Raw genomic sequence first — 115,343 nt, forward strand, 5'->3', positions numbered from 1 at the left:
ACGAATATATTTAATCACCCGAACCCACAGTTGGGACTTTCTTCGGTGCATCGTGATTAATTATATTCTATTTGTTGGGCTTTCGTTATTTCTCTTGTCTTTAACCCAAATCCAATAGTATCTGTTACAATCTCATCCCAGAAATAATAGTTAAACTTGTCCTTCCCAAATTTCATTATTCCATCCTCCATTTCTACATGGACTACATGGAATGTCTCCAAATTTGCTTGTTCTATTATTCCATGTCTTGAATCAAAAATATGCTTATTGTCTCTAGCATAAATTGAATTTCCATATGTTATAAAAGTTTCTCTATCTGCATCTTCAAGTTCTAAAATCATTAAACCGTCAGAGAAATCAAATTTGCGATAGACTCTATACTTATCAATCAGAAATTGACCATGGTCAACTAGTGTTTCTCTATCAATTGAATCAGCTTTAATTATCCAATCACTTCTTAATACGGTTTTGGGAGTCTGTGTTTCAATTTTAAATTCAGGATGATATTTATAAAAATCAGGTCTTTCCTGTTTTTGCCAAACAAATTTAAATCCCGTTTCCTTTATTTCCATATCAAAATCTCGTTTTAGGTAATATATGTTGTCTGGATTTAAGGCAACCAATCCGCTTGGAATAACGATAAGGCTTGATAAAACTATCAATGGAATGCTTACAAGTTTAGGAACATTGATTTTAATAATCAGTCGGTCTATTGCGTAAACTAGAAGGAATATTATCAGAAAATAAGTTAGCAAGTTTCCTACAAATTCAAGCACAAATATCTGCAATGACAGAGATGTGTGCCAACCACTACAAACAAAAGCAAAAGGGAATCCAGTAAATATTTCATCAGGTCCGTCCACTACTAATGCATACCACCATTTCGTAAACATCATCATTGATATTACAGTCAAAGGTAGAATCAATTTCCATAGTAATCTCTTCATGTTATTTATTTATGCAGTGTTGTTTATAATGAAGCCCAACGTTCACTGGATGAAGCGTGCGGAGATTTCATGAATCAAACCTACCAAAACACCACAGAGCCAAAGCTTATATTTGTTATTATCTTTTTATTTTAATGCCAAATCTAAGATTTGGCGGTGCTCAAAAACCCTACTCAACATCCAAATTATCACTAAATCCGTATGCTTTATTCCAGATTGTTGTGCCCCGTTTTTTCTATAGAGTTTCTATTTAAAGATAGCTACTATTCAATAAAAAATTTATAAATCATGATTATACTCACAATAATTCCTAAAATTATGGCAATCCATTCAACCACAGATTTTTTACTTTTATTGTTTTCAGTCTTGTTACTGATTGTTTCTATATTTCGGTTATTTGAGAAATTGTCCGATGACTGACTGACATTGCCATAAACGTCTCCTACAACTGCATTCTGAGTATTTATGGTTTGATTCAAAGTCTGTTTTGGTTTATTCTTTTGTTCTAATAAATAAGATTCAATTGAACCAAACTCATAAACTTCAATTCCTAAAGGAGTAAATATGTATTTATTTCCTGTTTTTTTGACCCACTTCCTTGCAACAGATTCATTTATGGCTTTATGCATCGTAGGAGCATTCTCTTTTGTCATATAAAAACTACCGTCTTGTTGAATGGTTTCAAATAGTTTTTCAATTAACAATACTAAGTCTCTAGTCAAACTGATGCTAAACTTTTTAAATGATTGATGTGATGAAGCAAAGGCTACTCCATTATCATTTAGTTGAATTAAAGAGGGAGCATCTTCAAGACCTTGTTCATTAATAAAATCTTTAGTCTTGAGAATGTTTAAATAGTAGTCAGCAAGTTTTACATCTATATTCAAACTATTTAAAACTATATGCCAGTCAATCATGATAGCATCACTTTTTAAATAATTAGAATATAAAAATTGAACAATTGAATCAAGGTGTTTGGCTTCGTTTAAGGTCATTTTACATCATGGTTTTTATTTAAATATTAAAAGTTAAGCGCCTCGTAAATGGGGCACAACTTGGATATAGAGACCGTAATGACTTTATTATTTCGATTATGGTTTCTATACCGCATATATAATCAGTTATTTTAATCGTTTAAATACGTTTTCTTAATCGTGTAAAAACGTTTACTTAATCGTTTAAATACGTTTACTTAATCCTTTAAAGCTACTAAAAACCATATGACCTAAATTTTACCGACCTGCTTGTGAATATTGTAATCATAATAGGTTTTTTACATAACCAAATATAAACAGAATCATTTTATTTATCTAAATTATCGATAGGGCTTTTTATATTTTCAAGCTTTTTCATAACAACATGAGAATATATTTCTGTCGTTTTTAAAGAGTGATGTCCCATTAGTTCCTGAATAATCTTTATATCCACCCCGTTTTCTATTAAATGCGAAGCAAACGAATGCCGTAAGCTATGTGTGGTCACTCTTCTTTGTATACCGGTTTTTGCTTCGCTTTTTCAAATATCTTTTGTATACTTCCTACCGGGTATCGCTCACCTGTCCAAAATTTAGTGAAAGCACTCAAGTCTAAAATTGTTGTAACAAAGCAAAGCTCTTTAAAAAACTTCATTTTCTTGAGGTTTAGCATCGTAGTGCCCAATAAGGTAACCTTTTCAGACTAAAAGCACGCGTTATCGTTAAAATTAACGACCAAAAGATGGTTTATAAGCAAAAACAAACGTGGTGTCGCGTATTCAAAAGCTTTAAAAAACGCAAAAAACCCGATTAAAATACCTGGCAGGTATTAAAGCCGGGTTGTAGTTCAACCTGGAATAATCGCTGGGTCTTGCAGACCGCTCCTATTCCTATTTATTGGCGGTATGTTTATCTTTTCCAAAATACGAATTTGTTATAACATTACATATATTCCTCAACTACCTTTTCATAGATAAAAAGGCCCGGTTTGTTGATTATTATTTCGTTATTCTTAATTTCTTGGTAAAATTGTAATGAGGCCAAAAAAATTGGCGTTATGATAACACAGGTTATTTCGAAGCGTTCAAAAAAATATATAGCATCAACTTTAGGTTGGCTAGTAATGAATGGCTTTTGCGCCAATTCAAAGACAAAAGCTGTATTAAATTTGTAAAATTTGCATATTTCGTGGTTCAACTAAAAATAGTACGACGCATCAATTTCAATTTATTAAACTATAATTAGCTTTACGAACATACATGGCAATGCCCCAGCCACAAAGCAAAACATAAGTACCTATGCAAAGTAACAAACGACATAAACTAATCGAAAATACAATCTATACCACTTTATGGTTGCTTGTTTTATTTGTTATCATTTTTCTATCGCAGAAAAATAATGAAATACAATGGAATAAGGTGCTTCTCGATACAATTACCATTGCACCATTTCTTCTTATGTTTCTGGCTAATAATATGTGGCTGGCTTCCAAATTCTTATTTAAGAAAAAATATTTCTGGTATTTTGGAATAACTGCTGTATTGATAGTCGGAATAAGCCATCCGAAAGTTACCGTTTTTATTCATGAATTATTGTCGACAAATAAGGCTATATCGGTAACGGATACCAATATTCCACTTCCCAGGAATGGCGTTTCACCATTAAACAGACCCCCAAGAAGCACCAACCTTGAACAACTTCGCCCGGGAATGGAGCCACAGGCCAGGGGACAATTTATCCGATATTTGAACAATATTCTGCTTTCTATTTTAGTTATAGGGTTTAATACAGCCATAAAACAGGGCGGCAGGTTAATAAAAGAAGAGCGTTTGCGGCATCAAATAAGCGAGGAGAAACTTCAGGCTGAACTGGCTTTTTTAAAGCACCAGATAAGTCCCCATTTTTTAATGAATACGCTCAACAACATCCATGCTTTGGTTGAAATAGAGCCCAAAGATGCACAAAGCTCTATTGTGAAACTTTCTCATATGTTACGTTATCTTTTATATGAAAAAGAGGACAAAAAAACTTCATTGGCAAAAGAAATAGATTTTATCAAAAGCTATGCGAAACTTATGCAAATGCGGTATACCGAAGAGTTGGATGTGCAACTCAACATTCCTGATAAGATACCGCCCGTTTCCATTCCGCCATTTGTTTTTATGACTATTTTAGAAAATGCCTTTAAACATGGTGCGGCCACCCAAAAGAAATGTTATATCCACTTAAATGTTAGTATCGAGGATAAATGGCTCGTGGTAATGTGTAAAAATTGCAAAAAAACGAACACTTCTTTATCGAAACCCAAAAGCAGTGGTATCGGACTTGAGAACACGCGTAAAAGACTTGACTTATATTACGGTGATAATTACATTTGGGATATTAATGATAATGAAAATACATATACAAGTACTATAAAACTCCCTATTTATGACGATTAAATGTGTTGCTATTGATGATGAGCCTCTCGCCTTAAAGCAGATTTCGAGTTATATCGAACGAACGCCAAACCTGGAATTGGTGGCTTCTCTAAACAATGCTGCTGATGCCTATGAGATACTGGACACAAAAGAGGTTGATCTGATGTTTGTGGACATTAACATGCCGGAGCTAACAGGGATGGATTTTGCCAAATCGTTAAGTCAGGATGTTGGAATTATTTTTACCACCGCCTACAGCGAATATGCCGTGGAAGGATTTAAAGTAGATGCCATTGATTACATATTAAAACCTATTGGTTACGATGGATTTATGTCAGCCGTAAACAAAGCTAAAAAACGCATGGCACAAGAGAAAGGAGCCCCTGAGGAAATAGAAGGCAACAATGATTACCTCTTTATTAAATCGGAATATAAAATTATAAGACTTGAACTTAAAAACATTACTTATATTGAAGGGATGCGGGAATATTTGCGCATCCACCTTACTGATCAAAAACCGGTTATCACGCTCCTCAGCTTTAAAAAACTGATAGAAAAGTTACCGACCGATAGTTTTATGCGTGTTCACCGATCCTATATTGTCAACTTAAAAAAGATAACCACAATTGAACGCATGCGAATTATTTTTGATAACGACGTGCGTATACCTGTAAGCGACCAATACAAAGAAACTTTCCAAAAGTTTGTAGATGAGCACTTTCTTATTTAACAGCTTACTTATCTTATATTTGTGCATTTACCCACAAAATCAAACTTCTTGTCAATGCAAATGTAACCTAATGGTGGATTCTCTGTATATGTAGTTTGTATAATATTCACGGTCAGGATCTAAAAGAAGAGATAGATCCGGACCAAAAACAACCGCCATGCACACAGAGAGCTTATCATTGAGAGAAGTTGTTTACGTAGAAGAAGGAAATTGTGTAAACTGCCATGCGTGCATAACGGCATGTCCGGTTAAATTTTGCAATATCGATATGGGTGATCATATGTCGATAAACGGGGACCTGTGCATTGCATGTGGTAAGTGTATTGATGCATGTACCCATGATGCGCGCAAACCAAAAGATGATTTCGGACAGTTCAGGGATAATCTGTCTCGTGGCGATAAGTTTGTGGCTATAGTAGCTCCGGCCATTGCAGCGAGCTTTCCGGATACTTACAAAGAACTTAACGGTTGGTTAAAAAGCATAGGTGTAAAAGCTATTTTCGACGTGAGTTTTGGAGCCGAACTAACGGTTAAATCCTATCTGGAATATATAAAACAGGGGCCCCAAACGGTTATCGCTCAACCTTGTCCTGCGATTGTATCGTACATAGAGCTTTACAAACCAGAACTTATTCCTCACCTTTCGCCTGCGGACAGCCCCATGTTGCATACCATTAAAATGATCAAGGCGTTCTATCGCGAATACCGCAATCATAAAATATTGGTTGTATCGCCGTGTTTGGCCAAAGCCAGGGAGTTTGCCGATTCCGGGTTAGCTATTCTTAATGTCACCTTTAAATCGTTGGATAAATATCTGAACGAGAAAGAAATTAACTTAAAAACATACCCATCCACCGATTTTGACAACCCGCCGGCAGAGCGGGCGGTATTGTTCTCTTCGCCCGGTGGATTGCTGAGAACCGCAGAACGTGAGGTTCCTGAGATTGTAGAAAAAACCAGGAAAATTGAGGGACAGGATTTGATTTATCCGTATTTAAATACCCTAAGTGCAGATATCAAAAAAGGCATTGCTCCTTTGTTGATCGACTGTTTGAACTGTGAACGGGGTTGTAATGGCGGGACAGGAACCCTAACGCATGATAAAACCTTGGACGAAATAGAGCACCTGGTAGATAACCGAAAAAAAGAAATGGTTGCCGAATATGATAGCCGGAAAGGGAAAAAACGATTGACAAAAAACATTGATAGTTATTGGAAAGAAGGATTATACAATCGCACCTATATCGACCGCAGCGCCAATAACAGTATCGTTGTCCCTAGCGAAAACCAAAAGCGGGAAATCTTTAAAACCATGCGTAAACATTCAGATGCCGATATTTACGACTGTTCGTCTTGCGGATATGGTAGCTGCCAGGATATGGCAACTGCTATTCACAATGGTCTTAACAACAAAGAAAACTGTCACTATTATAAGAGTTCTGTGATATTGGATATTTCTACTTCCGTATCGGAAACAATTATCCAATTGGACGATAAGTTCAAATCTATCAATAACATGCTCGAAATATTCAGCCATCTTAAAAATGAATTCTCTGAACTTGAAGAGGCTTTTGCCCAACAAGCCAAGTTGGTGGACAAGTTTGATGAAATTGCGAAAACGATTCACTCTGTATCTACTCAAACCAACCTGCTGGCGCTTAACGCCTCCATTGAGGCTGCAAGGGCCGGACAAGCTGGCAAAGGCTTTGCGGCAGTTGCCGGGGAAGTTAAAAAGCTGGCGGAAAATACCACCAGCGAAACCACTAAGATTAAAGATAACGCTAACGAGATCAAACAATATTTCGAGGTTACTGAAAACAGACTTACTTCATCTACAGATAAATTCGGCGAGGCTTCGGAATTATTCTTAAAGGTGAGCGGTGCGGTGGACGAGATGAACAGCGCAATACTGGAACTGAATGAAAAAACAAACGCTTTTGCCCAGGGGGAATCCATGCGTGTTAGTAAATCAAATGATTTTAATTTAAACCTAGGTGAAGAACGAAAGTGGGCGTAGTTAAATCCGCAATATGCATTTAAAATCCCAACCGGCAGGGTAACAGGAATAACACATTGAACTGGCATTAAAACATGTCAGTTCGTTATTATAACTCAGCATTATCGAAGTACGCTTTATTACTGCTTTCGTTTATCGCAATAATTGCCATTTTAAGGCTAATGAAGAAGTGTAATGATAATCCAAAAATTGTCATTAAACTTTATACAAAGGCCAATTCGATTAAGAAAATCTAAACATTACCAACACACCACAACATATTCAACCTGTTTATTTATCCAGGCTATCAGATAATCACCCGCCTTTGGCATATTAAATATGCCAGTTCATATAATAAATTCCCAAATCTAATTACACATGTATACTATTGACATTTAAAAGCATTAACTGCAATTTCAAAAATACATGTACAATAAATCAATTTTAACCCGGATTATGCATTAGAACTTCGTCGTGAACATTGAAAGTGCAATAAAACAAGGCTTTACTGAAACGAGGCATAACTTGTCCCGATTACTTTCGGGAGCATCGTTCTGGTGAGTTGAAGTGAAGCAGCGGAGTGTCTTGTTCTGAAACAATTTCAATGTGTAATAGATTTTCTAATGCATATTACGGGTTTAACGCTTTTTGCCATACTTTTTATTACAACAGTGTTTGGGCAAAGCATGGAGAATACAAGCAAATGGCATTCCAAAGAGTTCCAACAGGATGATCAAATTCCTTCGTATAAATATTTATACGACAAAAAAAATGATGTTTTTTATTTATTTACCAACGACAAGAAAAATTTATATGTGCATTTGAAATCGAGCAATAATAATGTACCGAAGCTCATTTTAATGGAAGGGGTAAAAGTAAATTTTAAAACCAAAGTAAAAGGTAAAAAGAAAGTACAAATTGATTACCCCTTAAATATGGAAGAGCGCATGGCGCTAAGCAATGTTCAATTTGCAGCGCAGCCGGGCAGACAAAACGAAGAACAGTCAGATAGCAGATATAGAGGCAACATGGGCGGACCGCCAATGGAAAAAGATTTTAGTGATGCCGAAAAAGAAAAACTCATGAACTCAATCCGTGATATCAAATTAACGTACGGAAACTCAGAAGAGCTTATGGCTGTAGTCAATCCAGATCATATTTCTGGCGATATACATTTTAACAGACAGGGAGAATTGTTTTATAAACTGTCGATTCCTTTTGAACAGCTGGGTATGGATTATCATGCGAAGAAGATGTACATTTCAGTTACCTCGGGAAGAAGTTCAGCTAGTTCGTCATCTCAATCCGGAATGGGTAGAGGCCCTGGTGGAATCAGCGGAGCTATTGGCGGAGGCCCAGGAGGCGGAATGGGTGGTGGTCCAAGAGGCGGCATGGGCGGAGGCCCGGGTGGCAGTGCGGGCGATGGCAGCTCATCGATGCAAGGCCCACCTTCTCAAAAATCAAGTTCGACAATAAGTATCAAGGTCAAGAAACTTAAGTTAGCTAAGAATTAGTGTTTTTCCTTAAAAAAGGTTGACTTAAAATAAAATAATTTAATGAGTCGACCCTTTTTTAAAATTTATACTTCATATGACTATTTCTCTTTGGTAAATGGCCATGCCATTACCCCACCTTCCATCACTTTTACGTTGATATACCCATGCGCTTTCAGCATTACAGCAGCCTCGTACCCACGCAGTGAAATTTTACAATAAGTAATTATTTCTTTTTCTTTGTCTTCAGGGAGTTCGTTTAGGCGCTTTCGCAATACACCCAGTGGAATCAGTGTTTCACCAATTCCCAATCGGGTTTGTTCATATTCGTCTGACCCTCGCACATCCAGAATATACATATCGTCACCAGCTTCTAACTTATCCTTCAAGTCTATTGCCGATATACCTTGAAAAACACCTTTCATTTTATTTTGCATGATATGTGCGGAGGCAATACTGTGGTCTATAGCCAATGAGAATGGGGGCGCATATGGGAAATCGGCATTCACCATATCTTCAACCGTGAGCTTACCAATAATAGCCGTGGCCCAAATTGACAATTGCTTACTCACATCACCGGGCCCCAAACATTGGGCACCCAATATCTTCCCTGTCTCCTTTTCGGCCAGCAGTTTAGTCACCAATAATTTTCCATCCATAAACCCGGGCTTATCCGGACTGGCATTAATGATTTTGACATAATCGAACCCGGCCTCTATGGCCTTGGCTTCCGACAATCCGGTGATACCAATTCCATAATCGAACAGTTTACAGATCCCTGTTTGGATGGTCCCCGGAAAAGTGACCGTGTTGCCGGCAATTACATTTTCGCCAGCTACACGGCCTTCAAGGTTGGCAAGGTCTCCATAGGGAGCTAAAACATTTTTACCTGTAATAATATTTTTAATCTCGCAGCAATCGCCCACTGCATAAATATCCTCATGAGACGTTTGCATATACTTGTCGACGACAATACCGCCCAGCTCCCCAATTTGGATCCCGGCCTCCCTGGCCAGCCCTACGTTAGGTTTCACACCAATAGCAACCACGGCCAGTTCACAAGGGATTTCGGTGCCATTCTGAAGTTTTACTCCGGTCAGCTTACCATTGTTGCCCAGAAATTCTGACACCCCATTTTTGGTTATTACATTGGCTTTCTGTTGCAAATAATTTTCAACCAACTTGGCCATCTTCCAATCCAGAAAAGTCAGCAGCTGAGGCAACAGTTCAATCATGGTGAGTTCAATTCCGGCAAGGTTCAAAGCCTCCAACGTTTCAATACCAATCAATCCACCACCTATTACAACGGCTTTTTTAACTTTTCCCTCATCTCTTATTTTTCGGAGATAATCTGCATCTTGCATCGATTGCAGGGTGGTAATCCCTTCCAGTTTGGTACCTGGAATGGGTGGCATATTGGCTGTAGCTCCTGTAGCAATAATCAGTTTGTCATATTCCTGAGTGCCTTTCGCTCCAGTGTTAACATTCACATACTCCACCTTTTTGTTTTCACTATCTATTTTGGTTACCTCCGTATTAACCTTGGCGGAAATTCCTTTGGCATTCCAATAGAAGGTTGGATCACGAACCACTCCTGTAGGAGTGCAAAGCAACTTGTTTCGATCGTCGAAAAAACCGCCCACAAAATAAGGATAACCACAGGAAGCCATAGATAAATCTTCCCCTTTCTGAAACAGGGTTATCTCTGCAAATTCGTCCATCCTGCGCGCTTTTGCAGCTGCCTTGGGACCCGCTGCAGACCCACCGATAACAATAATTTTTTTATGCATAAAACAATAGGTTTATTAATTGGATAATTTCTTAACGCTTATCCTCGTCTCCTTTTTTAATTCTATAAATTGTTGGCCACAAGTTTTTTCCGTTTTTTCTTCCAAAGCGATAAATATATTAATACTCAATTCCTTCTCGAGCCTCAATACCTTTTTGATAATAATGTTTTACTTCTTTCATTTCGGTGACTAAATCTGCAAGCTCAATAAGTTCCTGAGGGGCTTTGCGGCCGGTAATCACAATTTCTAAATGTTCAGGCTTGTTTTGAACGATGGACAATAGTTCGTCTATTGAAAATAAATTGAAATACATGGCCATGTTAGCCTCGTCGAGAACTACCAAATCATATTTGCCTGACTTAATAATTTCTGCAACTTGGGCCAAACCATGTCTTGCTGCTTCAATATCTTTTTCAGTAGGATCCTTTTCAATAAAACAACACAAACCATACTGCTTAAGCGTAATGGCAGGCAACATTTTTTGTACGATATTCATTTCGGAATAAACGCTCCCTTTGATAAACTGCGCAAAAAACACCTTTTTACCAGCTCCAATAGCTCTAACGGCCAAACCCAAAGCAGCTGTGGTTTTACCCTTTCCGTTCCCCGTATATACCTGAATGTATCCTTTCATCATTACTTTAATTAGAAACTTTGGGATATCTGAAGGCAAAACTCTACAATAATTGATACCAGATAAAAAGAATCGCACATTAGGAATTGCGATTCTTTAGGTTACTTATTTCCAGTGAATCAGGAATTCCCCTTGCCAAATCCCAAAGCTCTTCCCAGGCCTCTTCCGAAACCTCTTCTTCTACCGGCTCCTCTTCCTCCTGATGTTTTTTCGGAATCCGAGGAGTTGTGCTTACTTTGTTCTGATGGATTACATTTACCCATTCCTCTACCTGTCTGCGAACCTTTACCTTCAGGTCCTGTTTTGTCAAATCGTGGCATAACTAATTAATTTACATGTTTAAATAAAAAATTCTTGTCGTAATTCAATTGCTTTGCTCCGATAAAGGTAATGAGAATATTCTCATTTAAAAATTAATATGCATTTATTTTTGATGATTTTCATTATTCTTTGCCGTTTAAATACAGAAAGAATCTCATGGAATTAGATGTACCTGATTATTTGTATCGCTTTTTTGAATTCCATTATCTTACGAAATAATGATATAACGCTATGATCTTTTTATTTAACCCGGATTATGTATTGGAGGTTCGTCATGAGCATGGCAAGTACAATAAAACAAGGCTTTACTGAAACGAGGCATAACTTGTCTCGATTACTTTCGGGAGCATCGTTATGGAGAGTTGAAGTGAAGCAGCGGAGTGTCTTGTTTTGAAACAATTTCAATGTGTAATAGATTTTCTAATGCATATTGCGGGTTAAAAGTAATTTCAATGTGTAATAGAATTTTTAATGCATATTTCGGGTTAAAAGTAATTTCAATGTGTAATAGAATTTTTAATGCATATTTCGGGTTGAACTGATTTTATATAACTCCAGTGGAGTGCCACGCTATATTCACATCATCAAAACAAGACAGGTTGAAGCAAAAAAAAGAGGGTGTCCAAAAACAAAAAAGGAGTTATAGAAATCTTACAATTTGAAAGTTTGTTCCTCTTTTGTACCCCTAAATCCCCTGAAGGGGACTTTAAGCCTCCCACTTTAGGGGAGGTTGGAGCGGTAAAATGAGAAGTTTACTTATAAATTGTAAGTTTCAATTTTTAGAAATATCATTTTTGGACACCCTCTTTAAATAGTTTTTAGTATTTTATTTTTTTATTTCAGTTCAAAACTTCCTGTTAAGCCTTCTTGCGAGCTGGTACCCACCATCACGTCGAACATACCAGGCTCAACCATAAATTCTCCGTGCCCATTGTAAAACCCAAGTTCATCTTCTGTTAAGGTAAAGTTAATGGTTTTAAATCCATTGGCTTTGAGGCTGATCTTCTCAAATCCTTTTAGTTCTTTAACCGGACGCACCACTGCCGCAGCCCTGTCGCGAATGTATAACTGAACCACTTCTTCGCCTTCCACATCGCTTGTATTGGCAACTTTTACAGATACTTTCACGTTTTTAGGGTCGGAGCTGTCAATATACAGATCGCTGTATTCAAACTCGGAATAACTCAGTCCAAAACCGAAGGGAAAAAGAGGGCTGTTTTTCTCATCAGAATAATGTGACCAAAACACGTTCTTTTCTCTGTTTACAGGGCGACCTGTGTTAAAGTGATTGTAATAAATAGGGCATTGGCCTACACTACGAGGGAACGACATGGGTAATTTACCCGAAGGATTGTACTCGCCAAACAACACATCGGCAATAGCATTTCCGGCTTGCGACCCCAGTTGCCATGCTTCCACAATGGCAGGAACATATTCAGCAGCCCATGGCAACGCCAGCGGACGTCCGTTCGTCAATACCAAAACAACGTTTTTGTTCGCCTTGTAAACCTCTTCCAACAGCTCTTGTTGCACACCGGGCAAGTTGATATTGGTGCGACTACGTGCTTCACCGGAATGAAAACCATGCTCTCCCAATACCATTATGACTACCTGGGAATTTTTAGCCAGTCGCACTGCCTCTTTGAATCCGCTTTTATCGCTTTTATTTATATTCAGCTCCATCACAAAATTTACATCACCAGTAACCACATCGGCTCCTTTGGCATATTTGAAATTGGAGGTGTGCTTTTTCAGTCCTTCCAACACCGACACTGCGGTGCCGTCATCGGAACCGATACGCCAACTTCCCAATGGACTTGTTTTGTCATCTGCCAGGGCACCAATCACGGCAATTTTCTTCTGGTTTTTAGCCAACGGCAGTAAATTATTCTCGTTCTTTAATAATACGATGGACTTGCGAGCCATATCCAATGCTGCCGCCTGGTGATCTTCGTGATACAACAATTCTTTTTCTCTGTCTTCGTCGCAGTATTTATACGGATCATCAAACAGGCCTAATTCATATTTTACCCTTAGTATTCTGCTGGCTGCTTCATCCACAACCGATTCGTCAACCTTACCTTCTTCAACCAACTCCACAAGATAATCTACATAAGCATAGGATTCCATATCCATATCGGAACCCGCGTTGGCGGCATGCATGGCAGCTTCCTTTAAATCGGCAGCAAAGCCATGGTTGACCATCTCGAAACCACTGGCCCAGTCGGAAATCACATAACCTTTAAAACCCCATTTTTCTTTTAAAATATCACGTTGCAAAAACTTGTTACCTGTAGCAGGCACACCGTTTACAATATTAAATGCGTTCATCACTGTTTTAACATCCGCTTCAACCGCTGCCTTAAAGGGTGGAAAAACAATATTGTATAAGGTTGAGGTCCCGATATCTACCGTGTTATATTCTTTTCCTGCTTCCACAAAGCCGTATGCGGCAAAGTGCTTGGCACAGGCTGCCAGCGTGTTATTGGCCGACAAGTCATCACCTTGAAATCCTTTTATACGTGCCACACCAACCTTGGCTCCCAGGTAAGGATCTTCTCCTGCACCTTCCATCACGCGTCCCCAACGGGCATCGCGGTAAATATCGACCATTGGGGCAAAGGTCCAGTTTATTCCGATAGCCGAAGCCTCGATCGCTGCTACACGAGCCGACTTTTCTATGGCTTCCAGGTCCCAACTGGCAGCTTCACCCAATGGAATAGGCGCTAGTGTTTTATGACCATGTATGACATCCAAACCAAAAATCAACGGGATTCCCAGGCGAGTTTCCTCAACAGCTATTTTTTGTAATGCTTTTACTTGCTCAACTCCCCTGACGTTAAGAAATGAGCCCACCATTCCCTTTTTAAGGTGCTCATATTTCTTTTCTGCATTACCTCCGGTTGGTGCCGGGCCGGTAGCATCGTAAAACCCACTGTACTGCACCATCTGCCCCACCTTTTCTTCAATGGTCATTTTAGTTAGAAGGGCTTCAACCTTTTTTCCAATATCATCTTGTTTCATATTTGAACTTCCCTGACTACATGCATTAAGCACAAGAATAGCCAAAACTGCGATAATTGATAAGTTTGTGTTTTTCATATACTGTATAAATTTTACTTTCATTTGTCAAATAGCCTTACAAAATGCTGCGCAACCACCTTTCCCGAACTAGTTTTAGGTAGGTCAACCAGGCCCTGGCCGGAAGCTCGCCCGTCAATCATCTTCGAATTAAATTCGAACTCACCTAATCAAAAATTATATATTATTGCTTACGGTTCGTTTCATGATTACTATCCGATAATTTTCTACCGCAATATACCGCTTTATGACTTTCGGACGCAATCTTAAACCACATCAAAAACTCACATTTTCTACTTCCTTAAAGGTAATCTTTTCCGGCGTGTAGGTTAATTTATTGCATTTTTCAACAATCTCTTTTACTTGCTGATGTCTTACTTCGCCGCTGGTTATGTACGGCAACTTAATTATAGGATGCTCCAAAAAGAATCCCGGAATATTAGCTTCGTCCACTGATTTTCCTTCTGGCACCCATCCCCCAATCCATTCCGGCATATATTCTTTAATGAACTTGCGGGTTTGTTTGTTTTCCCATAGCTCCTTTACAAAAGTATATTCATCCACCATCATCGGTAATCTTTGCGTGGATTTTAAGTGAATCGTTTCCGTTTTGCGGATATCTCTTGAAGAAGCGGCCGCTGAAATAACAAACGCACCACTTTCCGCCACCCAGGTGTCTCTTTTAGCATCATAATACGAGAAATCGCGACCGCTTAATTCAAAAACAACCTTTTTTGATTCTCCGGGAGCTAATTCAACTTTGGCAAACTTTTTCAGTTCCTTCTCCGGACGTTGTAATGTGCATTCCGTATCTGACACGTACAGCTGAACTATTTCTTTACCCACTATGCTTCCTGTATTTTTTACAGTTACCGTGATCTCCAGAACATCCTTATCCGTAATATTTTTAGAAGATACTTTTATATCGGTATATTCAAATTTGGTATAGGATAAGCCATGACCGAACGGAAAAAGCGGTTCAATCTTCTTTTTATCGTAATAACGATAACCTACAAATATACGCTCGCCATAGAGCACGTCTCCCTGCTCGCCCGGAAAGTTTAAAAATGCAGGGGTATCTTCTAATCGAACGGGAAATGTTTCCGCCAGCTTACCGGAAGGGTTTACCTTTCCGAACAAAACATCAGCTACACCGCCGGCTCCTGCTTGTCCTCCCAGCCAGGCTTCTAACACAGCTTCCACATCCTTAACCCAAGGCATGGCAACCGCACTTCCGTTGGTTAAAACAACAACCGTATTCTCCTGGACTTCTGCGATTTCAGCAATCAACCGATTGTGAGATATCGGCATATCGATATGCTTACGATCAATTCCTTCCGACTCGTAGGACAATGGCAAACCTGCGAATATTAAAGCGATATCAGCCTCCTTTGCCACTTTAACCGCTTTTTCAATGAAGCTTACATCATTGTCATCTTTTAAAGTATAGCCTTGTGCATAAGTAATCTTCACCCCTTCACCATACTCCTTTTCAATAATATCATAAATATTATCCAATTGCGTCGGCTTAACTTCTGAACTTCCATTCCCTTGATAACGAGGATTTTTAGCAAATTCGCCTATAATAGCTACCTTTTTATATTTTGTACTGCTAATTGGCAATACCTGCTTCTCATTTTTTAATAAAGTGGCCGCTTCTGAAGCAACCTTTCTTGCAAAAGCATGATGCTCCTTAACTTTTTGATCTGCCCCTTGTTTTTTCAGTGCATCGGCTTTTAATACTATCTTTAAAATATCCCGTACAATATTATCCAAAACAGCTTCTTCCAGCTGACCATTTTTCACCGCCTCCAGCAATATGTTGTCATTTACATCGCTTACATGTGGCATTTCTATGTGCATGCCCGCATGCAATGCTTTAACCCTGTCAACAATAGCGAACCAATCAGAAATTACGATTCCTTCAAACCCCCAGTCTTTTTTAAGTATGTCGGTTAAAAGATATGGACTCTGTGTACCATACTCCCCCTGAACCCTGTTATAGCAAGCCATTACTGTCCATGGCTGCGCTTTTTTAATAGCCATCTCGAATGGTGTCAGGTAAATTTCGTGCAGCGTTCGCATATCTACATTCGAGTTCATAAACATACGCATGGTTTCTACGTTATTGGCCACAAAGTGCTTTAAGGAAGTTCCCACGCCCTGGCTTTGGACACCGTTTATGTATGCAGCTCCCATCTCGCCTGAAAGCACTGGATCTTCGGTAAAATACTCAAAGTTCCTTCCTCCTAATACCGAACGCTTAATATTCACTCCGGGACCCAGAAGAACATTGACATCCAAAGCCTGACATTCTTCGCCCAATGCTTGCCCAACTTTGTAAATTAAATCAACATCCCATGTTGCAGATAAAGCTGAAGCGGTAGGAAAACAAGTTGCGGGTAGCTGGTCGCCATAACCTGCCTTATTGGTGGCCGGTGCACGTCTTAACCCGTGCGGACCATCGGACATCCAGATCCAGGGAATATTCAACCTTTGGATAGATTGTGTACTCCAATCGTCCCTGCCCGAACAGAGCAATACCTTTTCTTCCAAACTAAGTTGAGATACAAGCTCATCTACTTTTTTTTGAATATCATTACCTTGAGCTTTCATAAGTATTGCAATGAATAGAAATGTAGATACTAATAAAATTCGTTTCATGAGATTACCATTTTTTTTTAAACACCACATGTAATTCGCCAAATTTGATCATACACAAATAAAAATCTGTACTATTCAGATATGATAACCGTTTGGATGGCCTTAGCACTTATACGAATATCCTTTGTGCTTTCTCCCAGGGAAAGCTTAATGCTTTTTGCCTGTTGTTCCATGTTCAAAATAACAACAGCCACCGAACCATCAATATTCTTTGCTGCTGTAACCATCAAGTCGTCATCCGAATTATTAAAACCTATACGGACTGCCCCCGGCCGGATATATTTACTAAAATGAGCCATGGTATGATACAAAGGTGTAAAGTATACTTCATCTTTATCCGGATCCACTATCACAGGTGCCACGCACCAATTTTTAAACCAGTTGGGTCCGCCTTGCCTGTTCAGTACCATATTCCAGTCAATCCATCCGTCAACCCAATTATTCAAACTACCTATTATATTTCTGGCATAACGGTACACAGGCACATACTTAGGATGTAAATACTTTTGATCATCTGGTGCCCAATCCCAGCCCCAGTCTGTAGCCTCTTTCGCCCAGTACCACGCATCATCTTGCCAATGCGGCACTTCTGCATCCACACAAGCCTCTGAATTAATGATGGATTTTTCAGGAGCCATTTCATGTGTAAAATTTAATGACTCAGGGAACCAATCGTAAGTACTAGCATACCAATGAATGGCCATACCATCAAAATATTTAGATGACTCTTCATCTTTATACATTACCCTGGCCCACTCTTCCAGTTCCTCTCCCCTATTCTGGTCATAGCCAAATATCTTAACATCCGGATGCGTTTTTTCCAATTGCGGCCCCATATGATTCTTTACAAAATCGACCATCTCTTCTGCCGAAAAGTGCATGCTCTCCCAGTTATTATTGTTACCCAAAGGCTCATTTTCAACCGTTAATCCCCAAATATCAATTCCTTCCGCTTTGTATGCATCAATATATTTTGAAAAAAACAAAGCCCATGTATCATAATATTCCGGCAGTAATTTTCCACCTCTCCAGTCCTTGTTATCCTTCATCCAAGGAGAAGCCGTCCAAGGAGAAGCCATAATTTTAAATCCATCTTTTGATATGGCTTGCGCCTCTTTAATCATCGGGATAATATCGTCACGGTCTTCATCTATCGAGAAATGTTTTAACTCCTTATCACCTTCAACGGGAGCATAGGAATAGTTGCTTACCGAGAAATCGCAAGAATTGATATGTGTTCTGGTTAATGAATAAGCAGCGCCTTCAGGACCAAAATAAGCGCTTAGTATCTTTTCCCTGTTTTCTTTGCTGAGTTGATTTAACAAATAAGCCGAAGCTTCTGTAAAAGATCCACCAAAACCGGTGATCGTCTGGAATTTTTCTTCTGGATGAAGCATAACTTCCGCAGGGTTTTCAACATTTTTAAATTCAGTTACCTTTTCCAGTTTATGTCCATCTACAGAAGTTTCGTATACATCAAAATTTAATGATGATTTTGAATTACAGCTCATAAGGATGATAATACTAATGATTGCTGTGATGAAAGTGGTCGTTTTCATGGTTTCTATATTTCAATTTGTAATGGTTCCGACGCAAAACCTAATTTCATAAAACAATTACGTTTGTGTTGCGTTGGTATGGTATTTTTATATACTTAGGGCGATACCCTGGACCAGGTTCTATAACCTTTTCAGGGTATTCTTGCCATCTCAGGCCTTCATTTCCCTTGTTACTTTCTCCCTCTTGCTCATTCTTCCGCTCTTCTTGCTTCCAGATCATTTTGCATGACCAGTGACGTTTTGTGATCGATGCTATAGAAGAAAAGCAGTATGGAACATGACATATATAGTATGCCGGGGAAAACGGAAATCATCATTTTAATACCGGTAATAGCTGATTCTGTTTGCTCAACATTTGGTTCAAATTTATATAGGGCCAACAACCATCCCGCCAAAGCTCCTCCTATTCCCCATCCTGCCTTTTGGGCGAATGTAGCAGCCGAGAAAACCAACCCCGTTGCACGACGACCTGTTTTCCATTCTGAATAATCAGCTGTATCTCCCAACATTGTCCACAACAAAGGTACAGCAGGAGCATATGCCATTTTAGCTAAAATATTGAAGCCATATATCATATAAGTATTTTCCGGACCTGGTAAGTATAGCAATATGAAAAAGAGACCTGAAAGAAGGGAACTGGCCAAAAATACGTTTCTGTTTCCAAACTTTTTTGCCAGTGGTTTTGATATAGGTATCGTGAGAATTAAGGCTATGGTACCAATAACGTTGAATAGTTGCACGTTTTCAGCATTACCGATATAATACTTAAAATAATAGGCTACCGCCAGGTTTTGCATGGCAAACATCACAAAGGAAATAATGCCTACAAAAAACAAGATGACCCAAGGTCGGTTTTTGAAGAGGTTTTTAAGATCTGCTTTTAAATCTACTTTCTGTTCTTTTGGTGGCTGTACCCTCTCTTTGGTTGACTTAAAGGTAATGACAAATAATATCAAGCTGATAAGCGCGAACAATGTAAGTGTATATTGATAACCTTTTGCACTGTCGCCTCCTCCAAAATAGTTGGCCAATGTCAAGGCCGTTCCCGAAACGATCAATTGCCCCACAAATGCGAAAATAAACCGATAGGAATTCAATCCAGCTCTTTCAGTGCTATCTGCCGTCATCACTGCCCCAAGAGAGGAATAAGGAAGATTGATTGCAGTAAAAACGGTCATTAACAACAAATAGGTGACTGCGGCATAAATCACTTTACCCGTTTCACCAAAATCAGGCGTGGTAAATGTCAACACTGCCAAAACACTGTAAGGCAAAGCCATCCATAAAATATATGGTCGGAATTTTCCCCACCGGGTGTTGGTCCTATCGGCAATAATACCCATTATCGGGTCGTTCAGGAAATCCCACGAGCGGGCGATAAGCATGATGGTACCGGCTGCGGCTGCCGAAATCCCAAAGGTATCCGTGTAAAAGATTAGAATCCAGAACCCTACCATATCCCATACAAAATGAGAAGCAGTATCGCCCAGACTATAACCGATTTTTTCTTTGATGGATAATTTCGCTGTTATTTTGTTCATTGTTTATTATTTTACTCGCCGTTTGACTTTTGACAGATTGAGAATAGTCACACGGTGAGTTTATTACATTTCACTTCTTCTGATAAATCCTTACATAATCCACTTCCATGGTTTGGGGAAAGGCAAGGCTGTCTATTCCTTCAACGCTTCCCCATGCGCCTCCTACTGCCACATTCAAAATCAAATAAAATGGTTTATCATAAGGCCATTTGTCTACTCCCAGTCCCTCATTTCGATAGGTGAAATAAAGGTTATCATCCACATAGGCCTTCATCACCTCCGGTGTCCATTCAAGAATGTAAGAATGAAACTCTTCATTGACACCTTCTATTTTTACCGTAGCAGTTTTTTGTGTCTGCTTTTGCCATTGGTAATCCTTGGAATGTGCCGAGGCATGGATTACGCCCAAATCGTGCCCTACATGTTCCATGATATCAATCTCACCTATATTGGGCCAATCACCATCATCAAAGGTCCAGCCGCCAGGCATCATCCATATGGCCGACCAGGTTCCTCTGGCATCCGGTAATTTGGCACGCACTTCTACCTTACCATATTGCCAATCTGCTGTGGAGATTAATCGGGCTGAAGTGAAGTTTTTATCCTGATATGGTTCCTGAATGGCCGTGATATTCAGAATGCCATTCTCCACCCAGGCATTCTCCTTTCGTTCCCTGGTGTAGAATTGTTCTTCGTTGTTACCCCAACCATGTGGGTTGCCCTCCTGGTCGTAATCCCAAAGGGTTGAATCGGGTAAACCTGTATATTCAAATTCATCCTCCCAAACCAGCTTATATTCGTTTTTAGACGTGCAAGCTGGTAATATAGACATGCCAACAAAAAATAAAGCTATCCATGTCATTTTTTTTAACTGTCTCATAATATATTTATAATTATTTTTCTCCCTGATGATGCACTTTACCACGACGGGCAATTAAGGCTTCTCTTATTTCGTTGGCTTTTTCTTCGGTAACATCGTACTTACGCATTACCACAATGGCTATAATACCTGTAAATATAGGTATGATGATATCTGCCAATCGAAGATTAGTCATTGTTTCTATTGTTTGTACTTCTACATCCTGGTTGAACCCTACATACTGCAATACAATACCACTGGTTAATAACGCAAGTGCAGTACCCAATTTTACCATCCACCAATATACGGCACCAAACATGGCTTCGCGACGCTCTCCGTTGTTTAATTCGTCCAAATCACAAACATCTGCCGTCATGGACATCATTAATGTAAATAATCCACCTATACCAAAAGACAAGAATGGAATAGGCATAAACATTAACCAAGGATTATCTGGTGTATATCCCCACCATTTAAGAGCGTATCCAATAATAGAAAGGAGCGTTGCAATAATAAAAGCATTCTTCTTTCCAACCTTTTCCGATATCTTTGTAACAATGGGAATAACTAAAAATGCGGTAGCCATAGCACTGATAGTTCCGAACCATGCCGGCCAGGATCCTGCTGCTGACTTATCACCATTAAAAAGATAATACACAATAATAAACATGGCAAACTGTGCAATAGTTTGGAAACCATTAAATATTAAAAACGTTGAAGTACAAAGCTTTACAAAGGGCTTGTTTTGTAAAGTTAATTTAATACCCTTTAAAAATTCTTTTACATTATTGGCCATTTCAGCTCTGGAAAGATTTTTAATCTTATCCTGTTCTGGCACAATTAATTCTTTGTTAAACAAAGCAGGCATTATCCCCAAAATCATACATACTCCCCCTACCCAAACCGACATAATACGTGCTCCTTCGGGTGCTGTTTCAAAGATAGACTCATTATAGATAATTACCCAAAACCAAGGGGCTACCATCCATGCAATTTGTCCCATAAATTGAGACACAGCCATTAATCTTGTTCTTTCGTTATAATCAGGTGTCATTTCGTACCCCAAACCAATTAATGGAGTAGCAAAAATGGTATAACCGATATAGAAAAAAATGGAAACAATTAAAAAGTAAAAAAAGTTATAAAGCTCAGAATTTTGCGGATTTAATTGCCACATAATCATAAACGACACTCCTGAAATTACACTACCTAATAGAATATATGGTTTTCTGCGACCCCATTTCGATTTAGTGTTGTCAGATATAAAACCCATAATTGGATCAGTTAAGGCATCCAACAAGCGTGGTAATGCCCCGAGTATTCCTGCAAGAATCGGTGACATACCCAACGACATGACCAAAACAACCATAAACACACCTAAAGCAGCCGGAAATAACTGGTTGGCTAGGTGTCCTGAACCAAACGCCATTTTTTGTCCGAAGGGGACTTTGTCTTCCTTCACTGTTTTAATATGTGTCATATTTTGTAGATTTTAGATTTCATTTTTGTAGATGTTTATTCATATACCACCCGATTATACGGGTAGTTGTATTCTTTTATAGTTCAGGATAAATCCCCTTCATTACTTTTTTAGGTTTGCGATCTACGGTAAATATTCCCCAATGTTTTTCGGCCCCAAGTGAATTATCTGGATTACCTTTCCAGTCCTCATCAAAGGCCTCAAAAAAGAAGGTGGTGATATTGTTTTCCTTTGACCATTCCATTATCCAGTTATAGTATTGTTTCTGTTTTTCCTCACTGGCCCTTTCTCCAAATTCTGAGGCTACCGATGCCCAACCTGCTTCTGTAATTACTATTTTACTACCAGGCAATGCGCTTTGCACTTCTTTAACATTCTCCACCGTATATACTATTCCCTCATCCATATCTTTTCCCTCCCAAACCGGGTAAACATGAATCGAAACAAAATCCACCACGTTGGCCAGCTCAGTTCCATGATCGGCCCACCACTTATAGTTATCAGCAACGGTTACAGGTTGAGATATCTGGCTTTTTACATGATTTACATAGGAAATGATAGTATCTGGTGAAACTTTGTGGTCGTTCCAATCCACCAAACACTCGTTACCCACGTTTACAGCACAAATAATTTCCGGGTATGCGTTTGCCAGCTTAATGCCATTGGCAATTTCCGTCAAATTTTTCTTCTTATTCTGATCTAACTCATCCTGAGGTATGGGTTCTGAAAGCCATTCGCAAGTTTCGTGCGCACTGAGTTCCGCATCGAGCCAAATACCTAATAAAACTTTAATATCGATCTTGTTTTCTTTGATGACGTTCAACACCATTTGGGTATTCACTCCGCTATCGTAAAGTCGGATCAACTGGTACATATTGTTTTTTGACAGGATATGAAGGTCCTCCAGTATTTCATCGTATGACGGATTAACGGCTCCGTTGCCTCTATCAGGGTGTTGACCGCTTCGGAATCCGGAATAACAGATGGCGGCGGACAAACCGGACAATAGGGCCGATTTTGGTTGTATCATTTCAATTTCATTCTCCAGCTCCACTGATGACACCTTTTTTTGCTTAGGTGATTGACATCCTGCCAAGACAAAAAGGATTAGTGTTATTTTCCAGAGTGATTTCATATCCTATAGTTTATTTTTCCATCCTTGTATCCCGACGCAAAGTTTGTTTACACATTTCTCAACAACGTGATGCGTCGGTTTAATTTTTTTATTTTACCCAGAGCATCGCCCTGGGCTTTTACGATATCCCCCCTTCAGGGCTTGATTTACATTTCGTAATCGCACTCCAGACAAACTGTGGTTATTAACCTCACCTCCCGTAGTAAATTCGGGACTACCTGTTCCGTGCTTGTCACGGAAGGCGCTTTGGGGCTTTATTCCGCTCTCCGCTCTCCGTTCTACCTGTTACTTAAAACAAATGCTGCATCACTTTTTTAGGTTTTCTATCCACGGTAAACAAGCCCCAGTGTTTCTCAGGTTCGTTGGCGTCCGGTGATCCTTTCCAAGGTTCATCGAAAGCCTCAAAAACAAAAGTCAAAATCCCCTCTGCATTACACCAATTCATTAGATCATTATAATAAATTTGTTGCAAATCCTGACTGACATTTTCCGGGTCAATACCTCTACCGTTTGAGTTAGTTGCCCAACCCGCTTCTGTGATTACCACAGGTTTATGCGGATATCTATCTGCGATTCCATAATAATTCTGTTTTGTATATTCCAGTGATTCATGGATATGTTTGTATTCCCAAACGGGATAGGTGTGGATAGAGATAAAATCCACCTCTTCTACTAATTTCTTTAGCTTATCTTTCCAGGGCACATAATTTTCGCAGAATGTCACCGGTTGTTTGGCTTCTTTTTTCACCATTCTTACATATTCAATCACGCTATCAACCGGAACATAATGATCCGTCCAATGTACCGTGGCTTCATTACCTACGGAAAGCGAAAAAATAATGTCGGGGTATTTGTTAGCCAGCTTAATCATTTTTTGGATTTGCAACTGGTTCATTTCTTTGTTTGAAACCAGTTCATCCTCCGTGTAAGATCCTCCCCAAGGGCAACCGAAGTTGTTCATCTCGGCACCTATATAAGCACCCAACATCACCTTAAAATCCAGGTTTTCGTTCTTGATGGCTTCCAACACCAGGTCGGTTTGCTTATCGCAATCGTACAACCTCAGGTATTTCCAGTGACCTTGCAAAATCAGGAGATCTTCTTTGATTTGATCATACGACGGATATATGTCTCCCGGTGCTTGTCCTTCGCGGAAACCAGAGTAACAAATAGCCCTACCCGGCTCTATATTTAGTTCTTTAATTTTCATACTTAATTTTAGTATCCCCGAAGTTGACTAAATTAGAGGCTTCGGGATCTCATTTTGTTCAACATGATTCAAGTATCAAGACACATGATTTTTATTTACACAACATATCAAATCTTGATACTTGCGACCTGATACTTATCTAATTATGCTTCTATATATTTCAGCTTCTCGTCTTTGTCCCAGATACCCCAATAGGCTCCCACATCACCTTCCGAAGATGTTTTCCAGGCTTCGTCGAAGGATGAGAAATAGAACATTTCGATACCTTCTTGTTTTGACCATTGTTGAGCATTGATAAAGTATTTCAAGGCATTTTCGATTGAGGCTTCTGCACCATAAAAGCCGCCCCCAGCATTGGGCCAACCTGTTTCCGTAATAATTACCTTTTTACCTTTAGCGGCCATCAAAGCCCTTCGGTACATATCCTTCATGTACAAAAAAGAATCATCCAGAGAACACCCCTCCCAAAATGGGTAGCAGTTAGCCAATATTACATCACAGGCATCTGCTACCGTTTGACGGTTGCAAAACTCATAGTAAGCATCCACGTAGCCCACAGGAATGTCCGGCAGTTCATCTTTTACCCGCTTGATAAAATTAAGTAACTCTTCCTCCGTTAAATCTTCCCTATATAAAACTTCGTTACCAACAGCCACAATATCAGCATTACCTTCCTTGGCCACTTTAATCACATTGGTGATTTCCTGCTCGTTGATTTCAGCATCGGTACCTAACCAGGCACCCACCAATGTTTTCATACCTTTTTGTTTGGCTATAGCAGGAATCAGTTCATTGCCCTCGGTACATGAAAAGGTTCTTACCCATTGGGCATAAGGTTTCATAATATCCAGCCTGCGCACTATTTGTTCACGGCTTAACTGATCTCCGGGCTTTTGCCCTTCAACATAAGGACTCATGCACAAACCATGCATTCCCTGGTTGAGTGTTTTTTGATACAACGACAGTAAATCACCGTATTTCTTTCCTGAAAAATTCACCCCATAAAGTGAGAGTAACTGTTCTTTTCTTGCTGACATGGTTATAGTACTAACTTGTTTTGTTCAATTTCCGAGGCAAAGCCTGTTTGAATCCATCAAATTCAAGTGCTGAGTCGGTTTGCTATTGCTTTTTATACCCGGGGTTAAATCCCCGGGCTAATATTTATCACTTCCTAAATTAATTCTACCTCTATCTTCACAACGTCCCCTTGTCGGTTAAATATCTTTTCACTGGTTTCTTTATCCAGTGTATATTCCGATATTAGTTTTGACTCCCCATTAGCAAATGTTATTAACACTTGCTCATTTTTGCCGGAATAATAAACCACAGGAACTTTGCAGAAGGTAAATGCCAACTGACCCTTATTCAATTTAATTTGCTTCTTATTACCTTCTAAATCATAATAATTAAACAACTCTTCCCCCGTTAGAATATCATTCTTATTTAATAAGCTGGTATTAAATATGATCTCCCCTGATTTAACCTGAACGCCCAGCTCTGCAATACGACTAATCACATCTTCTTTTACCTGCCCCGTCATACCAGGTTGCTTTGCTCCTGCTCCACCCGGAGAATGCGAATATGCATCAGTTGGGAAAGCGCCATAAAGTGCCGGTGATTTATAAATACCTATTCCTGCCTTAATCTCGTAATAATGGTCCATTATGCGACCTAAAATGCCGGCGTCCGCACCTTCTTCGAGGGCATTGAAATAACTTTCCTGAGTGGCAAGCAATAACTTGGATACCATGTGCCAGTAGATACTCCCTAATCCTTCATATCCGTAAAAGGTCCCCGAGCGGCCCGTAAACGACTGATGATCGAACATCTCTTCGTAAATATTCAGTACAGCATCTTTTTCTTCCTCCAGTAATTTTTTGTACGAAGTGTTTTCCAGGCTATTTAAGGCTTCTTCCAGGACATCCGCATTTCTAAATGCTCCGTTAAAGTGACAAACGCCATTTTTATCGGCACTTATAATAGATGCATTATGATCCGCAAGTATTTGCGACAACAACTTAGATTCCTTCACCTTGTCAGCGGGGATATTGTTTTTATCCTCAAAGCGAGGCAACTGCCTGTCCGGATATAAGATATAGCTGTATTGATCTTCGCGGAATAGCGCACTTGCTTTTAAGGCATCCAATACATCCAGACTCTCCTGTGCGCTAAAACAACCGGCACTTAAAGCTGCCACTTGCCCTTCCAACATCTCGTACAGGTAACGCACCGAAACCGTATTTTTGCCAAATGAAATTAAGTTGTATGCGTGATAAAGACCATCCTCTCGTTTGTTTACCTTGATGGACTGATCCATGTATGCCAGAGCAAGATCAGTGAATTCCAGTAATTGGCCAGCCTTAATTGTTTTTTTAACACCCGAGAATGAATCTGCATAAATACTGTTGCGATATTTTTCTCCGGCCCTACCTAAAACATCGGCAAAGTACCTTCTTTCCCCATCGGAGAATCCTTTTTGGGCAAGCGCCTTTTTATCTGCAAAAAGAGAAAAGATGCTATCCATTAATTCTTTCACCTCTTCCGAAACACTCACTTCCTTGATGCTTGTAGAACTAAATTTATCCGACCAAAACTTTAAGAATCTGCGCAAGTAATATAAGGTAACCATGGAAACCCCGTTACCTACCAAAGCGTTGTTGGCATCGTTCCATTCGGGACGTTGGGTGTTTAACCAGATACCTGCTTCCGGGATAAAGTTGCTCAGCTTGGAAAGCATCGTCACTAATATCTTCTCGGTTAAGTTAACACGATACAGATCACCTTCCGCATTTGAAATCATTCGGGCATCTGCTCCAATTTCTTTAACTTTTGCTTTTATCCGCTCGTTTAACGCGGCATCAAAAGCAATAGTATCTTGCGGATTAGCTACAATCTGATCATACGGCTTTATACGGTATGGTACATTTGCATATACAAACATATCGCTGGTTAACAAACTATCCAACTTACCAGGATGATAAGCATTGGACTGCTCCAAAAACTTTTGAAGGTAAATTATTTGGTGGTCGCCCCAATAACCAATGTACGCCCAAGGGTCTTCCGGATCCGGACATTCCCAATCGATACCTTCGCGCGTAATACGATAAGGGTTGTAACCGTCGGCTGTGGATGCGTTCACGAACTTAGTGATCATTCCCTCAACAAATTCGGGATACGAAACAGCTAAAGCTTCCCAGTTTTGGAAGATATCGCGCCAGTTTCCCTGATAGTTTAATTTTGGTGTGCCATCTTCATTTTTAGTCTCAATGGAAAATTGATTCCAGGGACGACTCGGGTCACCATGTCTTCTGCTAAATGTCAATGGCAGGTATTCATTGGCAATTCGCAACAAATCAACATCTTCGCTTTCCAAAGCCCAGGCACAAAGTTCCGGGTACGTCATCTGTTTTGGAAGAGAATCGATACCGTCCTTAACCTTATTATAAACTAGCTTGTTAGTTTGCCCAACATATAGTTTAAAATCGACAATATCTACCGTGTAATTGTTGTTAAATATACCGCCGCGCATTACATTAAACAAAGTGTTCGAGAAATGGCGGGTTGATGACAATACATCATTACCTAATTGCACACCGTCCGAATCGGCCACAATCCTGATCAGGTTTTCAGTACCCAAATTAATATCCGCTTCTATGGCTTTTGCGATATCATTCTCGTTTTTGATGAACGATTTCAAATTAGCGACAGCTACCGCATCCTGGTTGATCTCTGCCACCAGCATCCACTCTTTTGATGCAGAAGGTGCCAATTCCAATTCCGCATTTACATAATACGATCCTCGTGATGCCCTGATATCCACTTCGGTTTGAACCTGTTGTCCCCTTTTAAATCCGTCAACCTGTTTTTCTGACAAAAGAACATTGCAGCTGTCCAAACCTGAAGACCAAACAGTAGTCGTTTTTAAAGATTCGCTTGGCTCGGCCCTATCCACGGGAATGGAGCTAAGCATAAACATGCCCAGTTTGGTATCCTCTGCCAGTTCGTTCTTCTTATAAGCATCCAGCAAATTGCTGTAAGCATTTTGGAAATCGTAATCTATACCATATGGCAGGATATTTTTTATGCCATCCAAAATTTCAAATCGTACCGCCTTAGGGCTTATATTTGAAACAAATGATTTTCGTACGAATCCAAATTTTTCGGTATAGCACCAAGCATATCGAAAACAAAGTCCCAATTCGTGATTCACTTCTTCGAACAGGATTTTGTTTCCATATAAATTTTTGTATAAATTTCTTTCTGTTTTATACAGAGCACCAAGTTCCTTAGAAAAAGGTTCCCACAAATAATTTTTGTCCTCTTTTTCTACCAAAACATAAGTTCCACTTCCTGTTTTACCTTGATAATCATGTATCTTATCAACCGTATAATAAGGAAAAAGTGCATTATCCCTGTCTTTTCGTCCTGCCGACAAAGAACCATTACTCGATATGAACATCCAGTGATCCGAATCACTTACAATGCTCATAAAAAAGTCCGGCATTTGATCGTAGTTTCCAATTTTATAGAACTTCTCGTTATTAAGCTCTACAAATTTTCCTTCAACTTCAGCTCCCCCGTATTTCAGATTTGTATTCCCTAAATAAATACTGTTCTTCTTCATTATATTAACTATATTAGTTTTGTTTTTAACCCACTCAGGCAACGCTCCTCCGCTGAAGCTTCGCCAGCACGCGGAAAAAAGCCCGCCAAGTTGCACTAAGTTCAATACAACAATCCCATTCGTTTTAGCAGCGCGATTTTGTAAAAATCTGTTTTCTAAATAAAAGTGGTCGTCTACACTCTCTTTTCAATAATCTATTTTCTACAAACACGTGATGCACCTATCAATATTTAAAATATCGCCCCACTATTTATTATCGAATCAGAACATCGACAATTCACTATTCTTTCCTTTGATATACTCTTACGTAATCCACTTCCATCGTCTGCGGAAAGATAGAATCATCAACACCATACAAACCACCCCAGTTTCCTCCAACAGCCACGTTTAGTATTAGGTAAAACGGATGGTCAAAAGGCCATTCTTCCGTATTATCGGATTTCTTGTGAAACGTATATACCTTTTGGTCATCCACATAAAAAACACATTTATTCTTTTCCCACTCAACGGCATAGGTATAAAAAGCATCTTCCGCATGGGGTAAATATATTGTTCTGGTTTTCTGGGTCTTGTGCATTCCATTAAATGCACCTGTATGAACGGTAAAATGAACCGTATCCGGGTGATAGCCCACATATTCCATTATATCAATCTCGCCACTGTGGGGCCAGTTGCCGTACTTGTTTTCCGTCGGTAACATCCATATGGCCGGCCAAATACCGGTACCTTCGCTTATATTGGCCCTAACCTCTATCCGTCCATACAGCCAGTCTCCTTTTTCCTTCGTTGTTAAACGGGCAGATGTATATGGTGCGGGAAATCCTTCCTCTTTACACGCAGTGATGATTAATGTTCCGTTACTTACCCAGGCATTTTCTTTTCGTGCCGATGTATAATATTGTAGCTCGTTATTTCCCCATCCCCAAGTGTTACCAAGCGTATCGTAATTCCATTTGAGTTCATCGGGCAAACCGGTATAATCGAACTCATCGCTCCAAACCAGTTCATATTTACTACGCTGGTTACAAGCACTAACCATTAAAACGATTACTATTATTGCTGATATCCTGTTTATCATATCCATATTTTTTTAGGTTTATAGGATTCCTAAAACTGTTTATCCCTTACAAGCAATACTTCAATACTCCATAGGTATAGTATTGCTGTTTTATTTATTTAGAAATTATTAAATCCTAATGCTTCGCAGTAACCCTCATTAGGAAAACAATTTTCAAATTTGCTGTTTTCTATATATAGATTCAAAATATTTATTATCTCCTCCGGATTTATTCCACCAATACTATCTTTCAGCGCCCTTATCGCAGCAAATGAGCTTCTGTTTGCTTCCGCATAAGCCGTAAAACTGTCATATCCCTCAGGTTTATCAAAGTTCATAGGCCCCCGTGTATTGTCCATTTTCTTGTAGGGCCAGAATGTCCAATGAACACTATTTTTATCTAATAGATCTCTAAATTTTTTCACCCATGCATCCGTGTTTTCACCACTTTCCCCCATTAATATGGGCACGTTATGCTTTTCTCTAAAATCAATATACTCCTGTATTTCTTTTTGTTCAGTTGGCATCCAATACTTATGAAATGTATAGGCCAGCTTATCGTCAAACGGTTCCGAGAACACTGAAAAATCTGTCTCCCACTCAGCACCTCCTAAAAAAATAATATGATTTCGATCCACTTCTCTTATGGCTTTGGTAATCCTTTTATACAAGGGTTCCAAATGAGTTTTTAAACTGTCTTTATCAAAATAATGAGCGATGGGTTCATTCAATAAATTGTATCCGATAACAGTGGCATTATTAGTATATCTTTCAGCTATCTCCCGCCATATAGCGGAGACCTTTTGTTTCATACCTTCATCAACCATAAGCCAGGGATAACCATCACTGTTATCTATGTTATCACCGGTTTGCCCCCCGGGCGCACCATGCATATCCAGCAAAACATAAATATTGTATTTCTTGCACCAATTCAAGGTATTGTCTATATACTTGTAGCCGTGCATGTTCCTGCCTAAAAAATCATCATTTGTTAGCAAGCGATAATCAAATGGCAGCCTTATTATATTTACACCCGCTTCCGATAACCATTTAATATCGGCTTCAGTAACATAATTTTCAAGAAAAGAATCCCAAAAAGCTGTGGTGGCAGTATTTCCAATTAATTCGCGAATGGCCTGGTCAATTTTGCGTGGCGAGTTGCAATCGTTCAATTTGAACATATATCCTTCCGGCAATAACCAATTGCCCAAATTCACTCCTTTCAGATGTAATAACTCGCCTTGTGGTGAGTAAATGTATTTACCATCCACATACACATATTGCTTTTCAGCCTTTTTGCATGATGATGCCATCAACATCAAAACCAGATATATCAAAGGGTTCAATCTCATATTTATCTGTTTATCATAGATTTAAAATTACATTTTTAACATTAGGTTTATGATCAATCGCTAAGTTGAATAAACCAGATCTTTCTTATTCAAATTATTTATGGTTCCGTTAATAGGTATAATGCGCCACAACAATGACTTATCAATTGCCTATTTCTTTATAAAACTTCTGTAACGTATAGAATGCCTTTTTTCGATTACCTGTTTCTGAAATCAATCCTTTTCTGTTCCATCCATCCTGATAAGGGATAAGCACTCTGCGCGGGGATCGGAAATCCGCCAATATCCAGGGTGCAACTCCACTTATTTGAGGTATTTTATATAAAACCGGCAATGTTTCCTTGTATAATAACTCCTGGAATTCCTCACTCCATACTGTAAGGCTATCTGCATGGTATCCTTGCAATGCACCGGCACCAAACTCTGAGATGACAACAGGTTTCTCGATATCTATATTCCATCTTATATTTTTTATATTCTCAACGTCGCCCCAATACCAGCCGTAATATTGATTGAAACTTAATATATCTACCTTATCGGCAAATTTATCTTCGATAACCATGGTGTTCCCACCAGGCACTGTGCTATGCACCTCTAATGCGGCACTTATTAAACGCGTATTGTCGAGTGAACGGGCTTTTTTAGCAAGGTTGGACAAAAAGGTGTAGCGTGCATCTGATTGCGGTGTTTCATTGGCCATTGACCAAATTATTACTGATGCCCTGTTTTTATCCCTGCCAATCAATTCTGTTAATTGCTGTTCTGCCTTTTTATAGGTCTCCGGATTTTCCCACTGAATCGTCCAATACACAGGATTTTCTTTCCATACAAGTATCCCCATCTCATCAGCCAGGCGCACCATATTTTCGTTGTGCGGATAATGCGCCAGACGAACAAAGTTGCATCCCAATTCTTTGGCCCAGTTTAACAGCATTTGTGCATCCTCCATAGAGTGTGCTCTGCCTCCGCGCATCCCATTTTCTTCGTGAATACATATTCCTTTTAAGAAAACGACTTCGTTATTTAACAATATATCTGAACCTTTGGTTGTTATTTGGCGGAATCCTATTTTGTCATTTAGGCAATCTTCACCAGTTGTAAACCTTACTTGGTAAAGCTTAGGGTTTACACAACTCCATAAGCTTATATTTTTAACAGGTATAGAAAAGTCTACCCTTCCGTTAGCATCGGTAGTAAATTCTTTATTTAATTTAAGTTCCGGTATATATAACGAAACCTTGGTGTTAGCTTTAGCCTTTCCATTAAGCTGTACATAACCATTTAACAGCTTTATGTTTTGCTTATCTAATTGCAGACTATAATCTTCTATAAAGGTTTGGCTTAACTCAAAAACAGTTACACTTCTGGTAATTCCCCCGTAATTCCACCAATCGGTATTTAGGGTTGGCACCTCATCGGCAGCACGTTTATTATCTACTCTTACTACCACAAAGTTGTCCCTGGCTTCAACTATTCCCGTCATTTCATAATTAAACGATGTGAAACCGCCTTTGTGCATACCCAGTTTTTTACCATTTACGTATACATCGGCTCTGTAGTTTACCGCTCCAAAATGAATATAGTAACGCTTGTTTGAGTCAAAATCAGGAATATCGAATGATTTTTTATACCATAAAGTACCTTCGTAATAAAAAAGTTTTTCTTTTTGGGAGTTCCAATCGCCCGGTACTAAAAGCGTTGGAGCCATATCAAAATCGTATTCGATCAAATCTTTTTTTGTTTCAGGTTTCTCGTTAAGGAAAAAAGCACCTGCACCCGGATTGGTTGATCCGTCGTGCGGTTCCCAACGATAATTGTAGTAACCTGTTTCATAAACATCTACAATATAATTCCACTTTCCGTTCAATGTAAATCCTTTACGCAAATAACTGTTTTGCAACAAATTTTCTGCAGCAATTACATTTACACTTAACAATAAAATTAATAAGGCAACATATTGTCTCATATCTATACTTTCCGGAGGTAACATTAATTTTAAAGACCTACTATCACTGTAATTTTTGGGTTTGAAAGAGCGTTTATTTTCCCTGTTAAACCCAAGTCTATTAAAATGATTATGCCTATAGTTCATAAACTCTCACATAATCTATTTCCATCGTTTGAGGGAAAATAGAATTATCGATGCCTTGCGCACCGCCCCAGTTACCGCCAACAGCCAGGTTAAGTATAAAGAACTGTGATTTATCAAAAGGCCAATTGTTAGCATTTTTAACCGCTGGGGCATAAGTATGTGTTATATTATCTTCGGTGTCAATATAAAATGTAATTGATTCCTCGTTCCATATCATTCCATATACATGAAACTCTTCTTCGGCTGAATCCAATGTTTGCGAACCCCCACTTCCATCCACGCCGGAACCGGAAGCAGTATGTATTGTTGAGTGAACAACATTGGGTTGATAACCTACATACTCCATGATATCTATTTCACCACATGCCGGCCAACCGGCAGTGCTCAAGTTTGCGCCCAACATCCATATTGCCGGCCAAACACCTCTGCCTGAAGGAAGTTTAGCTCTCACTTCAATTCGTCCATAGGTAAATTCTTGCTTATCCATGGTTACCATACGAGCTGATGTATAGGAACCTGTAGTGGTATTATCGTCCACTTTACGTGCGGTTATTATCAGCTTACCATCCTGTATATTGGCATTATCACCATCGGTATAATACTGAAGCTCGTTATTGCCCCAACCCCAATCTCCGTGACCGACTTCAAAAGTCCAATTATCTGTATTGATGGATGATTCATTAAATTCGTCAGACCAGATCAGGCCTTCTTCTGCAGGGATATAGTCTGGGTCATCTGCCACAATAGTTACTGTTTTGCTAATAGTTTTGGTGTCGCTACTTGTGTTGGACGGCCCATAAACAGTTAGTTTAACAGTATATTCACCTTTTAAAGGGTAATATGCGGTACCCATATATGCTTTATTCGATTGCGCTCCTGATGTTTCACCATTTCCATAGTCATATTCTATGTATAGGTATTCACCAGTTGAGGTATTGGTGAAACTTACATTATTTGTATCCACCTCAAATTCAAAATCCGCCACATACCCCATCTCACTATCATCGCTTTTTGAACAAGACGAAAACAACAGAATGGAAAACAACAAAGCAAGTTTCTTTATATTGCCAACTTTTGTTTGAAAACTATACATATCAATTTATTTAATATGGTGAAAATACCCTGGACGCATTACGTCCAGGGTAATACTAATTATAATAAAATAAAATCATCCAAATAGAAGATACCCGTGTTACAGTGCCCTTCGTTTCCTAATTGAATAATGATTTGGTCAAAATCAACTCGGTCTGACACATCACTAAAGTCAAATGTCAATTCAACCCATTTCCCAAATTGGTCTTCAGTCAATACATGACTTCTAACCTCTTGGGTTGTCCAGGCGTCTCCACCCAAAGCACTGGCCTGAAGTTTAACATCTACCTGTGGCATTAAATTGTGGGTAGCCAACCAATCAGTACCAGGGTTACATTCTGTTACATAATCGTTAAAACCCGGAATAAACACTTTCATGGTAAATACATTTCTTTCTGAGAGATCCATGAAATGAGTTAATACCGCTTTTACATTGGACCATTCACCGGTTCCTTTTTTATAGATGGCAATTTTAGCAGACTCATTGATTGGCACCGGGGCAAAATTGTCAATTATTTCAAATTTATCGATATCGGAGGTGGACCATTGGATATTTCCATTCCCTTCAAAATCATCCATGATATCAATGGCCAACAATTCCTTAATCTCCTCTGCCGGCTCCGGAGTTAATTTATCCTCAGGCTTGAATCTGGTAAACCAGTAAAAATTTGACTTGGTATCCCAGAAAACCACCTCTAACAGTTCATCCGTTAAGGTTAAAATCTGATATTCGTTAGCACCTGCGTAATATCCCAGGAATCCGCCACCGTTTACGGTCAGCATATCACCGGAAACCGAACATACATAATCCCCTCCGTCAAAAGGCATAATAAAATCACCTCCATCCGGTTCTTGGTTACCTTCTGTAGAACCAAGCTCAGATGCCCATGCACCATTGGCATATACATAACCATTGGTTTCCTGATTAACAACCAAACCTGATTCATTAATTTTAAAGGTAAATCGATCATCATAAAAACTTCTCTCCGCTTTATCGTTTGGATTTGCTCCATACCATTCAATGGGATTAGTCAATGTAGGCCCTAAGCCAAAATGCCCCTTATAATAAGCATCTACTGCCCATGCCTGGTCACCGTCACCCACCAATTGATCGTAAGGGTATCCGGATAAGAAAGCCATATTATCCTGATCTGTAACAATGTTATTCTCAACCTCTACAGTACCACCTTGATTAATAACCAGCAACTTAACCGTATAAGTACCCGCAAAAGTATATTGCGCTATGGCCGTATCACCAGTTGCTTTAACACCATTTCCCAGATCCCATATACATGTTACTCCGTAAGTATTATTCACCAACTGATATTCGTTCACTGTTTCCGTAGGTGTAATCACCCAATCAATCTGATCGGCTGTCAGGTTGGCAGGAGCACTGAACTCATCCGGAGTACAAGATGCAACAACCAACAACAGCATCATATAATATATTAAATTTTTCATATTTTCTGTTTTTATATAATATCCGTTAACTAAAACCTGATTCTATTGGTAACCGTCATTTTGTTCCAACGCATAATTCGAAAGCGCTATCTCACTGGTTGGAATTGGCCAAAAACCTCTGGCTGCTGCATTAACGCCCGAATCGTAGATACCACCTAAGTTTGTTGCATTAATTGCATTGGTAAGCACATCCATACCTTGTCTCAACAAATCCCAATAACGAATACCTTCATAGGCTAATTCAAGTTTTCTTTCCTCGAATATTTGAGCAAGCGTTACGTCTCCCACAGGATTATAGGCATCACCGAATGCACGTTCTCTAACTCTGTTATAGTGCGTTACTGCGTTTCCGTTTGTGCCTATTTTAACCTCTAATTCCGAAGCCATTAAAAGTACATCTGCAAAACGAATAACGATAAAGTTTTGCGGGAAGTTAAGTTCCGGTTGTCCAACATCCGGCACCTGGCTTTTTAATCCTGCATACTTTTTATTAAAATATCCGGTATGCTGATCGCCGATGGTATACGTTCCTTCTCCCATCTCCAAATCTGCATCGATCAAGGTTAAGTCTCTTCTTAGGTCACCGTCTTCATACGCATCATATAGTTGTTGCGTACCCGGTGCAAAACACCATGATGAAAAATACTCCGAATTCTCCGGAACACCTCTGGGACCCACAAAAACAACGGTTTTGTTACCGGTATCATAGGGGGCACTCCACCATTGCCAACTTTCACCTTGATTAGAGAACTGCACTTCGAAAATACCTTCAACCGAATTCTCAATCCATGTTCCGTCTACATCCGAATGACCCCAAAGACTTGCGAAGTCAATTAAATCAGCTCCACTATTATTGATGACATCGTTTACGTATGCTAATGCATCGCTTCCCGTTACATCTCCAGGCATAGTAGATGCAGCGTCCCCACTTCCGTAAACTCCATCATAAAACAAATACATTCTGGCTAACATAGCTTTTGCAGCCCACTCTGTAATACGTCCTTTTTCTGCATTGTTGTAAGTAACACCGTCCAGGTTCGCAATTGCCGTCTCAAGATCACTGGCAATTTGTGCGTAAACCTCATCAACAGGATTCTGGCTTTGAGAATATTCTGCGGTTGTTAATGTTTTCGTTATTAGAGGAATATTTTCAAACAACCTTACCAGATTAGAATAATAATATGCGCGTAAGAACAGCACTTCACCACTATATTCTTTTTTGTGCTCTTCAGTAATCTCTGAAGCTTCCACTTTCTCAAGAAATAAGTTCGCCCGATAAATTCCGGCATAATGATCTTCCCACATTACTTCCCACATACCTTCGGAAGAGGTTGTATTACCGCGGTTTACTCTCTTTAAATCAACACCATCAGTGGCGCTACCCCCGCCTCCGTAACAGTCGTCAGAAGCAATATCCATCGTAAGCTGGATAGTACTTCCCCAGTTTCTTTGCAATGGTTCGTACACCGAGATTAAAGCACGGTACATATCGTCCTCAGTACGATAAAAATTTTCTTCTGTTTGCTCCGTTACAGGACTCTTCTCCAGATAGTCTTCACAGCCCATCAATGCAACAGTGCATAAAAGTATATAAATTAACTTTTTCATTGTTTTTTGTTTAATCTGTTAAAATAAGCTTAGAAAGTGATATTGGCACCTACCGAGAAAACTCTTGCTTGCGGGTAAACTCCCTGGTCTACACCTGTATAAAACACATTATCACTATTTCCTATCTCTGGCTCAAAACCAGAATACTCAGTAAATGTTAATAAATTGTCACCTGACACATAAATCCTAACTCTGTCGATATTAACTTTTTTAAGCATAGATTTTGGCAAAGTATAACCAATCTGAAGATTCTTAAGTCTTAAGTAATCTGCATCCTCCACCATATAATCCGAGAAATTACCCTGGTTGTTATTATTGTCACTCCATACCACTCTTGGTTCTGTGTTCGAAGTTCCTTCGCCTGTCCATCTGTTAAGAACAGATGTTTGGTAATTCGCATTTGGCAAATCGTAACGGCGGGTTGCATTGACCATTTGGGTTCCAACAACCCCGTACCAAAACATGCTGAAATCTATATTTTTATAGGCCATATTAATATTTACTCCGGTCGTAAAGTCAGGGTGAGGATCACCTAAATTAATTTTATCGGCATTATCAATTACACCGTCGTTATTCTGATCCACATAGATCAAATCTCCTGGCTTAGCATTTGACTGTATTAACACGCCACCCACACTGTGTTCATTAACTTCTGCCTGGTTTTGGAACACACCTGCAGTTTCATACCCCCAGAAAAACCCGATTGGTTCACCTACTTTGGCAATCGTTAGTTCCTTCATCCCGGAAGGACCAATATTAATTCCTCCATAAATAATACCTTCATCGTTATTAATCTGTGTCATTTCATTTTTATTCGACGAAAAGTTCAGGGTAGCTCCATAAGAGAAATCACCAATGTTATCTCTATAACCTAACAACAATTCAACCCCTTTATTTTCAACAGTTCCACCATTAACCGTTGGAGCAGAATTACCAACATAGCCTGGTATTGGGGCATCAATTAATAGGTCTTTCGTTTTTTTGTTGTAATAATCAAAGTTTAACGAAAAGTTAGATCCTACTCTCAAGTCCATTCCTATATCGGTTTGCTCTGAAGTTTCCCATTTTAAGTCAGGATTTGCAACTTTTGTAGGTGCAGAACCGTTAACCGTTGTACCAGCATTGAAGTTGTAGTTATTATTATTGGCAATCGACGATAAATAGGCGAAATTTCCGATATTCTCATTACCGTTCTGCCCCCAACTAGCTCTCAATTTCACAAAACTGATCGGACCGAGATTGTCCTTCAAGAAATCTTCTTCCGAAATGATCCAACCTGCTGAAACCGAAGGAAATGTTGCATAACGGTTGTTTGATCCAAAACGAGATGATCCATCATGACGAACTGTAACCGAGGCCATATATTTATCACCATAGCTATAGTTTACTCGACCAAAAAATGAATGTAACGAGTTTTCACTAAAACCACCGCCAGACGTTTTACTTTCAGTGTTTCCAGAATTATCGATGTAAGCATAATCCACACCATCAATAATCATATCACTTGCACCTCCCGAAAGGTTCTCTTCTGTACTTGTCATTAATGTGGTACCAACAATCGCATCCACCTCATGAGCACCGATTTTTTTATGGTAATTAAGCGTGTTTTCCCAGTTATAGGTATACCAATTTATCATTTCCTTAGAAACTCGTGTACTGGTATTTTTGGTAATATCACTTAATTCATAAATCGGAGTATATATATCATGCCATTGATAAGCATAATCAATACCTATGGATGATTTAACCTTCAATCCAGGTATTATTTTATACTCTGCATATAAGTTACCCACGATTTTATCAGTTCTATACTCATCATGCAGATAATACATGCCGGCAACCGGGTTTACGATTTCCTGCATGTTTCTGATAGGCCAATTAAATTCACCGTCTTCATCCTTTACTTGCGTTATAGGATCAATATTAATGGCTCGTGCCAAAGGAGAATTATATACATTATTTGGATCAACTCCCTGAGAGTTAAAACGTGAGTATAATATTGTAGATCCAATCTTTAGTTTTTCATTATAAGAAGTATAATCGGCATTTGCACGGAAGTTAATACGTTCGTAGCTTGATTTATCTTCCGAAACAATACCGTCCTGTGCAAAATAGGACAATGCAGTAGAGTACACCACGTTTTGGTTACCACCACTTAATGTTAAGGTATGGCTTTGAATAGGCGCATTTTCCCTGAAAATTTCCTTTTGCCAATCTGTTCCTGTACCTATTCCTACTAATTCACTATCCTGAATCCAAGCTGAATTCGCGCTACTATAACCTGAATTCAACAATGATTCGTTAATTATCATCTGATATTCCTGCGCATTTAAAAGATCCATGTTCCTCCACGCATTCTGCACACCATAGTAACCATCATACGATAACTTGGCTGTACCTTCAGTACCTTTTTTAGTTGTAATAATAACAACACCATTGGCCCCCCTGGCTCCGTAAATAGCAGATGCGGATGCATCTTTCAAAACTTCCATACTACCTATATCGGTAGAAGCCAGGTAAGAGATGTCACCTACCGGGTTACCATCCACAATGTACAGCGGCTGGGAATTTCCGGTTGTACCAACACCACGAATGTTAACAGAAATTCCGGATCCTGGCTGTCCCGAGTTAGCAGCTACCTGCACACCGGCCACCTGACCTTGAATAGCTTGTTCCGCACGTTGAATAGGCATTTTCTGGATATCCTCCGCTTTAATTGAGGATATTGCTCCGGTAACGGCACTTTTTTTCTGCACTCCGTAACCCACCACAACAACTTCGTCCAGGTCAGAAATCTCGCTTTGCATCTCTACATTGATAGTAGTGCTGCTAATAACGTGTTCCTGCGTCTTCATACCAATAAAAGAGAACACCAACGTTTCTCCCATATTCGCGTTCAGTGAAAAATCACCGTCTATAGTTGTAATAGTACCATTGGTTGTACCTTTTACTATTACACTCACTCCGGGGATGGGCAATCCATCTTCCGAGGATGTTACTGTTCCTGTAATGGCTGTGTCTTGCGCCCAAATTACGGTTGTACACAGTAGCAGGAAAATTGTTCCTAATAAATTCTTCATTTGCTTTTTGATTTAGAATTAACTTTCGATACAAAAATGCAATCAAATGTTAATGTAAGCTAATATTTTACATCATATAAAACTCACTTTAATCATTTTTACACCTCATAATAACCTCACACAAATATATTTTTACATCTGATTTATTGGGATTTATGTTTTTTAAAAATAAATATACGGCTCTTTCCATATTACACTTTAATCATATTTTAACAAATCAAATAGATTATCATTTATTAACATTCATTTTCCGATAAACCTATATGCTCCATGGATTATTAAGCCAACACACACACTATCCCCAGCATTTACACAGGCTTATTTAAATCAGTCTGTGTATGCTGGGGAGCATGTCGTGCACGACCATGGTCTATGACTTTGATGCTTTTTGGGGGTGATGACAGGTTGCGTGACTAACCTCTTAGTTGAAGCCCAATTACTTATCAATCATTCGCCAACCTAAACAGGCGGTGTTAATAGATGGAACGGATCAATAGCCGGGATTTAAATAAATAGGGCTGTCTTTTAAAAGTATTTTAATAACCAGCAGAACTTACGGGAGGTTAGAGGTACTAGTAATTACCCGCATCCCCGCCACTTTCTCCTATGGCCATAGCCTATCACGAAGAATTTGAGACGATACTTTTCGTCAGTGCCCGCCCCCCTGCAGGTGGAGAGGAACTTTTCGCATGCCACTTATTAAATGCAGGTTGACTTTAAAGTATTTCGACTTTTGAGACAGCTTCCCGATGAAAGCTTTATTAATTATATATCTTGGTTAAATTAAAGCTTACCTATATATGCGGACAGGTTCTCACCCTGCGCTATGCCCAATTTCTGACGGAGTTTGTAACGGTTGTTTTCTACTGCCCGCGTTGTAATATTCATCAAGGATGCAATTTCTTTGGAGGACATGCCCATCCTTACATAAGCGCTTAGTTTTCGCTCTCTTTGCGACAGGTCGGGATGCAGTTCGGATAGTCTTTTTAAAAATTCTTCGTGCACCTGTCCAAAATGCATCTCAAAAACTTCCCAGTTGTTTTCCGTATCAATATCCTTGTCAATTTTTCTGATGAGGGAAGTTAGCTTCCGATCCATGTCGTTATGGTCACGAATTTTAATCAGTTTTTTAAGTTGCGTTTTAATATCGGATAGAAGTTCGTTTTTTTGAATGAGATTAATGGTTGAGTTGGCCAGTTCCTTTTCCTTAAAAACCATTTCGCTCCTTAATTTATCGTTTCGCATCTTTATCATCTCCTTTTCCGATTGCAACGCCGCACTTTTAAGCTGTTCCTCTTTGGCTTTAAACTGTTCCTTTTGCTTCAGTTTTTCTTTGTGTTTGCTTAATTCAATCCTTTTGTTAACGATAAAAAACAAGATAAAGGCAACCAGTAAAATCAAAACAATATAACCAATTTTTGCATAAAGGGTCCTGTGCCAGGGGGGCAATACCTCAAAGCTAAAATGCATAGGCATAGCCTCCACACCGTATTTGTTAATTGCCCTTACCACAATAGTATATTCCCCCTCGTACAGGTTTGAGAATGTCCGAACCCTGTTAACACTCCACTTTGTATATGAATCGTCAAAGCCTTTTAGATAAGTTGAATACAACACCCCGCTACCTTCCATAAACGAAGCCGTATAGCTTACCTCGAATGAATTGTTTCTAAATTTGAATTGGGGCACAACTTGCTGAACATTACCATCCTGCTGTAAATTATTCAAACTGTACACCACCGAGTCTGAAATTTCCCTAAAGGATCTAATGTGCACGTTAAAGGGCTGCTGATAATTTTTTATATCCGATGATGAGTAATGGGCAAAACCATCCTCTACACCAAACAGGGCATTTTCCCCGTCTAAAACCGAAACATACTCAAAACCGCTTACTAATTTTCGTTCCAGGGAAATAAAAGGGTATTCTATTTTCTTGTAAGTTCCATCCTCCAAATATCTCAATACGCCCATGCTATTATCATGAAAGCACCATAAATTCCTATAGCTATCTTCTCTTATTATATTGGGGAAATTTCCCTTTTCAAAATATGTGTCATAACTATCATCCCTGACAAAGTCATTACTCTCATCCGACAACGCATATATCCCATCCTTCCCCGAAAACAAACATTCACCATTTACTTTTGAAAGAACCAAACCAGACGTATTATCCGCAAACACGGTATTTTTAAACATATCCACTTTTAATACATTTGAAAAATCCTTATCAAACTGCAACCTGTAAACCCCCTGATAGCCGTGAGAAATCCACATATCACCCTTCTTGTCCCATTCAATGTATCTTGAAGATACATCAAACCCCGCAATTCTGTTTTTAAAAAACCAACGTCCTCCTCTATTTTCAAACAAACATAAGCCATTGTACGTTCCGGAGATAATCATATTGGGGTTGCCAATGACTTCCCTAAAGTTCCACACTCCATTCACCTCATCAGGTGTTAATAGCCGTGCTTGATTTCCAATAATTTCGAAAGCTCCAATATTATGCCCACACAACAAGGCGTTATCAGTTTTAAATAAACTCCAGACTTGTCCATCCGTTCCATTCACCCTTATAAAATCATCTCGTTTTTTTAACGGGTCGTGAAATTTATCCTCGGTTATCGTATACAAGGCCTGATTGGTTCCAAAATAGAAATCGCCCCGGTAATTTTCAGCACAATAACCTGTTCCCAGATTGTAGTAACTTTGCAGGAAGGTAACGGCGGAATTAAAATTTACCCTAACAATACCATTATCCAGTCCACCCCATATATTACCTTCATTATCAGAGCAAACGCTTAAAACGGTGTTATTCTTCAGCCCCTTGTCTTTATCAATTTGCATGACCACCTCCCCATTGAGTGAAGTAATAACCAGTCCACCCTGAATTGTTCCGAAAACCAAGTAATCGTTCAAATATTTCAATCCGCAAAAAATATTGGTTTGTTGCAAAAAGGAATCTGCTTTTACCTTCCACTTTTTAACCTTTTGCATATCCCATACAAACAAACCCTTTTTCATGGTGGCGATAGCAATCTTATCATTGGCCAATGATAATACAGAAACAATTTCCGAATTCGTGAATTCGTTACCACCGGAAACCGGAAAAACGCGCTCCCCCCTTACTTCCATTAAACCGACTTTTTCATCTTGTACCAACAACAACCCATTCACCAAAAACGAGGACACAAACCTGGAAGGAGAATGAATAACGTTCACCAGCTCATCATCCTTAAATATACACATCCCTCGTTCCGATCGGAAAACGATGTAATTATTCCAATGATGGATTTCCCAAAATTCACCCATCTCGTTAAGTCCCGGGAAATTCGCATACGAAGTGAACCTTAATTTTTGCAGGGAATCATATTCGTAGTAGCCCAATTCGTTAAAGGAACCCATATAAATCCTGTTTCCTAACACTTTTACACTTCTAACAATTGAAGATCTCTCATTGCTTATTAACAGATCCCAATTCAGGCCATCAAACTCTAACACCCCATCGTTGTTGGCAAAATAAACCAAACCTGATTTCGCTTGGGAGATATCCCAATTCTGAGTGCCTCCATTATATTCGCGCCTATCAAAATATTCCAGTTCGGGGATACCTATCTTTTTTACCTGCGCATTACCCGCCAAACTTACAACCAACAAAAGCTTTACTAAATAAAAGTTTATTCTTTGCATTGACATTTTTTATTTGCTACAAATTAACCAAATTGCCGAAACTGACAAAATGCCATGTAAACAAGGTACACGAGAATATTGGTTTACTTTTTGTGCCAGTAAAATTAATATATTCCTATATTGCAATCCAAGGTATTCGAGTTTATATGCCTAAATTTGAATAAGGGAATCTAAATTAACGCAGGAATGGACATATCAAATATTAAATCACAACAGATTGAGGTAGAAAAGGCTCTTGCCGAAAAAAGAGTAAAAGAGGCCTTATCTGTTTTAGGGAAATTAACCACAACTTATCATGGAGGAAACCTAATTGACGAGCACTATAATCTGGAGTTCACCTATAAAAGTATGCTAAAATATACGGTGGAAGGAGTTAATGACCCCGAACGTCAAAAAGTATACAATAACATAGTGAGTTCTTGCTATCATTTATCGGATAAACTTTTTTCCTCCATTAACAACATACATTCGAGTGGGATTTTCTTCGAGACAAGAAGAAAAATAAAAACAGAGGAATCAAACGGACTAAAAGAACTTATTCAATCGTTTTATGGTGAATTGACACAACAGCGAATGTCGGAGCAGGCAGATATTGGTAGTGACATAGAGAACCGTGCGGCACTGCTTATTTTCAATAAACTTTGGGTAACTGAAGAACTTTCCAATGACGAAGTAAGCGAGATAAAGAAATTAATCCATGACGCTTCGATCCATTTTAGTTACCGTAGTATTTTCATCTCAGCCTTGACCATTGGTTTGCTAAAAGAATTCTGTTTGGAGAAAATCCTCCTTATGTTCGACTTTGCAAACCATCCTGAAAATGAACTGAAACAACGCGGTATTACCGGATTATTACTGACTCTTTATAAATATGATAGCAGAACCAACCTTTACCCTGAAATTTCTGCCAGACTATCACTACTTGAAGACAATAAGGGATTAATTGACAACTTTATTTCTATCACTGTTCAATTAATACGCACCCGTGAAACCGAAAAAATTTCAAAAAAGTTAACGGATGAGATTATTCCCGAAGTGGTTAAAATGCGACCCAATCTCAGGAACAAACTAGATTTGGACAATATGCTGGGAGAAAAGTTTAACGAAGGAGAAAATCCCGAATGGGAAGATTTTTTTAAAGATTCACCGGAATTGATGAGCAAACTGGAAGAGCTAACGGAATTGCAGATGGAAGGTGCCGATGTGTTTTTAAATACCTTTAAAATGCTAAAGCATTTTAGTTTCTTCAATAGCGTAAGCAATTGGCTGGTTCCGTTTTACGTGGAAAATAGCGAACTTAAAGCAACACTGAAGGACGAGTCGCACATATTCTCTTCCAAAGCCGTGCAGGACAGTCTGACCAACTCGGGGTTCCTGTGTAATTCCGACAAGTATTCTTTATTTCTGAGCATACCGCATATGCCACAGTTTCAGAAAGAAATGATGGGTAATATGTTGCAACAGCAACTAGAGCAAATGAACGAGATTGAGAAAGATGAAAAGATGGTGAAAGCCGGAAAAGAAAACTCAATTATTTCGAACAGATATATTCAGGATCTTTATCGTTTCTACAAACTTCATCCATTGCACAGTCAGTTTGAAGACGTATTTTCGTGGAAAATGGATTTTCATAACAAATGGTTCTTTAATAAAATTGTTAGTAACACGAACGGCTTAAGGCAAATTGCAGAATTCTTCTTCAAAAAAGAATACTTTAAAGAAGCATCGGAAGCTTTTGAACTAATTGTAAAGCAAGATGTTGAAAATATTGAAGTGATACAAAAGCTGGCCTACTGTCATCAACAACAAAAAGCATATAATAAAGCGCTTAACAACTACCTGAAAGCAGATATCTTAAAGCCTGAACAGGTTTGGACTACCAAAAAAATTGCCCTAATCTATAAGTTTTTGAAGAATCCGGAAAAAGCACTGGAATATTATCACATTGCAGAAAGACTTAAACCCGAGGATCTGCACACACAAGCTTCTATTGGCCACTGTCATCTCGACCTGAAAGATTATTCCCAGGCCCTCAAATATTATTTTAAGGTGGAATACCTAGACCAGTCCAACACGAAAGTTTGGAGACCGATTGCCTGGTGTTCTTTTGTTACCGGCAACTTTGACCAGGCCGAAAAATATTATCAAAAACTGTTAACATCAAATTCAGGCACGCACGATTTAATAAATATCGGACATGTTTGCTGGTGCAAAAACAACCGTAAAGAAGCGTTGAAATTCTATCAAAAGGCAATATTACAGATGAAAAAAGTAGAAGAATTTTTCGAAACCTTCAATGAGGATATTCCTGTGCTTCTTAAAAACGGTATTTACAAAGAAGATATTCCTATGATGCTCGACCAGTTAAAATATTTGTTGGAAGAATAATCTACACGATACCATATGGCCAAAAAAAACATTGATTCGGAGTTATATAGCTATGGCATATATTCACATTGGGACCGTAGCTCAAAGAAATTACCTAAACTTAAAAAAATAACCAACGAAATACCGTTGGAATTGGATATTGAATTTGGCTATGTGATAAGAATACACGGTGCAAAAGGCAAACGTATTCAATTCAGAATTGATCATCCGCCTTTTCCTGACGAACAGGGTAAACCGGCCCCACCTTTTACCGGTGAGTACTTTGTTAGCTCAAACAATTATGAATTCTTTTTGGGAGATACTATTTGGGAACCCATCTACAATAAGAAAGGTGAATGGAAATTAACCACTTGGCTGGATGAAAAAATACTATTTCAAAAATCCTTGTTCGTTAAAGAAATGTAAACCCCATCCTGCTGTGATGTGTGAAATGACGCTTAAGTTGAACTTATTTTGATTTTTAACAAGAAATAAATTCGCATTAACGACATTACGTAAAAGATTTTTCAATCAGTCAGAAAGTAAAAAAAACCTGGGCTGCCAAAGCAGGTGGATACGACACTAGTTTAACACCACGGTTATCAAGAAAAAAGTAAAGCCCAATAACGCAATTACTAACAGCACTTCAATAACAAAGAACCAAAAAATCTTTCGCTTTAACCTTACGGTATTATCGTCTGTCTTCCTAAACATGTCCTTAAATTTTAGTTTCATAAAATCCGAAAATTACACTCTTAAATTCATAAGTAAACCGACTATATCATAATAGTTTTTTATATAAACAAACTAAATATTAAGTTTGTTAATCATGATTCGGTTTTTTCGTTTTCGACCTCACTGAATTTCTGCCCTTTTAGTGAAGCGAACAAGATAAAACTATTAAAAAATCTTTCTTCTCACAAGTTAAAAAAGCTTAATGATACTTTTATGCACTTTTTTTGCACGATTTGAATATAATTTTGCACATTAAAGTAAATTACACCCCTATTAAACGAAATTTTACACCCTGACATATTTTCTCATGCTGCTACCAAGATTGTGTTTTTCGAAACATTTAACATATATACATTTTTACTTTTTAACCATTAAAGCTTAAAAACAAAATCCGCTTTTCTTAACATATATTTTTTCCATACGTTTTTATTGTATTTTTTTGTTTGGAATGGTGAAATGTACATAGTGAACATTCTGCCCACAGTCAAGCTAAAGGAATGATTCCTATCCTTACCATTTGATGGCCGCTTTGGTCATAGTCCGATAAACAAAGCTACCCAGACACAATATCCAAAAATGTCTATTGCTATTTTAGGGTTTATAATTATATTTAACGTACTCAATGTAGAAGTTGTTTAACCTACAAACTCAGAAAATGAAAAAAATTGCAGTCATCTTATCCGGTTGTGGTGTATACGATGGATCGGAAATCCATGAAGCCACATTAACATTGCTCGCTATTGCAAAAAACAAAGCCCAATACAGTTGCTTTGCTCCCGACATTGAACAACATCATGTAATTAATCATACCAATGGCGAAGAAATGACCGAAAGCAGAAATGTATTAATAGAATCTGCGCGAATTGCAAGAGGAAATATTTTACCCTTAACTGAGTTAAGTGTAAATGATTTTGATGCCATTGTGTTTCCGGGAGGTTTTGGGGTAGCGAAAAATTTATCCGACTTCGCCTTTAAAGGAGCCGATTGCTCTGTACATCAACAAATAGCCGAAGTAATTCAATCATTCCATCAGGCTAAAAAACCCATTGGAGCCCTTTGTATTTCTCCGGCAATCATTGCACAGGTTATAAAAGGGGCCTCTGTAACAATTGGAAGTGACAAAGCTACCATTAGTGCCATTGAGTTAATGGGTGGAAATCACAAAATAACTACCCATGGAGAGATCATATATGACGAAACAAATAAAATACTAACAACACCCTGCTACATGTTAGATGCTACTATTGTTCAAATTGAAACAGGCGCAAATAAACTGATTGGTAAATTAATAAATATATGCTAACAAAAGACTTTTGGGTTCTTGACCCAAAAGTCTTTTAAGTTTGTTTAGTCTTATCTTTCCCAACCCAAAACCTCAGCTTATTAACCAAATTATTAACGCACTAACAATAAAAATACATTGAAGAAATAAAACTAAATGGGGAAATTCCCATTTACTAATGCTATTTTTAATCATAGCCAGAGAAGCGAATTTGTTCATAATATAAAGTAGTATGGTACGAACACAAAGATTGTTATTATAAATAAGAATTTCTATTATTACATTATCCATTTAACGAAACCATTACTTTTTCACACGAAATACCTATTTTTACAAATAAAGCATACAAATCTGGAATATTAAATATTTTTTATTTAATTTCATGGTTATGAATTTTTGAATATATTATACACAAGTTTCGTATGTTAAAGGCTGTTATTATAGACGATGAGATTTCTGCCAGGCAAAGTATTGAAAAGATATTGCAAATGTATCTCCATGATGTTGTTGAAGTGGTGGCAACCGCCGATAACTTAACCGATGCAATTTCGATTATTAAACAATATACACCAGATATTGTCTTTCTGGATATAACAATGCCCCATCAATCAGGGCTTGATCTGTTTAATTATTTCGACACCATTAGTTTTGATGTGATTTTCATTACCGCTCACCAACAATATGCGGTGGATGCTGTAGGACTCGGTGCATCCGGTTATTTGCTAAAACCCATAAAACCTAAACAAATTGTAGATGCAGTCTTAAAAATAAATCTAAAAAAGAACAACGCCTCACTTGCACAATCACAAAACAAAGACGCAGCTTATAACACTTGTAAACTTTTGGTCAATCATCAAAAGGGAGTTCACATTGTTTCATACAATGAAATAAAAGCAATAGTTGCAGACGGCAATTATTGTAAAATATTTAAAACAACGGGCGATCCGTTGTATGTTTCCAGAACCATTGGTAGTATTGAAGATAATTTACCACAAAACCATTTCTTCAGAACACACAGGTCGTGCATTGTTAATTTGAACTATATTACGGAAATTGACAAAGAAAAAAACCTAATTTTGTTATCCGACATAGAAACCCCGTTAGCCTATAACAATTTAAAGCCTTTAATAGAAGAACTATCGAAACTTGCCAATAATTTTATTTGAAAGTTATAACCTTCCGTTATCGATCATAAGAATAATATGCTCAACCATGGCATCATCTCCCCTTGCATCGTATTCCTGTTTTAGATTCGATCCGAATATTCGAGCCACCGATTGCCACATAAATGCGGAGAAACCACCTTTTAAATCCTTAATTAACTGATAACTGGTATCTCCAGTTTCCCTGTCAATTAGTTTAATAAGCATTCTTCCTTGCGAGAAAGTAAGTTTTTTCAAAGGCTTTTCAAACTCATTAAACAACTCTTTTTCGGATCGCTTAACAAATTCCTTCCTCTTTTTTTCTCCCTTAATACTGTCCAAAGATGCTGAAATCTCATCCAACCTTTTTTCGGCCAATCGTGCATAAGGCAGTGTTTTTTTAATGTTGACCACCATCTTACTATATCGGTTACGCTGGCGTTTATTTTTAAATTTCCAGGGCGGAACTATCTGAACTTCGTCAATATAAATATGCGGCAAGGTATCTCCATCTACCAGTTTTTTATCTAAATATTTGATAGCCGACTGGATAGAATCCTGCGATTGTCCTTGTACCTGCCAGGCAGCTACAAAACACAAAAACAAAAATATGTAACGAATAGCATACATAGTCTGCAACTTATGTTTTTATAACGCAATAAGCTAATATCGGTTGCAACTACGAAGTTAAATAATTTTATGCGATCAAAATACACTATATAAAAAAACCGACCTGAATTCAGATCGGTTAATGATATCTTTGCACAACTTCAAGGCGCTATACATTAAACCTAAAATGCATAATATCACCATCTTGAACCACATATTCTTTTCCTTCAATACTCATTTTACCGGCTTCTTTACACGCTAACTCTGTCTTATATTGTACATAGTCGTTGTACTTTATTACCTCGGCCCGAATAAAACCTTTTTCGAAATCGCTATGAATTACACCTGCAGCTTGCGGAGCCACGGCACCTTTGGGGTATGTCCATGCACGAACCTCTTTTACACCTGCGGTAAAGTAGGTTTCCAATTGCAACAACCTATAAGCGGAACGGATTAGTTTGGCAACACCAGACTCTTTCAGACCTATATCCTCAAGGAACATTTGACGTTCTTCAAAAGAATCCAACTCAGCTATGTCCGCTTCCGTCTGAGCTGCAATAATCAACACTTCCGCATTTTCGTCTGCCACTGCCGCTTTTACCGCTTCAACGTAACTGTTTCCCTCAATCACTGATGCCTCGTCCACATTACAAACATAAAGAATGGGTTTATTAGTTAACAACCAAAGGTCATGAGCCACCTTTTCCTGGGTATCTGTCAGCTCTACAGAACGGGCTGATTTTCCCGCTTCCAGGGCCTCTTTATATAAATAAAGTACTTCCACCAGCTTCTTCAATTCAGGATCTTTAGAGGCTTTAGCTGCCTTTTCAGATTTTTGCAACCTGGCTTCAACCGTTTCCAAATCCTTTATCTGAAGCTCCATATCAATCACCTCTTTATCTCTAACAGGGTCAATCGTACCATCAACATGGGTTATATTATCGTCATCGAAACAACGCAAAACATGAATGATAGCATCTGTTTCGCGTATATTCGAAAGGAATTTGTTACCCAAACCTTCGCCTTTGCTTGCTCCTTTTACCAGTCCGGCTATATCAACAATTTCAACGGTTGCAGGCAGAACTCTTTGCGGATTAACCAACTCTTCCAGTTTGATCAGTCTTTGATCAGGCACCGTAATAACACCAACGTTTGGTTCTATAGTACAGAACGGAAAGTTGGCAGATTGTGCTTTTGCGTTTGATAAACAATTAAATAAGGTTGACTTACCTACATTGGGTAAACCCACGATTCCACATTGTAATCCCATTTTAAATTTATTTCAGTGTCGCTGTTTTGTCAAAAAATTTGTGCAAAAGTACATCAAATTTTCGGGTTGATAAAAATTCGAATGCATTATATCATCATTAAGTAGCGGTAGAACATTTCTATTAAAAAATCCAAAATATAACAAATACAAAAAATCTTAAATACAGCATTTATCACAATACTTGACACTTAGAAACATATCAATGGAGTTATTATAAAATATTTACCTTCTTACTTAAACCTTTTTAACTGAATTTCGTCAAAAGGAAACGATGGTTATTAAACAATGTTAATGGTCGATCAGGAAATTACAGATATCGCAATTGTAGATTTATTTAAAACCAAAGGCAAACAGCAAGAAGCCTTTAGGATGCTTATGGCCAGGTACAAGGAACGATTGTACTGGCACATCCGTAAAATAGTGCTGACCCATGACGATGCAGATGATGCGCTTCAAAACAGCTTTATTAAAATATGGCAAAATTTGGAAAGTTTTCAGGGCAATTCCGCTTTATTTACCTGGCTCTACCGAATCGCAACAAACGAAGCCCTTACCTTGCTAAAGAAGAAAAAAAGAGCGAACCTATACTCCATAAGCGATGAAGACAATACTTTTGGAGACTCTCTGCAAAGCGACCCGTACTTTGATGGCAGCGCACTTCAATTATTGCTTCAAAAAGCGATTGCAACTCTGCCTGAAAAACAAAAAATAATCTTTAACTTAAAATATTTTGAAGAAATGAAATATCAGGAAATTGCAGAAATTACAGAAACGTCTGTTGGCTCGCTAAAGGCATCATACCACCATGCCGCTAAAAAAATCGAAGCCTATCTGAAAGCAAATATGGACGAATAGATATAACCAACCTTTTAATCCAATTATTTTTTATTCATCCATTAAACCTTTTGTATTTTTGAATATCAAATAAGCAACAACCCATACTAATAATGATAAAATATGTTCCTTATCTCTATTAATTAAGTAGATAGTTTCACATTAAATCTCGACTAAAGAGTACAATTCATTCTTATTAGTAATGCATAAACCAATGAAAGAAGAAGTTAAAATATTAGACCTGCTAAAAAAACAAGGAGACACTGGTGGTTTCAAAGAACCAGATGATTATTTTGATTCGTTTGAGGATAAAATGATGGACAGGATTGCTGCCGAAGAAAAACCTCTCGCCAAGAAAATAATTATGGTGATGAAACCATGGGCCTCGTTAGCAGCTATTTTTTTGTTGGTAGCGTTAATATATTACAGCGCTCCATATTTAATGCCATCAAATAAGAACATGGCACATCACATTCATGTAGATGAGATGTCTATGGATTTTATGGCATCTAGTTTTGACGAATCTGAATTAATTAATTTTATATTGGAAGACGATAATTCAGCTATATTTGAAGAGTTCAAAACCGACCAGAATTTATTAGAAGGGTTAAGCATTGAAGATGTTGAAGGCCTTGTGATTTTTTAATTAAACAATGATGAACAGAATTACGGTTACTATAATATTTACGCTTTTGTGCTTTGTTTCAAGCAGCCAAAATATCTCTAAACGGGAAAAACTGGAACGCATAAAGGCTCAAAAAATAGCTTTTATTTCAAACAAACTGGAATTGACCAGCGCGGAAGCGCAGCAGTTTTGGCCGGTTTACAACGATTTTTTTAAAGAAAAAGAAAAGCTTAATAACGAAAAGACTTCTGTTAACAAAGAATTGCTATTGAATTGGCAGGAATATTCTGATGCTAAAAAAACAGTGTTGGTAGACCGATTGATAGAATTCAGGTTAACCGAGGCAAAAATTGAACAAAAGTACCATGAAAAACTAAAAACGGTACTCCCTATCGACAAAGTAATAAAACTTTACAACGCAGAAACGCAGTTTAAAAATTTCCTGCTTAAGCAGATAAAAGGTCAGGGCAACAGGGAAATCAGGTCGCAAGACAGAGAATCGCGGAGAAGGTAACATTAGTGATTGATTTTTAGATTAGTTCCCAGATTCCAGCCTGACCTGTCATTAATTATTCAATTTCGAAAATACATGAATGATGAATTCGTGAGGCTAGAAAATTACAAGCTGTTTTACGAGTCTCCCATATGTCTTTATCTATATGATTAACAATACAATGGCGATTTTTATCAGAAACAAATGTAAGTTTTTTTACTATGACTTAAATTCGTTGAACTCCGTATTGTTTAAAAACTCAACGGCCGCTTCCATTTCTTTGTACATAATCTTGTCTTCGGTCACAAATGGAACATATTCCCTAAATGCTGCCAGGAAACCCTCTAAATACGGAGAAGTTTTCATTGGTCTTCTGAATTCAAAGGCTTGAGCAGCATTAAACAACTCAACTGCCAATACCCTTTCCACATTCACAGCAATTTTCAAGGCTTTGGTGGCTGCATTTCCGCCCATACTAACATGGTCTTCCTGCTCGTTGGATGAGGGAATAGAATCTACCGAAGAAGGCGTGGCCATCTGTTTATTTAAACTTACAATAGATGCCGCTGCATACTGCGGAATCATAAAACCTGAGTTTAATCCCGGATTGGCTACCAGAAACTCCGGTAGGCCCCGTTCACCGGAAATCAGCCTATAGGTTCTTCTTTCGGAAATACTGCCTATTTCGGCCATGGCAATACTTAAAAAGTCCATCGCCAACGCCAATGGTTCCCCATGGAAATTACCTCCCGACAGAATCATTTCTTCGTCCGGGAAAATTATTGGATTATCGGTTACGGAGTTAATTTCAGTATAAACGACACCTGCCACATAATTAATGGCATCCTTAATGGCGCCATGAACCTGAGGAACACAGCGGAACGAATATGGGTCCTGAACTTTTTTATCCTTTTGATTCAGTATTTCGCTTCCTTCCAATAAGGCCGTTATGTTTTTGGCGGTTTCCAGCTGGCCGGCATGTGGTCTGATAACATGCATTTGTTCTTTAAACGGATCTATCCTGCCGTTAAAGGCATCAATGGATAAAGCAGCAATGATATCGGCATATTTAGACAAACGAAACGCTTTCAGCAAGGTGTATACTGCATGCGAACTCATAAACTGTGTCCCGTTCAGCAAAGCCAAACCTTCCTTGGCTTCCAGTTTAATAGGCTTCCACCCTTGCGTTTCCAACATTTGTTCCGCCGACATGTTTTGTCCGTTAAAAAACACCTCGCCGTGACCTATCAAGGGCAGAAACAAATGTGCCAACGGTGCTAAATCGCCCGAAGCACCCAACGATCCCTGCTCCAACACCACTGGATATACTTTGTGATTGTAGAAATCCAGGATACGTTCCACCGTTTTTAGCTGAATCCCTGATTTACCCAGGCTTAAAGCATGGGCTTTTAGTAAAAGCATCGATCGAACCACATCGCGAGGAACCTCTTTTCCGGCCCCACAAGCATGGCTGATTAATAAGTTTTCCTGTAGTTTACTCAGGTCTTGCTTAGAGATGGATTTATCGTGCAAGGCGCCAAATCCCGTATTAATTCCATAAACCGGGCCGTCATGCTGGTCTAAATAGTTATCTAAAAAGTCTTTGCACGATTGAATAAGTCCTTTCGACTTGTCAGATAGCTCAACAGTAATGTTGTTATTCAATAGCTCATCTAATTTTTCAAAGCTTAAGGGATCGGGTGTTATATAATGCTTCTTTTCCATTTTTTTCCTTCTATTCTCTCAACAACAAATTTCATATTAACAACAGATAATTAGCGCTGAAAATTCATGAGAATTTCCTCTGTTTCCGACAACCACTGCATTCCGCAACCAAATTGACAACCCAAATTTAGCTCAACTATGTCGGGTTTCGCCTGGGACCAGCCTAACGTTTTCGCTCGAAACTTAATTGTTTACCTTGGCGACTGAAGGGCCTGCTGCATTCGCCTTCATCTTTATGAAAAGCGAAGAATAATGCGGGTTACATACCGGTTCAAAAAATTAAAAACAGAAATCATGGGAAGCGGATATCGCCACCAAAGGAAAGTATTTTGATATTACTATTTTTAAAAATTCTACCCATAAAAAAGCACGAGCCCATATATTTAGACTCATGCAAACTAGGCAAATTCTTTAAGTTAGGCGATGATATTAATCACTTCTTCCACTGTAAGCAACTGCTGTTCCCCTGTGCCCATGTTTTTTAAGGTCAGTTTACCCTCGTTCATTTCATTTTCGCCGGCCATTGCCACAAATCCTATCTCTTTTTTGTTGGCATATGTCATTTGCTTCTTCATTTTTGCCGCATCGGGGTATAGCTCTGCTTTTATTCCAGCCCTACGGATTTCTTGCAAAGCCTTAAGTGAATAAAGAGCTTCCTTTTCGCCAAAATTAACAAACAGCAGCTGCGTTGAAATGATAGATTCTTTGGGGTACAAATCCATTTGGTTCATTACATCGTAAATACGGTCGGCACCAAAAGAAATACCCACCCCGGAAACATCTTTCAAACCAAAAACACCGGTTAAGTCATCATACCTTCCCCCACCGGTAATGCTGCCAATATGCACGTCTAATGCCTTCACCTCGAAAATAGCCCCGGTATAATAATTCAACCCTCTGGCTAGAGTCAAGTCCAACTCTACCCCGGTGGCTATATCCAACGTTGCTAAATATGCTAAAACAGTCTCTATTTCATCAACACCTTTTAAACCTACTTCGGAATCGGCCAATACGGATTTTAGGGTATCTATTTTTTCCTGATTAGTACCCGATAAATTAATAATAGGCTGCAATTTGTCTATTGCTTCTTGAGGTATTCCTTTAAGTAACAGTTCTTCGTTGACTTTGTCTATACCTATTTTATCCAATTTATCGATGGCCACGGTAATGTCAACAATTTTATCCGCTTCACCGATAATTTCGGCAATGCCTGTTAAAATTTTACGGTTGTTCATCTTAACAAGTACATTAATGTTTAATGCCTTGTACACATCATCCACTATTTGAATCAACTCCACTTCGTTCATTAACGAATTGGACCCTACCACATCCACATCGCACTGAAAAAATTCCCTGTAACGTCCTTTTTGCGGTCTGTCGGCCCGCCATACCGGTTGAATTTGATAACGTTTAAACGGAAAGGCAATCTCATTTTGATGCTGCACCACAAAACGGGCAAAAGGCACTGTTAAGTCGTAACGAAGGCCTTTTTCAGCTATCTGCGTAGTTGCTTTAACCGATTTTTTTTCAGCCAATAAACGTTCATCTGCCTTAGCTAAAAAATCGCCGGAATTTAAAATTTTAAAAAGAAGCTTATCCCCTTCTTCGCCATATTTTCCCATTAGAGTAGATAAATTCTCCATAGCAGGAGTTTCGATGGGTTGGTAACCGTAATTTAAGAATACCGACTTAATGGTATCAAAAATAAAGTTTCTTTTTGCCATTTCAACCGGCGAAAAATCTCTTGTTCCTTTTGGTATGGTGGGTTTTTGAGCCATCACGTTGTTATTTTATTATTGAGGCGCAAAGTTATTTATTTATTTCAAACATATAATACATCGTTAGGTTTTAGTGCGGCTAATTGCTTTTAACATTACATATACAAACTGCTTTGCAGTGTGTATTTCAGGTTGTCCAAGGATTTAATTGCGCAGCAATTCCCGTTTTGGTGACATTTATCATTTATAAACGTTCCCCAATGGATTACGCTTTAAACTGAAATGTTTAAGTACGTTAAACAGGCCTTCAAATAAGTATGGGCTTCCGTCGAACCTTCAGGTGGGGACCATGGCGCAAAGTTTTTATCCTCAGACTGATAATACGGACCGTCTTTAATTTCATATACCACTGTGCCCTCCTCCAATCCCGTGGCCGAATGCCATTCACTGGAACTGATTTCAACTCCGTACTGCCCGGTTTCCCGATCCAAAATCGCATGATCTGTAATTTCTCCTTCATCATTAAAAAAAATTACTAAAAGCCTGCCTGTGAGAATTAAGAAAACTTCACGTTTATCCGGATTGACGTGTCTGTGTGGACGAACGTACGTATTGGGTTCAAAAGCATTTAACATGCGTTGTACCAAGTCGCCGTCGCGGTCATGAAAATTGTAATTCTTCCTTTTTCTTTCGCTATTTTGAGCTTGTTCCGTTAGTGTTTCTAGGTGTTCCGCATTTATTAACTTCATCGTTTAAAATTTAGAAAAGTGACATGTATTCGTTAATAACATTAAGGTTATATTAATGTAACATTTAAACAGTATTTTCGTCTAAGAAAAAGAATAACCAACAATAAAAAACATAAAGTTCGCCACTTAAACAAAACCATCCCGTTGTTTCAGAGTAAAAATATTAAAAATCGATAATACCATCGAACAGACCTAATAATTTTGTATAAAAAATAACGAAGGGACAGATGAACACAGTTAGAATACTGATTTTAGGAAACGACGAAATTAATCTACAAATAATTAAAAGACAACTACGTGAGTTTGATGAAGAATGGTTGATCATTAATAAGTCTTGTGAGGATTCAGTTTCCGAATTAAACAGTACATGTTACAATTTAGTTCTTATAGACTGTGAAAATTCATCATCGGAACTATTGGAAAAGATTAGGTTCATTAAAAAGTCGAACAAAAACTGGGATACCGCTATATTAGTTTGTTTACAGGAAACAGAAGGAGAAAACATTAAAGAAATATTAGTGGCCGGTGCCTTAGACTTTATACAGAAACCCCTTAAAAATATTGAACTTTTTGCACGAGTGCGAACCGCGCTTACCTTATCCAGTTCCATCGAAAAACATGAAAAACAGGCTCGCGCCATCAGCGAAGGACAGAACAAAATACAGGAAATAGTATCCGGATTGCTTCCTAAAGAAATTATTACCGAACTTACCCTTTTGGGGGAATCAAAGCCCAAAAAATACAGGGAAGCTTCTGTTTTATTTGTTGACTTGGTTGATTTTACCAAAAAATCAACCAAACTGTCGCCCAAAATATTAATCGATGAATTAACCGAAATATTCTCTTCGTTTGACCAAATCATCGTAAATAATAACTGTACCAGAATTAAAACCATGGGCGATGGATATCTGGCCGTTTCCGGTATCCCGACCCCGAACAAAAATCATGCAGGCAACCTGATAAACGTTGCTATAGATATTAGAGACTTTTTAATACAACGGAACAAAATTAATCCCGTTAAGTGGGATGCCAAAATAGGAATTAACTCCGGTGAAGTTATTGGCAGTGTTTTGGGAACAAAAAACTTTTTGTTTGATGTTTTTGGCGACACCGTTAATGCGGCTTCCAGGATGGAAAAAAATTGCGAACCTAATCAAATCAATATTGGCAAGAAAACTTATATGTTGACCCGTGATAAATTTAGGTTTATTGAACGACTCCCCAATGATGTAAGGGGAATTGGGGTTAAAAGCATGTATTATTTAATGTCGAATGTTACTTCGAGCAAACTTGATACGGAGGCAACGGGCAAAAAAAAACAGAGTGAGTTGTCATTATCGTTCAAATCGGCCATCGTTCTTTAAGCAGGAATAACAGTAACAAAGCCAAACAACAGCCTGATATAATGCAGGCTGCTGTTTATATGTTTTAGCTTTTTGACTATTTCATTAGCTTTTTGTAACGAATACGTTTTGGAGTTATATCCCCTAATCTTCGTTTTTTGTTCTCTTCGTATTCACTAAAGGACCCTTCGAAAAAGTAAACACCAGAATCACCTTCAAATGCCAGGATATGTGTGGCAATTCTGTCCAGAAACCAGCGGTCGTGCGAAATAACCACTGCACAACCGGCAAAATCGTCCAACCCTTCTTCAAGCGCCCTTAACGTGTTGACATCGATGTCGTTGGTCGGCTCATCAAGCAGCAGCACATTGGCCTCTTCTTTCAACGTCATAGCCAGGTGCAAGCGGTTTCTCTCTCCACCTGAAAGCACCCCACATTTTTTTTCCTGATCGCCCCCGGCAAAATTAAACCTGCTAATATAGGCCCTGGCGTTAAGCTCACGCCCCCCGACCTTTATGGTTTCCTGGCCGTTTGCAATGACTTGAAAAATGCTTTTTTCAGGGTCAATGGCCTCGTGTGTTTGATCCACATAGGCGATTTTCACTGTTTCTCCTACCGTGAACGTTCCTTTGTCAACCTTCTCTTTATCCATAATCATCCTGAAAAGGGTAGTCTTACCGGCTCCATTGGGGCCAATTACACCGACTATACCGTTTTTAGGAAGTACGAACTCCAAATTATCAAACAACAACCGATCGTCGAATCCTTTGGCCACCTGATGTGCTTCAATCACCTTGTCTCCCAACCTTGGGCCATTAGGGATAAAGATTTCAAGTTTCTCTTCTTTCTCCTTTACCCCTTCGTCCATTAATTTATCATAGGCCGACAGACGTGCTTTTGATTTAGCATGACGAGCTTTGGGAGCCATTCGAACCCACTCCAATTCCCTTTCCAGAGTTTTCCTTCTTTTGGAGGCTGTTTTTTCTTCTTGTGCCATACGACTGGTTTTCTGTTCTAACCACGAAGAGTAATTACCTTTCCAGGGAATACCCTCTCCCCTGTCCAGCTCCAGAATCCATCCGGCAACATTATCCAAAAAATAGCGGTCATGGGTTATAGAAATAACTGTTCCTTTGTATTGTTGCAGGTGCATTTCCAACCACTGAACCGATTCTGCATCCAAGTGGTTGGTAGGCTCATCCAACAGCAACACATCAGGTTCTTTTAACAGCAGACGACATAAAGCCACTCTTCTTCTTTCTCCTCCCGAAAGGTACTTCACCTGTTTATCTTCTTCAGGGCAACGTAAGGCATCCATGGCACGTTCCAGCTTCGTATCCAAATTCCAGGCATCATATTGATCGATCTTTTCCTGAAGTTTAGTCTGTTCATTCATTAAGGCGTCCATCTTATCCGGATCTTCCAGCACTTCTGGGTCGGCAAATTTTTCGTTAACCTGATTATAGGCATTTAAAACATCGACCACTTCCTGAACGCCTTCTTCCACAATCTGTTTAACCGTTTTCTCTTCGTCTAGCGCAGGCTCCTGCTCCAAATAACCCACCGAGAAACCTTGTGAAGAAACGACTTCTCCCTGGAAGTCTTTTTCCACACCGGCGATTATCTTCATGAGCGTTGACTTTCCGGAACCGTTTAAACCAATGATGCCAATTTTGGCACCATAAAAAAACGAGAGGTAAATATTGTTTAATATTTTTTTTTGGGGCGGCACAACTTTGCTTACCCCAACCATTGAAAAAATTATCTTTTTATCGTCGGACATAATTGCTTAAATATGTTTTTACTTAAATGAACCCACAAATTTATCACAAATAAGTTTCATTAGAAAACAATCATAAAAAAACCCTGATAACCAAAGTCAACAGGGTTTATATAATTTATGGGTGGTAATTATTGCTTACCCATCACTTTAAAGTCTTTCAGCATTAATCCATCGCGATTTTTAAGGCTAACCATATGCCAATCGAAATAGTAAAATTGCGAATCGGCAGCACCTATAATAATTTTGTAACAGCGTGCTTTGTAACGGGTTCCCTCGGGTCCCACCTTGTGCAGAAAAACCACATCCGGATCTTTGTCCTGAATTGCTTTGGTCACGTCTTCCTGCGCAACAATTTCTACCTTGTAAGGATATACCTTTTGTATTTTAGAAATGCTATTCGCATCCGGAGCCAGGTCATCTTTCACAAGCAATAGTTTCTTATTGCTCAAACTCCTGATATTTTTATTGTAATATTTGAACATGTTCCTACTGATTACCTGCGGGTTTTGATTCACCAGTTTAACATGATCCTGAATAAAGCGGATAAAACCTTCCATTTTATAAGCATAACTATCATCTTCAACCCTATGGTATGACAAAGGGATTGAACAGAGGTCGGGCATATCCGTGATGGAATAAACATCCTTCCCCATTAATAAGCTCACAAATGTATACCTTGCCTTGGTTTTGTCCCTGTCGAAGGTTACGGTAGAGGTAACAATAAAAGAATAGGATGGATCTCTTCGTTTTTCTTTAAACTCCGACTGTGTAATAAATTCGTAATCCGTAAGGCTCCAAACATTTGGCATTACCTTTTTGATCATAAAATTAAAGTCAGACATAGGGTTTTCGTCCATTACAACAAAGGTTTTCGTGTTCAGAAAATCCTTGTAATCCTGATCTGATGGCAAATGATGTTGTGCACCAACAGAAGTAACCACAAACATCAGCAATAGGTTAAAAACTACTTTCTTCATTGACATTGTATTTTTATGCATTTTATTTTATACCATTCTGTATTATTTACATTTCATATAGCATAATTATTTAATTATCTATATAACGAATAAATTCTGTTATTGTTACCCTTAAAAATCCACCTTAAAGCTATTCAATTGAACAACAATATAAATACAGCATAAACTAATAAATAATTAATGTCTACAAATTCAATTACTATCCATTTTATTTGATAAATTTTAGAATTTCTATACGGAAAAGTATTTTTATAATATCTTTATCGTTAGTTTTAGTTAATCGCATAAATATTGCATAATAATGCGTTTTTTTAGGCCGACACATCAACACAACGATGTTTTCAGCTAGCCATTAGCATTATATTGATTACATTTAGGTCATTGCCAAATAGACAATTAGAAAACATGAAGTTCATTAACAAATTTTTATTACTTTTTTCTTTTGACCAGGATGAAAAACTGGAAGTTGAAACCAAAACTACATTACTTTTAACCAACGTTCTAAATTTCTTTCTTTTTGTAATTGTTTTTATCGAGGGTATTGTTTCTCTTCTGGAGGAAAGTCTGTTTTTTGCCGGCCCCCTGCTTTTCTTTAGTGTTTTATTCGCCTTTAATTATTTATATATGGGAAGACGTCCCAATGCCATGTATTACAAGGAGATATTGTTTTCATTTGTGATTTTAACCTTACTTTTCTTTATTGTTTTTGGTGGCTCTACAGGTGTCAATATTTTCTGGATAGGTATCTTCCCGTTTATTGCCATCAACCTGTTTAGTCGGAAAATCGGTGCTATATCTTCTCTTGCCCTGTTTGCCTTTGTGCTGCTCGACTTTCTGGTTTTGAGTCAATTTGTACCCCAGGCGCAAATATATTCGCTAAACCTAAAGATTTTAGTATCCGTATTTTTTGTTTTTTCATTTATTATAGCGTACTGCCTCAAATTTATCTTTGCTGAAGTAATGCTCACCAAGGAGCGCGCGATGATAAATTCTCAAAACACAAAAACTTCGCAAGAGGAGCAAATATCAAATCTTTCCAGGCAAATACGTACACCGTTGAGCAATATTACAGGCATCCTGGATATTTTGGGAAAAACCAATCTCACAGATGATCAAAGAGATTATATCAACACCATTCATGCATCAGCTAACAATTTGGTAAACGTGGTTTCCAACATGGTTTCTACGCAAAAATCAGGACTGAACCCAATTCAGGAGGAAAAAATAAGTTTTAACCTATATTCTACACTCAACAATACTATCAGGCTATTTTCAGAGAACAACAGCAAACAAAAGTTCAGTTTATCATTTTCGGCCGATATTCCATCTACTATGACCGGGAACGCCATTAAAACGAAACAAATATTCCTTAATATTTTAAACGGCATTGCTAAATACAACATTTCCGAAGACAAACAAATTAACATTGAAGTATCACGTTCTAACAATATGCCTGGTACTATCGAATTAATATTTAAACTTACCAGTTATGGCAATATCCCTTTTCCCAAGGAGTACAAGTCGGATGAGTCGTTATACAACAATGATGTATTAAGGCTGAATACTTCAAAGCATATTCAGTTTTTAGAACTCGGTCTCACACAGAAATTAATAGAACAGGATGGGCATACCTTTGCTATTTACCCCGAACCTGAAAAGACAACCTTTGAATTCGGCATCACATTTATGGAAAATACGCAAAGCTACTCAGTTCAAAATATCAAAGAAAAAATTTCCAATACGGACTCATTCTTTAAAACATCTGTTGAAATTAAAGATGCAAACATTCTTTTGGTGGAAGACAACTTTAGTAATCAACAGATAATAATATTATATATTAAAAATGAAGTAAAGAAAATTGAAGTTGCATACAATGGCAAAGAAGCTTTAGATAAGTTTGGAAAAGCTAAATACGATTTAATTCTGATGGATGTTCAGATGCCGATAATGGATGGTTTAAAAGCTACCCAGAAAATTCGTGAAATCGAAAAAAGCACCAATACGCACACTCCAATTATTGCTGTTACCGCAAATGCATTCCCCGAGGATAAAGAAAGATGTATGGCCAGTGGTATGGATGACTATATCAGCAAACCTTTTCAACCCGAAGATTTGATCGGCAAAATCAAACACCACCTGAGTTAATATGGCCACACACGCTGTAACACCTTATTGGTATTAATCCCGGGGGTTAGATATTGCGCCAATCCCCTTTTTACCGTCTAATTTTATAACCGCCGGGTTGTTGAAACGAACGTGTTTAATCCATTCATCCTCGTACACTGCAGTTCTTGACATTAAATACTCCTCGTTATAATGGCCGTCGCCGGTTACCGTATTAACTGTCATATAACCCACCCTTAACGAAGTAAGATTTTGAAAGAAATGGGTTCCCTGGCTGGGGTCAACACAAAACCCATCCAGCGCAGTCTCTATGATTACCCTGGCTCCGGATATCTGTGTCCATTTTACGGGAATACCTAACCAAGGATCCTGAGACCCCCATCTACCCGGACCTATTAATATATAATTCCTGTTTTCGGAAAGTAAGACATCATTTATTTTTTCGATGTTGGCTACCATTTTTATCATACTCGCAGGCAAAAAACCCTCCGATTTCACGAACACCACATCGTAAATATCATCAATGATTCCGTTACCTAACGCCGATTTCGAATACACCAACTGATCCTCGGCCAGAAGCTCTTCCAGATTTTCTTTGAAGGACAACTCTCCTTCCACAATTGGCCTAATCTGCAACGGATAGAAAACAGGTTTCCCTTTGGTTTTTTGCAAATCCACAGCAAACTCAACCTCAACCGGCTGATTCATTTCCTTTTGTCCTATTTCCAACACCGTTTTCACGACCTTGGCCAACGGAAATACATCGTTCTTAAGAATATTGGAAAAAGTTACCAAAGGGATACCCTTATACATTACCCCATCTCTAATAATGTTATTTTGATAATCATAGGTTGATCCTAGCCACCTTAACGATCCATCTTCCAGAGCCTTTTTAATCTCCAGGTGCTGCAAATTTACGGCGTCATTCACCGAAGGCACAAAAGTGGTATTGTCCAAATCCAGTGCAAAAAACTTTTTTTGTGTGTCTCGTATGGTCATTTCAGGGGAAGACAGCTGCAGTGCTTTTTGTGGATAGCTAGGCGAGAAACGCAAGGAAACCCCTCCTTCCACAATTTGTTTCCCCAGGCCCAGAGCCACATTAACAATTCCATCTTCGGCTTTTTCTGGTGATATGGGATAAAAATTTACCGAACGTGCTACTCCCGAGATTGTCGGATAAAAACGATTCCCATGTTGCTGCCCCACCACCTCCTGCAGCACAATACCCATCCTCTCTTCATCAATAATATTCATGGTGGCCTGCATGTAAGCCTTGCTGCTCTTGAAGAAAACAGATGCATAAACACATTTTATCGCATCTCCAATCTGTTTCATTACCACTTCAACCTCATCGGTATTAGAAACCATGTAGGTTGAATAAATACCTGCGAAGGGTTGATAGTGACTATCTTCCAATACACTGGAAGAACGAATGGCAATGGGGTTGTCAATAGCCGAAATAAACTGTCTCAAATAACGGTCGGACCTATGCGGCAATTTGGCATTCACAAAGTGCTCCAGAATCTCTTCATCCGGCAAATCGGACAGGGCTATCTCGTACAAGTTGTTTCTATCCATAAACAACTCAAATATATCGGTACCAATTACCACGGTTCGGGGTATGGTGATATCCAACTCTTCAAAGTTCAACTCCTGGAAATTTTTACTGATAATCAGGTTTAAGAAAGCTAGTCCTCTCGCCTTACCTCCAATAGAACCTTCGCCAATGCGGGCAAACTTCACATATTTATCATACCTGTTGGGGTCAAAAGTGGCAATTACACCCTTGCTCTTAGATATCCGGAAATTGACAATGGTATCGTGCAGAAAATGCTTAGTAGCTTCCAGGCTCTCAAAATCCTCTATACGCAAATTTTTAATCACCTCCGCAATTGGAAACAGGGCCCTGGCTTTAAGCCATTTCGACACGTGATCGCGCTGAAAATGATAACGCAAAGAACTATCAGGTAGGTCAAACAGCTTTTCCTGCAACTCTTTTAAGTTACTTACCCTTCCCACCTCTTGATGCGACTCCGGATCCACAAAAATAAAATCACCAAAGGCCAAATTTACCTTTAAAAATTGTTTTAGCTCTTGCAACAGGCTTTTCGAATATTTATATAAAAATCCTACCCTAATATCTTTTGCTACCTGAGCAACACCAATATCCGAGGATTGTAACAAAAAAGGCATATAAGCATCTTCATTTTTAACTGTATTGGCCAACTCTATACCTGCGTTGCTACACTTCTCTCCATTTTTGTAAAAGGATACATCCGAAATAAGCCCCAGCACGTTAGTCTTGTATTTCTGGTATATCTCTATCGCTTCCTCGAAGTTCCGGGCCAAAAGGATTTTGGGACGCCCTCTCATTCGCATCATCTTTTGGTGTTCGTTTAACCCTTCAGTCATAAATTTTTTAGACTGATTAAAAACAATACGGTAAATAATCGGCAAATAACTTGAATAGTACCTAATTGAATCCTCCACCAGCACGATGCATTGAACACCTACCTCTAATATATCGAGCTCCGCATTCATCTCATCTTCAATAAGTTTAATGATTGCAACCAGTATATCCGCATTTCCGAGCCAGCAAAAAACATAATCGATGGCACTTGTATCTTCCCTGCTAAGTTTCAAACTTACCTCCCGGGAAAACGGTGTTAATACAACAAAAGGTATATGGGGATGATCAACTTTAATATTTTTGGAAAGACTGAAGGGGTCCATTCCTCCGACACTCAACATGGATATGATCAGGTCGACCTTTTCATTTTGCAATATTCGGAGTGCATCCTCTGCCGTTGTTACCTGAATAAACCTGGGGGGATATCTTAAATTCAGCGCCACATACTCATTAAAAATCTGTTCTTCAATCCTTCCATCCTCTTCTAAAAGAAATGCGTCGTAACTACTTGAAATCAAAAGTACGGATTGAATACGCCTCTGCATTAATTTATTAAATGCAGTTTGCGTAAATATACTTGAAAAATCCATTGTCATCTTTTTTCGAATAACATGCAAAATGTGTCCTACGTGAGTAAAGTTAATTAAATAATGTCTTTTTGCACGGATATAACACATCCATAACGAATACAGGAACAATACGCATCACTATATCATGGACATTAATAATATAACCAACGAATTTTTATGAAAATTAAACCAATATTCCTTAACTTTTAATACCCACAATAACGGCAACAAAAATAAGCCTCTAAATCTCAACATTATGAAAACTTCCCCCAGTTCGTTTGTAACGTCATTTATGGCTCGGTTAATCGATAAAAATCCCGCACAGCCCGAGTTTCACCAAGCTGTTCATGAAGTCCTGCTTTCTATTGCCGATTTTTTGGAAGAAAATCCTCATTACATCAATAGTGGTATCATAGATAGAATAGTTGAACCCGAACGTATTATCATTTTTAGAGTCCCTTGGCTTAACGATCAAGGAAAAATAATGGTTAACCGGGGTTTTAGAATTGAAATGAATAGCGCCATAGGCCCTTACAAAGGGGGGTTACGTTTTCACCCGACTGTTAACCTCGGTATTCTCAAATTTTTGGCATTCGAACAGGTATTTAAAAACAGTTTGACCACCTTACCTATGGGTGGAGGAAAAGGCGGTTCTGATTTTGACCCCAAAGGAAAATCCGAAAATGAAGTAATGCGGTTTTGCCAAAGTTTTATGACCGAACTTTACCGACATATTGGCCCCAATACCGACGTTCCTGCGGGGGACATTGGAGTGGGAGGACGTGAAATTGGTTATATGTTTGGACAGTACAAAAGAATTAAAAACGAGTTTACAGGTATTTTAACGGGCAAAGGAATCAATTGGGGAGGCAGTCTCATACGTCCGGAAGCCACAGGATATGGTAATGTTTATTTTGCGGAGGAAATGCTTAACCTACAACACGAAAGCCTTAAAAACAAAACAGTTCTTATATCCGGATCCGGAAATGTAGCGCAATATTCGGCAGAAAAAGTACTTGATTTAGGAGGAAAAGTATTAACCATGTCGGATAGTAACGGTTATATTTATGATCCCGACGGCATTGACAAGAAAAAATTAAACTTTATCATGGAGTTAAAAAACAGATTTCGCGGCCGAATAAAAGAGTATGCCGATAAATATAATGTTAAATATGCAGAAGGTCAAAGGCCATGGAACGAAAAAGGGGAAATAGTTATGCCTTGCGCTACCCAGAACGAAATTGAAAAAAACGACGCTGAAACATTGGTGAAAAACGGTTGCATTTGTGTATCGGAGGGTGCCAATATGCCATGTACACCTGAAGCCATTAACGTTTTTATCAGGCATAAAATTTTATATGGCCCGGGAAAAGCAGCCAACGCTGGCGGTGTAGCAGTATCGGGTTTTGAAATGAGCCAGGATTCCATGCGCCTTTCCTGGACCCGGGAAGAAGTGGATAAACAACTCAAAGGCATCATGAAACATATTCATCAAACCTGTGTGAAATATGGTACCAGACCAGGTGGTTTTATTAATTATATGGATGGAGCAAACATTGGAGGTTTTGTTAAAGTGGCCGACACCATGCTTGACCAAGGAGCGGTGTAATATACTTTAGCACTTTTTAATCGGAATTCATATCATCTTTACTTGTGCGACACCTATTAATGGTTGCAACTTCGCCTAACAATCCATTCCTGCCGACAAATAGGATTGAGAAAACCCATTGACCGGACCCGGATAAATAATTTAACTATCTTTATGGTTGAATTCAACGTATAGATGGCATAATAAGCAGTTCTATTCAAGAAATAGAATTTTTTTTAATCATATTTGCACTTTATATAAATGCTTTTGATATGATTAATTTTAACATTGCCCCTTTATCGGATGACATCAACGCTAATATTAAATACAATCTCGACCATAAAACCAAACCTCTCGGATCGTTAGGTCAACTTGAAAAAATAGCGTATCAGATTTGCCGTATACAAAATACCCTCACCCCTTCTCTGTGCCAACCGCATATATTGGTTGTCGGCTCCGATCACAACATTTGTGACGAAGGAGTTAATCCTAACCCTCAAGAAATAACGTGGCAGCAGATGATTAATTTCTCAAAACAGGGTGGGGGTATTGGACTTTTTTCACAACTGTACGATATAAAATTGACGTTGGTTGATGCAGGCGTCAACTATGATCTAAGCGCCCACCCATCCATCATCAATGCAAAGATAAAGAATGCAAGCGGTAACTTTCTGCACGAACCAGCCATGAATCATGCAGAATGTGAACAAGCCATCCATAACGGGGCACAAATAGTAAAAGAAATTCATACTAAGGGATGCAATGTGATAGGTTTCGGTGAAATGGGAATTGGAAATACCTCACCTGCGTCTGTACTTATGAGCTTATACTGTAATATTCCACTCAAAAAGTGTGTGGGCCCGGGTAGTGGCCATAATACCGCAGGGGTTAAAAGGAAACTGGCCATTCTCCAAGCTGCCGTTGACAAAAAGCCTGAATTAACCGATCCTTTCGAGATATTAGCATATTTCGGAGGTCTTGAGATAGCCACCATAGTGGGAGGTATGCTTCAGGCTGCTGAATTAAAAATGCTGATTTTAAATGATGGTTTTATTATTACATCTGCCCTATTGGCAGCGCAAGCTATTAACCCTGTGATTTTAGAATATGTCATCCACTCACATCATTCTAAAGAAGGCGGGCATGCTTTAATGATGCAACACTTAAAGGCCGAGCCTGTCTTGAACCTAGACTTGCGATTAGGCGAAGGAACGGGTGCCGCCCTGGCTTATCCGATTATTCAGGGCGCAGTAAAAATGATAAATGATATGACCAGTTTTGAAGAGGCCGGTATTACAGATACTACTCATACTGGGGTTAGTGTATTGTAGTTACGTGCCATTAATCCATTGGAATGAAATCACATACCGGCCATAATATATTCCATTCGTAAATTCATTGGCTGACCAACTAACAACAATCCCCAATTGACAATCCATGACTAATCACCGTTGACCGATAACTTAAGCCTATAACGCTAAAGGCCATAAAAAAAGAGGAATCGTTTGATTCCTCTTTTTTTATTTAAGTATATTGAGTTACTAGTACTCTACTTTTTGACGCGCCGAATAGTTGATTTTTAACGCTTGAGCTTTACGCAATGCCTGCTTAATTTCGGTAATAATACCCATTGGACAGTCAAAGTCGGCTTTGATAGAAGTGGTCATCTTAGGACGATCATTTTCTTTCATTGCTTCACGCTCCTGCGCAATATAACTTTGAATGTCTTCCACTGTAGCAAAAGCATCGTTTAACTGAACTCGAGGCTCGGTACCATACATTCCCTGGTACTTTTTGTTTGGTACACCCACATAAATGTACGTTACCAAACTTTTTTTCTCCAGTTTAGCTAATTCTGTAGCTTCAGGAACCTGAATCTTTACTTTTAAATCCACTTCTTTCATAGTAGTTGATACCATAAAAAAGAATAAAAGCATGAAAACAATATCAGGCAAAGAAGCTGTACTAATACCAGGAGTACCTTTACCCCCTTTTTTTCTAAACTTTGCCATTATTTACCGATATTTTTAGGTTCTGCCTCTGAAATCTTTTGCGGATAAATCTTACGAATAGCCTTTTGCTGATCTTCATCAAGCTCAACATAATCTTTATTCCACTTATTTCGAGCTAAATCATTTCTCACCTCTGTATAAGCTCTTTGCAGTTCATTTTGAACCATCAAATACGCCTGATACTGAGTTCCATTGTCGTTTTGCAAAGAAATTACCCCTTTTGAAACTTTAGCCATACCAAAGAATTCAACTTCTATATCATTAAACTCTGGTAAGTTTACGTCATTATTTTCATTTAGAATAAATTCTTTAGCTGCATCCTTGAGTTCTTCTACCCTCATTGGTTTACCTTCCACCAGTAATTGGTTTTTACTGTTCAAAAGAACAGCGAAAACGTTTCTTTCTTTAATAGGTGGAGTATCATCCTCTTGCTCATCAGGTACAGGTGGCGGCAAACGTCTTGCCAAACCTGTATCAGTAGACATGGTAGTAGTTACAAGGAAGAATATGAGCAGAAGGAACGCAATGTCGGCCATAGACCCGGCATTCACTTCCGGTATTTCTCTTTTTCCCATAATTACCTCCTAATTATTTGAATAACCTTGACAATTCACCACCAAAGATAGCAACTATTACAAGTCCTAAAAGTACATAGGTACCATATAGAAATGCACCTGCCAATTTAAGCATTGAAGGAACGTTATCTTTTCCCTCATAGCCACCTAAATCCAAAGGTGTATTGTCTGCAATGCTATACGAAACAAGTCCAATAACAACTAAAACTGCAATTGAAATTAAGCTACGCACAGCATTTTTTGGATTCATTACTACATGCACCACTTCAAAAAGGATAGTTACAGCAGCAGCTCCTGCCACTAAGAACTTAGCCCAGTTAAGAATCATATCAGTGTAAACCGGTGTTTGAAAAGTTTCCCCAGGAACATCTCCTCCTGTGAAAAACATTATAGTTAACACGGCAGTTACAGCGATCAATGCATATAGTACAAAACTTAATATTTTTGAAAGCTTACTCATGTTCTGATTATTTTTTCATGTTGTATTTTACCAAGATATCTAATAGAGAGATAGAAGCATCTTCCATAGTATTTACAATACCATCGATTTTAGATACGATGTAATTGTAAAACACCTGTAGGATGATAGCTACGATCAAACCAGATACAGTAGTAATAAGTGCTACTTTAATACCTCCTGCTACAGCAGTTGCTGAGATATCACCCATAGCCTGGATCTTGTCAAACGCTTCGATCATACCGATTACTGTTCCCATAAACCCAAGCATAGGAGCCAGTGCGATAAACAAAGAAATCCAAGTTAATCCTTTTTCTAATAGACCCATTTGAACCGATCCGTAGGAAACAACTGATTTCTCAACTACTTCAACACCCTCATCAATTCGGTCTAAACCTTGATAAAAAATAGAAGCAACCGGACCTTTGGTGTTACGACAAACTTCTTTTGCCGCTTCAACACCACCTTCGTTCAACGAGTCTTCAATACTTTGAAGTAATTTTTTAGTGTTAGTAGAAGCAAGATTCAAGTAAATGATTCTTTCGATTGCTAATGCTAATCCAAAAATTAAACATAAAAGTACGAAACTCATAAAGATAGCACCACCTTCGATGAATTTTGCTTTAATTTGTTTGTGAACCCCCTTAGGAGCTTCAACATCATCCATTGCAGCCATATCATCTACGGCTGCTCCTTCCACCTCATCAGTGGCAACTTCCTCAACAGTTTCTAAATCTTGTGCATCAGTTTCATCCTGAGCGTAAATGGCAGATGCTCCAAGAGTCATCATTCCGAAAACTGCAAAAAACGCGAATAGCTTTTTCATAGTCTGTAAAAAATTTTTGATTTGTATTAGTTTGTTAATACTATAGTTTAATTGCTAATAATTCCCTTTTCAAAGCAATAAACAGGTTAATAAATGAAATTCTTAGTTTTTCTGGAGTGCAAAATACAAAAAAATCAGGAAATACAAACTGTTTAGATATAGATTTCCCCTTTTAATGATTTATTTAAATTTATCTTGACTTCTTCGATATTTTTTATATTACCTAACAGGTACATTAGTTTAGTTACGGCAGCTTCGGTAGTTATGTCTCCCCCACTAAAAACTCCCATTTCCAATAGGTGTATGCCGGTCTGGTACCTGCCCATAGCTACACTTCCGGCCAAACACTGCGTCACATTTAAAATTATCAGCCCTTTTTGCAGCGCTTTTTCAATAATTCCCAAAAAATGTTTGTCGGACGGTGCATTTCCGGATCCGAAAGTTTCCAGCACCAATGCTTTTAATCCCGGGGTTTGTAGCACCGTTTCTAAAAAAGCATAGTTCATACCCGGAAATAGTTTTAAAAGCCCGACGTTATTGTCCATTTTTTTGGACACGGAAAACGTAGTTCCCTCTTTGGCTTTTTGAATATACGAGTCGTTATACTTTATATGTATGCCCACTTCGGCCAGCGGCGGATAATTATCGGACCGAAAAGCCCGGAAATGTTCAGCATTGTATTTTGTGGTACGGTTTCCCCTGAACAACTTATCCTGAAAAAATATACAAACTTCGGGCACCATGGCAACGCCATCCTTATAGGTTGATGCGATATCCAAGGCTGTAATCAGGTTTTCCTTCCCGTCGGTACGAATGGTGCTCAGCGGCAACTGACTTCCCGTAAATACCACTGGTTTACTCAAGTTCTGAAACATAAAACTTATCGCACTGGCCGTGTACGACATGGTATCGGTTCCGTGCAATACCACAAACCCATCATAAACGTCATAATTTTCCTCGATGATAGTGCATATTTTCACCCAGATTTCAAGATTCATATCCGAAGAATCCACTATCGGGTTAAAAGAAGTACTATCCACATGGAAATCGAAACGTTTTAGCTCCGGTACTTTTTCTTCAATCAAAGAAAAATCAAAGGGCACGAGTGAATTTGTTTCCGGGTCGTTGGCCATACCAATGGTTCCTCCGGTATAAATAATAAGTACTTTACGTTTCAATTTAATCCTCTTTTTGTCAGTTATCAGTTATCAGTGTTCGGTATTCGCTGTTTGGTTTAATTTTTTAGGGTTGTATGCCAAACAGTTGTCGGGCATTTTCTGTAGTAATCCTACAAACCTCTTCTTGGGTTGTCCCAAATAGTTGAGCCATTTTAGCGATCACATATTTCAGGTACATAGGTTCATTCCTTTTACCCCGGAAAGGCGTTGGTGTTAGGTATGGGGCATCTGTTTCTAACACCAAATCGCTTACGTCATATTGTTTGATTGCATCACCCAACTTAGCGTTTTTAAACGTAAGAACACCATTTATGCCAAGCTTAAAGCAGTTGTAGCTCAATGCTTTTTTTGCCTGTTCATAAGTTCCGGTAAAGCTGTGAAAAACCCCACTTACCCCTTCCAAATCCATATTATCGAGCACCTCAAATATCTCATTAAATGCTTCCCGTGCATGAATTACAATGGGAATTTGATATTTCTTCCCCCATTCTATTTGCGTTTTGAAGGCCTCAATTTGTTCCGCAAGGTAAGTTTTATCCCAATAAAGGTCGATACCAATTTCTCCTACCGCACAATACTTTCTTTTCCCCAACCAGTTTTCCATCACAGTAAGCTGTTTCTCGAAATCTTTTCCAACCGAAGTGGGATGCAAACCCATCATTGAAAAACATTTACCCGGAAACTTGTCCTCAATCTGCAGCATGGGTTCAATGGTGTCAACATCCACATTCGGCATTAAAATAGATTCCACGCCGACATCGAATGCCCGCTGAATCATTTCATCCCTGTCCTTATCAAATTGTTCGGAATATATATGTGCGTGGGTATCTATAAATAACATAAACTATATCGTTCTGTATAAATAATTTCCAAATCTAATCAATTGAACCTAGTAATTACAGGAATTCATCTTGCTTTTAAGCATTTTTTTATCATCAATTCAAAATTTACCCTAATACGATAACCCGGAGTAAACAGAAAACCCCGGAAAGAATGCATCTCCCCAAGGTTTTCATCTAGTATTATTCTTACTGTTTTTATATTAAACCACACCTTGTGCAATCATGGCATCCGCCACTTTCACAAAACCGCCTACGTTGGCCCCTTTGATGTAATTGATTTTTCCATTTAATTCCGTGCCATATTGTACACAGACCTTATGGATGTTGATCATGATTTCATTTAACCTTTGATCTACTTCTTCCTGGTTCCAGTTAAAACGCATACTGTTTTGGCTCATTTCCAAACCAGAAACAGCTACGCCGCCTGCATTAACAGCCTTACCTGGTGCAAAAAGAATCTTTTCGGTAGCCAGATATGCCGCTTCGGCTGTACAACCCATGTTTGAAGCTTCTGCTATAAGCTGACATCCATTATCGATAAGCGCCTTACAATCCTTTTCGTTCAGTTCGTTTTGGATAGCACAAGGGATGGCGACATCCACCTTTTGCTCCCAAGGTTTTTTGCCTTCGAAGAATTCAACCCCATATCTTTCGGCATAAGGCTGGATCACATCCTGGTTTGAAGCACGAAGCTCCAACAAGAAGTCAATTTTGTCTCCCGATATTCCTTCCGGGTCATAAATATAACCATCCGGACCGGAAAGGGTAACAACCTTACCTCCCAATTCAGCGGTTTTAAGTGCAGCTCCCCATGCAACATTGCCAAAACCTGACAGAGCAACGGTTTTTCCTTCGAGAGTTTCCCCTTTCATGGCCAACATTTCGCGCACGAAATAAATGGCTCCATAACCGGTAGCTTCTGGGCGAATCAAACTGCCCCCAAACTCGTGTCCTTTGCCGGTAAGCACACCGGTAAACTCATTACGTAGCTTTTTATATTGACCAAACAAATAGCCTATTTCGCGACCACCCACCCCAATATCCCCGGCTGGGACATCTGTATTGGGGCCAATATGACGGTACAACTCGCTCATAAATGCCTGACAGAAACGCATGATTTCGTTATCCGACTTTCCCTTCGGGTTAAAATCGGAACCTCCTTTACCACCTCCCATTGGCAGGCTAGTCAAACTGTTTTTGAATGTTTGTTCAAAACCTAAAAACTTAAGCCCGCTTAACGTAACACTCGGGTGAAATCGCAAACCTCCTTTATAGGGACCAATAGCGCTGTTAAACTCAACTCTAAATCCTCTGTTCACCTGAACCTCTCCACTATCATCAACCCATGGTACCCTAAACATAATTACGCGCTCGGGCTCAATCATACGCTCAAGTATCTTAGCTTTTTGATAATGAGGATTCTCGCGATAAAAGTCCCAAACTGTTTCTACCACTTCCTCAACAGCTTGTAAAAATTCATCTTCTCCCGGATTTTTCATCCTAACACCATCTATAAACTCTTTTATTTTAGCATCCATGGCAATCTGTTTAATTTTGTGTTTGTTTTGAATCAAAATTAAATATTTTAGTATATCTAAATCATGACTTTTAACAATTTATCACATTTTTACAAAAAACAATCTCACATCATTCATTTACAAACAACTAACCTCCTATGAATTCGTTATTCGAAAAAGTTACATGATATACATCACTTCATGTGTCAAGCGTCTTCTTTCAGATTAATACGGTAACCTATCCCAATAATCAACTACAATTAATATCACCTAAAAAACAACAAACGTCAAACAACTTACAAATAGAAAGCAGCTCAGCTTTTCAAGTGTTTATAAACATATTCCAAATCTATATATTCGCGCATATAACCTGCCAGTTTATCGTAGTTTTCTTCCTTGTATCTGTTGTAATCAAAGTCATGATCATCCACATTGAAAGTTCGTAATAATTCCTGAATTACAATCTGATTATCGAGTATGCCATGAAAATAAGAACCCCAACACTTATGGTTGCCCCAGCATCCTTCTCCACTCCCGTCAGGTAATGTATTTACTGGTTTATAAGTATCGTTAACTGGGCTTGTGATTCCCATGTGAATTTCATAACCTCTGCACAGCTCTTCGTGTTCCCTAAAATAAAACTCCCCCTGCTCTGTCACTTTTGAATTTTTAAGTATTGTTTCAACCGGAAGCAAGCACAAACCTTCTGTTTCCTTTGCTGTTCCCTCAACTCCATCGGGGTCTTTTATTGAGACGCCCATCATCTGATATCCCCCGCAAATACCAATAATTACCTTTCCGCATTCAGATGCGTTTACTATTTCCTTATCTACACCTGATGATTTCAGCACGTTCAAATCCGAAATCGAATTTTTTGATCCCGGAATAATTATTATATCGGCATTTCGCAGTTCGTATATATCGACCGTATAATATAAATTAACCGATGGATGCATTGACAACGCATTGAAGTCTGTGAAATTGGAAAGCTGTTCCAATTTTATGACCGCAATATTCACTTTTCCGGCAAACGCATGTGTTTTTTTACTGATAAGGCTTACCGAATCCTCTTCTTCTACGTATAAATCCTGAAAATATGGCAGTACCCCAACCACAGGTATATCCGTTAGTTGCTCCAAGATCTGTTTTCCTTCCCGAAACAAACGTGCATCGCCCCTAAACTTATTGACAATTATCCCTTTGACGGCTTTTTTTTCTTCTTTGGTTAACAAGGCGATGGTACCGTAAACACTCCCAAAAATACCGCCTCGATCTATGTCCGCCACCAAATAGACGTCAGCCCCTGCACGTAAGGCCATACGCATGTTTGTTATATCCCGTTTTTTCAGGTTCAGTTCCGAAATACTCCCGGCTCCTTCCATTACTACAGGACTAAACTCTATCTCTAATTTTTGAAAAGATTCGCAGGCTGCTTCAAATAACTCTGCTCTATCATTCTCCTCGAAATATTCATAGGCAGATTGATCACCGATTGGTTTTCCCATCAGGACTATTTGCGATTTCAACTCACCTGTGGGCTTTAACAGAACCGGATTCATATACACCGAAGGCTCTAGCTTACAAGCCTCGGCCTGAACCGCCTGAGCCCGACCTATCTCTAGACCGTCCGGTGTCGCATAGCTATTAAGCGACATATTTTGCGCTTTAAAAGGAGCAGGATGGTAACCGTCCTGTTTAAAAACTCTGCAAAACCCTGCATTGACCAGACTCTTCCCTGCATCGGAACATGTGCCCACAAACATGATGGGTTTCAATTTATGATTGCTCATTCTGTTATACCAATAAATATTAAAAAATAGACAAGAAACCGCCAAAATTACTGGATCCGTCTCTGTTTAAGATGCGACCAAAGTTACTATTAAAGTGTATTAAAAAAATATAGAACTGCAATACTCAATTGCTATATGGCTGATTTATCTCTAAAACATCCATTATTCCATTTATATTTTCGCATATCCCTCCCTCTTTAAATCACTGACCAATCATATAATGGTAATATATTCATCTATATATTTTGCATAGTTTTATTACAATGATGAAATTTATACTTTAATTGAAATACAATTAAGGATTTAAATAACAAAATACATGAGATTAAAACAGATTATTGGTATTTTAGAAAAAGATATATCTCTTAAATATGGGTACCGAAAAATCTAACATCTTTATTAAAATATTATAATGAAACATTATATAATAATACTAATAATGGCAATAATTACAGGATGCCAAAACAAACCGCGAATATTACATCAAAACATAGACTATACGGTGTACAGGGATAAAGTGGTACAGGGTGAATACACCGCACAGGTATTGCCTGACGGTTCAATGACCAGTAATTATAAAAGTCCGGCCAATGCACCCCGCAGGAGAACCATTGAGCTTAAGTTCAGCATCAACCAAAAGGACAACGAACTACCTTTTGCCTCCAATCACCAAATTGTTGTTAAACCCGAAAACGGACAATACCAAACACCGCTGATAATTTTCGGACAGCAATATCTCGATAAAGAAGCAGGTATTGACGAAGCCCTGGAACTCGATGTGCCCATGACCGTAAAATTGGATATGAGCCCTGTATTTAACGCTTTTGAAAAAGACGGTTATTACGAAGACTTGAACGGAGATAAGATTTACAAAGAAGATTTCAAGGGGGTATTTATGGCCGGTAATATTGTTCCGCTTAATTTCGACTTCGAAAACCTACAAGAAGATGTTCAATTACAGGATACTGATGGCGACCATATTTACGAACTCACTTTAAACATAAACACCCATGATCCCGATAGATATGTTAAACCTGGTTGGAAACTTACCAGGGACATATCAAGTTATCCGCAGCTAAAAACAGACAACAACTTGGTTCAGGCTTTATACAACATGGCTTTAGAAGAAACAGTTTTGCTTAGCGAGGAAGATGGAACATTCAGGACCGGTGCAAAATGGGCCGGCGTATGGACGCGTGACGTAAGCTACTCTATTGTTTTGGGGATGGGGATGGCCGATATTCAGAGAGCCAGGAAATCATTGTTAAGAAAGGCTAAAAGAAGCAGGATCATTCAGGACACGGGATCCGGTGGGGCATGGCCCGTATCATCAGACAGAACTACATGGGCGTTGGCTGCCTGGGAATTATATTTGATTTCGGGCGACCAACTTTGGTTGGATTACTGCTACCAGGTTATCAGCAATACAGTGGAGGATGACAGGAAAGTGGTATATAACCCAAACAACGGTTTGTATCGGGGTGAATCCTCGTTTTTAGACTGGCGTGTTCAGACCTATCCAAGATGGATGGATAATGTAGATATTTACAGCTCCATGAACCTGGGAACAAACCTGGTCCATTATCGAACCTTAATGATTGTATCAAAAATAGCAGAATTGGAAAACATGCCGACTCAGGCCGAGAAATATGCCGATTGGGCTGCCCAATTGAAAAAAGCGATCAACCAACAATTCTGGAATCCCGAAAAAGGTTACTACACACAATATTTGTACGGCAGGTATTTTACCTATGAATCTCCAAAAGCTGAAGCGCTTGGCGAAGCATTTTCCGTTTTATTTGATGTGGCTGAAGAGAAAAGTAAATCTGTAATTGAAAATACACCTGTACTTACCTGGGGAATCCCATGCGTTTACCCGCAAATACCTGATATGCGACCATACCACAATAACGGCGTCTGGCCTTTTGTTCAAGCTTTCTGGAATATGTCGGCAGCTAAAGCAGGAAACGAAACTGCCTTGGAACAAGGATTAAGTGCTTTTTACCGGGCTTCGGCCATGTTTTTAACCAATAAAGAAAACATGGTAGCCGAAAATGGTGACTTTATAACAGCGCTCAACTCCGACAGGCAATTATGGAGTGTTGCCGGTAATCTGGGAATGATATATAAAATCATGTTCGGCATTCGCTTTACTCCGGACAGCAAAATGACTTTCTCGCCTTTTATCCCCAAAACTTATGCAGGCGAGATGCAACTGAGTAATTTAAAAATTAGAAACAAGGAGTTTACGGTTAAAATTAACGGGTATGGAAACCAAGTTAAGTCGTTTAGAGTGGATGGGGAAGAAAGTGGCCTCCATGAAGTTTCGTTAATTGGAGAGGGAAAACATACCGTTGAAATTAAATTGGCTAACAATTCTCTGAAAGGCCAGATAAATTTGATAGACAATAAGTTCCATTTGAAAACGCCTGAAACAAGTTTTGACGGAATTAACCTGAATTGGACAAGCATTGAAGGTGCTCAAACATATGAAGTGTTTAAAAACGGCGAACTCTTTAAGACTGTAAAGGATACCAGTATAGATATCTCGGGACCCAATGCAGAATATACGGTAAGGGCAGCTGATGAACAAGGAGATGTTTCTTTTTTAAGCGAACCCGTTTTACATGCTAGTAATTTATTAATAACGAGCATTAATAAATTTGTTAGGGATAAAAGTATAAGCGTAGCATCCTCGCCTCCAGACATGACTGAAGTTTCAAAAACAAAGAATAGAAATATTGAATGGAGTGTTATTGTTCCAGAATCAGGCTATTACAAACTTTATTTCGAATACAGCAATGGTAACGGCCCCTGGAATACGGATAACAAATGTGCTATCAGAACTTTATGGGTTAATGGCGAAATAACGTCTCCTGTTATCATGGCGCAAAGAGGTCTCCATGAATGGGCCAGTATCGGCAATACAAATATTATTGGTTTAAAGTTGGAAAAGGGCAACAACCAGTTTAAACTCAGTTTTGAACCGGAGAATGAGAACATGAATTTCGAAAACAACAAGGCATTGATTGGAAATATGATGATGATTAAAATTTAGATCTCAATAATTAAAACGCCTCACTAATAGACACATACAAACCTTGATTGTCTTTGCCGAAACCATAATCTATCCGAACATTTAGCCGGGGTTGGATTTCATATCTGATCCCGGCCCCAAAATTCGCCAGCCAATGATCCATCTGTCGGTATGCAGGCGCTACAGAACCTAATCCTATCCAGCCAACAACTCCAAACGGGCTTTCATAATTACCTTTTCGGTTTATCCTGCGTCTTTCAAACATATGCCTGTATTCCATAATCCCGAAAAGCATTGACTTATCCCTAAACCTTCCTTTTTGATATCCACGGAGGTCGAACATGGTTCCCAAATGCGGTAGTTCAGTCCAAGGCACCGCACCATCTGCATACTCAGTTTTTACCTGCATGGCCAGCGTTTTTCTATATTCTATTGGAAAGTACTTTCTGGCATCCAAGGTTAATTTGTTGAATTCATACCCCGATATATTGATGATTTTATTATATTCGGAGAAAGCTACACTTAGCAAGCCGCCTTTATGCGCATTCTGAACATTATCGCGACTATCATATTCCAGAATAAAACCTAAACCTACGTTTGAAATATCTGCGCCATACTGCTTTACATACGTTTCTGCCTTCATATAATCATTGAGCTCGGTAGCCTTCGTCTCATTTATATCATACGTTAAGCCCACAAAAAAGCGGTTTGTTACCTTGCGGACAATCTTACCCTCTAACGACCACCATCGGCGATGATAATTGGTAGTTTGATCAGCACTCGAAGTTCGGTTCCCCACATCATATCCTACCCCCCAATAATTATCAGGCATATCTCTGAAATAAAAACGAGACAACACCCTCAACTTATCGTCTTTACCATATATATAAGGAAATACAGAAATTGACATGGAATTATTGGTACTATAACCAATCGAGAAAGGAATACTTGACCGCCCCAGCATAGGATTATCCGGCTGCACCTTAAATGATATCAATGCCCCTGCCGTTACCATCAATTCCAGCTCGGGAGAATAGGATGGTGCAATATATGGCGTAAACATCAAGTTCTGAACCGAACTGGAGCTTGTTAAAGAATCCCGCTCCGTTTGTGCCCCCACTGAAATACAGAATCCACTCCAAACGCCGAAACATGAAATAAAAAGACTAATTATTCTAAAAAAAGACATTTCCTCAACCAAATAAACCAAACAGCCGCAAGATACACATTTCAAATATTGTGGTTATAATAAAGTCCATAATAAGACAAAAATCATTTAAACAAGGCGTCACAAATACTCCTTTTCTCTCGGAAATTAAAGCTCAACCCTCTCCAACATAAGCAGATAAACTAACACTACGGCCTCACCTGACTTCTCAAGGCAAACCTTTTTCGACCGCCTCTCCTACTCCCATTTAATATGTCAGTGAGACCTCCCGAGGCAAGGCAAACAACTTTCATTCCATGTACCTTTTTTTTTACACCATAAAATCCGTGTAGTTTCCGACTTTGTTTAGCGTGGCATACCCATTCCATCGGGTATGTCTGATAATGTTATGCACAAAGCGGGACGGGCTGATTTGTGCCTGGGGTCGGGATAATGCGTATAGACCCCCTTTAGATTCCGCCTCTCGATGAACTCGGTTGCCTTCGGCCAATCAATGCCACTGCCAACCCTCATCGTATACTTTCACTTCCCAATTAGTTACCATGTGCGACTCATAACAAAAAACCTGTAAGGGTATAAATCCGTACAGACAATTTAAATAAAATCGCTCAACAATAAAACAAATGTACTTATAGCACTATCTTTTAATTTCATTATTATCTTTTACAATATAAATCCCTTTTTGCAGGTCAAGAATTTTATTATTTGATATTTCATTAACTAAGCCACTTTCAACCAAAGTTTCACTTAGGTTATAAATTGTTTTTGTTTTAAAAGCATTAATATACTATTGATTTACAATACTATATACCTAGTTGACTCCTCTACCCAATCACTATCCGTAGTTGTTTTTTCAATTAATTCTAAATCATCCAAGTACATCACCAAGGAACCTACTGCTGCCTCAATTTGTGTTTGTTTAACAATAGGTTGCACAGAAACACCAGCAGCATCCCCTGCAGTTAAACTTCCATCTGCCGCGTATTCAAACTGGACCTGTCGCCAGGTATTTAAGGGATTGCTTATTCAAGCCCGTCTTACCAATATTTAAAACCTTGTGTATCATCTTCTCCCCAAGTAGCGTTGGCTGCCTTTAAAGTTGATACTTGAATGCAAATAATCCTAACAGTAAAAAGTAAATGTTTTTCATCATCAATAAAGTTTTAAAAGTAAATAACCATTACAATTAACTCGGATAAAAACTGATTCAGGAAATTATTGGGAGCATAAAAGGGGAATATTTTTGCCTGACAATGGGTATCAATTTGTTGATAATTGCTAAATCCCCCTTTTATAAGATCATTTTATTCGCAGAAATGATAAACGTAACATGTAACTTGTACACGTAAAATATAACAATCTACATAGTATGAGAACACCACTACTTTTTTTAAGCTTTTTCCTTTTAACCATAGCATGTTTTGCCAATCCCCCCAAACCCCCCATCGGTAAAAGGTGGGCAATAAATCCCTTGTACTCGGATGAGTTTAACGGTACCGAACTTGATTTGAACAAGTGGTACAACTACCATCCCACATGGGTAGGCAGGCCTCCCGGCTTATTTATGGAATCGCAAATTAAGGTTGAAGATGGTTACCTTAAGATTTGGGGCGAAAAAATGGATGAGGAAGTGATTGTAAATGGCAACGCCTTCAACATTAAGTGCGGAGCCGTTATTTCACGTAAACAGACTGCCCACTATGGATATTACGAGTGTAAGTTCAAAGCCAACAAAACCACTTTATCCTCTACCTTCTGGTTTTCGAACCGTAAAAACTTTGATGGTCCTGAAGAATGTAACGACAAATATTCGCAAGAATGGGACATTCAGGAATGTATTGGCCGAGAGGGCGATTTTGACGGTAGCTGGTTTGCCAAAGGTATGCACAGCAATGCACATTTATGGTATACCGACTGTGAAGGAACAAGACACGACTACAGAGCTACCGAGGCCAGGTTCGAAGATACTCAATTAGCCAGCGAAGACTTTAATATTTATGGTGGGTGGTGGAAAGATGCCAACTCTGCCACGTACTACTACAACAATGGCGAACCACTAGACCAAACATTTTATGATCAGGTATTAGACAAGCCATTTTCAAATCCAATGGGAATGAATTTGGTGGTAGAGACCTATCCTTTTCCTTGGATTGAGCTGCCTAACGACGAGGAACTGGCTGATCCTGATAAAAATGGCACCCTCTACGATTGGGTAAGGGCATATGTTCTGGTTGATGCTTTTGAGCCATATATTACAGAAGAAGAGCCTCTTATTAAAAATGGAGATTTCGAAACGGGAGACCTAAGCGGATGGATTGGCTGGGGTAGTCCCGGTGCGGCAATAACGGACAATACAGTACATATTGCCAACGGAACATATGCATGTAGAATAGTTGGAGGAGGTGCTCCAGAACAAATACTTGATCTAAAACCTAATACCGATTATACCATAACTTGCAATGCAAAAGCTGTAACTGGATCAATAACCCTGGGTGTTAAAGACAATGGTTCCGGAGAGAAAATTAACGGTGTTGAAGTAACAGGAACCGATTACCAGCCTTATACGTTAAAATTTAATTCGGGAAACTATGCGGTAAAGCTATATTATTATGCGCAAGCCAACGAAGAGGGTTATATTGACGATATTATGGTTGAAGAAGATAATCCCGCCCCACCTGTTGAAGTAGAACCATTAGCATTATACGACGAAAACGTTACATTGAACCCTAATTTTTCCCAGGATTGGACAAAACAGGAAGTTTCTATACCATTGGTGTTTCAGGCCAACCAAGATAGGGAAATGCATCTAAAACTTAAAAATAGTGATGACATTGTTGTGTCAGATACCGTGCTGACTGCTTATGCCGGATATGCTAATGCCGTTGTCAATATTAAAGTGGATTCTGTACTGACCAAAGGTGCTTATTCCTTATACTCGGATATCAGACCTATCGATGGTTTGGAAAGTGATATTATTTACACCGAATCCATTTCTTTAAACGATGTTTCTGTTAGATCAACTAAAGCTGAGACTTTAAAAGTATATCCTTCCCCAGCATCTAATTTATTGCACATCAATGGCATTCAGGTTGGCACTCAATATAACATTTATGATATGAAAGGTATTTTAGTAGACTCAGAACCATACAATGGTGAGCCAATCCTAATTAGCGACTTAAAACCAGGCATGTATATTATTGGGATTAATGAGCGAAAAGGGCGGTTTGTTAAGCGGTAAAGAGAAGTGAGCATAATGCACTAACATACAATCCTTAAATGTACAAATCCCTTGGGAGGTTTAATTCTTCTAGGGGGTTTTTAGTTGTTATATTGTAATACTGACCTCACATTCCTTTGAATACGAACAATAAGAGGTTAACCCAAATTTGGCTAACCTCTTATGTTGTTTCCTAAATATGATATTATTTCACCATCCTAAAGCTACCCTCAACCTCCTCAATTACTGGTTTTACATAGGCATTGTCCTTAATAATTGAGTTTTCATTTCCTCCACGGTCGCTTACACCTTCTTTGCTGGAACTATGGTACATGGCATTTTGCGATATCACACAACCATTTAGGTTTTTGGCAATGATACCATAAAAAGGATAAGGGTACTCAAACTTGTATTCTTTACGGTTATACCAGCCCCATATGGTATTTCCGGTTACAGAGGCACCATTAATGTTTTCGAGCCATATTTGGGAACAATGATCATCTTTGGCATCCACTCCGTTACTTCGAAGGAGATTACCACTTACAGCATGGGCTGTTCCATTACTTATTTTAATGCCTGGTCCAAAATTATGATCTATGGCACAACCTGTTATTTGCATGGAGTTGGAACCGTTTAAATACACACCTCCGCTTTTATTCCACTCAATACGGTTGGCCGTAACCATTACCGATGCCGTTCCAAAGAACTTTAAATCTTTAATCTCCTCTTTTGTCATTCCTTCGGCAGGAGTACCACGGGCAAACAGTCCAAACCCCTTATTAGCTGTCAACTGGTTATCGATTACCCAGCCATCATAACCTCCTGTCAAATCGATGCCATGCTCCCCGTTAAACATCAGTAAACAACGACGCACACCAAATACCCATGAACGCTCTAACCGAATACCTGAACCACTAAAATGTTGTATACGGCAATCTTCGATACAATTGTTTTGTTCACATTCGGAATGACGTGCATAGACCCCGTGCATCCCATCGCCCAGTTTTTTCCCATCAAGGGTTAGTCCAAAAACTCGGATTCCCCGGTTGCTTCCTAAATCAAGCAAAGCCCTGGCATCGCCCGACAGCGCCGTTAAAATGGTTTTCCCAATATAATCCGGGTCTCTTTTATCCTTATTGGCATAACTCCAGGCTGAATACCCAAGCAAGGTAATATGACCAGGAACCGTTACCGGATGTATGCCGTAATTACCCTGTGGAAAGTAAACTGTTCCTTCCGATTTTGTGGCTGCTTCCATAGCCATAAGCAAAGCAGGCGTATCATCTGTTTTCCCATCTCCTTTGGCACCAAAATCTTTGATGTTGAGGAAGGGTGATTGTTGGGCATAAGTTAGCATTGTGAAACCGCACAGCAATACGGCAACTATAAATGTGGTTTTAATTTTCATGATTTGTATTGATTTATTGTGAATGTAGGATGTTTGTCTTTTTTCCGATGCTAAGCTCCCTTGCATATTTCAACAATTTGTAATGCGTCGTTTTTTTTATGCCACTACACCAAGGGCTGCGCTACATTTTATCCCTTTGGGTAGACAGTGCAAAAACGAACAAAAAGCTTTTGCAATTGAGAACCTTCTTTTGCCTTACCAGACAGGTTTTCTTTTTCTTTAAGATTATTGCTTCGTTTGGATGAATTATTTCATTCATTTTGCACAACCTACCCTTTGAGGCTCTATATCTATCTTTAGATATACTCGTATTTACAGACTATCTCAAACAGACACTATAATATTACTTACTACTATATAAGGTATAATGTTTGACAATAAATTGTATTAGAATAATACATATGCAAACTTTATAGTCTTTGGTTTCTAATGTCTCGAATGAACACTGATTACCGATTACTGTTTACTGAATCACCGGCACTAACTCTTCCGGAATATCTAACCTTTTGTCATCTGCCCCTCCTGCAAAATTACTGACGGCATAACTGTTAGGCTTGGCCCAATCTACCTCAACACGCCCATCACCCAATACAATATTACCAAGTTTTTTACGGAACCAATCTGCCAACACAATATAATCCTTATGGTTAGCCAGGTTTACTTTTTCCAACGGATCCACACGTAAATCGTAGAGGGCCATATCTGCTTTAGGACGGTCGCAAGTTAAAGCCCACTGAATATCTTTATTCACATTATCAGCACTGGCAAAGTCCCAACGGTCGCGTGTTCGCATGCTAAAAGCAAAATTTTCGCTTCGCATATAGGCTCTGTGTCCGCATACCACATTTACCTCGCCAATGGCATATTCCCTTTTATTCTTTTCAGGGTTTTCAAGCACTTTAGCCAAATCATAACCATCCAGGTAGTTATATTCCTGGTGCTTAATATTGATACCTGCTGCAGCCAGCATGGTAGGGCTAAAATCTACAAATTCAATAATATCGTGGTTCACGTTGCCAGCCGGAAAAAGTTTTTTATCCGAAGAAACGACAATGGCAGCATCATGTATCGATTGTTTCCAGGGACCAAACTTGGCCATGATACCCTGCTCACCCAAATGCCAGCCATGATCACCAACGGTGAAAATTATCAAATACTCTTGTTTGTTCTTTTTACAATAGTCCTTAAAAGCATCCACTGACTGACCAATTAAAGCGTCTCCATAAGCACAAAATGCATAGTAGTCGCGGATGGCTTGTAATTTTTCCTGATCTGTAAGTTGATCAGCCTTACATTCGTTATACAAAGTAACCAGCTGTGGTGGGAAGTTTGATAGTTGTTTGGTACTGAACTCAGGAATATGGTATTTCTTCTTTTTAAATTTATCACGAAATTCTTTGGGTGGCAGAACCGGTGTATGTGGCCATGTGAAACCAATATTTACCATCAATGGTTTGTTTGAGTTGGCTCCCTGTGCTTTTTTACCCGCTAGTGTTTTAAATCCTCTGTCCTGATTGGACAAATAATTTTTAAACTCCTCTACAACTCTACCATCCAGTGTTTTGTTTGTTGTCTGCGGATTCACTCCGCCTAATATCAATCCTTGATTAGGGCGTGTATAGGCACGTAAAATATCAAATTCTTTTTCGACCTTAGCTTTTAGCAATTGGTCTTTCTCAGGAATTTCTCCATCCCGCTGTTGCTTTCTGTAACTTACTGATTCCCCATTGGGATAAATAACGGTTTCATCGGAATAAACCACCTCAAAAATACCATCCGGAAATTCATATTTGCCACCACTGGTATATATACCTCCAAATCCCTGTCGTAATAAATCACGGCCAAACTGTATGGTATGGTCATAAAAAGCCTTATCGCCACCTTCGCCTTTTATACCCCATCCTGTTTTACCAAACACCGCAGTTCCGTATCCATTTTCTCTTAATGTTTGAGAAACTGTGGGGCGCACATGATCTGCCTTTTGATGCGATTTAAATTTATAATGTCCGCTTCGAAATGGGTATCGTCCGCTTTGCATTGAAGCTCTTGAAGGCGTGCACATGGGCGAATTACAAAAAGCATTTGTAAACAGGGTTCCTTCACTGGCCAGCTGGTCTGTATGCGGCGAAGAAACGTACCCCAGATAACTTTCGCTTTTACCTGTGGTTGCCCGGTTGTAACACTCCAGTGCGTCTGCCCTGTGATCATCGGTGATAATCCACAGGATGTTGGGCTTTTGCGCTTTGAGCTGACCGGGTAGACAAGTCAGCAAAAGCACAGCAGAGAGCCATGTTATTTTAGGGATGGTGATAAACTTTATGTATCCAGATGTATTCATGTAAATTTTATTTTGGATCTATTACCGGTAACTTAAGCACATCAGGCGACGGAATATCAATAGGTCGTCTGAATGGATTTCTATAAGCTGGCATTTCATTTCTAAAATCAATAAAGGCCTCAAATATTTCTGTCATCACTTCCGGATTTTCTTTCATGACATTGTTTTTTTCGGCAATATCATTTTCCAAATCAAACAAATAGTGAACACCATCCTCCACTAAAAACTTCCATTTACCCATACGGGCAGCGCCCATGCGGTTGGCATACCAAAACAAAGCTTTATGAGGATCTTCGGTGTAATTGCCTTTCAGGTATGGCATTAAGTTAACACCATCCAATGTTGTATTCTCTGGCAGTTTAACATCAGCTGCAGCACACATGGTTGGGTAAATATCCAGGGTACTCACAGGTTTCTGGTATTCCACCCCCGATTCCAATTGGCTGGGCCAGCTGATGATATAAGGTATGCGGATTCCGGCTTCCCAAAAATTTCCTTTAAATCCGGATAAAGGACCTCTTTGTCCCAACACATGATATGGTGAGTCTTTGGGCCACCATTTAGGAATACTTAGGTGAACGGGATTAGCAGGACCATTATCGCTTAAAAATACCACGATGGTGTTTTCTCTTAATTTTGATTTATCCAGATAATCAAGAATTCGTCCCACATTATCATCAATGGCCAACACCATGGCTGCATATAACTTAGCCGCTTCTGATTGGATATGTGCCACGCGGGGTTTATCTACCTTTTTGGCATGCAGCGGTGTATGCGGAGCATTAAATGCCAGGTAAAAGAAAAACGGGGTCTCCTTATGTTCATCCATGAACTCAATGCACTGGCGTCCGCATCTATCCGTCAGATATTCTTCTCCTTCTCTTTCCGGCCCCCATTGTGTCATGGTCCAGCCTCCTTTGGGTTTTGGGGCTCCGTCAACACCTGCATATTTACCCTTTTCATCGGGGAAATAATGACTGCCGGAGGAAGTGACAGAGAACTGCTGATTAAAGGTTGTCTTTGGAAAATCTTCCATATTAATTTTACCAGCCATGGCAGTTACATAACCTGCATCCGCAAAAGCCTGATCGATATGTTTATGTTTCACAGGCACTACACGTTCACTTTCCCTGTGTTTCATGTTCCAGGTATCGTGGTTCCATTGTATGCCAAAACGCTGCTGATAGGTTCCGGTTAACAAACCATGACGACTGGGAGAACAAACGGGTGCACTTACATAACCATCTGTAAACTTTACCCCTTCCCGGGCCAGCCTGTCGATATTGGGTGTTTGAAACAAGGTTCCTCCATAACAGGAAGGATCACCATATCCCACATCATCAACATTGATAATAATTACATTGGGACGTTTTGCTACTTCGGTTTTCTTTTTAGCAGATAATGAGGATGATAATAGAATACCTCCAATAATAAATAAGCTCCTAAATATGTTTTTTGCTTTGTTCATCATTTAAAATTTTAATTACGCACTAAGTAAATGGTTTGCCACTTATCCATTGGGGGTATTATATATCCAATCATAGGGTAATAACCCTATTTCGGCATAAAATTACAGGCTCATATCTCCTATAAATAAATTCTCAAGGAATATTTGAGCAGGTATAGCAGGTTATGTTTCTAGAATTTGCTTTGTCATTCAATCAACAATCAAATCTGAACTGGATAATTTAAGTCGTACGCTGGTTAATTACAAAAACACATCTCATTCGCTACTATGATAACCTTAGTTTGTCAGCTTATTATTTTCCTGTTCAATTCTTTTTTTCTGTTTATGACTCAATCCCTGACGGAAATATTCTTCTGGGGTATGTTTAACACGATGCTCTTTCATCTCCGGGTCATGAACATCCAGGCTTAAATCGCAATCGAATCGGATCAACATGGAGTGAAACTTTTCTTTACCTCCTAAATTGATAAAGTGTGCTGTTCCCCAGGTAATTCCCCGGCCGTCTTTGGTATCGGTAAAAGCATCTGGCACATAGGGAGCCGCTGCGTAAGGCATTAACTCTGTGATGGAAGCAATTTCAAAGTTCACCCAGTCTTTGGCATACTGAATCGTATTGTGCTCAGGGCCATCTTTATAAACCAAGGCCGCCACCCCTTCTTTAAACGGGAAAAGCGAGGTTTCATGCCCTGATGTGATAAGCGGATTTAAAGGATGTTTTGTAAATGGTCCCAAAGGGTTGTCGGCAGTAGCTAATCCTTGCATACGCACCAAGTGTGGCTTACCGTTAAAATCAGACTTATAATAGATATATATTTTACCATTGTGCACCAATGGATATGGATCATGGATAGAGTATTGATCCCATTCCCCTTCTCCTCCATTCGGTATCACTATTTTATTGTATGGCGTCCATGGTCCATCCGGCGAATCAGCATATGATACTGCCACGGGACAGTCATCTCCACGCTTACCACTGGCCTCCATAAATCCTTGATAATACAAATAATATTTGCCCTTCCATTCCAGGATATCCGTAGTTGTTACGGCACGCCAGCCTACCAATGGTTTCTCTGGTCGTTTAATGGCCACGCCTTGTTCTTCCCAGGTAAATCCATCCGTAGATGTAGCATACCAAATCTCAGCTAAATCCCAATCTGCTGACGGAATCGTATCGTTACACTTAGCAGCTCCCTGCGGTGGGGTTGGTGTATGACGGTGGGTATACCAAATATAATATTTGCCATTATGCAAGAGTACCTTAGAAGGATCTCTGCGTGATATCGTTCCATCATGATCGTTATAATCAAAGCCTTTCAGCTCCGTATATTTAAACTGAGAAAACAACTCGTTTTCATGAGGTTGCGGCGAAGAATAATCGGTATAAATACGCTCCATAGCTGCACTCATTTCCCGATCCGGTTTTTCCAGCGGAAGTTTAAAGGGAAAACCACTTTGTTCTTTAGTTGGTTGTTGTTTCGGTGCACACGAAAACAATACTCCTGCTAAAATAATAATGATTAAATTTTTCATTTCTTATTGGTAATATTTATTAATTCCAATGTTTCTTAATGACTTCCTGAATCTCAGGATAGTTTTTATCGTCTTCATTTAATGATTTTCTCAAATCCTGTAACTCATTTTTCAGATCAGCAATAACATCCTTATAGGCCGGATCATCATACCGATTGTCCATTTCATTGGGATCAGTGGTTAAATCGTAAAATTCCCAGGCGGGAATAGTTTTAAAATCCGACATCGATTCAGGATTATGGGCCCATTCCTGGGCTTTTGTATTCCGATCCATATAATCCTTGCCATAAAAAAAGATCAACTTGTGCTTTTTTGTACGAATGCCAAAATGAGCCGGATTGTTATGCTTATGTGCCATATGCATCCAGTAACGGTAATAGGTGGCTTGCTTCCATCCATCAGGTTCCCGGCCCGTTTCTAAAATCGTTTTAAAACTGTTCCCCTGCATATAATCCGGTGCAGTGCCACCGGCTAATTCTATCATCGTTGGCGCAAAGTCGGTGTTATTAACAATGGCATCGGTGCTTGATCCGGCCTTTATTGATTTTGGGTATCTCACCAAAAACGGCATACGCATCGATTCTTCATACATCCATCTTTTGTCAATGTAATCATGCTCTCCCAACATAAAACCCTGATCGCCTGTATAAATAATGATCGTATTATCCATCAGGTCTTCCGCTTCCAAATAATCAAACAGTCGTTTCACATTATCATCAACCCCCTTTACACAGCGCAGATAGCGCTTTAAGTATTCCTGATAGGCCAGGTGCTGGTATTCGGGATCGGGAATGTTTGGATCAATATCCATGTGCATACCCATATTACGAATGACATTACGATGACCAATTGAAGAACCAATAGTATCTGTCCATTGATTGTTTAAACCCCGGGTTGCTACCGAACCGTTGTTTTTATTATCCTTCATACTCGCCGGTTCCGGAATCTCCACATCGCTTAAATAAGACTCATAACGTTTTGCATATTCAAAAAAATCGTGAGGCGCTTTAAATTGATGCATGACAAAAAAGGGCTTCGATGGATCTCTTTTGTTCTTTAACCAATCTAATGTTATATCCGTAATCACATCCGATGAATGGCCCTTGTATTGAGTGGCATATACCTCTCTTACCAAATCCTCTTCAAAACGTATGGAGGTTAAACTATCCCCTGACTTAGCATATAAGGTTGGGTTATGATAATCGCCTTGTCCCGGCAATACATTATAATAATCAAAACCTTCCGGCGCTTCTTTTAAGTGCCATTTACCAACCATGGCCGTTTCATAACCCAGCTTTTTAATCTCTTTGGGTAAATATTGTTTTTCTTTGCCAATTCTACCGCTTAAATCCAGCACTCCATTGGTCTGCCCATATTGCCCGGTTATGATTGAGGCTCTCGACGGGGTACAAATGGAATTGGTGCAAAAGGCATTTTCAAATAACATACCTTCTTTGGCTATCCGATCAATTGCAGGTGTTGGATTCAAAGATGCTAAACGCATTTTGTAAGCCCCAATGGCTTGCGCACAATGGTCATCAGACATGATGTAAAGTATGTTAGGCTTCTGTACATCCGGCTCCCCTTTTTTATCTGAACAAGATACCAGACTCGCTACACCTATAGCGCATAATACATATTGAATCAAATTTTTCATCCTCATTTCGTTTTAACTTTACATGTTACAAATCACTTTCACCAATCCTTATTCAACGATAAGCTCATCAATTTCCCAGGTTCCATTGTAGGTATTAGCAGCGGGTTGAATAGCAATCTGCATCAACTTTTCGTTGACTTCTTTAAATTTCGACAGCTGAATGGTATAGGTTTTAAACTCAGTATCATTTGAAGATATTGGCAACGTGATCCAATCTTGCTTATCCCACTCCACAGGTTCCGTGCATTCCTTCCAAAAATCACCATCCATATCTCTCGAAAAAATGGCTATCCGTAACAGACCTGCATGACTTCCGTTTCTTATTTTTATTTTAATTTTAGAACAACCTTCGGTATCTGTAAATAACCATGGTGCACTTTGAATTAAAGCTTTTGGTTCGTTGATCTTACCCGATAACACACCGTCATTCATATATATATTTGAACCGCGTAAGGCTTTCCACCCCATGGTACTGTTATCAAAACGGAAAGGACGCCCCGGACCAGGATACCAACTGTCGCTTTTAGGAATCCGAACCGTTCCGTCTTCATTAAAAAATACGGGTTTTAAACTGGCTCCCCGATAAAAAGCGCATATATCATGATTTTCCTGCAATACATATTTCTGACCGTGCCAGTCAAAAAAGCTGGTGTGACCTCCATCTAAGAAAGCACCTTCAAAAGTATAAGGTCCATATAAATTATCAGACATGGCATAACGAGAACCAAATACCAGATAATACTTTTCATTTCTCTTGAAAAGCGTTGGTTTGTCTTCCGTTCTGTATGGCTTACCCTCTTTATCCTTGATAAGAATTTGTTGCGGTTCCGTTTCCAGACTTTTCATATCCTCCGATAGCGTAGATATATAATATTTACCAACACCAAAAATAATATGGTATTGTCCATCTTCAGCTTCGTATATTTCCGGATCGTACGGATGTTCCGGAACAATATCCTTCGGAAGTAAAGGTTTACCCAACAAGTCTTTATAATTTCCATTAATTTGATCGGCAACAACTACTCCGGTGTTTATATTTCTGTTGGAGAAAAACCAATAGTATTTACCATTACGTTTGGTTATATCTCCAGCCCAACAATTGGGTTTATCACCTATGTAGGTATTTTTAGGTAAAATACTATTGTGATATTTATAGGTGCGTAAATCGGTGGAAGACCATATTTCCCATCTATCCATTGGGAATGAACCTTTAGGCTCCCAGCTTTGATCATGACCACAAATAAACCACAATGTATCATTCTCTACCCAGGCATGCGGATCAGCCATACCATGCTCAGGAACAATGATATCCACTTTTATGGCATTGGGATCGTATCCTGCGGCGGCATTGGATCGACGTAATAACTCATCTCTCATATCTCTGGCATGAAGGGCAAAAGCCTCTTCATTACGTTTTTCTACTTCGGGATAGTTTAAACCATTATCCGCTATAGCGTTTAGCGAAACACCATAGTTACCCAGCAAAGCCCAATAGGTAGCGCAGTCTGAATCATCTACTCTATTTTTGTTAAACTTACCATCTCTGAATATTTTGCCCAGATTACTCTCATAAAACTGATCGTAATAAGCTTTTCCCTTTTGTCCTCCTTCCACAATTCCATATTGTCCGATTCCGCCACATTCGTAAAATTTAAACAGTCCATTCAAAGCCATCTTTTTCATATAATCACACGCCATTGGATCCCCAAAACAATTGTGGGTATGTTCAGGATTTTTTTCTGTTCCTACATGAAAATTCGAACTTGTCCAGTGACTGATAAACCGTGCTCTACTCAGTAAATCGGTTCGCTGTTGTTTTAAACAGTAACTAACTAAAATAGCTTGCTCCGTTAACGGCCCATAACATAGAATATTTAAGATTCCTTTTGTTTTTTCCAACTCCTTATAAAGTGCCAGAATACTTGGGTACTTTTTTAAATCATATGATTTGTCCCACTTAAAATTTACGCCCTGTCCTTTCACTGAGGATTCCATAAAACGCAATTGTTTTTGAAATCCACCAATGTATTTATTTAGGTTAATAAGATCAGCTGCATAAGCTTTGCCATAGGTATCCATAGCCCATTGGCCCTGATCGGCTGTGTTTTTATTCCAGGGATGAACTGTACTGCCCATCACAATGGCTTTGGTATCGAACATATTCGACATCAACAGATAACTGGCTACTGCCGATATATCATCGGGATCATTGATTTTATCTCCTCCGTCGCTGATTAACCATACAGCCGGTTTCTGGGCCGTAACCGAAAACGAGACACTCAACAACAATATAAATAGTAAATTTTTCATAGTAGATATTAAATCTTTATTCTTTTCCTACTGGTTTTATGTAGGTATAATAAACACCGTATTTTTCCCGGCCTTCAATAAAATCGTTCACCAACAAAGTTTTGCCTTTGGGCAGGTATAATTTAAAAACAACCGCCTCTTCATCGCCAACTATTTCTTTTTCATGAATTTGATTCGCCAGCTGAATTCGTACTTTTTGCGGTTTAATGGTTTTGTAAGTGTAAAAATCCTTGGGATTTTTTGAAGGAATACCCCAAATCGGTCCCGGACATTCTTTAGGCCAGCGTCTGCATTCAATGATATACAAACCGGCTTTTTCAACTTCAATAGAATGTTTGTTATTACTATTCTTCATACCGGCTGCCACCTGTTCTGCCTTCCATATTCCGCGCCCTTCGCCAATGGCATGTTGTATGGTTAAGGTAATCTCCTTTTGAATATCATTACCCACAATACTAACCGGAAGCTCATGATAGACAGGATTCGTTTTTACCAATCTCAAGAAAGCAGCATTATTTTTAAGCATTTCTTCTTTAATATCCGGATGCTGTGCAGATAGATCAAGGCGCTGTTCCCTGTCTTGTTCGATATTGTACAATCCTTTTCCATCCACCAAACGCCATTCATCCTTAATGATACACGTTTTATCCACATCAGTAGGTGGCCGCCAATCCTGACGATTATGCACAAAAATGGTCCTATCTTTTAACTTCGCCTTTTTATCCGTCAGTAAAGGAGAAAAATCAATACCATCAAGTTTCTTAGCTTGAGGAATTTCCAGTTTACACAGGGCTGCCAGTGTTGGAATTAAATCGACATGAGCCGTTTCTTCATCAATATCCTTACCTCCCTTGATCTTTCCATCCTTCCATCTAATAAAAAACGGAACCCTGTGGCTGCCTTCCTGTTTTCCACCTTTCCGACCTCTAAAACCATGATTCCATCCAAGTTTTCCATCCGCACTTACCCCATAATGAGTACCATTGTCGGTCATAAATATCAGAATGGTATTATCCGCTATTTTTTTCTTTTTTAGATATTTCTCCAACTTCCCAAAATTCTCATCGATATTAGAAATCATACCATAAAACTCGGCACTCATTATTTTTTCACCTACCAAGGACTTATAAGGTTCTGCATATTTCTCAGCCACATAATGCGGACCATGAGGGGCATTGGTTGGTAAATAAATAAAGAACGGTTTATCATGATGGTTATCCATGAATTTTATGGCTTCGTTGAACCATACATCCGTGCAGTAACCTTCAAACTGTTTTGGTGTATTGTTCACAAAATACACATCATCAAAATAGGTATTTCCCCAATAGTCAGAAAGCTCACCTACACCACCCGCTTTATGCTGAATAGCGACATCAAAACCACAATCGGTGGGTCGCACCGGATAATTATCTCCAAGATGCCATTTCCCAAACATGGCTGTGGTGTAGTTATTGGCTTTAAATATATCAGCCATGGTCATGGCATTTCCGGATAAGGCATCGCGTCCTTTATAAGTGGCCCATGCACCATTATTAATAGGATAAAGCCCGGTCATGATAGCACCGCGTGAAGGAGTACAAACCGAGCTTACATGAAAGTCGGTCATACGAACTGCGTTATTGTAAAATGAATCAAGATTGGGTGTTTTAAGCCAGGGGTTTCCATGACAACCCAAATCTCCTATTCCCTGATCATCGGTAAGTATTAAAATAACATTCGGCTTGTTGATTGTTTTCTGAGCACTTAGAGCAGAACATATTAAAACTAAAAGTATGGATAATTTAAATCGCATAAACTAACGTTTTTATGATTTCCCAACAGCATTAAACACGCTGTAGATCAATCTCTAATTAACTATTCAAAAATACTTCAATAGGATGACAAGAACGATCTAAATCAATATACAAATTCTATACAGTACTATTTTTTATTATACTATTTAAATGAACATGCGTAATTTTAAATATCTTTATAAACTGAACAGAACAACTCAATACAATGCTATATTTCAATCACTTAAACTTTAAAATAAAATTATTTTACCCCCTAATTATTTTGATATTAGCCCCTATATCAGGTTTTAAAACTATACAAGACAAACCTGACGTATATACACAAGGCAAAAAAACGGAGACACATAATAACCTGGAAGATACGAGCGAAACAAAACTCTTATTAAAGACTCAAAAAAGACTATTAAGAAATAATGGAGATACGATCAAGATCATTAATACGCTCATTTCCCAATCCGACAAAAACAAAAACATTGGAAAATATAGTCTTTCCTTTGATTTTTTATGGGAAGCATTATATCTTTCAAAGGAAGGAAGCTATCTGACCGAGGAAACAAAAATACATAGACGACTGGGTAAACTATATGAGTTTTACAATTTGGATGATGCAGCATTGCAGCACCTGGAGCAGTCTTTACTTATAGCTCAAAAAACACCCAAGGATAATCCTGAGTATGCATCTAATTTAATAGCCAGCTACATGAATATGGCTATACGTCAACGAAATTTGGGCAATTACACCAGAGCATTACACTACATTGATTCCTGTTTTATCATCGAAAATCAGTATAAAAACCAGGATATATCCTTTCCATTTTTAGATGCTGAACGAGGAAAAGTTCTCTCCCAGCTGGGACAATTTGAAGAAGCCAAGCAGCACCTATATAAGGCCCAAAAAGAAACCGAAGGAAAAAAAATATCTTACAGAGCAAACATATACTCTTATCTGGGGGATATTCATCACAGCATGAATCATATTGACAGTGCCATATATTACTACCGACAATGCCATAAATATATTCATAAAAACAACTCTAATTATTACTTGTTACCAGATGCGTTATTAAAGCTTTCTGAAATCTATAAAAAGCAAAACCGGCAAACTATCGCTTATAAATTCCTGCACCAGTCTCAAGCAACCAGAGACAGCTTGATTCAACTTCAGCTTAGCGCCAACAGTGAGCTTTTTGAAATTAAGGATTCTTACCTTAATTCTTTAAAAGAAAAAGATATTTACATCTCTTTGCAGGAAAAGGAAATAAAATATCAGGAACAGGTTAAAAACAGGCTTATCATCATTTTGGCCTTGGCTTTATTACTTGGAGGTACTGCCGTGTTAGTGATCCGTATGCGACTAAAACTTAACAGAACACTTCTTGAAAAGAAGAACAATGAACTAGAATCAAAACTAACGGAAGAAAAGATAAAGGGAGAGATGGAGGTAAAAAGCAAGGAACTTACCTCCTATGCGCTACAGATGATAGACAAAGACACTGCCATTGATGAATTATTAGAGGCCATAAAAAATGATGCGCCCGGAAGTTACAAACCCTTGCAAGCCAAATATCAGAAAGGATCCAAAGACCTGTGGGATGAATTTAATCTGCGCTTTACTGAGGTGAACACAGCCTTTTACAGCCGACTGAATGCAAAATTCCCCAACCTTAGTTCTACAGAACAGAAACACTGTGCCCTTATTAAACTCAATTTCGGCACAAAAGAAATGGCGCGAATATTAAATATCGCGCCACATAGTGTTCATATTTCCCGTTCCCGTATTCGTAAAAAAATGAGCCTCGAGCGTTCTGAAAACCTGGAAAAACATATAGCTAATTTATAACAGGCAATTTTTCATTTACTCCAGCTCCAATTTAAGAACCGTGGCAATTTCGTTGTATTCAACTTTGGGCATGTTGATTAACAATGTTTGTGGTGTAAGTTTCCACTCTACTTTTGCATCCGATCCCATAAGCGTTATATTTTTAATGGGGGAAGGTGGTTGGTTACGGTGAAAACCTCCAATAGCTCTCATCTTAATGGCTTTTCCACCTTTAGGTACGCCTAAAAAGAATACGTACATCGACTTTTTATCTTTGGCAACAGTGTAACGAACATCATTTGCTGTGTATTTAATTTTAGCCGACTGACCATCATGAGAAGCGTCTGAAGCATTGGCAGTACCATAACCAAAAATATGAAACGGACGTGTACCATAAACGGCTTCACCATGCACTTCCATCCAAGCGCCAATATCTTTTAAAATATCACGCTGCTCCTGGTTAATAACACCATCAGCACGCGGAGACACATTCAATAATACGGTTCCGTTTTTACTCCATACATCAATCATATTACGAACCACCAAAGCCGCATCTTTATACTTTTCTCCTTCAACATACATCCAACGGCTTTCTCCCAATGTAATATCCGTCATCCATGGTAAGGGGTAAATGTCTCTGCGTCCACCTTGCTCCATATCATCCACTCCATATTCCCATGGGATATCCTGGTGTTTGCTGCAAACTACCACTTCCTGCTTGTTTTTTAGCCCACTGTTGAAATGATAAGCCACCATTTCATTTATTTTTTGTTCCGGAATCATATTCAACCACGAGTCGTACCAAAGAATATCCGGCTGGTATCGATCAACCACTTCCTCAACCTGATCGAGCCAGTACTGGTTAAAATCATCTATATTTTCCCAATTCCCGAACAGCTTACGAAGTTTAGGATCGGTAGTTGCCGTAGGCAATTCAGGGTGATATGGATAATGACTGTTAAAACCATTTTTACCCCAATACTCCGGGGTATTTTTATTACGCTGACCATTACGGGCATGGTGTAAGGTAGCTATGGTTTTGATATTTCTTTTACGAAGCGCTTTAAACATCTCGCCTGTAATATCACGCTTCGGCCCCATATCAACTGAATTCCAAGGATTAACTTTACTATCCCACATGGCAAAACCATCATGATGTTGTGCTACCGGACCAGCAAATTTTGCTCCTGTCATCTGAAACAAATCTGCCCAGTTCTCTGCATCAAAATGCTCTGCTGTAAACATGGGGATAAAATCTTCATATCCAAACTCTTCTATTGGACCGAAATTCTTTTCATGAAATTCGTTTACCCGATTGCCTTTTAAGTACATATTGGCAGGGTACCAGGCCGAACCATAAGCAGGCACACTATATGGCCCCCAATGGAAGTACATACCCAGTTTGGCATCCTGAAACCACTCGGGCGCAGCTTCGTGCTGGCTTAAGGATTCGAAGTTAGGTTCGTATTTAGTTTGTTTTTTCTCTTCATTTACCTCTGTGCAACTTGATATGGCAAGTATGGAAAATGCTAAGAGTATGTTATTTAATATTTTCATTTTTATTCTATTTATTAATCAGTTATAAAGTTGAAAGGTATTGGGTTTAAAGTTTGGGATAACATTTTCCCTGCCTGTTGGCAAACAGGCGATGCAAATTTTCTTAGTGCTTTTTATACAATTTGTGATGTATCGGTTTCAATTATTAACTGCACCCAGGACTTCACTGCGCTACACCCTAGGCTATTACATATCACGCTTACAGGGCTTGATTTATATACGTAATTTTTTTCCATCTCCATTTTCCTTCTTCCTTTCACCATATTCCTTTTTTAAGCCATGTAAATCAACTGCCAACTGAGTACTTATTTTTTCTCTTTTGTGTCAAATCTTTGAATATAGTTATATCCTGTTCTCCAATGATCACCACCATATTTGTGACACAAGCCCCAGCGTATTCCTCTGGTTGGGCTTTTGTCATGTTCCTCTGTTCGGTAAATTCCAAAAGCTTTTGGTGTTTTACCAATGGTTCCCATTACTTCAAAATTTATCCCATCCGGCGACCATTGAATGGTGTGTCTTTCGGGGCCATCATCGGTGTGAATTAGGGCAATCCCACCCTTGTAAGGCCAAACACAAACTTCGTGTCCGCTATTTGTTACAGGGTTATGTACCGATTTTATGTACGGACCTGTTGGATTATCGGCAATGGCAACACCCCACTTAATTTCTCTTTGTCCATGCATTTTTTCTTCGCCCATTCTTTCACCTTTATAATACAAATAGAACTTATTATTGTAATATAACAGACAAGGGTCGTGCACTTTGTGGCTGTCAAAATCACCTTTTTTCAATACCTCATCTTCATGGCCTTCGCCCCACTCGCCGTTGTTGGTTGGGCGTAAAATGGGTTCAGATAGTTTTTTCCAGGGCCCATCGGGCGAACTTGCCACAGCCATGCCTACGGTATTTTTTACTCTATGCACATAGGGGTTTTGAACACATTGATACACCAAGTAAAACATTCCATCATGAGCCAATATCTCAGGGGTAAAAACCGAGGCATCATCAAACTGTCCATTTTCGCCACGTAATACCGCAGGACCTTGTTCTTTCCACGTGTAGCCATCCTTCGAGGTAGCATACCAAATATCGCACTCATCCCACGGGAAGAATTTTTCCTCGCCATTTGGGCGATACCTTGTACCACGTGTATAATAGTTGTAATACAGCTTTCCAACTTTAATTACTGCACTAGGGTCACGTCGAATCATGGTGGTATCTACCGCAAAATCGCCTTTTAACTGTTCCTGTTCAAATTCAACCTGCCATCCATCATTCTCCTTAAAATCAACTTTGTCGTACGCTTTCTGTGTTTCGATGTACGTGAGCCACCGTGCTGTGGCAGCACTCATCTTACGAGGAGCCAGAAGTATTTCGACCTCTTTGTCTGAAGCTGTTAACTGCTTTTCGCTTACAACAAACAATGGATTATCGAACACCAATCGAATTGAAGTTTCGTTTTTCAGTTCTATCGAAAACCTTCCATCAATATCCGTTCTTAACTGAATCGTTTTATCCAGGTTTGTGATGAGCACGTTAGGAATTGGGTTCATGGTGTCGGCATGCCTTACCGTTCCCGAAATACTACTTTGTGCTGATACCGAATGTAATATGGCGAAAACACATAGTGAAAGAGAAATAAAAAATTGCTTAGTCATATTCAATACTTTAATAATCTGCTTATTTATTGTTTAACTTATAAACCCTGATGTAATCGATATAAGTTGTTCTATCTTCTTTGCTTGCTGTAGCTACCTTGCTTCCTTTTTCCGGAATTGGATTCCAATCGTACGCTTCAATTGAAAACTGTAAAAACAAGTCATTATCGAATAGAATAGGCGGAGTTAAGGTGTACACATATTCCCCATCCAGGTAAAACATAAGTTCCGTTGCACTTTTCCAATAGAAGCCATAGGTGTAAAAACGCTCCGAATTTTTGGTTGGTGGCGTCATTTTAGCCTGGTCACGTTTCGACTCATTACATTCGGTTTTTCGGTGAATGGCATTGGAGTGCATAATCTGATCCCAATCATAAGCCCATTTATGCGTTTTCTCAGTGAGTTGTCCTACCGATTCAGTAATATCTATTTCTGTTTTATCTCCACAAGTACCTGAATGACACAACCAAAACCCACCACCCATTTCGGTTTTGTTCATCTTCATTCGGTATTCGTAATAATGGCCAATAGAAGATGTAACAAATGAACGTAAGATACCTCCATGATAAAGATAAGTAATGGGTTTTGCATACGAATTATCTATCACAGGTTCGGATAATTTGCCAACTTCAATAGTTAAGTATCCATTACCGATACCGAAACTCCCTTTCTGAAAGAGTGCCGGTGAACGCCCCTTCCAATTCAAATCAGGATGACCGTCAGGACCTAAATTCCATTTCTTTTCATCAATTTCGGAACCGTTAAACTCATCGCTTAAAGCATCTACTTTTTCCCATTTTTTGCCTGGCACTTTAGGCTGAGCAGAAAGTGCAGCACATAGAAACCAAAACAGCGATGCCATTACTAAACCTCTCATATTAAATATTATCTATTGATTTTAAATACAAAAGCATGTTCGCACGGTTTTGTATCAGGAAGCTGAATTTCCAAAGCATTCTTTTTTTGTTCCCAATTTAATTTTCCTTCGTGCCCAATTAACTCCACATCTTTTATCGGGGTATTAAATAGTGTTGCACTTAATGTTTTAATTGGAAGAACACCTGATTCGGGCCATCCCATGGCAATGGCATATAATTGACCATCACGCATTGTAAAACGAATATCCTCATCGCTAAAACCATCAAACTTTTGGTCGGCTAAATGCCCTGTAAGTGTTTCTGTTGGTCCTTCACCATATTTTATCCATGGACGACTTTCGTAAATAGCTTCTCCATTTAACTTTAACCATTTACCCATTTCACGAAGCGCCAGCTTTTGGTCTTCAGGAATACTGCCATCAGGATGAGGAGCAATATTTAGCAATAAACATCCATTTTTACTTACGATATCAACCAGGTCGTCAATTAAGCGGTTGGTTGAATACAATTTAATATCCGTAGCCCAGCTCCATGTTTTCTGCGAAATGGAATTATCGGTTAACCATGGTTCAGGATAAATCTCTGGCATACGCGAGCGCTCTAAATCCACGGTTCCTGTTCCTAAGGGAAAGTCAGGGCGTTTGAAGGTTAAAACAAATTCCTGCTCTTTTTTAGCTGCATTGTTGTATGCATAGGCCATCATTTGGCGACGTACATCTTCCGAAAGAATCTGAATACGGTTATCGAACCAAAGTAAATCAGGATTGTAGTTATCCACTACTTCTTTTACTTTTTCTAACCAAACATGCTCAAACTCTTCGCTTGGCATTGGGTCTACGTTGTAATATCCTTTTGCACCTTTTACTTTCCAGGCCGATTCCGGGAGTTTTTCGCCATAAAGCGAACCTTCTTCGGGATCGTTGTAACAATCCGTACCTTCCATCCAGGTTGGGAACCATCCCCATAACCAGGAATGATGCAGGCTAACGACGTATTTCATTCCACGCTTGCGGATTGCTTTCTCCATTTCGGCCACCACATCACGTTTGGGTCCCATGTCTACCGAGTTCCAAGGATTTATTTCTGAATCCCATAAAGAAAAACCATCAGCGTGCTCCCCTGCCGGACCTGCAAACTGAGCCCCCGCTTCTACAAATAAATCTGCCCACTCTTCGGCATTAAACTTTTCGGCAGTAAACATGGGGATGAAATCCTTGTAGCCAAACTCATCTAATGCGCCATATTCTTTCAAATGGAACTTATGACTACCACTCCAACTTTTGTACATATTGGTTCCGTACCAGTCGGTATGACCAGGACTTTGTGGTACCGAATAAACGCCCCAGTGAGTATAAATACCAAACTTAGCATCCTGAAACCAGGTAGGGCATTCGTATTGTTTTAACGATTCCCAGGTAGGTTCGAAATGTTTGGCTTGTTGAGTTGTTTGGCTTTCTATAGAATTACATGAACTCAATATTAAAGCTGCAGTAACTAAAATAATTAAATCTTTCATTGTGTTTGTATTTTTTTAGATTGAGACAGGGCATGCCCTGTCTCAACGCATGCCCTGTCTTTATCTTGCAAACTCCTTTACAACCGGCATTTCCTCATCTGCCTGTTTTACGCCTCTTGTTCCATTTAATCCCTCAAAGTATCTGAAGTAATTGTGCGGACCGTATTTCTCTTTTTTATCAATAGCCTCTTGTCCAATCTCTCTTAATCGTGGTAAGTCCACCTTCTCATCACCTACCAGTAACAAATAGTCATTTACGGATACTACTTCACCAGATTTGTCACGCATCTCTAATTCAACAAAGAATTTATCGCCCAATTTGCCTGGTACTTTACAGTTAACTGTAGCATATTCTTTAGAGCTGTCTCCATTGATATTTCCAATATTAATAGTTTCTCTACTTACCTCTTTTTTGTTGTTATCAAGGAATACGACATCAACTTTACATGCTTTAAATTCTTTGTAGAAATCGTTAACTACCCATATTTTACCTTCGAACTGTTCACCCGGCAACCATCGACGTCTGTCGTGCTGAAGCGAAACTAATAAAGGCTGGAAAGCATTTTTTACGTAGCTGTACGAAATTTTAGGTTGTTGGTAGTAATCTACAATTCCCCATTTCATATCTGGTGCAAAGGTGATGTAGTGACAAATACAAATGGCACTCGACTTTGGTTTTCTTCTTCGATAGTACTCTAGTCCATACTGAAAAATAACACCCTGCGCGATTTGAGTTGCATCAACAAATTCTTGCATACTACCTGTACATTGAGAACCAACAATTTCAAAGTTAAGCGTTCTGAACGTATCAAAGTCAGTCCAGTGATGTCCCCAACTTGGTCCCGGAGGCCAAAGTTCGTCTTCTGGGATAAACTTTTTAATGCTTTCAACATTAGGACACGATGAGATGGCTAACTCAGCCACAGCAGCATAATCCTGCTTATTAAAGAATTGCTCTGTATTTCTTCTTCCTTCGCTATAAAATAAACCATTGGCGTGAATACTCTCTTTGGGTTTAAACCCTAACTCTTTACCAATATGGTCGCTTAATGGCGAAACAGGCACATAATGCAAGTTGGAGTATGGCTTAACCACCTCACCCAACTCTTTCATTAAATTCAGGTTATGCACGGGATCAGAAGCTGTCATCAATATTTCTTCTCCACCTTCTAAAATCACCATACAAGGGTTATTGCGCAAGTCCTTCACCACAGAGATAGCTTCAGAGAAAATCGCATTTTTAAACTCCTCTGTTTTCGGCAACGACAAACTTGCAATAGGAAGAATATCCTGCCAAACAGTGATACCTTGTCTGTTGCAAAGCTCATAGAAATATGGAATTTCAGTTGGGTGCCATCCGAAGATACGCAAGTTGTTCATATTACCTTCTTTGGCCAATCTGATTAACTCTTCGTACTTTTCGTTAGAAGCACGTCCGAAAAAAATATCTGGTGGTCCACCCCAGGTACCCGAACGCATAAAGTGGCGCTTACCGTTAATCATCACTGTCCATGGATTTTCAACCTCATCTTTGGTATAACCAGGGTTCATCTCCATTTTAATTTCGCGAATACCAAAAAGTTTAGAATCGGTATGAAGTTCTTTATCTTGGCTGCCTTTTAAAGAAACATTCGCTAAATATAAATTCTGGTCTCCTAAATCCCAAGGATACCAAAGTTTAGCATCAGGCACATGAATTTTAGTTTTAATCTCGTTTATACCAGGGGCTAATGTCTGTTTGATGGTAGTGGTGTACGATTTAGATTTGAAGTTTTCACCTTGAACATCAATCTCAATATCCACTGTTTTTTCTGTTTTACCTGGGTTTTCAACTTCAAGTTGGATATCTAAATCGGCGGAGTTCTTTTTCCCCAGCGTAGTTTGAACGTAGATATCATTCACCTTAGCATCTTCGTAAGCTTCCAATCTTACAGGCTTCCAAATTCCCGTAGGAACAAGATCCACCCAATAATCGCCATGCCATGCTGGCTTTCTACCTGCTACCTGGCTATATCTCCTGGGAGCAGGGTGCAGTCGTACTGCTAAAATATTTCTACCACGGCGCTTCTGCTCATAGCTTATGAGGTCAGTAATCTCAAAAGAGAAAGAGGTAAACATACCTTCATGAGAACCTAATAGTTCTCCGTTTAGAAATACATCGCAAGCATAGTCTACCCCGTCAAAAGTTATTTCAACATTTTTGCCTTCCATTTCTTTAGGCACGTTGAAGATCCTTAAGTACCACCATTCATATTCATTAACCCATTTTGCTTTGGTACTGTTTCTCCCGAAGTGCGGGTCATCAATACGACCTATTCGCCAAAGGTCGGAAAATACATCACCCGGAACATGAGCTGGAGCCCAGTTAAGCGCATCTCCCATATGGTCGTAACTAATTTCCGGGAATCCCTCTTCCAATCCTCTTCCTGGAAGCGTTCCCTGAATTTTCCATAAGTGCCCGCTAAGGTCATAGGTTAGTGGATTGGCATTCTGTGCGCCGTAGTCTTGCACATCTTGCCTAAAATAGTCGTTCGCATAATCTTTATCCTTTTGTGCGACTGATAAAGTACACACAGAATACAACAAAGATATTAGCACCAGTATGTTAATATTCTTTTGTTTCATTTTATATAGATTTTATTTTACTGATTTCTTGATAAACAATATTTACTATTAAGTTCCATATTTTTATAACCAGGCAAGGGATTTATCCCGTGTTAATTTCTAGATTATATAACACCAATTTATTCTACCTACTCAAAAACTCAATTCGTCTTCCAATCCAATCACTTTTGTATTTATCACCTTCAGCTGTTTTTAGCAATGCCTCGGCATCAAACTTAAATTGTAAATCGGGATTCAGTGTTTCCAGTAAGGTTGCCGAGTTTAGTATTAGCAATATTTCTAATGGATTCTGGTTTCCTTTTAACAAACTCTCGAACGCAGAAACGGGATTATCTCCATTTATCAAAGCCAAACTTTCTGCAGCTCTCATCCTGACAAGATTTTCTGCATCATTATCCAACATCTTTTTGATTTGTGGAACAAAGGCTTCGGCTTCCTTGTCAAACGCACTGCAAACGATAATTCCCCAATAACGTTTCCAGGGATTTGCAGACTTCAATGCTTTTTTAATTCCGCTTTTCGCTTTTTTGTATGGCAGCAACTGTAAATCGGCAATGGCTATTAATTCTTCAATATCAGCTTTATGCGCTAAACCAAACTTAACAGGGTTTGACCCAGCTTCTTTTTCAAGATAAGGTTCAGGATAAAAACTTAGGTCAGGTAATGATTGTACCTTATCCAACAATAAAGTCCTCATTTCTTTAAGCTTTTCTGCATAAACAGGTTCATTTGCCAGGTTATTGATCTCGTGCGGATCTGTTTCAATATTGTATAATGCTTCGGGTGCACGTTTTTCAAAAAACGCTTTTTGTACGTCATTCAATTTTCCCGCATCGTAAAGTGCTCTCCACTCTTTATATCCAATTTGCTTATAGCGATAATCATTAAACAAACCATCCATATTAAAAGGCTGGTAGCTTCTCATATACTTATACTTTCCTTTGCGATAGCTACGTACTAAATCATATTTCTCGTCAAAGCGATCGGCATGCCCAAAAGTTTCTTCTCTTTTGTTGAGTTCATCTAATGATACTCCTTTTCCCAGGAAAGGCTTTCCGTCCATTTGCTCAGGTACTTTGATGCCTGCAAGGTTTAATACTGTCGGAGCAAAATCAACAAAACTCACAAATCCATCCACTCTTGAACCAATTTGAGCCGGAAAAAGATGTTTCCATTTTTCTGGAATGTAAACGACAAACGGAACCTGTAAACCGCTTTCGTAGATATATCCTTTTGAGCGAGGGAGAGTACCGCCATGGTCGCCATAATAAAAGATGATGGTTTTATCCATCAAACCATCGTCTTCCAATTGCTTTAATAATTTCCCAATTCGCTGATCATCATCCCTGTGCTTGTCGTAATAATGTGCATACGATTTTTTGAATGCAGGTGTATTAGGATGATATGGATATAGCTGAACCGAATTTGGCTTTGTAATTAAAGTTGCTTCATCACGATCGTCCAGCAGTTTGTGCATTCTGCTCTCGTGCGTATCGTGCAAACTCCAAACCTGAAAAAATGGCTGACCTGGTTTTCTGTTTTTGTAAGTGGCTTTCCTGGAACTTTCGTCCCAAATATTGCTTACTTTAAAATTGTAATCCTCTTTATGGCAGTTGGCAGTATAATAGCCTGCTTCTTTAAAGTATTCAGGATAAGTTTTTGAACCTTCAGGTATAGGCACAGCAAATGCATGACGATGAAACTGGCTTCCAACACGTGGAGCATAACAGCCGCTTAACAGCGTGCTTCGTGCTACAGAACAAACGGCTCCATTGGAGAAAGCATTGTTAAACACAATACCATGATCGGCAAGTTTCTCCACATTGGGCATGGGTACACCGTTTTCGGCATCGTATAATCTTAACCAACGTGCCGAATTATCTTCGGTAGTTATCCAAACAATGTTGGGACGTTCCTGAGCGAATGAGACTCTTATTCCCAAAAATAAAATTACAGTATATAAAAAAATGGTTCGTAACATATTAGGTTGTTTTACTATCACATTATGAAAAATCATTAAAACTCTTTTGTCCGATAGAACTTCCCTGCCTGTTGGCAGACAGGCGACGCAAATTCACTGCGCATATCTAATTAGTTTGGTGATGCGTTGGTTTGATTTATAATCCCTCCAGGCATATTTACATCCTTATTATTTTGTCAGGTCTGGAACGGTACTGTACACAAGGCATTCATCCAGACCCGTTGCGTAACTCCTCAAAATAGAACACAGTTTTTAGAGCTCACTACTCGTTATCTTTAAGTTTCTGTGTCTGTTCTTTAATGCGTTGTTTCTGCTTTCCATTTAAACCATGTTTAAATAGATACTCCAAACCGTAGTTATAATAATGGTTTTTCATGTCCTGGTCATCAACATCCTGGCTTAAGTCACAATCGAAGCGAACCAAACAAGTGTGATTCCAGTTTCCGTCGGCATTAATAACATGTGAAATACCCCAGGTAATTCCTCTCCCATCTTTGGTGTCTGTAAAAGCATCCGGCACATAAGGCCCTGCTGCTACAGGCAACATTTCTGTGATAGAAGCAATTTCAAAATTCACCCAATCTTTGGCATATTGAATGGTATTATGCTCCTGTCCATCACGTTGTATAATGGCAGCCACACCTTCGCGGAATGGGAACAAAGTAGTTTCGTGACCTGAGTTAATTACTGGGTTTAAAGGATGTTTCTCGAAAGGTCCCAGTGGGTCTTCGGCAATGGCCAAACCTTGCATACGTATCTTAGAAGGTTTAAATTCTTTACGTTTATCGAAGTCGCCTTTGTAATACAAGTATATTTTACCATCATGAACCAATGGATATGGATCATGAATAGAATATTGATCCCACGAACCTTCAGGTCCGTTTGGAATGACGATTTTACCAGTATGATGCCATGGTCCGTCCGGAGAATCAGCCCAGGCTACAGAAACCGGACAGAAATCTCCACGCAAACCGCTGGCTTCCATAAAAGCCTGGAAATATAGATAGTACTTACCCTTGAATTTTAAAATATCCGTTGTGGTTACCGAACGCCAACCCGGTTCTGGCTTTGGAGGACGAGGAACGGCAATACCCTGCTCCTCCCAGGTAAAACCATCTTCGGAGGTGGCATACCAAATATCCGATAAATCCCAATCTGCTGATGGAATCACGTCAGTAGCTTCTTTTGCCCTTGACATTCCTACTGGTCTTACCGGCGATTTTCGTCCGGTGTACCAAACGTAGTATTTACCGTTTTCGAAGATTACTTTTGATGGATCGCGGCGAGTAATGGTTCCATCACCGCCATTATAATCAAAACCCTTTAGCTTGGTGTATTTAAATTGCGTGTAAAGTTCTGAAGCCTCAGGACGAATATGTTCATATGCCTCATAGTTTCTTTTCACAGCTGCACTTAACGGACGGTCTGGTTTCTCATCTGGAATAAAGAAAGGGAATTCTTCATTACCTTTTGCTTCCTCAGTTTTTGGAGCTGTTTCGCTTGTTTGCTTTTGTTGGCAAGAAAATAGCACCAGACTAATTATCAAACCATATAAGACTTTCTTCATATCTATTAAATATTTAATTTTACTCCTTTTAAAGATTGGATATTACTTTAATTCAAAGGCTAAAGCCTTTATTTTTTTATATAATTAGGCTCGGGATTTATCCCGTGTAATTTAACCATGAAATTAATCGGCCTTAGCCAATATATATATTTGGGTTAAAACACATTAATCTTCAATATTTTCTCTCCGGGTTAAAACCCGGAGCTATTTATATTCTCACGTTCATACAGTAATTTTTTTTCAACCTAATCATCCTTCAATTTCATTAGATACACTTGTCGGCTTCCTGTGTGTGTTGAGTTAAATCCAACCATATCTCCTTTGGGACTGCACCTGCAATGGATATCGCATCTCCATCCCGACTTAAATTCTTTGGGTTGGATAAACCTTGCAATTGGCATTACTATTTCAGTATCCATATCCATCAAATATATTTTCTGCTCCCTGTTTTTTAAAGGATAGGTATCGGTAATCATCCATTTGCCATCGGGCGAAAAAGTGCCGTGACCATCGTAATCTAAAAGTCCCTTTCCTAATCTCTTATAATCGTTCTGTCCCACAGTGTACAAGATATGAGCATGTTGTTTTCCTTCATATTTTGCAGTTATCATCAGCTCATCATCATTTAACCAATCAAAATGAGAACCACCCCAACCATCCGGGAAAGATCGTTTCATGTCACTACCATCTATATTACAAGTTAATGCTGTTGTTTTCCAACTTGGAGACGTCCTGGCTAACCAGAAGATCTTATCCCCGTTTCTGCTTACCAATGTATGGTTAAAGTACACTAAATCATCTTCATTAAATTTATGAATAATATCTTTTACATCGTCTATGGTAACTATCAGTTTTGAATTCCCTGTTTCTAAATCAACCAAAAATAAACCATCGTTATCAGGTAATTGCACATCTTTCCGAGGATCTTGCCCTTCCCCTCCGTAGCCATAATCTTTGCGAGTAATGCTTAGTCTAGAAAAGTTAATACTGATTGCCTCTTTTCCATGGGGAGATACAGCACTGATAGGTCTGTCTATTACTTTAACCTCTTCTTTTGTATGTACATTTAAAATGATAGATACATACTTACTTTCTCTTAAATCGTTGTATATAATTAATGAATCAGGCGAAGTTGCCAACCAATGTGCCATGCACCCTTGTTGAAAGTTCCAGGCTCTGGTTTTAGCAATAGGTTTAAATTCTTTGGTTTCAATATTGACCAATCCCAAAACAGCTTCATCATTTTCATCTGGAATACGGTCATTGATATCAGTTTCTAGAACGGTAACATATTTTTGATTATGGCTGAATGAATTGATACCATAATAACTGGCAAAAAGATGCTCCTTGCCATTTTTAGTAATTTGAATGGGTTTGCTAATTTTTGGGAAAGAGACAGAAGTATACTTCTCTGCTTTATTAGAAAATCCTCCCACATACAAATAATCAGTTCCAGGTGTCCAGGCAAAACCAGTTGGAGTCCAATTAACACCAGGAAGCCAATATTCACCGCCAAACTCATAAGCTCCTAAATCAGGCGCATTACCTTTATATCCGTCCGTTATCCCTTTAATGATCTGTCCCTTGTCGATGGCTGGAGACTCAATATTAGGCATGAAATTCGCATTTTCCTTTGATATAAATGGTGGCGTAGAGAATTGCTCATTGTTTTGAAAATCATTATCAGCCTCATCACCTATATATTCCTTTTCGTCAACACGGTATTTTTTACCATCACCAGAATGCCACCATGGACGAACATCAGATAAATTATTATATAGAATATTGTCTTTTACATTGGTCTGCTTCCCATTTCTTTTAGGTACCCAACAATCAATCATCGCCTGACCATGTGGTCCAACATTCCAGAATGTATTGTTGTAAATTTCATTCTCTAAAGCATTCCAATTAAAATGCAAACCTCCCCATTCAACATCCCAAACCACATTATGATGTACTTTATACCCTGCCGAATTATTATCCAGATAGATTCCCGTAGCTTTTTTGCCTGCATGTTTATCGGCATAGGCATCGTTAAACCAGTTGTGGTGCAATTCAATATTTCTAGGTACACTATTTCCTGTAACATAAAACAATCCGCCATCAGCTCCTGAAATCAAGCACTTTTGAACATGGTTGTACCCAAACTCACTATCATCACCCGAAACTTTAGCGCCATCGCGGGCAGAACCATAAAATGAGTTGCGGATTATTTTATTACGTGCCCCCATGCTGTTAACAAGATGGGCATGTATTCCAATGGTATTAAAGTACTGCACAATACAATTCTCAACACGATTATCTTCTGCACCTCGACTTAAATATAATCCATTTACCGAACCATTTTCCAGCACACACTTTTCTACCACATTATGATGCCCTGATAGTATCTGGATAGCCGCATCGCTTACTGCAGCTCCATTCAAGTTTGTTACGAGTCTTTCGGCCCCATGCTTAACCATACAATTGGTCACTTGATTATAGCTACCTGCTAGCGTAACCATTCCTCCAAAAAAGTTCAATCCATTAAGGTGGATATAATTTGATTTGATATCTGCTGTGTATGTACGTACAGCTATTTCTACCAAGGCATTATCAGGCTTTTTATCATCGGGAGCATAAAAGTAAAGCGCTCTGTTTTTTTCGTCGTAATACCATTCGTTAGGAGCATCCAATGCTTCCAACTTATTCATCAAATAAAAGATTCCTCTATGTCCGTTCTCAAACCTTTGGGGACTATGCGTTGTTCCGAAAGGCCATTTGTCGGGTAAAGTTTCAAAGTGAATTCTATTTAGATTACTCTCGTAGTTAGTAATGGTACGTTCCCAGCTACAACCACTATGCGCTCCCAAATAATGAATGATGCCTCCGGTCCAATCAATATTAGGTATTTCATTGTTGCTGATATACGACATGGACCAGGTTCCTTTAGTCATATCAATATATTTGGCATCTAAGGAATATTCATTGTTGTCAGAATCATTCGGCCAACGGGCAATTTGCATTTTTTGATGATTATAGTACACATTTTTGCCATCTCCTAAAGACATTGTTACATTGGATGCTTTATATATATTCCCGTCGTGTTTTTTCCATCCACTTACTGGTTCTGTTGCAGATATAATTACAATATCGTCCTCAAAATTGGTATATACGATAGGTTTGTTAGCGGCACCTGAGTTTTTAGGGCTGATATTTTCGTGGTAGGTTCCTGCATGAATGTAGCACACATCACCCTTTTTCATCACTTCGGATGCTTGAGCTATTGTTTTAAAAGGATTTGCTGCACTACCATCTTCTTTTGATGTTGAATTACAATCCACGTGGTACTCTTTAGCATTGACGCTGCAGAGTACTGAAATAAAAAATATAAATAATAAAGCC

75 protein-coding genes (1 of these 75 running past the window's edge) are annotated in these 115,343 nt (G+C 38.9%); 18 read left to right on the top strand and 57 right to left on the bottom strand.

Features of this window, described 5'->3' with window-relative positions; genetic code table 11:
- Positions 1 to 56: 56 nt before the first annotated feature.
- The 4 genes from ACRD64_RS12080 to ACRD64_RS12095 all read right to left on the bottom strand — a co-directional run bounded on the left by ACRD64_RS12080 (position 57) and on the right by ACRD64_RS12095 (position 2,575).
- Entirely contained in the window at positions 57 to 947 is an 891-nt protein-coding gene (locus ACRD64_RS12080; RefSeq protein ID WP_430933620.1) for a hypothetical protein, read from the bottom strand.
- Positions 948 to 1,210: 263 nt separating this feature from the next.
- Positions 1,211 to 1,942, bottom strand: coding sequence for a hypothetical protein (locus tag ACRD64_RS12085; RefSeq protein WP_430933621.1), 732 nt, complete (start codon positions 1,940 to 1,942; stop codon positions 1,211 to 1,213).
- A gap of 307 nt (positions 1,943 to 2,249) precedes the next feature.
- Positions 2,250 to 2,429: a tyrosine-type recombinase/integrase gene (locus tag ACRD64_RS12090; protein WP_430933622.1), complete on the bottom strand. Its 180-nt coding sequence runs from the start codon at positions 2,427 to 2,429 to the stop codon at positions 2,250 to 2,252.
- Entirely contained in the window at positions 2,426 to 2,575 is a 150-nt protein-coding gene (locus ACRD64_RS12095; protein ID WP_430933623.1) for a hypothetical protein, read from the bottom strand. The genes ACRD64_RS12090 and ACRD64_RS12095 overlap by 4 nt, the downstream gene beginning before the upstream one ends.
- A gap of 643 nt (positions 2,576 to 3,218) precedes the next feature.
- Between ACRD64_RS12095 and ACRD64_RS12100 the strand changes: the two genes are divergently transcribed.
- The 4 genes from ACRD64_RS12100 to ACRD64_RS12115 all read left to right on the top strand — a co-directional run bounded on the left by ACRD64_RS12100 (position 3,219) and on the right by ACRD64_RS12115 (position 8,580).
- Positions 3,219 to 4,361 (top strand): sensor histidine kinase, encoded by a 1,143-nt coding sequence (locus ACRD64_RS12100; RefSeq protein WP_430933624.1) that lies wholly within the window; start codon positions 3,219 to 3,221, stop codon positions 4,359 to 4,361.
- Positions 4,351 to 5,070: a LytR/AlgR family response regulator transcription factor gene (locus ACRD64_RS12105; protein WP_430933625.1), complete on the top strand. Its 720-nt coding sequence runs from the start codon at positions 4,351 to 4,353 to the stop codon at positions 5,068 to 5,070. Before ACRD64_RS12100 ends, ACRD64_RS12105 begins: the two co-directional genes overlap by 11 nt.
- A 157-nt stretch (positions 5,071 to 5,227) precedes the next feature.
- On the top strand, positions 5,228 to 7,087 hold the full coding sequence (locus ACRD64_RS12110; RefSeq protein WP_430933626.1) for a [Fe-Fe] hydrogenase large subunit C-terminal domain-containing protein: 1,860 nt from the start codon (positions 5,228 to 5,230) through the stop codon (positions 7,085 to 7,087).
- A gap of 602 nt (positions 7,088 to 7,689) precedes the next feature.
- On the top strand, positions 7,690 to 8,580 hold the full coding sequence (locus tag ACRD64_RS12115) for a hypothetical protein (RefSeq protein ID WP_430933627.1): 891 nt from the start codon (positions 7,690 to 7,692) through the stop codon (positions 8,578 to 8,580).
- Between the two features lie 80 nt (positions 8,581 to 8,660).
- Here ACRD64_RS12115 and ACRD64_RS12120 read toward each other — a convergent pair whose 3' ends face one another.
- The 21 genes from ACRD64_RS12120 to ACRD64_RS12220 form a co-directional block, all read right to left on the bottom strand.
- The gene (locus tag ACRD64_RS12120; RefSeq protein WP_430933628.1) at positions 8,661 to 10,349 is read right to left on the bottom strand and encodes an FAD-dependent oxidoreductase; all 1,689 of its coding nucleotides are present in this window, start codon (positions 10,347 to 10,349) and stop codon (positions 8,661 to 8,663) included.
- A 118-nt stretch (positions 10,350 to 10,467) separates the two neighbouring features.
- The gene (gene cobO, locus ACRD64_RS12125) at positions 10,468 to 10,986 is read right to left on the bottom strand and encodes a cob(I)yrinic acid a,c-diamide adenosyltransferase (RefSeq protein WP_430933629.1); all 519 of its coding nucleotides are present in this window, start codon (positions 10,984 to 10,986) and stop codon (positions 10,468 to 10,470) included.
- A 116-nt stretch (positions 10,987 to 11,102) separates the two neighbouring features.
- The gene (locus tag ACRD64_RS12130; protein ID WP_430933630.1) at positions 11,103 to 11,303 is read right to left on the bottom strand and encodes a DUF5320 domain-containing protein; all 201 of its coding nucleotides are present in this window, start codon (positions 11,301 to 11,303) and stop codon (positions 11,103 to 11,105) included.
- Positions 11,304 to 12,138: 835 nt separating this feature from the next.
- Positions 12,139 to 14,406 (bottom strand): beta-glucosidase BglX, encoded by a 2,268-nt coding sequence (bglX, locus tag ACRD64_RS12135; protein WP_430933631.1) that lies wholly within the window; start codon positions 14,404 to 14,406, stop codon positions 12,139 to 12,141.
- A gap of 255 nt (positions 14,407 to 14,661) precedes the next feature.
- Positions 14,662 to 17,049, bottom strand: a complete 2,388-nt coding sequence (locus ACRD64_RS12140; protein WP_430933632.1) for a glycoside hydrolase family 3 C-terminal domain-containing protein — start codon at positions 17,047 to 17,049, stop codon at positions 14,662 to 14,664.
- A gap of 71 nt (positions 17,050 to 17,120) precedes the next feature.
- Positions 17,121 to 18,608: a glycoside hydrolase family 30 protein gene (locus tag ACRD64_RS12145; protein WP_430933633.1), complete on the bottom strand. Its 1,488-nt coding sequence runs from the start codon at positions 18,606 to 18,608 to the stop codon at positions 17,121 to 17,123.
- A gap of 188 nt (positions 18,609 to 18,796) precedes the next feature.
- The gene (locus tag ACRD64_RS12150; protein ID WP_430933634.1) at positions 18,797 to 20,149 is read right to left on the bottom strand and encodes an MFS transporter; all 1,353 of its coding nucleotides are present in this window, start codon (positions 20,147 to 20,149) and stop codon (positions 18,797 to 18,799) included.
- Positions 20,150 to 20,219: 70 nt separating this feature from the next.
- Positions 20,220 to 21,029: a glycoside hydrolase family 16 protein gene (locus tag ACRD64_RS12155; RefSeq protein WP_430933635.1), complete on the bottom strand. Its 810-nt coding sequence runs from the start codon at positions 21,027 to 21,029 to the stop codon at positions 20,220 to 20,222.
- 13 nt (positions 21,030 to 21,042) lie between these two features.
- Positions 21,043 to 22,488, bottom strand: a complete 1,446-nt coding sequence (locus ACRD64_RS12160) for an MFS transporter (protein WP_430933636.1) — start codon at positions 22,486 to 22,488, stop codon at positions 21,043 to 21,045.
- A 76-nt stretch (positions 22,489 to 22,564) separates the two neighbouring features.
- Positions 22,565 to 23,623: a glycosyl hydrolase family 17 protein gene (locus ACRD64_RS12165; protein ID WP_430933638.1), complete on the bottom strand. Its 1,059-nt coding sequence runs from the start codon at positions 23,621 to 23,623 to the stop codon at positions 22,565 to 22,567.
- Positions 23,624 to 23,912: 289 nt separating this feature from the next.
- Positions 23,913 to 24,833 carry a glycosyl hydrolase family 17 protein gene (locus ACRD64_RS12170; protein WP_430933639.1) on the bottom strand — a complete coding sequence of 307 codons (921 nt, stop codon included), beginning with the start codon at positions 24,831 to 24,833 and terminating at the stop codon, positions 23,913 to 23,915.
- A gap of 143 nt (positions 24,834 to 24,976) precedes the next feature.
- The gene (locus tag ACRD64_RS12175; RefSeq protein WP_430933640.1) at positions 24,977 to 25,870 is read right to left on the bottom strand and encodes a glycosyl hydrolase family 17 protein; all 894 of its coding nucleotides are present in this window, start codon (positions 25,868 to 25,870) and stop codon (positions 24,977 to 24,979) included.
- A gap of 134 nt (positions 25,871 to 26,004) precedes the next feature.
- A complete protein-coding gene (locus tag ACRD64_RS12180; RefSeq protein ID WP_430933641.1) occupies positions 26,005 to 29,457 on the bottom strand; it encodes a hypothetical protein in 3,453 nt (1,150 codons plus the stop codon).
- 280 nt (positions 29,458 to 29,737) lie between these two features.
- Positions 29,738 to 30,535, bottom strand: a complete 798-nt coding sequence (locus ACRD64_RS12185) for a glycoside hydrolase family 16 protein (RefSeq protein ID WP_430933642.1) — start codon at positions 30,533 to 30,535, stop codon at positions 29,738 to 29,740.
- 98 nt (positions 30,536 to 30,633) lie between these two features.
- Positions 30,634 to 31,866: a glycoside hydrolase family 5 protein gene (locus ACRD64_RS12190; protein ID WP_430933644.1), complete on the bottom strand. Its 1,233-nt coding sequence runs from the start codon at positions 31,864 to 31,866 to the stop codon at positions 30,634 to 30,636.
- A gap of 142 nt (positions 31,867 to 32,008) precedes the next feature.
- Positions 32,009 to 33,832 carry a glycoside hydrolase family 2 protein gene (locus ACRD64_RS12195; RefSeq protein ID WP_430933645.1) on the bottom strand — a complete coding sequence of 608 codons (1,824 nt, stop codon included), beginning with the start codon at positions 33,830 to 33,832 and terminating at the stop codon, positions 32,009 to 32,011.
- 115 nt (positions 33,833 to 33,947) lie between these two features.
- Positions 33,948 to 35,051 (bottom strand): glycoside hydrolase family 16 protein, encoded by a 1,104-nt coding sequence (locus tag ACRD64_RS12200; protein WP_430933646.1) that lies wholly within the window; start codon positions 35,049 to 35,051, stop codon positions 33,948 to 33,950.
- 59 nt (positions 35,052 to 35,110) lie between these two features.
- Positions 35,111 to 36,511 (bottom strand): PKD domain-containing protein, encoded by a 1,401-nt coding sequence (locus ACRD64_RS12205; protein WP_430933647.1) that lies wholly within the window; start codon positions 36,509 to 36,511, stop codon positions 35,111 to 35,113.
- Between the two features lie 42 nt (positions 36,512 to 36,553).
- Positions 36,554 to 38,119 (bottom strand): RagB/SusD family nutrient uptake outer membrane protein, encoded by a 1,566-nt coding sequence (locus ACRD64_RS12210; protein ID WP_430933648.1) that lies wholly within the window; start codon positions 38,117 to 38,119, stop codon positions 36,554 to 36,556.
- A 29-nt stretch (positions 38,120 to 38,148) separates the two neighbouring features.
- Complete coding sequence (locus ACRD64_RS12215; protein ID WP_430933649.1) at positions 38,149 to 41,199, bottom strand: SusC/RagA family TonB-linked outer membrane protein; 3,051 nt, start codon at positions 41,197 to 41,199, stop codon at positions 38,149 to 38,151.
- A 783-nt stretch (positions 41,200 to 41,982) separates the two neighbouring features.
- On the bottom strand, positions 41,983 to 44,889 hold the full coding sequence (locus ACRD64_RS12220) for a triple tyrosine motif-containing protein (protein WP_430933650.1): 2,907 nt from the start codon (positions 44,887 to 44,889) through the stop codon (positions 41,983 to 41,985).
- A 186-nt stretch (positions 44,890 to 45,075) separates the two neighbouring features.
- Here ACRD64_RS12220 and ACRD64_RS12225 point away from each other — a divergent pair, with 186 nt between their 5' ends.
- From ACRD64_RS12225 to ACRD64_RS12240, 4 genes are all read left to right on the top strand, one after another.
- Positions 45,076 to 47,277, top strand: coding sequence for a tetratricopeptide repeat protein (locus ACRD64_RS12225; RefSeq protein ID WP_430933651.1), 2,202 nt, complete (start codon positions 45,076 to 45,078; stop codon positions 47,275 to 47,277).
- 15 nt (positions 47,278 to 47,292) lie between these two features.
- Complete coding sequence (locus ACRD64_RS12230) at positions 47,293 to 47,682, top strand: DUF3859 domain-containing protein (RefSeq protein WP_430933652.1); 390 nt, start codon at positions 47,293 to 47,295, stop codon at positions 47,680 to 47,682.
- Between the two features lie 964 nt (positions 47,683 to 48,646).
- Positions 48,647 to 49,294: an isoprenoid biosynthesis glyoxalase ElbB gene (gene elbB / locus ACRD64_RS12235; protein ID WP_430933654.1), complete on the top strand. Its 648-nt coding sequence runs from the start codon at positions 48,647 to 48,649 to the stop codon at positions 49,292 to 49,294.
- Between the two features lie 401 nt (positions 49,295 to 49,695).
- Entirely contained in the window at positions 49,696 to 50,439 is a 744-nt protein-coding gene (locus ACRD64_RS12240; protein ID WP_430933655.1) for a LytR/AlgR family response regulator transcription factor, read from the top strand.
- A 3-nt stretch (positions 50,440 to 50,442) separates the two neighbouring features.
- On the opposite strand, the gene ACRD64_RS12245 is transcribed toward ACRD64_RS12240, so the two are convergent.
- Together ACRD64_RS12245 and ychF are read right to left on the bottom strand one after the other, a co-directional pair.
- Positions 50,443 to 51,045 carry a DUF4294 domain-containing protein gene (locus ACRD64_RS12245; protein ID WP_430933656.1) on the bottom strand — a complete coding sequence of 201 codons (603 nt, stop codon included), beginning with the start codon at positions 51,043 to 51,045 and terminating at the stop codon, positions 50,443 to 50,445.
- A 148-nt stretch (positions 51,046 to 51,193) separates the two neighbouring features.
- Positions 51,194 to 52,294, bottom strand: a complete 1,101-nt coding sequence (gene ychF, locus ACRD64_RS12250) for a redox-regulated ATPase YchF (protein WP_430933657.1) — start codon at positions 52,292 to 52,294, stop codon at positions 51,194 to 51,196.
- Between the two features lie 291 nt (positions 52,295 to 52,585).
- Here ychF and ACRD64_RS12255 point away from each other — a divergent pair, with 291 nt between their 5' ends.
- From ACRD64_RS12255 to ACRD64_RS12265, 3 genes are all read left to right on the top strand, one after another.
- Positions 52,586 to 53,149 carry an RNA polymerase sigma factor gene (locus ACRD64_RS12255; RefSeq protein WP_430933658.1) on the top strand — a complete coding sequence of 188 codons (564 nt, stop codon included), beginning with the start codon at positions 52,586 to 52,588 and terminating at the stop codon, positions 53,147 to 53,149.
- Positions 53,150 to 53,342: 193 nt separating this feature from the next.
- A complete protein-coding gene (locus tag ACRD64_RS12260) occupies positions 53,343 to 53,774 on the top strand; it encodes a hypothetical protein (RefSeq protein WP_430933659.1) in 432 nt (143 codons plus the stop codon).
- Between the two features lie 7 nt (positions 53,775 to 53,781).
- Positions 53,782 to 54,267 (top strand): hypothetical protein, encoded by a 486-nt coding sequence (locus ACRD64_RS12265; RefSeq protein ID WP_430933661.1) that lies wholly within the window; start codon positions 53,782 to 53,784, stop codon positions 54,265 to 54,267.
- A gap of 198 nt (positions 54,268 to 54,465) precedes the next feature.
- On the opposite strand, the gene hutH is transcribed toward ACRD64_RS12265, so the two are convergent.
- From hutH to ACRD64_RS12280, 3 genes are all read right to left on the bottom strand, one after another.
- Positions 54,466 to 55,971 carry a histidine ammonia-lyase gene (gene hutH, locus ACRD64_RS12270; protein ID WP_430933662.1) on the bottom strand — a complete coding sequence of 502 codons (1,506 nt, stop codon included), beginning with the start codon at positions 55,969 to 55,971 and terminating at the stop codon, positions 54,466 to 54,468.
- A 416-nt stretch (positions 55,972 to 56,387) separates the two neighbouring features.
- Entirely contained in the window at positions 56,388 to 57,749 is a 1,362-nt protein-coding gene (hisS, locus tag ACRD64_RS12275; protein ID WP_430933663.1) for a histidine--tRNA ligase, read from the bottom strand.
- 212 nt (positions 57,750 to 57,961) lie between these two features.
- Complete coding sequence (locus ACRD64_RS12280; RefSeq protein WP_430933664.1) at positions 57,962 to 58,438, bottom strand: WbuC family cupin fold metalloprotein; 477 nt, start codon at positions 58,436 to 58,438, stop codon at positions 57,962 to 57,964.
- 227 nt (positions 58,439 to 58,665) lie between these two features.
- On the opposite strand from ACRD64_RS12280, the gene ACRD64_RS12285 reads away from it, so the two are divergent.
- Positions 58,666 to 59,802, top strand: coding sequence for an adenylate/guanylate cyclase domain-containing protein (locus ACRD64_RS12285; protein WP_430933665.1), 1,137 nt, complete (start codon positions 58,666 to 58,668; stop codon positions 59,800 to 59,802).
- Positions 59,803 to 59,878: 76 nt separating this feature from the next.
- Here ACRD64_RS12285 and ettA read toward each other — a convergent pair whose 3' ends face one another.
- Together ettA and ACRD64_RS12295 are read right to left on the bottom strand one after the other, a co-directional pair.
- Positions 59,879 to 61,564 (bottom strand): energy-dependent translational throttle protein EttA, encoded by a 1,686-nt coding sequence (gene ettA, locus ACRD64_RS12290; RefSeq protein WP_430933666.1) that lies wholly within the window; start codon positions 61,562 to 61,564, stop codon positions 59,879 to 59,881.
- A gap of 128 nt (positions 61,565 to 61,692) precedes the next feature.
- Positions 61,693 to 62,541, bottom strand: a complete 849-nt coding sequence (locus ACRD64_RS12295) for a hypothetical protein (protein ID WP_430933667.1) — start codon at positions 62,539 to 62,541, stop codon at positions 61,693 to 61,695.
- Between the two features lie 405 nt (positions 62,542 to 62,946).
- Between ACRD64_RS12295 and ACRD64_RS12300 the strand changes: the two genes are divergently transcribed.
- Positions 62,947 to 64,686, top strand: a complete 1,740-nt coding sequence (locus ACRD64_RS12300; RefSeq protein ID WP_430933668.1) for a response regulator — start codon at positions 62,947 to 62,949, stop codon at positions 64,684 to 64,686.
- 33 nt (positions 64,687 to 64,719) lie between these two features.
- Here ACRD64_RS12300 and ACRD64_RS12305 read toward each other — a convergent pair whose 3' ends face one another.
- Positions 64,720 to 67,665, bottom strand: a complete 2,946-nt coding sequence (locus tag ACRD64_RS12305; protein ID WP_430933669.1) for a PEP/pyruvate-binding domain-containing protein — start codon at positions 67,663 to 67,665, stop codon at positions 64,720 to 64,722.
- 235 nt (positions 67,666 to 67,900) lie between these two features.
- Here ACRD64_RS12305 and gdhA (ACRD64_RS12310) point away from each other — a divergent pair, with 235 nt between their 5' ends.
- Both gdhA (ACRD64_RS12310) and cobT read left to right on the top strand, forming a co-directional pair.
- Positions 67,901 to 69,253, top strand: coding sequence for an NADP-specific glutamate dehydrogenase (gdhA, locus tag ACRD64_RS12310; protein ID WP_430933670.1), 1,353 nt, complete (start codon positions 67,901 to 67,903; stop codon positions 69,251 to 69,253).
- Between the two features lie 251 nt (positions 69,254 to 69,504).
- Entirely contained in the window at positions 69,505 to 70,563 is a 1,059-nt protein-coding gene (gene cobT, locus ACRD64_RS12315; RefSeq protein WP_430933671.1) for a nicotinate-nucleotide--dimethylbenzimidazole phosphoribosyltransferase, read from the top strand.
- 210 nt (positions 70,564 to 70,773) lie between these two features.
- On the opposite strand, the gene ACRD64_RS12320 is transcribed toward cobT, so the two are convergent.
- From ACRD64_RS12320 to ACRD64_RS12355, 8 genes are all read right to left on the bottom strand, one after another.
- On the bottom strand, positions 70,774 to 71,244 hold the full coding sequence (locus tag ACRD64_RS12320) for an ExbD/TolR family protein (RefSeq protein WP_430933672.1): 471 nt from the start codon (positions 71,242 to 71,244) through the stop codon (positions 70,774 to 70,776).
- Entirely contained in the window at positions 71,244 to 71,819 is a 576-nt protein-coding gene (locus ACRD64_RS12325) for an ExbD/TolR family protein (protein ID WP_430933673.1), read from the bottom strand. Before ACRD64_RS12325 ends, ACRD64_RS12320 begins: the two co-directional genes overlap by 1 nt.
- Before the next feature lie 13 nt (positions 71,820 to 71,832).
- Positions 71,833 to 72,279, bottom strand: coding sequence for a hypothetical protein (locus ACRD64_RS12330; RefSeq protein WP_430933674.1), 447 nt, complete (start codon positions 72,277 to 72,279; stop codon positions 71,833 to 71,835).
- 7 nt (positions 72,280 to 72,286) lie between these two features.
- Positions 72,287 to 73,102, bottom strand: a complete 816-nt coding sequence (locus tag ACRD64_RS12335) for a MotA/TolQ/ExbB proton channel family protein (RefSeq protein ID WP_430933675.1) — start codon at positions 73,100 to 73,102, stop codon at positions 72,287 to 72,289.
- 152 nt (positions 73,103 to 73,254) lie between these two features.
- Positions 73,255 to 74,280: an asparaginase gene (locus tag ACRD64_RS12340; RefSeq protein WP_430933676.1), complete on the bottom strand. Its 1,026-nt coding sequence runs from the start codon at positions 74,278 to 74,280 to the stop codon at positions 73,255 to 73,257.
- Between the two features lie 64 nt (positions 74,281 to 74,344).
- Positions 74,345 to 75,121 (bottom strand): TatD family hydrolase, encoded by a 777-nt coding sequence (locus ACRD64_RS12345; RefSeq protein ID WP_430933677.1) that lies wholly within the window; start codon positions 75,119 to 75,121, stop codon positions 74,345 to 74,347.
- Between the two features lie 201 nt (positions 75,122 to 75,322).
- Positions 75,323 to 76,660 (bottom strand): NADP-specific glutamate dehydrogenase, encoded by a 1,338-nt coding sequence (gdhA, locus tag ACRD64_RS12350; protein ID WP_430933678.1) that lies wholly within the window; start codon positions 76,658 to 76,660, stop codon positions 75,323 to 75,325.
- Positions 76,661 to 76,953: 293 nt separating this feature from the next.
- Complete coding sequence (locus ACRD64_RS12355; protein ID WP_430933680.1) at positions 76,954 to 78,429, bottom strand: cobyric acid synthase; 1,476 nt, start codon at positions 78,427 to 78,429, stop codon at positions 76,954 to 76,956.
- Between the two features lie 439 nt (positions 78,430 to 78,868).
- On the opposite strand from ACRD64_RS12355, the gene ACRD64_RS12360 reads away from it, so the two are divergent.
- Positions 78,869 to 81,487, top strand: coding sequence for a hypothetical protein (locus ACRD64_RS12360; protein WP_430933682.1), 2,619 nt, complete (start codon positions 78,869 to 78,871; stop codon positions 81,485 to 81,487).
- A gap of 10 nt (positions 81,488 to 81,497) precedes the next feature.
- Here the strand turns inward: ACRD64_RS12360 and ACRD64_RS12365 are convergent, their stop codons facing one another.
- Entirely contained in the window at positions 81,498 to 82,655 is a 1,158-nt protein-coding gene (locus tag ACRD64_RS12365) for a hypothetical protein (protein WP_430933683.1), read from the bottom strand.
- A 1,348-nt stretch (positions 82,656 to 84,003) separates the two neighbouring features.
- On the opposite strand from ACRD64_RS12365, the gene ACRD64_RS12370 reads away from it, so the two are divergent.
- On the top strand, positions 84,004 to 85,872 hold the full coding sequence (locus ACRD64_RS12370; protein ID WP_430933684.1) for a carbohydrate binding domain-containing protein: 1,869 nt from the start codon (positions 84,004 to 84,006) through the stop codon (positions 85,870 to 85,872).
- 184 nt (positions 85,873 to 86,056) lie between these two features.
- Here the strand turns inward: ACRD64_RS12370 and ACRD64_RS12375 are convergent, their stop codons facing one another.
- The 7 genes from ACRD64_RS12375 to ACRD64_RS12405 all read right to left on the bottom strand — a co-directional run bounded on the left by ACRD64_RS12375 (position 86,057) and on the right by ACRD64_RS12405 (position 98,354).
- On the bottom strand, positions 86,057 to 87,259 hold the full coding sequence (locus ACRD64_RS12375) for a right-handed parallel beta-helix repeat-containing protein (RefSeq protein ID WP_430933685.1): 1,203 nt from the start codon (positions 87,257 to 87,259) through the stop codon (positions 86,057 to 86,059).
- Positions 87,260 to 87,722: 463 nt separating this feature from the next.
- Positions 87,723 to 89,597, bottom strand: a complete 1,875-nt coding sequence (locus ACRD64_RS12380) for a sulfatase-like hydrolase/transferase (RefSeq protein WP_430933686.1) — start codon at positions 89,595 to 89,597, stop codon at positions 87,723 to 87,725.
- Between the two features lie 7 nt (positions 89,598 to 89,604).
- Complete coding sequence (locus tag ACRD64_RS12385; protein WP_430933687.1) at positions 89,605 to 91,068, bottom strand: sulfatase-like hydrolase/transferase; 1,464 nt, start codon at positions 91,066 to 91,068, stop codon at positions 89,605 to 89,607.
- A 273-nt stretch (positions 91,069 to 91,341) separates the two neighbouring features.
- Positions 91,342 to 92,595 (bottom strand): glycoside hydrolase family 117 protein, encoded by a 1,254-nt coding sequence (locus tag ACRD64_RS12390; protein ID WP_430933688.1) that lies wholly within the window; start codon positions 92,593 to 92,595, stop codon positions 91,342 to 91,344.
- 19 nt (positions 92,596 to 92,614) lie between these two features.
- Positions 92,615 to 94,252 (bottom strand): sulfatase family protein, encoded by a 1,638-nt coding sequence (locus ACRD64_RS12395; protein WP_430933689.1) that lies wholly within the window; start codon positions 94,250 to 94,252, stop codon positions 92,615 to 92,617.
- Positions 94,253 to 94,300: 48 nt separating this feature from the next.
- Positions 94,301 to 96,562, bottom strand: a complete 2,262-nt coding sequence (locus ACRD64_RS12400) for a family 43 glycosylhydrolase (protein ID WP_430933690.1) — start codon at positions 96,560 to 96,562, stop codon at positions 94,301 to 94,303.
- A 16-nt stretch (positions 96,563 to 96,578) separates the two neighbouring features.
- Positions 96,579 to 98,354 carry an arylsulfatase gene (locus ACRD64_RS12405; protein ID WP_430933691.1) on the bottom strand — a complete coding sequence of 592 codons (1,776 nt, stop codon included), beginning with the start codon at positions 98,352 to 98,354 and terminating at the stop codon, positions 96,579 to 96,581.
- Between the two features lie 263 nt (positions 98,355 to 98,617).
- On the opposite strand from ACRD64_RS12405, the gene ACRD64_RS12410 reads away from it, so the two are divergent.
- Complete coding sequence (locus ACRD64_RS12410; RefSeq protein ID WP_430933692.1) at positions 98,618 to 100,195, top strand: hypothetical protein; 1,578 nt, start codon at positions 98,618 to 98,620, stop codon at positions 100,193 to 100,195.
- A 15-nt stretch (positions 100,196 to 100,210) separates the two neighbouring features.
- Here the strand turns inward: ACRD64_RS12410 and ACRD64_RS12415 are convergent, their stop codons facing one another.
- From ACRD64_RS12415 to ACRD64_RS12450, 8 genes are all read right to left on the bottom strand, one after another.
- Entirely contained in the window at positions 100,211 to 101,731 is a 1,521-nt protein-coding gene (locus ACRD64_RS12415) for an alpha-L-fucosidase (RefSeq protein WP_430933693.1), read from the bottom strand.
- 305 nt (positions 101,732 to 102,036) lie between these two features.
- Positions 102,037 to 103,392: a family 43 glycosylhydrolase gene (locus tag ACRD64_RS12420; protein WP_430933694.1), complete on the bottom strand. Its 1,356-nt coding sequence runs from the start codon at positions 103,390 to 103,392 to the stop codon at positions 102,037 to 102,039.
- 22 nt (positions 103,393 to 103,414) lie between these two features.
- Positions 103,415 to 104,269 (bottom strand): hypothetical protein, encoded by an 855-nt coding sequence (locus ACRD64_RS12425; RefSeq protein WP_430933695.1) that lies wholly within the window; start codon positions 104,267 to 104,269, stop codon positions 103,415 to 103,417.
- Between the two features lie 8 nt (positions 104,270 to 104,277).
- A complete protein-coding gene (locus ACRD64_RS12430) occupies positions 104,278 to 105,786 on the bottom strand; it encodes an alpha-L-fucosidase (protein ID WP_430933696.1) in 1,509 nt (502 codons plus the stop codon).
- A gap of 60 nt (positions 105,787 to 105,846) precedes the next feature.
- Positions 105,847 to 108,411, bottom strand: a complete 2,565-nt coding sequence (locus ACRD64_RS12435) for a glycosyl hydrolase 2 galactose-binding domain-containing protein (RefSeq protein ID WP_430933697.1) — start codon at positions 108,409 to 108,411, stop codon at positions 105,847 to 105,849.
- A 124-nt stretch (positions 108,412 to 108,535) separates the two neighbouring features.
- Complete coding sequence (locus tag ACRD64_RS12440; RefSeq protein WP_430933698.1) at positions 108,536 to 110,392, bottom strand: sulfatase-like hydrolase/transferase; 1,857 nt, start codon at positions 110,390 to 110,392, stop codon at positions 108,536 to 108,538.
- Positions 110,393 to 110,654: 262 nt separating this feature from the next.
- Positions 110,655 to 111,959 (bottom strand): glycoside hydrolase family 117 protein, encoded by a 1,305-nt coding sequence (locus ACRD64_RS12445; RefSeq protein ID WP_430933699.1) that lies wholly within the window; start codon positions 111,957 to 111,959, stop codon positions 110,655 to 110,657.
- Between the two features lie 245 nt (positions 111,960 to 112,204).
- Positions 112,205 to 115,343 carry the 3' portion of a right-handed parallel beta-helix repeat-containing protein gene (locus ACRD64_RS12450; protein WP_430933700.1) on the bottom strand. It continues 5 nt past the right edge of the window, so the window shows 3,139 of its 3,144 coding nt (coding positions 6-3,144); its start codon lies beyond the right edge, outside the window; it ends in the stop codon at positions 112,205 to 112,207.

It is taken from the genome of Saccharicrinis sp. 156, assembly GCF_050589685.1.
Classification (GTDB): domain Bacteria; phylum Bacteroidota; class Bacteroidia; order Bacteroidales; family Marinilabiliaceae; genus Saccharicrinis.

Bases quoted from the DNA above. Each gene is read 5' to 3' on its own strand.
- ACRD64_RS12080 (WP_430933620.1), bottom strand. From the start codon at position 947: ATGAAGAGATTACTATGGAAATTGATTCTACCTTTGACTGTAATATCA.
- ACRD64_RS12085 (WP_430933621.1), bottom strand. From the start codon at position 1,942: ATGACCTTAAACGAAGCCAAACACCTTGATTCAATTGTTCAATTTTTA.
- ACRD64_RS12095 (WP_430933623.1), bottom strand. From the start codon at position 2,575: ATGAAGTTTTTTAAAGAGCTTTGCTTTGTTACAACAATTTTAGACTTG.
- ACRD64_RS12100 (WP_430933624.1), top strand. From the start codon at position 3,219: ATGCAAAGTAACAAACGACATAAACTAATCGAAAATACAATCTATACC.
- ACRD64_RS12105 (WP_430933625.1), top strand. From the start codon at position 4,351: ATGACGATTAAATGTGTTGCTATTGATGATGAGCCTCTCGCCTTAAAG.
- ACRD64_RS12110 (WP_430933626.1), top strand. From the start codon at position 5,228: ATGCACACAGAGAGCTTATCATTGAGAGAAGTTGTTTACGTAGAAGAA.
- ACRD64_RS12115 (WP_430933627.1), top strand. From the start codon at position 7,690: ATGCATATTACGGGTTTAACGCTTTTTGCCATACTTTTTATTACAACA.
- ACRD64_RS12120 (WP_430933628.1), bottom strand. From the start codon at position 10,349: ATGCATAAAAAAATTATTGTTATCGGTGGGTCTGCAGCGGGTCCCAAG.
- cobO (WP_430933629.1), bottom strand. From the start codon at position 10,986: ATGATGAAAGGATACATTCAGGTATATACGGGGAACGGAAAGGGTAAA.
- ACRD64_RS12130 (WP_430933630.1), bottom strand. From the start codon at position 11,303: ATGCCACGATTTGACAAAACAGGACCTGAAGGTAAAGGTTCGCAGACA.
- bglX (WP_430933631.1), bottom strand. From the start codon at position 14,406: ATGAAAAACACAAACTTATCAATTATCGCAGTTTTGGCTATTCTTGTG.
- ACRD64_RS12140 (WP_430933632.1), bottom strand. From the start codon at position 17,049: ATGAAACGAATTTTATTAGTATCTACATTTCTATTCATTGCAATACTT.
- ACRD64_RS12145 (WP_430933633.1), bottom strand. From the start codon at position 18,608: ATGAAAACGACCACTTTCATCACAGCAATCATTAGTATTATCATCCTT.
- ACRD64_RS12150 (WP_430933634.1), bottom strand. From the start codon at position 20,149: ATGAACAAAATAACAGCGAAATTATCCATCAAAGAAAAAATCGGTTAT.
- ACRD64_RS12155 (WP_430933635.1), bottom strand. From the start codon at position 21,029: ATGAGACAGTTAAAAAAAATGACATGGATAGCTTTATTTTTTGTTGGC.
- ACRD64_RS12160 (WP_430933636.1), bottom strand. From the start codon at position 22,488: ATGACACATATTAAAACAGTGAAGGAAGACAAAGTCCCCTTCGGACAA.
- ACRD64_RS12165 (WP_430933638.1), bottom strand. From the start codon at position 23,623: ATGAAATCACTCTGGAAAATAACACTAATCCTTTTTGTCTTGGCAGGA.
- ACRD64_RS12170 (WP_430933639.1), bottom strand. From the start codon at position 24,833: ATGAAAATTAAAGAACTAAATATAGAGCCGGGTAGGGCTATTTGTTAC.
- ACRD64_RS12175 (WP_430933640.1), bottom strand. From the start codon at position 25,870: ATGTCAGCAAGAAAAGAACAGTTACTCTCACTTTATGGGGTGAATTTT.
- ACRD64_RS12180 (WP_430933641.1), bottom strand. From the start codon at position 29,457: ATGAAGAAGAACAGTATTTATTTAGGGAATACAAATCTGAAATACGGG.
- ACRD64_RS12185 (WP_430933642.1), bottom strand. From the start codon at position 30,535: ATGATAAACAGGATATCAGCAATAATAGTAATCGTTTTAATGGTTAGT.
- ACRD64_RS12190 (WP_430933644.1), bottom strand. From the start codon at position 31,866: ATGAGATTGAACCCTTTGATATATCTGGTTTTGATGTTGATGGCATCA.
- ACRD64_RS12195 (WP_430933645.1), bottom strand. From the start codon at position 33,832: ATGAGACAATATGTTGCCTTATTAATTTTATTGTTAAGTGTAAATGTA.
- ACRD64_RS12200 (WP_430933646.1), bottom strand. From the start codon at position 35,051: ATGTATAGTTTTCAAACAAAAGTTGGCAATATAAAGAAACTTGCTTTG.
- ACRD64_RS12205 (WP_430933647.1), bottom strand. From the start codon at position 36,511: ATGAAAAATTTAATATATTATATGATGCTGTTGTTGGTTGTTGCATCT.
- ACRD64_RS12210 (WP_430933648.1), bottom strand. From the start codon at position 38,119: ATGAAAAAGTTAATTTATATACTTTTATGCACTGTTGCATTGATGGGC.
- ACRD64_RS12215 (WP_430933649.1), bottom strand. From the start codon at position 41,199: ATGAAGAATTTATTAGGAACAATTTTCCTGCTACTGTGTACAACCGTA.
- ACRD64_RS12220 (WP_430933650.1), bottom strand. From the start codon at position 44,889: ATGCAAAGAATAAACTTTTATTTAGTAAAGCTTTTGTTGGTTGTAAGT.
- ACRD64_RS12225 (WP_430933651.1), top strand. From the start codon at position 45,076: ATGGACATATCAAATATTAAATCACAACAGATTGAGGTAGAAAAGGCT.
- ACRD64_RS12230 (WP_430933652.1), top strand. From the start codon at position 47,293: ATGGCCAAAAAAAACATTGATTCGGAGTTATATAGCTATGGCATATAT.
- elbB (WP_430933654.1), top strand. From the start codon at position 48,647: ATGAAAAAAATTGCAGTCATCTTATCCGGTTGTGGTGTATACGATGGA.
- ACRD64_RS12240 (WP_430933655.1), top strand. From the start codon at position 49,696: ATGTTAAAGGCTGTTATTATAGACGATGAGATTTCTGCCAGGCAAAGT.
- ACRD64_RS12245 (WP_430933656.1), bottom strand. From the start codon at position 51,045: ATGTATGCTATTCGTTACATATTTTTGTTTTTGTGTTTTGTAGCTGCC.
- ychF (WP_430933657.1), bottom strand. From the start codon at position 52,294: ATGGGATTACAATGTGGAATCGTGGGTTTACCCAATGTAGGTAAGTCA.
- ACRD64_RS12255 (WP_430933658.1), top strand. From the start codon at position 52,586: ATGGTCGATCAGGAAATTACAGATATCGCAATTGTAGATTTATTTAAA.
- ACRD64_RS12260 (WP_430933659.1), top strand. From the start codon at position 53,343: ATGAAAGAAGAAGTTAAAATATTAGACCTGCTAAAAAAACAAGGAGAC.
- ACRD64_RS12265 (WP_430933661.1), top strand. From the start codon at position 53,782: ATGATGAACAGAATTACGGTTACTATAATATTTACGCTTTTGTGCTTT.
- hutH (WP_430933662.1), bottom strand. From the start codon at position 55,971: ATGGAAAAGAAGCATTATATAACACCCGATCCCTTAAGCTTTGAAAAA.
- hisS (WP_430933663.1), bottom strand. From the start codon at position 57,749: ATGGCTCAAAAACCCACCATACCAAAAGGAACAAGAGATTTTTCGCCG.
- ACRD64_RS12280 (WP_430933664.1), bottom strand. From the start codon at position 58,438: ATGAAGTTAATAAATGCGGAACACCTAGAAACACTAACGGAACAAGCT.
- ACRD64_RS12285 (WP_430933665.1), top strand. From the start codon at position 58,666: ATGAACACAGTTAGAATACTGATTTTAGGAAACGACGAAATTAATCTA.
- ettA (WP_430933666.1), bottom strand. From the start codon at position 61,564: ATGTCCGACGATAAAAAGATAATTTTTTCAATGGTTGGGGTAAGCAAA.
- ACRD64_RS12295 (WP_430933667.1), bottom strand. From the start codon at position 62,541: ATGAAGAAAGTAGTTTTTAACCTATTGCTGATGTTTGTGGTTACTTCT.
- ACRD64_RS12300 (WP_430933668.1), top strand. From the start codon at position 62,947: ATGAAGTTCATTAACAAATTTTTATTACTTTTTTCTTTTGACCAGGAT.
- ACRD64_RS12305 (WP_430933669.1), bottom strand. From the start codon at position 67,665: ATGGATTTTTCAAGTATATTTACGCAAACTGCATTTAATAAATTAATG.
- gdhA (WP_430933670.1), top strand. From the start codon at position 67,901: ATGAAAACTTCCCCCAGTTCGTTTGTAACGTCATTTATGGCTCGGTTA.
- cobT (WP_430933671.1), top strand. From the start codon at position 69,505: ATGATTAATTTTAACATTGCCCCTTTATCGGATGACATCAACGCTAAT.
- ACRD64_RS12320 (WP_430933672.1), bottom strand. From the start codon at position 71,244: ATGGCAAAGTTTAGAAAAAAAGGGGGTAAAGGTACTCCTGGTATTAGT.
- ACRD64_RS12325 (WP_430933673.1), bottom strand. From the start codon at position 71,819: ATGGGAAAAAGAGAAATACCGGAAGTGAATGCCGGGTCTATGGCCGAC.
- ACRD64_RS12330 (WP_430933674.1), bottom strand. From the start codon at position 72,279: ATGAGTAAGCTTTCAAAAATATTAAGTTTTGTACTATATGCATTGATC.
- ACRD64_RS12335 (WP_430933675.1), bottom strand. From the start codon at position 73,102: ATGAAAAAGCTATTCGCGTTTTTTGCAGTTTTCGGAATGATGACTCTT.
- ACRD64_RS12345 (WP_430933677.1), bottom strand. From the start codon at position 75,121: ATGTTATTTATAGATACCCACGCACATATATATTCCGAACAATTTGAT.
- gdhA (WP_430933678.1), bottom strand. From the start codon at position 76,660: ATGGATGCTAAAATAAAAGAGTTTATAGATGGTGTTAGGATGAAAAAT.
- ACRD64_RS12355 (WP_430933680.1), bottom strand. From the start codon at position 78,429: ATGAGCAATCATAAATTGAAACCCATCATGTTTGTGGGCACATGTTCC.
- ACRD64_RS12360 (WP_430933682.1), top strand. From the start codon at position 78,869: ATGGCAATAATTACAGGATGCCAAAACAAACCGCGAATATTACATCAA.
- ACRD64_RS12365 (WP_430933683.1), bottom strand. From the start codon at position 82,655: ATGTCTTTTTTTAGAATAATTAGTCTTTTTATTTCATGTTTCGGCGTT.
- ACRD64_RS12370 (WP_430933684.1), top strand. From the start codon at position 84,004: ATGAGAACACCACTACTTTTTTTAAGCTTTTTCCTTTTAACCATAGCA.
- ACRD64_RS12375 (WP_430933685.1), bottom strand. From the start codon at position 87,259: ATGAAAATTAAAACCACATTTATAGTTGCCGTATTGCTGTGCGGTTTC.
- ACRD64_RS12380 (WP_430933686.1), bottom strand. From the start codon at position 89,597: ATGAATACATCTGGATACATAAAGTTTATCACCATCCCTAAAATAACA.
- ACRD64_RS12385 (WP_430933687.1), bottom strand. From the start codon at position 91,068: ATGATGAACAAAGCAAAAAACATATTTAGGAGCTTATTTATTATTGGA.
- ACRD64_RS12390 (WP_430933688.1), bottom strand. From the start codon at position 92,595: ATGAAAAATTTAATCATTATTATTTTAGCAGGAGTATTGTTTTCGTGT.
- ACRD64_RS12395 (WP_430933689.1), bottom strand. From the start codon at position 94,252: ATGAAAAATTTGATTCAATATGTATTATGCGCTATAGGTGTAGCGAGT.
- ACRD64_RS12400 (WP_430933690.1), bottom strand. From the start codon at position 96,562: ATGAAAAATTTACTATTTATATTGTTGTTGAGTGTCTCGTTTTCGGTT.
- ACRD64_RS12405 (WP_430933691.1), bottom strand. From the start codon at position 98,354: ATGCGATTTAAATTATCCATACTTTTAGTTTTAATATGTTCTGCTCTA.
- ACRD64_RS12415 (WP_430933693.1), bottom strand. From the start codon at position 101,731: ATGAAAATATTAAATAACATACTCTTAGCATTTTCCATACTTGCCATA.
- ACRD64_RS12420 (WP_430933694.1), bottom strand. From the start codon at position 103,392: ATGACTAAGCAATTTTTTATTTCTCTTTCACTATGTGTTTTCGCCATA.
- ACRD64_RS12425 (WP_430933695.1), bottom strand. From the start codon at position 104,269: ATGAGAGGTTTAGTAATGGCATCGCTGTTTTGGTTTCTATGTGCTGCA.
- ACRD64_RS12430 (WP_430933696.1), bottom strand. From the start codon at position 105,786: ATGAAAGATTTAATTATTTTAGTTACTGCAGCTTTAATATTGAGTTCA.
- ACRD64_RS12435 (WP_430933697.1), bottom strand. From the start codon at position 108,411: ATGAAACAAAAGAATATTAACATACTGGTGCTAATATCTTTGTTGTAT.
- ACRD64_RS12440 (WP_430933698.1), bottom strand. From the start codon at position 110,392: ATGTTACGAACCATTTTTTTATATACTGTAATTTTATTTTTGGGAATA.
- ACRD64_RS12445 (WP_430933699.1), bottom strand. From the start codon at position 111,959: ATGAAGAAAGTCTTATATGGTTTGATAATTAGTCTGGTGCTATTTTCT.